Below are 100,069 nucleotides of genomic sequence, written 5' to 3' on the forward strand. Positions count from 1 at the left end.
TGGTGTGGGTGGCCCGCGCCGGGCCAGCTCTTCTCTTTTCCGGGGCGTGGGTGGCGGTCTCAAACCTAGTTGAACACGCGGCCGGCCGCCCCCCGGGGGGGGGCCCGCCCGGCTGTGCCAGGTGGCTCAGCTGTTGGTGGGGAAGCCGAGGTTGATGCCGCCGTGCGACGGGTCCAGCCAGCGCTGGGTCACGGCCTTGCCGCGGGTGAAGAAGTGCACGCCGTCCGGGCCGTACGCGTGGGCGTCGCCGAACAGGGAGGCCTTCCAGCCGCCGAAGGAGTAGTAGGCGACCGGCACCGGGATCGGCACGTTGATGCCCACCATGCCGACCTCCACCTCGAACTGGAAGCGCCGTGCCGCGCCGCCGTCGTTGGTGAAGAGGGCGGTGCCGTTGCCGTACGGGTTGGCGTTGATCAGCGCCAGGCCCTCCTCGTAGGAGGCGACGCGCACGACGGAGAGGACCGGGCCGAAGATCTCGTCGTTGTAGACGGACATGCCGGGCTTCACGTGGTCGAACAGCGTGGGGCCGAGCCAGAAGCCGTCGCTGGTCGGGCTGCCGTTCCGGTCCTCGGGGGCGATCGGGTGCTTGCGGCCGTCCACGGCGAGTTCGGCGCCGTCGGCGACGCCGGACTCGACGTAGGAGGTGACCTTGTCGCGGTGCTGGCCGGTGACCAGCGGGCCCATCTCGGAGTCGCCGTTGCAGCCGGGGCCGACCTTCAGGGTGGCGATCCGCTGCTTGATCTTGTCGACCAGCTCGTCGCCCACCGGGTCGACCGCGACCAGGACGGAGACCGCCATGCAGCGCTCGCCGGCCGCGCCGAAGCCGGCGTTCACGGCGGCGTCGGCGGCGAGGTCGAGGTCGGCGTCGGGCAGCACCAGCATGTGGTTCTTGGCGCCGCCCAGGGCCTGCACGCGCTTGCCGTAGCGGGTGCCGGTCTCGTAGACGTAGCGGGCGATCGGGGTGGAGCCGACGAAGCTCACGGACTTGATGTCCGGGTGCTCCAGCAGGCGGTCGACGGCCACCTTGTCGCCGTGCACGACGTTGAAGACGCCGTCCGGCAGCCCGGCCTCCTTCCACAGCCCGGCCAGGAAGTTCGCCGCGGACGGGTCCTTCTCCGAGGGCTTCACCACGACGGTGTTGCCGGCCGCGATGGCGATCGGGAAGAACCACATCGGCACCATGGCCGGGAAGTTGAACGGCGAGATGATCGCGACCGGGCCGAGCGGCTGGCGGATCGAGTAGACGTCGATGCCGCTGGAGGCCTGCTCGGTGAAGCCGCCCTTGAGCAGCTGCGGGATGCCGCAGGCGTACTCGACGACCTCCAGCCCGCGGGCGATCTCGCCCAGCGCGTCCGAGTGCACCTTGCCGTGCTCGGACACGATGATCGAGGCCAGCTCGTCCCGGCGGGCGTTCAGCAGCTCGCGGAAGGCGAAGAGCACCGTGGTCCGCTTGGCCACCGAGGCGGCACGCCAGTCGGCGAAGGCCGAGGCCGCGGCGGCCACGGCCTGGTCGACCTCGGCGATCCCGGCGAAGTCCACCTGGCCGGCAACCTGGCCGGTGGCCGGGTCGAAGATGTCACCGCGGCGGGGCGCCGCACCGGCGGTGGCGACCGGCTTGCCGCCGATCCAGTGAATGATGTGCTTGCTCAAGTCCGTCTGCCTCCGAAGTCCCGGGCGGCGTCTTGCCACCGGTCCGGTCTGGCGCCGCCCGCGGGAGGGCCGGGCGACGGGAATTCACGGGGCTACCGCGCTCGTCTTCCAGTCTGGAGGCCGCCGGGGCGCGGCTCAACGAACAGGCTGACGGGGATCGCGGATTCAGCCTTACAGGTCGTCCGGTCGCTACTCCGAACGCCTGGAGGCCGGAGAGCGGTTCCGGGCCTCAGGACTCCTCGTCCTCCAGGTAGGGGTCGTGCAACCCGTCCGCCGCCTCCTGGGTCTCCAGCAGGTCCAGCCGCAGGTCCTGCGCCCAGGCCAGCGCCCACCGCCTGAGCCCGTCCACCGCCCCGGCCTCGACGCCCCTGGCCCGGAAGCGGCCGTCCGCCGCCTCGGCCAGCGTCTCCAGCCGGTCGGCGAGCCCGCCCGGCTGGAAGTCAGGGTCCAACTCTCCTGCCAGGGCGAGGAGTTCGCCCTCTCGGTAGTAGCACGTGAGGGCGTGCACGTCGATCAGGTCGCGCCGCATGCCCCGGTCGGCCAGCAGCACAGTGGTGAGTGCAGCCGCGTCCTCCAGGGCGACCACCGGCAGGACCACCGGCGGCTCGCCCGGCTCCAGGGAGCCGAAGTCCAGCCGGACCGGCCGGTGGCCGAGCGGTTCCTTCCGCAGCTCCACCGAGTGCGACCGCCCGCCCAGCGCCAACCGTACGGTCAGCTGCTCCAGGCGCGGCGTGCCGGGCCGCTCGGCGACCCCACCGCCCGCCGCGCGGTACGCCTCCGCCAGCGCGGCGGCCACCTCCGGCAGGTCGGCGCCGCCGGTGGCCAGGGTGAGCCCGTCCTGCGGGCAGGCCGGGACGCCGTGGGCGCGCAGCGCGTGCCCACCGGCCAGCGCCAGCCCGTACCGGGTGCAGACGGGCCCGGCCAGGGCGGCCAGGCGCAGCTGGGCGGGGCCCGGTCGGAGGGCTGCGTCGACGGCGTGCGGGGCGGTGGTCACGTTTCCAGTCTGGCCCGAGCGCCCGCCCCGCGCGCCACCACTGCGGAGCCCCCGGCTACCAGCCGCCGAGCCCGGCCGCCGCCTCGTGCAGGGCCACGTCGTGTCCCCGCCTCTCGCCGTTCGTACTGGTCGGGAGCGGCGGGATGCCGGGGCCCGCCGTCACCGAGGAGAGGGGGACGGCGGGTCCCTCTTACACGGTTCGCGGGACGGGACTGCGGGGTCAGCTGTCGAAGCCGAGCCCCAGCCGGTCGAGGGTTCGCAGCCAGAGGTTGCGGTGGCCGCCGTTGCGGTCGGCGCGCTCCAGCGAGCGGGTGGTGATCTCGATCCCGGCCCAGCGCACCGGTTCGGGCGGGAACGGCAGCGGCTTGGAGCGGACCATGTCCAGCGAGGTGCGCTCGGTGCGCTCGCCGGAGAGCAGGTCGAGCATCACCTCGGCTCCGAAGCGGGTGGCGCCGACGCCGAGCCCGGTGTAGCCGACGGCGTAGGCGACCTTGCCCCGGTACGCGGTGTCGAAGAACGCCGAGAACCGGCTGCAGGTGTCGATGGCGCCGCCCCAGGCGTGGGTGAAGCGCAGCCCCTCCAGCTGCGGGAAGCAGCGGAAGAAGTGGTTGGCCAGGGTGCGGAAGGTCTCCGGCCGCTGGTCGTACTCGTGCCGGACGTGGCCGCCGTAGTGGTAGACGGCGTCGTAGCCGCCCCAGAGGATCCGGTTGTCGGCGGAGAGCCGGAAGTAGTGGAACTTGTTGGCGCTGTCGCCGAGCCCCTGCCTGCCGCGCCAGCCGATCGCGGCGAGCTGCTCGTCGCTGAGCGGCTCGGTCATCAGCGCGTAGTCGTAGACCGGCACGACGTACGGGCGGACGCGCTTGAGCAGGGACGGGAAGACGTTGGTGCCGAGCGCGACCCGGCGGGCGAAGACCCGGCCGTACGGGGTGCGGACGGCCATGCCGCTGCCGTGCTCGCGCAGCTCGGTGGCCCGGGTGTGCTCGAAGATCCGTACGCCCTGGCCCAGGCAGGCCTCCTTGAGGCCCCAGGCGAGCTTGGCGGGGTGGACCATCGCCACGCCCTCCTTGTCCCAGAGGCCGCCGAGGAAGGTCGGCGAGTTCACCTCGGCGCGCAGCTGGTCTGCGTCCAGGACGGTGAGGTCGAAGCCGTAGCGGGCGACGGCCTCGGCGATCTCGTTCAGTTCCTCGACCTGGTGGGGCTGGGTGGCGACGTCGATCTCGCCGGTGCGCTCCCATTCGGCGTCGATGCCGTAGCGCTTGAGGGTGGCCTCGATGCCGTCGAGGTTGGCGGCGCCGAGGCGTTCCAGCTGGGCGAGTTCGGCTGGCCAGCGCTGCAGGCCGTTGCCGAAGCCGTGGGTGAGGCTGGCCGCGCAGAATCCGCCGTTGCGCCCGGACGCGGCCCACCCGACCTCGTTGCCCTCGACCAGGACGACGTCCAGTGACGGGTCGCGTTCCTTGGCGATGAGGGCGGTCCACAGGCCGGAGTAGCCGCCGCCGACGACCAGCAGGTCGCAGGTGGTGTCGCCGACCAGGGCGGGCAGCGCCTGCGGCCGGCCGGGGTCCTCCAGCCAGAAGGGGGTGGGCCTGGCGTCACTGAGTGCGCGGGCGGAGTCCATGCATTATCAGCCACTTTCTACGGATAGATGACGGTACGAGCCACCGCTGACCGACCGTGCGTCAGGCGGTGGCCTTCCGGCGGTTGCCGAGCCACTGGCCGGCGACGGTCAGCGCGACCGCGGCCACGAACATCGCGGTGCCGATGACGTTCACCTGCACCGGGATGCCGCGCTGCGAGGCGCCCCAGACGAACATCGGGAAGGTGACCGTGGTCGGGCCCGAGTTGAACTGGGTGATGATGAAGTCGTCGAAGGAGAGCGCGAAGCTGAGCAGCGCGCCGGCGGCGATGCCGGGGGCGGCCAGCGGGAGGGTGACCCTCAGGAAGGTCTGGGTGGGGGTCGCGTAGAGGTCCTGGGCGGCCTGTTCGAGTCTCGGGTCCATGCTCATCACGCGCGCCTTGACCGCCGTCACCACGAAGCTGAGGCAGAACATGACGTGGGCGATGAGGATGGTGGTGAAGCCGAAGGGGATGCGCATGTTGAGGAAGAGCGTCCCCAGCGAGGCGGCCATGACCACCTCGGGCATGGCCATCGGCAGGAAGATCATCGCGGTGGTGGCCGAGCGGCCGCGGAAGCGGTAGCGGGCCAGCGCGAAGGCGACCATGGTGCCGAGCACGGTGGCGCCGATGGTGGCGAGCACCGCGATCTGCAGGCTGAGCGAGAGCGACTGGCACATGTCGGCCACGCCGCAGGGGTTGGTCCAGGCGTCGGTGGAGAACTCGTTCCACTCGTAGTTGAACTTGCCGACCGGCTTGTTGAACGAGAAGGCCAGCACGACCAGGTTGGGCAGCACCAGGTAGGCGAGGGCCAGCAGGCCGGCGAGTACGACCAGGTGGGTGCGGACCCACTTCAGGATGCGGGACATCAGACCAGCTCCTCCGTCCCGGCCTTGCGCATGTAGACCGTCACCATGCCCAGGATGAGGGCCATCAGGATGAAGCTCAGCGCGGCCGCCGTGGGGTAGTCGAGCACGTTCAGGAACTGCTTCTGGATGCCGTTGCCGACCATCTGCTCGCTCGGCGAGCCCAGCAGCTGGGCGTTGATGTAGTCGCCGGAGGCCGGGATGAAGGTGAGCAGGGTGCCCGCGACCACGCCCGGCAGCGAGATCGGGAAGGTGACCTTGCGGAAGGTGGTGAACGGCCGGGCGTAGAGGTCGCCGGCCGCCTCGTGCAGCCGGGGGTCGATCCGTTCCAGCGAGGTGTACAGCGGGAGGATCATGAACGGCAGGAAGTTGTAGGTGAGGCCGCAGACCACGGCGAGCGGGGTGGCGAGCACCCGGTCGCCGGAGGTGAGCCCGAGCGCGTTGGTGACGTCCAGGACGTGCAGGGTGTTGAGCGCGCCGACCACCGGGCCGCCGTCGGACAGGATGGTCTTCCAGGCCAGCGTGCGGATCAGGAAGCTGGTGAAGAACGGCGCGATGACCAGGATCAGGATGACGTTGCGCCAGCGCCGGTTCGCCTTGAAGGCGATGGTGTACGCCAGCGGGTAGCCGATGACCAGGCAGAGCACGGTGGCGATGGCCGCGTAGGAGAACGAGCGGACGAAGTGCCACTTGTACTCGACCAGGGCGTCCCAGTAGGTCGAGAAGTGCCAGGTGACCTTGAAGCCCTCTTCGAGCGAGCCGGTCTGCAGCGAGGTGGACCCCTGGTACAGCATCGGCACGGCGAAGAAGACGACGAGCCAGGCGATGCCGGGGAGCAGCAGCCAGTACGGGGTGAGCCTGCGCTTCGGCTTCGAGGGCGCGTCGGGCGGCGCGAGGACTTGCGGCGGCGCGGTCGGGGTGGTGGTGGTCACGCGGCCTCCTCCGCGGTGCCCGCGTCGATGGCCTGCGCGGCGTCCAGGGCGAAGGAGTGCGCCGGGTTCCAGTGCAGCTGCACGGCGGCGCCGGGGACGATCCGGGCGTCGCGCTCCATGTTCTGCTCGAAGACGGTGACCTCCTGGCCGCCGTCGGTGCGCACCACGTACTGGGTGGAGACGCCGATGAAGCTGGAGTCGAGGACGGTGCCGGCCAGCCTGTTGCGGCCCTCGGCGACCTGCTCGGTGGCGTGGGTGATGGTGATCTTCTCCGGGCGCACGCCCAGGTGGACCCGCTCGGCCCCGGTGGCGCAGCGCGCCTTCGGCACCGCGAGGCGGGTGCCGGCCACGGTGACCAGCAGGTCCTCGCCCGCGCCGCCGGTGACCTCGGCGGGCAGCAGGTTGGACTGGCCGAGGAAGTTGGCCACGAAGGTGGTGGCGGGATTCTCGTACAGGTCGGCGGGCGCGCCGAGCTGCTCGACCCGGCCGCCGTTCATCACCGCGATGGTGTCGGCCATGGTCATGGCCTCCTCCTGGTCGTGGGTGACGTGCACGAAGGTGATGCCGACCTCGGTCTGGATCCGCTTGAGCTCCAGTTGCATCTGGCGGCGCAGCTTGAGGTCGAGGGCGCCGAGCGGCTCGTCCAGCAGCAGCACCTGGGGGTGGTTGATCAGCGCGCGGGCGACCGCGACGCGCTGCTGCTGGCCGCCGGAGAGCTGGTGGGGCTTGCGCCGGGCGTACTGGCCGAGTTCGACCAGCTCCAGCATCTCGTCGACCTGCTTCCTGACGTCCTTCCGGCCGCGTCGGCGCAGGCCGAACGCGACGTTCTCGAAGATGTCCAGGTGCGGGAAGAGCGCGTAGCTCTGGAAGACGGTGTTCACCGGCCGCTTGTACGGGGGCAGGGCGGTGACGTCCTGGCCGCCGATCAGCACGGTGCCGCTGGTGGGCTCCTCCAGACCGGCGATCATGCGCAGGGTGGTGGTCTTGCCGCAGCCGGAGGCGCCGAGCAGGGCGAAGAAGGAGCCCTGGGGGACGGTCAGGTCGAGCGGGTGGACGGCGGTGAACGAGCCGTAGGTCTTGCCGATGCCGGTGAGGCGTACGTCGCCGCCGGTCGCGTCGCGCAGCTGGTCTGTCATGGGGTGTCTTCCTGGGTCTGTCTGCCGGGAGCGGAGGTCAGGCGCCGATGAGCTTGGAGAACTTCTGCTCGAAGTCGCTCTCCTCGCCCTCGGTGAGGGTGCGGAACACGTGCGCCTTGGCCGCCATCTCGGGGGTGGGTACGACCAGCGGGTTGGCCGCGCTGTCCGGGGCGAGGGTGGCGAGCTCGTCCTTCATCCCGGTGACGGCGGAGACGAAGCCGATGCCCGCGACCAGCTGCGCCGCGATCTTCGGCTGATAGTAGAAGTCGATCAGCTTTTCCGCGTTCGTCTTGTGCCGCGCCTTGGCCGGGACCAGCATGTTGTCGGTCGAGGCGAGGTAGCCCTTCTCCGGGATGGCGAACTCGATGTCCGGGTTGTCGGCGCGCAGTTGGATCAGGTCGCCGCCCCAGGCGACGCAGGCGGCGATGTCCCCGGAGGACAGCTCCTGGCCGTAGTCGTTGCCGGTGAAGCGGCGGATCTGCTTGCCGTCGACGGCCTTCTGCAACCGGGCGACCGCGGCGTCGTAGTCGTCGGCGGTGAACTTCGCCGGGTCCTTGCCCATGTCCAGCAGGACCATCCCGATGCTGTCGCGCATCTCGGAGAGGAAGGTCACCCGGCCCTTGAGCTCGGGGTCGTCCAGCAGCTGGGAGACGCTGGTGACCTCCTTGCCCTTCGTCGCCTTGCGGTTGTAGGCGACCACGGTCTGGATGCCGGCCCAGGGGTAGGTGTAGAGCCGGCCCGGGTCCCAGTCGGGGGCGCGGAAGCGGGCGTCGACGTTGGTGATCGCGGTGGTGACGTTCGCCGGGTCGAGCTTCTGCGCCCAGCCGAGCCGGATCAGCCGGGCGGCCATCCAGTCGGTGAGCACCACCAGGTCGCGGCCCGTGTCCTGGCCGGCCGCCAGCTGCGGCTTGAGCTTGCCGAAGAACTCGACGTTGTCGTTGACGTCCTCGTTGTACTTGACCCTGATGCCGGTGGCCGCGGTGAAGGCGTCCAGGGTCCCGTGCTTCTGCTTGTCCTTCTCGTCGGTGTCCACGTACAGCGGCCAGTTGGAGAAGTCGACCTCCTTCTCGCTGTCCGAGAGGTCCTTGGCGGCGTTGGCGGTCGAGTCGCCGGTCGCCCGGGGCGCGGCGGGGATGCCGCAGGCGGCCAGGGTGCCCGCCCCGGCGGTCAGCGCGGCGGCGCGCAGCAGGGTGCGGCGGCCGACCGCGGCCCGGCCGCCGGTCAGACTGCGTTCCCAGGCCCTGCGGACCGGTTCGGGCAGGCCGTCGGTGAGCTCGTTGAACGCCTTGAACGCCATGGAACGGGCCTCCTGGGGGAAGGAAGGAGGGTGCGTGGGGGGAGCACCCGGCCGAAGGGGTTATCGGTCTCCGAAGACGGTGCGGTGCCAGTCCTTGCGGGCGACCGCGGTGGTGTCGAACATGACGTGCTTGACCTGGGTGTACTCGTCCAGCGAGTACTGGGACATGTCCTTGCCGTAGCCGGAGGCCTTGTAACCGCCGTGCGGCATCTCGCTGATGATCGGAATGTGGTCGTTGACCCAGACGCACCCGGCGGCGATCTCCCGGGTGGCGCGCAGCGAGCGGTGCACGTTGCCCGTCCAGGCGGAGGCGGCCAGGCCGTACGGGGTGTCGTTGGCCAGCCGCAGGCCCTCGTCGTCGCCGTCGAAGGGCAGCACCACGAGCACCGGGCCGAAGACCTCGCCCTGGACCACCTCGCTGTTCTGGGCCGCGCCGGTGATCAGGGTTGGGGCGTGGTAGGCGCCCCGGGTGAGGTCGGTACCGTCGTGGCCCTTCGCGGGCGCGGAGCCGCCGGTGACCACGGTGGCGTAGGAGCGGGCGCGCTCCACGAAGCCGGCCACCCGGTCCCGGTGGGCGTACGAGACCAGCGGACCGAGGTCGGTGCGGGGGTTGCGCGGGTCGCCGATCCGGACCGCCGCGTACAGCTCGGCGACCCCGGCCACGAAGGCGTCGTAGAGGGGGCGTTGGACGTAGGCGCGGGTGGCGGCGGTGCAGTCCTGGCCGCCGTTGATCAGCGAGGCGGCGACGGCGCCGTGCACCGCGGCGTCCAGGTCGGCGTCGTCGAAGACCACGAACGGGGCCTTGCCGCCGAGCTCCAGGTGGGTGCGCTTGACGCTCGCGGTGGCGAGTTCGGCGACCCGCCTGCCGACGGCGGTGGATCCGGTGAAGGAGACCATCGCGACGTCGGGGTGGGAGACCAGGTGCTCGCCGGCGGTGCGCCCGGCACCGGTGACCACGTTGACCACGCCGTCCGGGATCCCCGCCTCGGTGCAGGCCCGGGCGAACATCAGCGAAGTCAGCGGGGTCAGTTCGGCCGGCTTGAGGACGATCGTGTTGCCCGCCGCGATCGCCGGGAGGATCTTCCAGGCGGCCATCTGCAGCGGGTAGTTCCACGGCGAGATCGAACCGACCACGCCGATCGCCTCGCGCCGCACGTAGGAGGTGTGGTCGCCGGAGTACTCGCCGGCCGCCCTGCCCTCCAGGTTGCGGGCGGCGCCGGCGAAGAAGGCGGCGTTGTCGACGGTTCCGGGGACGTCGAACTCGGTGGCCAGCTTGACCGGCTTGCCCGTCTGCGCGGTCTCCACCCGGGCGAGGTCGTCCGCCGCGCCGGCCAGTACGGCGGCCAGCCGGGCGAGCGCCTCGGACCGGGCGCCCGGGGTGGCGGAAGACCAGTCGGGCAGGGCGGCCTTGGCGGCGGCGACGGCGGTGTCCACGTCCCCGGCGGTGGCCAGCGCGACCTGCTCGACCACGCTGCCGTCGGCGGGGTTGACGACCTGGAAGGGTCCGCCGCCCCCGCGGGTCTGACGGCCCGCGATGTACTGCGCGCCCGCGCCGAAGTCGGTCAGGTCCATCTGGGTTCCTCCAAGTGCCGGCGGTTCGACCGCGCGCCGCGGCGAAACGCTTCCGCAGTGGGGGTCTGCGGTCCCGCTGACCTTGCCAATTGCGGGGTTGACGTGACAAGGGTCACTTCGACAGTCTCGACACGAAGGGGCTTACAGAGTGCAAGGTTCTTCGCGGGGCGACAGGTCGTCGGGGCGATGCATGATTCACCTGACACCCTGTCCACTCCGCCCTCCTTCTTCCCCCCCCGGCCTTGGAGGCCCCGCGATGCTCCCCACCGTCGCCCGAGTGCTCGATCTGGAGGTGATGCGGCGCGGCCTGCCCCAGGTGGTGGCCGGCGCCGACCGCCTGGAGCGGCCGGTCCGCTGGGTCCACGTCAGCGAACTGCCCGACGTCGCGGGGATGCTCCAGGGCGGCGAGCTGGTGCTGACCACCGGGATCGCGCTGCCCGAGGACCGCGAGGGACTGGCCCGCTACGTCCGCGACCTGGACGAGGTCGGGGTGGCCGGACTGGTGGTCGAGTTCGGCCGGCGCTACTTCGACTCCCTGCCGCGCGCCCTCGTGCACGCCGCCGAGCAGCGCGGGCTGCCGCTGATCGCGCTCCGCCGCGAGGTGCGCTTCGTCGCCGTCACCGAGGCCGTGCACGCCCTGGTGGTCAATGCCCAGCTGGAGCAGCTGCGGGTCTCCGAATCGGTCCACCAGGTGTTCAACGAGCTGGTGGTGGAGGGCGCCGAGCCGCCCGAGGTGATCCGCCAGGTGGCCCGGATGGCGGGCGCGCCGGTGGTCCTGGAGAACCTGGCCCACCAGGTGCTCGCCCACGACACCGCCGGGCGGCCGGAGACCGAACTGCTGGAGGACTGGGAACGCCGCTCGCGCGGGGTCCGCCCGCCCGGCCGCACCGGTCACGACCCGCGCAGCGGCTGGCTGGTCACCACCGTCGGCGCGCGCGGCCAGGACTGGGGCCGGCTGGTGCTGGTCAAGGAGCCGGGCCCGCTGCCGGAGGGCGAGCCGCACCCCCACGCCATGCTGCTGGAGCGCGGCGCCTCCGCGCTGGCGCTCAACCGGCTGGTGGTGCGCGACCGGGAGAGCCTGGAACGGCAGACCCACCGCACCCTGCTCTCCGGCATCCTGACCCACGCACTGACCGTCTCCGAGGCGGCCCTGCGCGCCCAGGCGCTCGGCGTCCCGCTGGACGGCCGACGGCTGGTCGGCGTGGTGCTGCGCCAGCGCCGCGGGCCGATCCCGGCCGCGCTGGAGGCGCAGGCCCGGCTGCGCGACTTCACCGAACTGGCCGCCGGCGCGGTCCGGGCCTGCCGGCTCTCCGCCCTGGTCGGCGCGCTGGACGACGAGGGCGTCGGCCTGCTGATCGCCCTCGGTGCCCAGCAGGACGAGCACGCCGCGCTGGACGCCTTCTCGGCCACCCTGCGCCGGATGTCCGCCGAGGCCGGCCGGGAGGGCGCCGACGCGCCGGGCCCGGTGGTCGCGGTCGGCTCCTCGGTCGGCTCGGTCCGCGACGCCCGGCGCACCCTGCTGGAGGCCGCCCAGGTCGCCGACGCGGCCCTGCACGAGGCACCCGGCGGCAGCCGCACCGCCTCCTACTACCGGCTGCCGGACGTACGGCTGCGCGGCCTGCTCCACCTGCTGCGCGACGACGCCCGCCTGCAGACGTACGTGGAGCGGGAGCTGGGCCCCCTGCTGGCCCACGACGCCGAGCACCACGGCCAGTTGGTGCAGATGCTGCGGATCTATCTGGAGCAGGGCCGGAACAAGTCGGCGGCGGCCGACGCCGCCCACCTGTCCCGGCCGTCCTTCTACGACCGGCTGCACAAGGTCGAGCGGATCCTCGGCGTCGACCTCGACCAGGTGGAGTCCTGCCTGTCCCTGCACGTGGCACTGCTCGCGCTGGACGCCGTCCGCCGGTAGGGGATCAGCTCCGGCACCCCTCACACTCCGGTGATGCGCCCCCAGACCTTGTGCAGCTCCGGCCGCTCGGCCGAGGTGACGTCGCGCATGCCGTGCAGCCGGGCGCGCATCTCCTCGGTCGGGAACACCAGTGGGTTCTCGGCGAGTTCGGCCTTGTCCTTGTCCCCGCTGTCCGCCAGCACCTCGCGGGCGGCCGGCACCGGACAGATGTACTGGACGGCCGCGGCGAGTTCGGCGGCCACCTCGGGCCGGTAGTAGTAGTCGACCAGCAGCTCGGCGTTGCGCTTGTGGACGGCCCGGTTGGGGATCATCAGGCTCTCCGCCCACAGTTCCCCGCCCTCCTCCGGCACCACGAAGGCGATGTCCGGGTTGTCGGCGGTGAGTTGGACTGCGTCGCCCGAGTAGGCCTGGCAGGCGATCGCGGCGCCGGAGGCGAGGTCGCTGGTGTAGTCGTTGCCGGTGAAGCGGCGGACGTGGCCGGTGTCGACCATCTTCTGCACCAGGTCCATCGCCCGGTGCGCGTCGTCGTCGCTGAACCGCCCGATGTCCGCACCCTGGGAGAGCATCAGCAGCCCGAGTGCCTCGTCCAGCCCGGCGAACAGGGTGATCCGGCCCTTGAGGTCGGGCGCCCACAGGTCGGCGGTGGACCTGAGCTCGCGGCCGAGGGCCTTGCGGTTGTACGCGATGCCGGTGATCCCGGACTGCCAGGGCACGCTGCACCGGCGCCCCGGGTCGAAGACCGGGTTCGCCAGCTGCGGGTCCAGGTTGGCGGTGACGTTGGGCAGGTTGGCCCGGTCCATCGCCTGCACCCAGCCGAGCGAGACGTACCGCCCGGCCATCCAGTCGCTGATCACCATGAGGTCCCGGCCCGGGTCGGCGCCCTGGGTGAGCACCGGGCTGATCTTGCCGAAGAACTCGTCGTTGTCGTTGATGTCCTCGGTGTAGGTGACCTCGATCCCGGTCTTCTCGCTGAAGGCGTCCAGGGTCGGGCGCCTCCCCTGGTCGTCGGTGTCGATGTACTGGGTCCAGTTGGAGAAGTTCAGCCGCTTGTCGCGATCTGAGCGGTCCGGCGCCGAGCGGCGGTCCTCGGCGACGTACGCGGACGGGATGCCGCAGCCGGTCAGGGTGCCGGCGCCGAGCAGCGCGGCCCCGCCGAGCACCGAACGTCGGCGAAGGGCACGGGAGTGGGGGAGGCGTCGGGTCAGGGTGGTGCTGCTGGACATGGGGGCCTTCCGGAACGTGGGACGGCCCCGGACACGCCGTCCGGGGCCGTCCTGGGAGGTACGTCAGACAGTGTGCGCGTCGGTGAGCGACAGCACCTCGTCCAGCACCGCGAGGCCGGCCTTGGCCTCCTCCTCGGTGACGGTGCACGGCGGAACGACGTGGAAGCGGTTCATGTTGACGAACGGCCAGAGCCCGCGCCGCTTGCAGGCGGCGGCCAGCTCGGCCATCGGCGCGTTGTCGGCACCCGCGGCGTTGTAGGGGACGAGCGGCTCGCGGGTCTCCCGGTCCTTCACCAGGTCGAGCGCCCAGAACACCCCGAGGCCGCGCACCTCGCCGATCGAGGGGTGCCGCTCGGCCAGCTCGCGCAGGCCCGGGCCGAGCACCGTCTCGCCGATGTGTTTGGCGTTCTCGACGATGCCCTCCTCCGCCATGGCGTTGATGGTGGCCACCGCGGAGGCGCAGGCCAGCGGGTGCCCGGAGTAGGTGAGTCCGCCGGGGAACGGCCGCTCGGCGAAGGTGGCGGCGATCTCGGCGTTGATCGCCACGCCGCCCAGCGGGACGTAGCCCGAGTTGACGCCCTTGGCGAAGGTCATGAGGTCCGGCACGACGCCCCAGTGGTCGGCGGCGAACCACTCTCCGGTGCGGCCGAAGCCGGCCATCACCTCGTCCAGGACGAACACGATCCCGTACCGGTCGCAGATCTCCCGCACCCCGGCCAGGTAACCCGGCGGCGGGACCAGGATCCCCGCGGTGCCGACCACCGTCTCCAGGATGACGGCCGCGACGGTGCCCGGCCCCTCGAACGCGATCACCTGCTCCAGGTGCTCCAGCGCGCGTTCGCACTCCTGCGCCTCGTTCTCGGCGTGGAAGTTGGAGCGGTAGGCGTACGGGCCCCAGAAGTGCACCACCCCGGAGACGCCGGTCTCGTTGGCCCAGCGCCGCGGGTCGCCGGTCAGGGCGATCGCGTTGGCGGTGGCGCCGTGGTACGAGCGGTAGGTGGACAGCACCTTCTGCCGGCCGGTGTGCAGCCGGGCCAGCCGGATGGCGTTCTCCACGGCCTCGGCGCCGCCGTTGGTGAAGAAGATCTTGTCCAGGTCGCCGGGGGTGCGCTCGGCGATCAGCCGGGCCGCCTCGCTGCGCGACTCGACCGCGAAACCGGGGGCGATGGTGCAGAGCTTCGCCGCCTGCCCCTGGATCGCGGCGACCACCTTCGGGTGCTGGTGGCCGATGTTGGTGTTGACCAGCTGCGAGGAGAAGTCGAGGTAGCGGTTGCCGTCGTAGTCCCAGAAGTACGAGCCCTCGGCGCCGGCCACCGCGAGGGGGTCGATCAGCGCCTGGGCGGACCACGAGTGGAAGACGTGCGCGCGGTCGGCTGCCTTGACGGCCTGGCCGGCGGCTGAGTCAGCGGTGGGGATGCTCATGCCGGTAAGGCTAGGGCCGCCCGTGCCCGAAGGGCAGTTTCATCCTGTCAGCCGGTCGCCCGAGCCGCCGACAAGGTGCAAAGCGACAGGGCCCGGGGTGAGAACGCCCCGGGCCCTTCGTCAGTTCGGACGCTGCTGCTTCGATCGGATCGCGGTCATCCTGCGCCCAACGGTCATGACCCGCTAGATCGCGGTCATCCTGCGCCCAACGGTCATGACCCGCTAGATCGCGGTCATCCTGCGCCCAACGGTCATGACCCGCTAGATCGCGGTCATGACGTGCTTCACCCGGGTGTAGTCCTCGAAGCCGTAGGACGACAGGTCCTTGCCGTAGCCGGACTTCTTGAAGCCGCCGTGCGGCATCTCGGCGACCAGCGGGATGTGGGTGTTGATCCAGACGCAGCCGAAGTCCAGGCGGCGCGACATCCGCATGGCGCGGGCGTGGTCCTTGGTCCACACCGAGGAGGCCAGCGCGTACTCGACGCCGTTGGCGTACTCGACGGCCTGGTCCTCGTCGGTGAACTTCTGCACGGTGATGACCGGGCCGAAGACCTCGTTCTGGATGATCTCGTCGTCCTGGTTCAGCCCGGAGACGACGGTCGCGGCGTAGAAGTAGCCCTTGTCGCCGACCCGGTGGCCACCGGCCTCGACCTTGGCGTGGGCGGGCAGCCGCTCGATGAAGCCGGCGACCTGCTTCAGCTGGTTGGCGTTGTTCAGCGGGCCGTACAGCACGTCCTCGTCGTCCACGCCGCCGGTCTTGGTCTCGGCCGCGGCCTTGGCCAGCGCCTCGACGAAGGCGTCGTGGATCGACTCGTGCACCAGCACGCGGGTGGCGGCGGTGCAGTCCTGGCCGGCGTTGAAGTAGCCCGCCACCGAGATGCCCTCCACGGCCTCGGCGATGTCGGCGTCCTCGAAGACCACGACCGGGGCCTTGCCGCCCAGCTCCAGGTGGACGCGCTTGACGTCCTTGGAGGCGGACTCGGCGACCTGGATACCGGCCCGGACCGAACCGGTGATGGAGGCCATCGCCGGGGTCCTGTGCTCGACCATCAGCTTGCCGGTCTCGCGGTCACCGCAGATGACGTTGAAGACGCCGGCCGGCAGGTCCAGGTCCTTCAGGATGCCGCCGATGATCTCGGCCAGCAGCACGGTGGAGGCCGGGGTGGTGTCCGAGGGCTTCAGCACCACGGTGTTGCCCGCGGCGATGGCCGGGGCGAACTTCCACACGGCCATCATCATCGGGTAGTTCCAGGGCGCGACCTGGGCGCAGACACCGACCGGCTCGCGGCGGATGATCGAGGTCATCCCGTCCATGTACTCACCGGCGGCCTTGCCCTCCAGCAGGCGGGCCGCACCGGCGAAGAAGCGGATCTGGTCCACCATCGGGCCGATCTCCTCGGAGAGGGTCAGCCCGCGCGGCTTGCCGGTGTTGCGCACCTCGGCCTCGACGATCTCGTCGGCCCGGGCCTCGATCGCGTCGGCGATCTTGAGCAGCAGCTTCTGCCGGGTGCTCGGGGTCGCGTCGCGCCAGGCCGGGAACGCCGCGTCGGCCGAGGCCATGGCGGCGTCCACGTCAGCGGCACCGGACAGCGGCGACGTCGCGTACACCTCACCGGTGGTCGGGTCGACGATGTCGAGCGTGCGGCCGTCTGCCGCGTCGACGAACTCACCGTTGATGTAGTTGCGCAGCGTACGAAGGTCGCTCACGGGTCTCTCCTCGGTCTGGGCCTGCGGCATTGCAGATTCCGGCGCCATGGTACGTCGGCGGCTGCGGCCTACGAAGGGCGCCGAGTGGCCGGGCCCGTAGCGGCGCGGTCCACTGGTGGCGGAATGCGCGGCGCCCTGCGAGGGTGCGCGCGTACCGTGCCAGGGTAGCCGCAAGACTGCCGGTATCGACAGACGTAGCGCTCATGAGCGATGAAATCCGTACGGGATTTCCAAGATCACGACGAAATCAGCAGCTTCCACGCTTGCGAACAGGAGAACGATCAGGCACAGTGGCCGCGTGGCCAACCGCGACCGGAACGCGAGCGTTCCCCTCGACGCCGCCTCCAAGGCGATCATCGAGCAGCTCCAGGAGGACGGGCGCCGCCCGTACGCCGCCATCGGCAAGGCCGTCGGCCTGTCCGAGGCAGCCGTACGGCAGCGCGTCCAGAAGCTGCTCGACCAGGGCGTGATGCAGATCGTCGCCGTCACGGACCCGCTCACCGTCGGCTTCACCCGCCAGGCGATGGTCGGCATCCGGGTCGAGGGCGACATCGAACCCGTCGCCGACGCGCTGGCCGCCCTCGACGAGGTCGACTACGTCGTCTGCACCGCAGGCTCGTTCGACCTCCTGGCCGAACTGGTCTGCGAGGACGACGAGCACCTGCTCGAACTGATCAACAAGCGCATCCGCGCGCTTCCCGGCGTGCGGAGCACCGAGAGCTTCGTTTACCTGAAGCTCCGGAAACAGACCTACACCTGGGGCACCCGATGACAGCCGACCCGGCGCAGAAGGACCTTTCCAAGACCGCCTACGACCACCTGTGGATGCACTTCACCCGCATGTCGTCGTACGAGAACTCCCCCGTGCCGACCATCGTCAAGGGCGAGGGCACGTACATCTGGGACGACAAGGGCCGGAAGTACATCGACGGCCTGGCCGGCCTGTTCGTCGTGCAGGCCGGTCACGGCCGCACCGAGCTCGCCGAGGTCGCCGCCAAGCAGGCCAAGGAACTCGCGTTCTTCCCGATCTGGAGCTACGCGCACCCGAAGGCCGTCGAGCTGGCGGAGCGCCTGGCCAACTACGCCCCGGGCGACCTGAACAAGGTCTTCTTCTCCACCGGTGGCGGCGAGGCCGTCGAGACCGCCTGGAAGCTCGCCAAGCAGTACTTCAAGCTGATCGGCAAGCCGACCAAGTACAAGGTCATCTCCCGCGCCATCGCCTACCACGGCACCCCCCAGGGCGCGCTGTCCATCACCGGCCTGCCGGGCCTGAAGGCCCCGTTCGAGCCGCTGGTGCCGGGCACCCACAAGGCCCCGAACACCAACATCTACCGCGCCCCGCACTACCTCGAGGGCCCCGACGGCACCGTCGACCCCGAGGCGTACGGCCGCTGGTGCGCCGACCAGGTCGAGGAGGCCATCCTCTTCGAGGGCCCCGAGACCGTCGCCGCCGTCTTCGTCGAGCCGGTGCAGAACGCCGGTGGCTGCTTCCCGCCGCCGCCCGGGTACTTCCAGCGCCTGCGCGAGATCTGCGACCGCCACGACGTGCTGCTGGTCTCGGACGAGGTCATCTGCGCCTTCGGCCGCCTCGGCACCATGTTCGGCGCCGACAAGTTCGGCTACGTGCCGGACATGATCACCTGCGCCAAGGGCATGACCTCGGGCTACTCCCCGATCGGCGCCACGATCATCTCCGACCGCATCGCCGAGCCGTTCTACAAGGGTGACAACACCTTCCTGCACGGCTACACCTTCGCCGGCCACCCGGTCTCCTCGGCCGTGGCGCTCGCCAACCTCGACATCTTCGAGCGCGAGGGCCTCAACCAGCACGTGCTCGACAACGAGTCGGCGTTCCTGGGCACCCTGAGCAAGCTGCGCGACCTGCCGATCGTCGGCGACGTCCGCGGCAACGGCTACTTCTACGGCATCGAGCTCGTGAAGGACAAGGTCACCAAGGAGACCTTCAACGACGAGGAGACCGAGCGCGTGCTCTACGGCTTCCTCTCGAAGGCCCTCTTCGACAACGGCCTGTACTGCCGCGCCGACGACCGTGGCGACCCGGTCGTCCAGCTGGCCCCGCCGCTGATCTCCGACCAGTCGACCTTCGACGAGATCGAGCAGATCCTGCGGACCAGCCTCACCGACGCGTGGGCGAAGCTCTGACCCCCTGAGCCCTCTTCCCCACCCTCCGCCGAAGGGCGGTCCCGCTCCCCGCGGGACCGCCCTTCGGCGCACCCGCCACCGCCACCCCACCGAACATCACAGTCGCACGACCAAACATGCCTGAATGCGGGTGATTTGCCCGTGATGGCCCAGAGCGCCGCAACCGCCACCGGTCCCGGTCGTTCTAATCTGACGACTGTCATATCCCTGCGGCCACCCAGGATGGAACCTCATGTCAGCGTCACCGCCTGACAACGACGTGCTGTGGGCCCGAGGGATCGTCAAGTCCCACTACGGCACCCCCGCTCTGCGCGGCATCTCCATCGGCGTCCGGGAGGGCGAGGTGCTCGCCGTCACCGGCCCGCGCGGCTCCGGCAAGAGCACCCTGCTCGGCTGCCTCTCCGCCCAGCTCCCGGTCGACGAGGGCGAGGTCTGGTTCAACAGCGCCCCCGTACACACCCTCGGCCGGGCCGGCCGCGAACGGCTGCGCCGCGACCGCTTCGGCTTCGTCGGCTCCGAACCGCACCTGGTGCCCGAGCTGACCGCCCGCGAGAACGTCGCCCTGCCGCTGCTGCTCGCCGGAGCCGGCAACAAGGCCGCCTACACCGCCGCCGACGAGTGGCTCGAACGCCTCAACGTCGGCGACATCGGTCGGCACCGCCCCGACCGGCTGGTCCAGAGCCAGTGCCAGCGGATCGCGGTCGCCCGCGCCCTCGCCCCACTGCCGAACGTCGTCTTCGCCGACGACCCCACCGCCCCACTGCACCGCGAGGCCGCCGACCAGGTCCTGCGGATACTGACCAGCGCGGCCCGCTCGCACCAGCTCACCCTCGTCCTGGCCACCCACGACCCCGAGCTCGTCCGGTTCGCGGACCGCGCCGTCGCCCTCGTCGACGGACGGTTCACCGCCCCCGCCGCCCCCGTCCCTCGCGACACCACCGCCCCGGGCACGGCCGGTGCCACCGCCGCCACGGCCATCCGCCACTGACGGCGCCGAGCCGCTGAAAGAGTCGACGTGTTCTACCTCCGTCTGGCCCGGGGCTACCGGGCGCCCGACCTCGGCCGCTGGCTGCTCACCACGCTGGCGGCCGCCGTCGTCGCCGCCTTCCTGCTGCGCTCCCTCGGCCGGGCGCTGAGCGAACCGATCGGCGGCGCCGATGCGCTGGTGCGACTGCTCTGGTGCCTGCCCCCGCTCACCGCCGTGGCCTGGTTCGCGGCCGTCGCCGCCCGCTCGGTGCCCGCCCGGCGGCCCGAGCGGATCGCCGGTCTCACCGCCGCCGGGGCCGGCTCCCGGCGGATCCGCACCCTGATCGCCGGCGAGGTCACCCTCGCCTGCACCCTCGGCAGCGTGCTCACCCTGCTGCTCTTCCTGGTGCTGCGCAACGACATCGCCGGGCCCTCGCTCGCCCCCGACCTCGGCATGGGCGTGCCGCTGCCGGCCGCCGCGCCGGTCACCCTGCTCGCCCTGGTCCCGCTCACCGCCGGCATCGCCGCCGGCTACTCGGTGCCCGTCGCGGAGACCCTGCCCGGCGGCCGCGCCCGCGGCCGCACCGGCTTCAGCCCGCTGCGGATCGCCGCACCGATCGGGCTGGTGGTGATCGGCGCCGCGCTCGAACTCATCGCACTGCGCCCCGGCGCCCCCGCCGACGGCCGCCCGATCCACCTGCCCGCCGGACTCGGCACCACCAGCACCGCCGCCCTCGGCGGCTGGGCCGGCGGCGCGCTCGGCCTGGCCCTGCTCACCGGCCCGCTTCTCGCCTGGACCGGACGGCTGCTCGCCGTCGGCCGACCCACCCCGCTGCGGCTGCTGGCCGGACGCGGCCTCACCGCCCAGGCCCGCCGGCTCGGCCCGCCGCTGGCCGTCCTCACCCTGGTCGTCGCCCTGGTGCTGACCACCATCCGCTACTGGATCGGCACGCCGGACAGCGCCGACGCGCTGCCCGCCATCGAGGCCTGCCTGGTGCTCGGCTGCGCGGCCGCCGCGGTGATCGCCCGGCTCGCCGAGGTCCGCAGCGACCGCCGGGAGGTCACCGAAGCGCTGCTGCGCCTCGGCACCTCACCCCGGCTGCTGTTCGGCGCGGTCGCGCTGCGCACCCTCGCGGTGGGCACCACGCTGCTGCTGACCGGCGGGGCGACCGCCGCGCTGGCGGCCGCCGGACTGCGGTAGACCGCCCGCTGGGCCCGGCTGTCCGGACCGCCTGTACAGGCCTGTCCACTCGGCGCGCCCGCACGGACCGCTCGCACGGACCGCCTGCACGGACCGCCTACTCGACCCGCCTGCTCAGCCCGCCGCGGCGAGCTGGCCGCAGGCGCCGTCGATCTCCTGGCCGCGGGTGTCGCGGACCGTCGTCGGCACGCCGTGCGACTGGAGCCGACGGACGAACTCCCGCTCGTCCTCGGGCCGGGAGGCCGTCCACTTCGAACCCGGGGTCGGGTTCAACGGGATCAGGTTGACGTGCACCCTGTTGTTCTTGATCAGTCGGCCGAGCAGGTCCGCCCGCCACGCCTGGTCGTTGATGTCCTTGATCAGCGCGTACTCGATGGAGATCCGGCGGCCGGACTTCTCCGCGTAGTTCCAGGCCGCGTCCAGCACCTCGGCGACCTTCCACCGGGTGTTCACCGGGACCAGCTCGTCACGCAGCTCGTCGTCCGGGGCGTGCAGCGACAGCGCCAGGCGGCAGCTGAGACCCTCGTCGGCCAGCCGGTTCATCGCCGGGACGAGGCCGACGGTGGAGACCGTGATGCCGCGCTGGGACAGGCCGAAGCCGTCCGGCGCCGGGTCGGTCAGCCGGCGGATCGCGGCCAGCACCCGGTTGTAGTTGGCCAGCGGCTCGCCCATGCCCATGAAGACCACGTTGGACAGCCGCGCCTCGCCGCCCGGGATCTCACCGGCCTTGAGCGCGCGCATCCCGGCCGCGATCTGCTCGACGATCTCGCCGGTGGACAGGTTGCGGGTCAGCCCGGCCTGGCCGGTGGCGCAGAACGGACAGTTCATGCCGCAGCCCGCCTGCGAGCTGATGCACATGGTGACCCGGTCGGGGTAGCGCATCAGCACCGACTCGACGAGCGTGCCGTCGAACAGCTTCCACAGCGTCTTGCGGGTGGTGTCGTCGTCGCACGAGACGTGGCGCACCACCGACATCAGCTCGGGCAGCAGGCTCTCGGTGAGCTTCTCCCGGCTGGTGGCGGGGATGTCCGTCCAGCTCGCCGGGTCGTTCGACATCCGGCCGAAGTAGTGGTTGGAGAGCTGCTTGGCGCGGAACGGCTGCTCGCCCAGCTCGGCGACGGCCTCCTTGCGCTCGGCGGGGCTCAGGTCGGCGAGGTGTCGCGGGGGCTTGGCGCCGCGCGGCGCGACAAAGGTGAGTTCTCCGGGCTTAGGCATGGTTGTTCCAGTGTCGCAGACGCGCGGGGGCCCCGGACGCCTGGCGTCCGGGGCCCCGTCACCACGCTCCGGTCAGCTGCCGACGAAGGCGGCCAGCAGCAGCCAGACCACCGGGGCGGTCGGCAGCAGCGAGTCCAGCCGGTCCATGATGCCGCCGTGGCCGGGCAGCAGCGTGCCCATGTCCTTGATCCCGAGGTCGCGCTTGATCATCGACTCGCCCAGGTCACCCAGGGTCGCGGTGACCGCCGCGCAGCCGCCCAGGATCAGGCCCTGCCACCAGCTGCCGCCGTCGATGATCAGCTGCATCAGCACGGCACCCGCCAGCATCGACAGGCCGATGCCGCCGGCCAGGCCCTCGCGGGTCTTGCCGGGGCTGATCGTCGGGGCCAGCTTGGTCTTGCCGAACTTGTAGCCCACCGCGTAGGCGCCGGTGTCGCTGCAGATCGTGACGATCAGGAAGAGCACGATCCGCTGGGGGCCGTCGTCGGCGGCCAGCATCATCGCCACGAAGGTCGCCAGGAAGGGCACGTAGAAGGCGGTGAACACGCCCGCCGTTATGTCCCGGAGGTAGTTCTCCGGCGGCTGGGCCATCCGCCAGACCATCACCGCCAGCCCGGTCAGCGCCAACGAGGCCGCGGCCCACTGGACGCCGGCCCAGTAACCGCAGGCGACCATCGCGACGCCGCCCACCACCAGCGGAACCAGCGGGGCCTTGATCTGCTTGCGCTCGGCGAGCCGGGTGGTGAGCTCCCAGCTGCCGACCGCCACCGCGGCCATCACGACGAACAGGAACAGCGCCTTCACCACGAACAGCGAGGCGATGATCACCGCGCCCAGGCCCACCCCCACGCCTATGGCGGCCTGGAGGTTACGGCCGCCGCGCTGCTTGCGCGGCTCCGGCTGCGGGGCGGGCTGGGCGGCCACTGGTGTCTCCTGCCCTGGATGGGACGACGGCACGAAGGGGGGCTGCCCGGCCGCCCGGTGGCTCTGCGGCGGCGCGGGATGCACAGGAGCCCCCGGGTACGGCGGGAGGCCGTGGCCGGGGGTGGGGGGGACGTCGTCGGATATCGCGCGCAGCACGACCGTCTCGGTCACACCCGGCGGCGCCGGCTCGGGCTGCTCGTCCCGGAACAGCGGGCCACCGGGTCCCTGGTGCCGGCCGGCAGCCTGCTGCTGACCGGGCGCCTGGTGCCGGCCGGGAGCCTGCTGCGCACCGGGCGCCTGGTGTTGCCTGTGGGCCTGCTGCTGACCGGGCGCCGCCGACGGGCCCCGGGCCGGACCGCGGTCGGGCGCGCCCGAGTGCGGGCCGGGACCGGCCGGTACGGGAGGCATGACCTGAGTCTCCTCCGCGTCGCCGCCCCAGTACACCGGAGGCTGCTGCGAGTGATCCGAACGGAGGCCCTGGTCCCCCGGGGCGGCACCCGGCACACCCTGGTGGGCGGCGGCCTGGCCGCCCGGGTGGCCGGGGTGCCCCGGGAAGGGCCGGCCCTGGCCCGGCGCCGGATGCTCGCCGTACCCCGGCGCCGGATGGGCCAGGGTACGGGTCGCCTGCGGCTGCGACTGCGGCGCCGGGCGGTAGGGCTGGAACTGCTGGTCGGACGGGCCCCAGTAGCCAGGGGCGTCAGGGGCGTCGTTCATCAGACCTCGAGCAGCTCGGCTTCCTTGTGCTTCAGCAGCTCGTCGACCTGGGCCACGTACTTGGCCGTGGTGTCGTCGAGCTCCTTCTCGGCGCGGCGGCCGTCGTCCTCGCCGACCTCGCCGTCCTTGACCAGCTTGTCGATGGCGTCCTTGGCCTTGCGGCGCACCGAGCGGATCGAGACCTTGGCGTCCTCGCCCTTGGTGCGGGCGATCTTGATGAACTCGCGGCGGCGCTCCTCGGTCAGCTCGGGCAGCACCACCCGGATGATGGAGCCGTCGTTCGACGGGTTGACGCCCAGGTCGGAGTCGCGGATGGCCTGCTCGATGGCCTTCAGCGCGGTCTTGTCGAACGGCGAGACGACCGCCATCCGGGGCTCCGGCACCGAGAACGAGGCCAGCTGGTTGATCGGCGTCACGGCGCCGTAGTACTCGGCGACGATCTTGGCGAACATCGCCGGGTGCGCGCGGCCGGTGCGGATGGCCGCCAGGTCGTCCTTGGCGACGACGACGGCCTTCTCCATCTTCTCCTCGGCCTCGAGGAGGGTCTCTTCGATCACTGTGATCTCCCTGTCCGGTTCATCTGCTGTTGTCCCGACCGGTGTCGGCATCGGGGCCGGTCGCGGCGGACGCCGTCCCGTACGGCTGGCTGCTGCTCAGGCCCGGACAGAATCCTGGCTGATGAGTGTGCCGATCTTCTCACTCTTCACCGCACGCGCGATATTGCCCTCCGCCAGCAGTTCGAAGACCAGCATCGGGAGGTTGTTGTCCTTGCACAGCGTGATCGCGGTGAGGTCGGCGACCTTGAGGTCGCGCGCGATGACCTCGGAGTACTCCAGCGCGTCGAACTTCACCGCGTCCGGGTTGGTCCGGGGGTCGGAGTCGTAGACGCCGTCCACGCCGTTCTTGCCCATCAGCAGGACGTCGGCGTGGATCTCCAGGGCGCGCTGGACGGCCGTGGTGTCGGTGGAGAAGTACGGCATGCCCATGCCGGCGCCGAAGATCACCACACGGCCCTTCTCCAGGTGCCGGACGGCCCGCAGCGGCAGGTACGGCTCGGCGACCTGGCCCATGGTGATGGCGGTCTGGACGCGGGTCTCGATGCCTTCCTTGACCAGGAAGTCCTGCAGCGCCAGGCAGTTCATGACGGTGCCGAGCATGCCCATGTAGTCCGAGCGGGCCCGGTCCATGCCGCGGACCTGAAGCTCCGCACCACGGAAGAAGTTGCCGCCGCCGATGACCACCGCGACCTCGGTACCGGCGCGGACGACGGTGGCGATCTCACGGGCGATCGCGTGCACGACGTCCGGGTCGACGCCGAGCCCGCCGCCACCGGCGAAGGCTTCACCGGACAGCTTGAGCAGCACCCGGCGACGCGAGCCCGCCTTGGGGTCCTGCGCGGTCTCCTGCGTCTCCTGCATGGACTTCTCCTTTTTGCACCTGCTGGCTCACAGGCCTGGGTGTGCGGATACCCGGCCTGCGCGTACACGCGAGGAGGCCACTGCCGCGGGAACCGGTTCGGTGTCCTGCACGGCAATGGCCTCCTCGTCGTTCATGGTGCCGAAGCGGCCCGCCCATGGACGGTTGGCGCTGGGTGAGCCCGTTCGGCGTTCCCCCCGCCCTGGTCAGCGGGCAGGGGCGGTTCCCAGCCTAAGGGGGCCGGGGACCAGGTGGAACGTGGCTCAGGCGCCGACGCGGAAGCGGGCGAAGCGCTTGAGGCTGACGCCGGCCTCCTCGAGGACCTTGGCGACGGTCTTCTTGTTGTCCTTCGCGAAGGCCTGCTCCAGGACGGAGTTCTCCTTCACGAAGCCGGTGACGCGACCCTCGACGATCTTCGGCAGGGCGGCCTCCGGCTTGCCCTCCTCGCGAGCGGTGGCCTCGGCGACGCGGCGCTCGTTCTCCAGCTCCTCGGCCGGGATGTCCTCGCGGGACAGGTACTTCGGCGCGAAGGCGGCGATGTGCTGCGCGACGTCCTTGGCGACCTCGGCGTTCTCCTTGTCCAGCTCGACCAGGACACCGACGGCCGGCGGCAGGTCGGGGCTGGTCTTGTGGAGGTAGACCGCGACGAAGCCGTCACCGTCGAACTGGGCGAAGCGACGGAAGACGATCTTCTCGCCCAGGGTCGCGTTGGCCTCGTCCACGAACTGCTGGACGGACTTCCCGGCCTCGATCTCGGAAGCCAGGGCGGCGTCCAGGTCGGCCGGGGCGCTCTTGGCGACGTGGGCGGCGATCGCGTCGGCGACCTTGACGAAGTTGTCACCCTTGGCGACGAAGTCGGTCTCGCAGTTGAGCTCGACCAGAACGCCGGACTTCTTGTCCTCGGCGATCAGCGCGGCGACGGCGCCGTTGGAGGCGTCACGGCCCTCGCGCTTGGCAACGCCCTTCTGGCCCTTGATGCGCAGGAGCTCGACGGCCTTCTCGACGTTGCCCTCGGCCTCGTCCAGGGCCTTCTTGCAGTCCATCATGCCGGCGCCGGTGAGCTCACGGAGCTTCTTGACGTCCGCGGCGGTGAAGTTCGCCATGGTGTGAATCTCTTCTCGCGTCTCGCGTGTCTGCGTGGGGATGCGCCGGGACCGATGGTTCGGTCCCGGCGCGGGAGAGAGGGGCACCTGCCGGTGTCGTACCGGCGGGTGCCCCTCACCCTTGGTACGTCAGGCCTGCTCGGCCGGCGCCTCGGCGGCGGCGGGAGCCTCGGCGGCGGGGGCCTCCTCGGCCTTCTTCTCGCCCTCGATGAGGTCCTTCTCCCAGTCGGCCAGCGGCTGGTCGGCGCCCGGCTCGGCCTTGGTGTCGCCCTTGGCGACACCGGCGCGGGCCTTCAGGCCCTCGGCCACGGCGTCGGCGATCACGCGGGTCAGCAGGGTGACGGAGCGGATCGCGTCGTCGTTGCCCGGGATCTTGTAGTCGACCTCGTCCGGGTCGCAGTTGGTGTCGAGGATGGCGACGACCGGGATGTTGAGCTTCCGGGCCTCGCCGACCGCGATGTGCTCCTTCTTGGTGTCCACGATCCAGACGGCGCTGGGAACGCGCTGCATGTCGCGGATACCGCCGAGGGTCTTCTCCAGCTTGTCGTGCTCGCGCTGGAGGACCAGGAGCTCCTTCTTGGTGAGACCGGAACCGGCCACGTCCGAGAAGTCCAGCTCGCCGAGCTCCTTGAGGCGCTGCAGACGCTTGTAGACGGTCGAGAAGTTGGTCAGCATGCCGCCGAGCCAGCGCTGGTTCACGTAGGGCATGCCCACGCGGGTGGCCTGCTCGGCGATGGCCTCCTGGGCCTGCTTCTTCGTGCCGACGAAGAGGACGCTGCCGCCGTGGGCAACGGTCTCCTTGATGAACTCGAAGGCGCGGTCGATGTAGTTCAGCGACTGCAGCAGGTCGATGATGTAGATGCCGTTGCGCTCGGTGATGATGAAGCGCTTCATCTTCGGGTTCCAGCGGCGGGTCTGGTGACCGAAGTGGACGCCGCTCTCCAGCAGCTCCCGCATCGTGACGACGGCCATGGCCGTTCTCCTCAGGTGTTACGGCCCGGCTGCGGCGCTCCCGCGGGGGGGTTCCCGTTGGGCGATCGCCTACGGCCGGGTCAGGCTCGGTTTTGTCCGTGGCGGCCAGGTGACAGCCACGCCTGACGCCCCGATCGTGCCGAGCCGCTTCCACCCGCTCGGTCCGGGGACCGGTCGGGCTCGGCGGACCGAGCGGCACTCGCACCTGGCGGGGCTGCGGAAGAACCGCGTCCGGCCGCCGGTGGCGGGGCGTGCGAAGTCGACCCGGTGGACCGGGTCGCGTGTGAAGTGTACGGGAAGCGCCGAGCGGCGAGCGACTTCACGGGCGCCGGAGGGCCTGCGGCCGGGCAAGTGGCCGGGCTGTGGCCGGACCGCAGCCGGGGCGGCGGCCGGGCGGCAGTCGGGGCGGCGAAGGCGGGCGGGAAGCTTCGGGAAACGGCTGCGGCGGCCGGCGCCTCGCCGGTCGGAGAACGGTGGCCGACGTGTCGGCGGTTGCCCTCCGACCGGTCCTCGTCCGCCGTTTGTACACCGGATGGCGGCATCCGTACACCCGTCGGGGGGATGGTGGACGGGCGCCGGGGCGGTTTGTCCACAGGTATCCGGAAGTGGGTGGCGGGGGAGGCGACGTACGACCAGCCTCGGGGCATGACTGGGCGCAGTGGAGTTCGGCGGGTGTGCACCGGGGTGGTGCTGGCAGTGGCACTGGCCCTGGTGGGTGTCGTGGGGGTACCGGCGGCAGGGTGGGCGGCCGACGGGTCCGGTGGGAGTGGCGCTTCCGGTCGGGATGCGGCGCGGGCCTGGCCGGTGGGCGGCCCCGACGGGGTGCTGAGGCGGTTCGAACCGCCGCCGAAGCCCTGGGCGGCCGGGCACCGGGGTGTGGACCTCGCTGCCGCGCCCGGGGCGGAGGTCCGGGCGGCAGCCGCCGGTGTGGTCACGTTCTCCGGGCTGGTGGCGGGGCGGCCGGTGGTGACCGTCGCCCATCCGGGCTCCGGCACTCCCCCACTGCGGACCACCTACCTGCCCGTCACCGGCACCCTCCCGGTCGGCACCGCGGTGACCGCCGGTCAGGTGATCGGGCGGCTCGCCCCGGACGGACGGCACTGCGGCGCGCACGACTGTCTGCACTGGGGACTGCTGCGCGGCGGCCGTTACCTCGATCCGCTGGCCCTGCTCGGCGCGGGCCGGGCCCGGCTGCTGCCACTGGGCGGCGCAGGGGCGTAGCCGGGGTCCGGAGGGGAGGGGCCGGGAGGGGAGGGGAGGGGAGGGGCGGGGGCGGCCGGGTAGAGCGTCCGGCCCGTGCTTCAGCCGCGGTCGAGGCCTTGTGGCGCGAGGCCGTGCAGTGCCAGGGCGACGGCGGCATCGGCGATTGCCTCGGCGGACTCGACCGGGCAACCCCCGCGGCCCCCTGCGGTGAACTGCTCGGCCCGGCGGACGGCCCCCTCCACGACCCCTTGCAACAGTGCCGCGGCGAGCCGGGGCCGCTCGTGACCGAGGTCCTCCAGGGCCTGGACGACCAGGCCGACGAGTCCCGCGTGCGCCGCCCGGATGCGCTCGCGCGCAGCCTCGTCGAGTTCCACCGCCGAGATGGCCATCACCGCGCGGTGCCTGGGGTCGTCTGCCAGCGCCAGCTGGCCCCGCACGTACGCCTCGATCCGTCCGGCGGCCGTGTCGCAGCTCGCCATCCCGGCCTCGATCTCGGTCGCCCAGAGCGGGAAGTCCACCTCGCACAGCGCCTCGACCACGGCGGCGCGGGAGCGGAAGTACTCGTACACCGAGGAGCGCGCCAGCCCGGTGCGGGCCGCGAGCGAAGGGAAGGTGAGGGCCTCCATGCCACCCTCGATGAGCAGGGTGCGGGCAGCGTCGAGGAGGGCTGCCCGTTGCAGCTGGCGATGCTCGGCCACCGTGGCCGCTCGGATCTTCGGCACGCTCCCACTGTACGGAGCCCTACTTACGGCCGGTACGGCGCCGCGCATTCGAGCGGGGAGCGCCCGCCGGGGGGCTCGGGCGCCCGCTACCGGATCTCCGAGAGCTTGGCGCGCAGTTGGAGGACGGACTTGGTGTGGATCTGGCTCACCCGGCTCTCCGTCACCCCCAGCACCTGTCCGATCTCGGCGAGGGTGAGGCCCTCGTAGTAGTAGAGCGTCACCACGGTCTTCTCCCGCTCGGGGAGGGTGTTGACCGCCTGGGCCAGCAGTCTGCGCAGCTCGCGGTCCTCGGCCACCTCCACCGGGTCGTCCGCGCCGTGGTCCTCCAGGGTGTCCATCAGGCTCAGCCGGTCGCCGCCCTCCCCCACCGGGTGGAGCAACTCGTCCAGGGCCACCACGTTGGCGAGCGACAGTTGGCTGAAGATCGCGTGCAGGTCCTCGATCGCGATGCCCATCTCTGCCGCGACCTCGGGCTCGTGGGGAGTCCGGCGCAGCCGGGCCTCCAGCGTCGCGTACGTCCGTTCGACGGCCTTCGCCTTCTGCCGCACCGAGCGGGGGATCCAGTCCAGGGCGCGCAGCTCGTCGATGATCGCCCCGCGGATGCGGCTGATCGCATAGGTCTCGAACTTGATGGCGCGGTTGATGTCGAACTTCTCGATCGCGTCGATCAGCCCGAAGACCCCGGAGGAGACGAAGTCGGCCTGCTCCACGTTGGAGGGCAGACCGACTCCGACCCGGCCCGCCACGTACTTGACGAGTGGTGAGTAGTGGAGGATCAACTGCTCCCGCAGCCGCTGGTCGCCGGTCTCCTTGTACGAGCGCCAGAGCTTTTCGAGCGCGCTGCGCCCCTGGGCAGCGGCATCCCGGGCGTCCGCGCCCTCGTTCGCACCGGCCCGCTCCCGGCGGGGCCGGGACACCGGTGGGGAGGTGGCGTCCGGGGCGGGGGCGCTCGAGGGCAGGCAGGGGGCGCGCTCGACGGCTGCACCGCCGGGCGTGTCCGCCTCGGCGACCACCCCGGCACCGGGGGGCGCTCCGGCGCCGTGCACCGGCTCCGCACCGGGGGGCGCTCCGGCGCTCGGAGCAGCGTCGGCGCCGGGGGCCGCGTCGGCGCCGCTCGGAGCAGCGCCGGCGCCGGGGGCCGCGTCGGTGTCCCTGGTCGCGTCGGCCGGCTGGCCCGGCAGCACCGCCGGTCGGCCGCCCTGGCGCGACAGGCCTCCCATCGTCCCCGCCGACTTGGGCGGGAACTCGGTCACGGGGCGCCGCTCGGTCCGCGGCCCTCCCGAGGACCGGGCGCCACCGGTCACTCTGTGTCCGGGAATGTGTGTGGGCATACGTTGGTCTGCGCCGTTCTGCCGAGTCATGTGCTGATAGGGAAGGCATGTGGAGCGTAGCGTGACCAACTCGCTGCAAAGCGCTACCGCCACTCGGTCGTCCCCCGATCCGGTGGCCCTCGTGCTCCGGATCCGGCCACACGAGCGGAAGAACCGGATCAGCAGCTCAGCCGGACCAGCCGGACCGTCCCGGCTCATCTCCCCCGGGCGCACCAGTGTTCGCTTTTCCGACGATCACCTCCTCCGCACCACGCGCCAGTGCGCACCGTGTCGCTCCACGAACCCGAGTGAGACCAACTCGTAGAGCCGCTGCAGGACTTCGTCCGGCGGGAGCCCGGACTGGCGGGCCAGTCGCTCGACCGGAGCGCCCTCCGCCGTGGCCGGGACGGCTTCCAGCACGCGGGCCACCGCGGGTTCCAGCAGATCCCTCGGCAGCACCGGGCCGCTGCGCTGCGGGGCCAGGTCGTCCCCGATCGCGCCGACCAGCTCGGTGATCTCGGCCGCGTCGGTGACCAGCGTCGCGCCGCCGCTGCGGATCAGGGCGTGCACCCCGGCGGAGAGTTCCGAGGTGACGGGGCCGGCCACGCCCATGGTGTGGCGGTTGAGGTCGCGCGCCCGTCTGGCCGTGCTCAGGGCTCCGCTGCGCAGCGCCGCCTCGACCACCACGGTGCCTCGGGTCAGGGCCGCGATGACTCGGTTGCGGAGCACGAAGCGGAAGCGGTTCGGGTGTTCTCCGGGCGGGAGTTCGCTGACCAGCAGGCCCTGGACGCCGATCCGCCGGATCAGTTCGGCGTTCCCCTTCGGGTAGGCCACGTCCACCCCGCAGGCGAGCACGGCGACGGTCATCCCGCCGACGGCCAGCGCTCCGCGGTGGGCCGCCGCGTCGATCCCGTAGGCGGCTCCGGACACCACGACCCAGCCCCGCTCGGCCAGCTGGGCCGAGAGCTCGCCCGCGACGTGGGCGCCGTAGGCCGTGCAGGCCCGCGAGCCCACGACCGCCACCGAGCGGAGGGCGAGCAGCCGCAGCGAACAGGTGCCGGCCGTCCACAGCCCGATCGGGCGGCCGTCGCCCAGGTCGTCCAGTTGACTGGGCCATTCGGTGTCCCCCGGAATGATGAAGCGTCCACCGATGTCCCGTACCCGTTTCAGGTCGTCCGCCGGGGCCAGACCCGGGAGCCGCGCCTGGTAGGCGGCCAGCCGGGCGGAGTCCAGCCCGGGGTGGTCGGGGACGGTGCCGTCCCTGATCGCCCGGACCACGTCCACGGCCGGGAGCTGGGCGAGCCAGCGGCCGACCACCGCGTCGCCGGGTTCGCTGAGCCGGTTGAGCAGGACCCGGGCGAGACGCTCCGGCTCGGCTGCGGCCGGCGGACCGGCCGCGGCCGCGCGGGGTGCCTGGGGCGATTGGGTAGCTCGGGGCACTTGGGGTGACTGGGGGGCTTGGGGTACTTGGGCTGTCTGAGGGTGTCCCAACAGCTGCTTCATACCGCCTCCTCGTTGTTTGTCGGGGGTTCCGTCCGCGTTCCGGGCCGGTCATCGTCCGGGCCGCTCCGGCGCTGGGCCGGGATGCTCCCGAGTGGGCCGTGGGCGCGCTCGGAGAACGGGAGGCCCTGCTCGACGCCGGTGCGCAGGACCAGGGCGGTGCGCACGTCCCGTTGGTCCGGCCGGTCGCGGCCGGCCAGATCGGCGACCGTCCAGGCGACCCGGAGCACCCGGTCCAGGCCGCGGGCGGTCAGCAGTCCGCGTTCCAACTGACGGGCGGCGTCGTTGAGCGCGCCGGCCGCCAGCTGCCAGCGCGTCCGCAGCTCATGGCCGGGCACTTCCGCGTTGGTCCGCCAGGGGGTGTGCTCCAGCCGGGCCGCCGCCCGTTCCCGTGCGGCCAGCACCCGGGCCGCGACGGTCTCCGTGCTCTCCGCCGTGGCGTCCCGCTCCATGAGCTCGATCCTGGTCACCGGGGCGACCTGGACCTGGAGGTCCACCCGGTCCAGCAGCGGCCCGGAGAGCCGCCCCTGGTACCGGCTGACCATGGCCGGGGTGCACTCGCAGCCCTCGCCCCGCCGCGAGTACCGGCCGCACGGGCAGGGGTTCGCGGCCAGGCACAGGAGGAACCGAGCCGGGAGCCGGAGCGATCCGGCCGATCGGGCGATCACCACCTCGCCCGACTCCAGCGGCTGGCGCAGCGCGTCGAGCACCCGCACGGGAAACTCCGGCGCCTCGTCCAGGAACAGCACGCCCCGGTGGGCGAGGGACACCGCCCCCGGTCTCGGCAGGCCGCTGCCGCCGCCGACGATCGCGGGCATCGTGGTGGAGTGGTGCGGGGCGCAGTACGGCGCGGTGCCGATCAACGGGCGCCCGACCGGGAGCAGGCCCGCCACCGAGTGGACGGCGGTGACCTCCAGCGCCTCCTTCTGGGTCAGCGGCGGGAGCAGCGAGGGCAGCCGCTCCGCCAGCATCGTCTTTCCCGCGCCCGGCGGCCCCTTGAGGTAGAGGTGGTGCCCTCCCGCGGCGGCGATCTCCAGGGCTCGCCGGGCCTCGTACTGACCGGCCACGTCGGCCATGTCGAGGCGCAGAGTCCGCTCGTCGGGCAGGCCCCGGACTCCCGCGCTGGGGAGCATCAGGCCGGCCATCAGCGAATCCGGCCGGCCGCCGATCGGGTCGGGCGGCTCCTCCGGTTCCGCCGCCCCGGTCAGGACGGCGACGAGCTGGCGCAGGGTGCGGACCCCGATCACCGTCACCCCGGGAACGAGCGAGGCCTCGGACGCCGTCTGCTCGGCGACCACGACCCGTTCGTACCCGGCGTCGGCGGCGGCCAGCACCGACGGCAGCACCCCGCGGACCGGCCGCACCCGGCCGTCCAGTCCCAGCTCGCCGATGAGCAGCAGGTCGGCGATGGAGGAGGGGTCGAGCCGCTCGGCGGCGGCCAGCACGGCGCAGGCCACCGCGAGGTCGAAGCCGCTGCCGCTCTTGGGCACCGAGGCGGGGCTGAGGCCGACGGTCAGCTTGCGCTGCGGCCAGGCCTCCCCGCTGTTGCAGATCGCCGCGCGGACCCGGTCGCGGGCCTCGGTGAGTGCCTTGTCGGGCAGGCCGACCAGGGTGAACGCGGCCACCCCGGGCTCCAGATCGGCCTGGACCTCGACGATCACTCCGTCGACCCCGACCAGCGCGACGGAACAGGTACGGGCGAAGGCCATCTCAGACCACCCCCCGCAGGTGGTCGACCAGGGCCGCACCCCGCGCCCGGTTGACCACGGCCACCAGATCGATCCGTACCCCTCCCGGCGGGGCGGGCGGCCACTGCGGATCGGACGGCCCGGGGTCGTACCCGGGCCCGGCCAGCCGGGCGAAGTGCCCGGGCCAGCGCTCGGCCAGCCAGCGCTCGGCGAGCCGTTGCAGCCGGGCGGCCTTGGCCCGGTCGATGGCCTCGCTGGGTTGTTGGAAGCCCCGCTCGGAGCGGGTCTTCACCTCGCAGACGGCGACGGTGTCGCCGTCGAGGGCGACGATGTCCAGCTCGCCCTCGACGCAGCGCCAGTTGCGGTCCAGGATGCGGAGCCCGGACTCCGCGAGGTGGCGGGCGGCGACCCGCTCCCCGTAGCGGCCGAGCGCGTTCCTGGTGCTGCGGTCCGGCTCGGCTGCGCCGTCCGTCCCGGTTGCGGCCGCGTTCGGTACGGCCTGGTCCTGCACGATGGTGTTCTGCATGGTGGGACCACCTCCGCCGAGGAGGCTGCACCACCGTGCTCGCCGGGGCCGGGAAATTCCGGCTCCCTGTGGATAACTCGGCCCTGTGGATAACTCTTGTCACCCGCAGGAGTGAGAAGCCCTCGTCAGGCGAAATTCGGCTGGACAACGCTGGACTGAGTCGTCCAACGTCAGTTCCCGAAGCCGGACTCGTCCGAGGGCAGCTCCAGATCGCTCTTCGCGAGTTCCTCGATGTTCACGTCCTTGAAGGTCAGCACCCGGACCTTGCGGACGAACCGGGCCGGCCGGTACATGTCCCAGACCCACGCATCCGCCATCGACACCTCGAAGAACACCTCGCCCTGGACCGAGTGCACCTGCAGCTCGTAGTCGTTGGTGAGGTAGAACCGTCGCTCGGTCTCGATCACGTACTTGAACAGGCCGACGACGTCCCGGTACTCCCGGTAGAGCTTGAGCTCCATCTCGGTCTCGTACTTCTCGAGATCTTCGGCACTCATCCAGGCGTCCCCTCAACTTGTCACGTCCACCCATTGTGGACCACCGCACCCACGCTCAGAGCCGTACCGGATCGACCGGCGGGCCCTCTGCCAGCAGTCGTCCCAGGAAGTCCGCCAGTCCGGCCGGGTAGACCGTCTCGGCCGTCCCCCGCAGTTCCTCGACCGTCCACCAGCGCGCCGCGAGCAGCTGGGCGTGCTCCTCGTCCCCGATGCCCGAGTGGTCCAGACCCGTCTTCGCGGTCCGGGCCAGGTGGAACCACTGCTCCTGTTCGTAGCACTGTCCCCGATAGGAGAACGACACCGTGCCGTACGCCACCAAGGGCCCCAGGTCCACACCCCGCAAGCCGGTCTCCTCCGCGAGCTCCCGCTCGGCCGCCTCGCGCACGCCCTCCCCCGCCTCCAAGCCGCCCCCGGGCGTGAACCACCACGTCTCGCCGGGCACCGCCGGGTCGGCGCCCAGGAAGAGGAGGATGCGGTCCAGCCCGTCCAGCAGCAGGATCCGCGCCGCCCTGCGACGCTGTGCAGTCATGGCAGCGCTCCACGCTCCTTCCGTTCGCATCGGTGGCGCTACCGATCCTGCCACCCGGCGCGCCCGTCCGGGGCGATGTTCGGCAGAGCGATCCGGCCGGCGACGCCCGCGTTCAGGAGCTGCGCCCCCGGCGGATCCGGCGCGTCAGGCCCGCCACCCCGCCCACTGCCGAGGTCAGGACGATCAGCGCCGCGCCCGCAACGCTCGCGCAGGCGGCCGGCTCCAGCGGCCCGGGCCCGGCGGCCTTCGGGCCCCCGAAACCGTCGAAGGCCGTGGTCCGGTCCAGCAGACCGGTCCGGCCGAAGGGCAGCAGGGTGGCCTCGACCCTGGCCTCGACCTCGGTGGCCGGGACGGTCCCGCCGTCGGCCTCCAGATGGGTGCGGGAGTCGAGCGAGCCGACCCGGTTGTCGCCGAGCAGGAACAGCCGTCCCTGCGGCACCGTCACGCTGAACGACTCGCCCTGGCGGCCCTGGGTAGCGAGGTACGGCTCGTCCACCGGCTGTCCGTTGACCGTCAGCCGGTGGTCGTCGGCGGTGGTGGCGACGGTGTCACCGCCGACCGCGACCACCCGCTTGACCATGAGCTCCCCACCCCAGGCCTGGTCGCGGAAGACCACCACGTCGCCCCGGCCGATGGCGCCGCCGTCGGTCTTGCGGGCGAGCACCGTGTCGCCGGCCTGGAGGGTCGGGTGCATCGAGGCGGTGGGGATCTTGTAGGGCCGGTAGTCGACCGCGATGAGGGCGAAGCCGCCGATCATCATCAGCAGCCCGAGCGCGAGCGCGACGCCCTGCAGCACCGCGGCGGGCCGGCGGCCGGGCCGGGCCGGCGCCTCCGGGCGATCGGCCGACTGTTCCGCGACACTGCTCATCGACACCGTCCACCTCTGGCCGACCGGAGAACACCACTGGCACGCCGGTGGCTCGGGCGCGAACGCCGACGGGCCGTGGCACGTCCGAGCAGATTACTCGTCGGTACCACGGCCCGCGCAAGAGTCGGGGACGACCGGGTGGAGCTCAGGACTCCTTCCTGCGCCCCTTCCGGTCCCGCACCCGACGCACCAGCGGGAGCAGGGCGACGGCACCCACCACACCGGCCACGGGAGGCGCGACCGGCGAGGCCGCCGCCAGGCCCGTCTGGTCGAAGGTGTCCGGCACCGGGAGCGTGGACCAGTGGCCCACCGGCCAGGCCACCACGAAGGCCCGCCCGATCACGTTGTCCACCGGCACCGCGCCGCCGCCCGGCTGGTCCATGTGGAAGCGGGAGTCCAGCGAGTCGGCGCGGTGGTCGCCCATCACCCAGATCCGGCCGTTCGGCACCTTGAGCGGGCCGAAGGGCTGCGTACCGCAGGGGGTGTTGCCCGGATAGATGTACGGCTCGTTGAGGGCGACGCCGTTGACCTTGACCGGCCCGTCGTCCTTGCACTCGACGGTGTCGCCGCCGACCGCGATGACCCGCTTGATCAGGTCCTTCTCGTTGGCGGAGGGCATCAGCCCGACGAAGCTGAGCACGTCCTGCACCCCGCGGACGAAGGAGTTGCTGCTCTGCTGGGTCGGCTCGTCGTTCAGCCAGCCGCCGGGGTCGTGGAACACCACGACGTCCCCGCGCTCGGGTTCGGATCCGAACCAGGGGGTCAGCTTGTCGACCAGGACGCGGTCACCGACCTGCAGCGTGTTCTGCATCGACTCGGACGGAATGGAGAACGCCTGAACGAAGAAGGTCTTGATCACCAGCGCGAGGATCAACGCGATGCCGATCAGGATCGGCAGCTCCTTGAGGAAGGAGCGCTGCTTCCGCGGCTTGGCCTGAGCCTCCGAATCCGACTCGTCCACCTGTTCGTTCTCCGGCTGCCGGGGCTCCGAAGGGCCGTCCGCCCCGGTGCCGTGCTCGTCGGCGGTCTGGGCGGCCGTGTCCTCGACCGGCGTCGACGGTGCCGAGGACTCGGCGGACCGGTTCACCCGGCCACCCGGGCCCTCGGGTTCCCCAGCGCCTGAGCGGGCACCGATCACCAAATCCCCCACAACGTCTCCTCCCTGCTGTGCGGACGCCCGCGCGCCCGCGTTCGGAGTGCCGCACAGCGGGCACCAACGCTCGCCACGACCATGAACGCCTCAGGGCTGCCCACGGCGGACTTCCCTGACACCAACCGGCCTCGGCGCACGGCCGGAACCACTCCCGGCCGCACCTGCACTTCTCTATCACTCCAGGGCATCCGGCTCGCGGTTCCACACGCGCTGTCCGGCCGTCCAACGGGCGGAACGACTCACTTCGGAGGCCGCGCCGGCCGACGAAAGACGAACGGAAGGATGCCCAACACACCCATAACGAGCGGAGGTTCCGTTGGAACCGGCCCAATGCCCATCGATTCCGGCGCACTTCCGCCGGGCTGCGAGGTCGCGGCGAGAGAGGAGAGTGAACTCGGTTCATCGAGTTGATGGAAGCGGCCCAGCGGCCAGGCGATCACGAACGCGCGACCGACCACATCGGTCAGCGGGACAGTGCCCTGGCCCGGATTGCCCATGTGGAAGCGGGAGTCGGCGGAAACGTCTCGGTGGTCCCCCATCACCCACAGGCGCCCCTTCGGCACCGTCACCTTGAACGGCTGCCGGGAGGGCGGGTTGCCCGGCGCGAGGTACGGCTCCTCCACCGGGTGGCCGTTGACGGTGAGCCGCCCCTGTGGGTCGCAGCACTCGACGGTGTCCCCGCCGACGCCGATCACGCGCTTGATCAGGTCCTGCTCGTTGTCGGAAGGCAACAGTCCGACGAAGGTCAGCACCTGCTTGGCCCCGGCCAGTACCGGACCGTCGTGGGACGGCTTGCGATCCTCCTCCAGCCAGCCGCCCGGGTCCTTGAACACCACCACGTCGCCGCGCTGCGGCTCACTTCCGAACCAGGGGGTCAACTTGTCCACCAGCACCCGGTCCCCGACCTGGATGGTCTGCTCCATCGAGCCCGAGGGGATCACGAACACCTGGATCATGAAGGTCTTCATCACCAGCGCCACCAGCAGGGCCACCAGGATGATCAGCGGGAATTCGCGCAGCAGCGAGCGCTTGCGCCGACGGGCCGCGCGTCGGGCAGTGCGACGGCGCTCGGCACGGCCTCGTACCGGCGCGACCGACCTGGCAGGCTCCGCGGAATCGGCGGGACCGAAGGATCCGGCGCGGGCACGGTCCGCCTCGCCCTCCCCCGGCTCAGGGGACGGGCGGTCGGCGATCCGGCCCCTACCCCTGGTCCCCATGACCACCCGTTCCCGTGACTGCGGTGAAGGCCGAGGGCCGGTCCAGGCCGGTCATCCGCGAGAACGGGTACACCACCCAGTCGGCCCGCCCGATCACCTTGTCCTCGGGCACGAAGCCGCCGCCGGGCTCCCCGAGGTGGTCGCGCGAGTCCCGGGAGGCGCTCCGGTGGTCGCCCAGCACGAACAGCTCGCCCGGTGGCACCACGACGTCGAAGGCCACGTCGGACGGCTGGTCGCCGGGGTCCAGGTAGGAGGTCTCGTCCACCGGGACACCGTTGACGGTGAGCGGCGCACCCGGGCCGGTGCTCCTCACCCGGTCGCCGCCGACGCCGATCACACGCTTGAGGTAGACCGTGTTCCCGGCGGGGACCAGCCCGAGGTCCCGGCCGAGCGAACGCACGTTGTCCCAGAACCCCGGCGGCTCGGCCGACTCGGGGAGGAAGGAGCCCGTCCCGTCGAAGACCACAACGTCGCCCCGCCGGGGGTGGCCGCCGAAGGCGTAGGCGAGTTGGTTGGCGATCAACCGGTCGCCGGGCTGGAGGGTGTCCTCCATCGATCCGGAGGGCACCGTGAACGGCCGGGCGACGAACGCGTTCACCAGCAGCAGGGCCGCCAGGCAGATCCCGACCAACAGCAGCAGGTCCCACGAACGCGAACGCCCGGGCTCGGACTCCTCGGACTCCTCGTCCTCATCGCCCTTCTCCGCCACCTCGGGCTGGTCCTCGCCCTGCTCCGGCCGCGCGCCGTTGCCCGGCCGCGCGCCGCTGTCGGGCAGCGAGCCCTCGCCCGGTATCGAGTCGCTGTCCGGCGTCGGGCCGTTCTTCGGCGTCGCCCGCCGGTCCGACGACGGCTCCGGCCCGGAAACGACCGCGGACCGCGACAGCGAGTCCGCACCGGTGGGTGCAGGACTGCCGTCGCGGTCCGCGGGTGGTTCGTGCGTGCTCATCGGGCGCTGAGCTTACCTTGCGGTGGCCCGGCCTTTCGGAGCGTTCCGATCCCCCGGCGTTGCCGGGGGCCGGTGGATCAGCGGTCGCGCTTCTCCTTGATCTTCGCGGCCTTGCCGCGGAGGTCACGCAGGTAGTACAGCTTGGCGCGGCGAACCGCACCGCGGGTCACGACCTCGATCTTCTCGACGACCGGGGTGTGCACCGGGAAGGTGCGCTCCACGCCGACGTTGAAGCTGACCTTGCGAACGGTGAAGGTCTCACCGACGCCGGCGCCGTGGCGGCGGATGACGACGCCCTGGAAGACCTGGACACGGGAGCGGTTGCCCTCGATGACCCGGACGTGGACCTTCAGGGTGTCACCGGCGCGGAAGGCCGGGATGTCGGTGCGCAGCGAAGCCGCGTCGACAGCAGCGAGCTTGTTGCTCATGTTGCTCTCCATCGCAGGCGCCACGGGCCGCCCACGGAAGTTCGTCACAATGGGGTTCGCTGCGGGCCGCATCGGCTGACGGCGATCCCCCCGTGGCGGGGGCGCCGGTCCACGTGCTCCCTACGGAAGGGAACCAGCGACAGACAGCAGCGGCTTATTCTTCCACACCGGCGGCCGCGGACCGAAATCGGCCGAGCTCCTCGTCCCAGGCCAGACCGAGGACGCTGAGTGCCGCCCGGTCCTTCTTGTCGAAGGCGCCGTACTGCCAGCGCTCGACCAGGTCGGGCCGGTTGGCCAGGGTGCGGGCGAAGGCCTGCTCCCGGCGCCAGCGGGCGATCTTGCCGTGGTTGCCGCTGAGCAGCACGTCCGGCACGGTCCGGCCGCGCCATTCGGCGGGCTTGGTGTAGACCGGGCCCTCCAGCAGGTCGGCCATCGCGCCGGGAGCGAAGGAGTCGTCCCGGTGGGACTCGGCGTTGCCGAGCACCCCGGGAAGCAGGCGGGCGATCGCCTCGACCATCACCAGCACCGCGACCTCGCCGCCGGCCAGTACGTAGTCGCCGATCGAGGCCTCGACCACCGGCATGCGGGTGGCCGCCTCCTCGATGACCCGGCGGTCGATGCCCTCGTACCGTGCGGGGGTGAACGCCAGCCAGGGGCGGCCGGCCAGCTCCTGGGCGAGCTCCTGGGTGAACGGGCGCCCGCTCGGGGTGGGCACGACCAGGGTGGGCACCTCGCCTGCGGGCCCGCCGGCCACGACCGCGTCCAGCGCCTCGCCCCACGGCTCAGGCTTCATCACCATGCCGGGGCCGCCGCCGTACGGGCTGTCGTCCACCGTGCGGTGCACGTCGTGGGTCCATTCGCGCAGGTCGTGGAGGTGTACGTCCAGCTGGCCGCGGGCCCGGGCCTTGCCGACCAGCGAGATGTTCAGCGGTTCCAGGTACTCCGGGAAGATCGAGACGACGTCGATCCGCATCCCGGACCGTACGCCCGGAGCGGCGTCCTGGCCGGCGTCCTGGCGACCGGCGTCCTGCTCGGCACTGAGGCCTGCGTCCTGCCCGGCTCCCTGGGGGCTCTGCTCGACGGTCACTCCGAACCCTCCGGCTCCTCCGCCGCGCTGCCGACGACCTCGGCCTGTTCGGGGTCGATCAGGCCGGCCGGCGGGGTGATCACGGCCCGCTGGTTCTCCAGGTCGATGGTCGGCACGATCTGGGTGACGAAGGGCACCAGCACCTCCGTCCCGTCGGCCTTCTTCACCGTGAGCAGGTCCTGGTACGGCAGGTGGACGACCTCGGTCAGCTCGCCGACCGGGGTGCCGTCGAGCAGCACTACGTTGAGGCCGATCAGCTGGTGGTCGTAGTACTCCTCCGGGTCGTCCGGACGCTCCTCCGGGTCGACCTCGGAGATGAGCAGGGTGCCCCGCAGCGCCTCCGCCGCGTTGCGGTCCTTCACGCCGACGAAGCGCAGCAGCAGCCGGCCGCTGTGCACCCGGCCGGACTCGACGGTCAGCGGTCCGGCCGAGGCGGGGTCGGTGAGCAGGACGGCACCGGGGCCGAGCCGGAGTTCCGGTTCGTCGGTGCGGACCTCGACACTGACGTCCCCCCTGATGCCGTGGGCGCGACCGATCCTGCCGACGACGAGCTGCACGGTGATCGTTCTCCTGGAGTTGCTGAGCGAGAAGTTGAGACGGGCGATGGGGCGGGTGGAAGGCAGAGACGGGCGAGCAGGGACAGCCAGCAAAAAAGGCCGACCGGGACGACATGCGTCCCGGTCGGCCTCAAGCCCGACGGCTGAACGAGCAGCTGCGTCAGCGAATGTTGTCCACGTCGACCAGGTCGACCCGGACGTTGCGACCGCCGAGGGCGCCGACCACGGTGCGCAGTGCGCGCGCCGTGCGGCCGCCCCGGCCGATCACCTTGCCGAGGTCATCGGGGTGCACCCGCACCTCGATGGTGTTGCCCCGACGCAGGTTGCGCGAGCGCACCTGCACCTCGTCGGGGTGCTCGACGATGCCCTTCACCAGATGGTCGAGGGCGTCCTCGATCACGATCAGGCCTCGGCGGCGGCGTCGGCCTCAGCCTCGGCCTTGTCCGACTTCTTGGCCTTCGGGGTGATGGCGACACCGGTGGTGGCGTCCTCGAAGCCGGCGACGGCCTTCGCGAACAGGTGCGAGAAGTCCTCGACCTTCGGCTCGGCGACCTTCAGCGGCTCCGGAGCCGGCAGGCCCTTGAACTTCTGCCAGTCGCCGGTCAGCTTGAGGATGGCGAGCACCGGCTCGGTCGGCTGGGCGCCGACGGACAGCCAGTACTGGGCGCGGTCGCTGTCGACCTCGATCTTCGAGGGGTTGTAGGTCGGCTGGTAGATGCCGATCTCCTCGATCGCGCGACCGTCACGCTTGGTGCGGGCGTCGGCGACGACGATGCGGTAGTGCGGGGAGCGAATCTTGCCGAGACGCTTCAGCTTGATCTTGACTGCCACGGGAGTGGATTCTCCTGGTGTTGACGTGGGTGAGCAGCTCGCCGTCCGCGTGGGGTTGCGGGGCGGGCCGTTCAAGGGACACGCCAGCCGTAGGAGAGAGGGGTCCTGCCCGGCTGCCGAGTACTCAGCTGTCCATTCTGCCATACCGGCGCGGACGCTCTTCACCCGGTCATCACGGACGGCGCCCAGGACGGAGCCCGGGAAAGGGCGCAGGCAGTGCGCAGCGCAGGATGCAGGCAGTGCCCGGCACAGGACGCAGGCAACGCCCGGGGCGGGGCGCAGACAATGCCCGGGGCGGGGCGCAGGCGGCGCCCGGGTCAGGGCTCGCAGACGATGCCTGGCTGGACAGGGCCGGGCCCGCGGACGGCACCCGGCGCAGGACACCCGCTCAGGGCGCGACCGGGAGCCCCCGCTCCCGGTCAGCCCACGGACTCAGTCATGTCACCGATGCCACCGTCACCGACGCCGATCACCCCGGCCGAGTGGACTGCCCGCACAGTCACCGACCGGTCCCGGCCCCGGATTACGCGATCTTGAACGGCTGCTGGCACGCGCCGCAGACGATGGACGCCTGCGCGAGCACCGACGGCACGACCCGGACGTTGCGTCCGCAGCCGCAGACCGCCTTGACCCGGACGCCACCCCCGGAGGAGCCGTGCCGGGCGGCCGGCCCTCGGAAGGCCCGGTTGGTGCCGTCGCCGGCCACCGCTTCCTGGTGCGCACCCAGGGCGCGGTCCAGGCGCTCGATGGTCTCGGCGTACCGCTCCTGCGTCTCCTTGAGCATGGTCACCTGGGAGAAGCCGCTGCTGGCGTGCGGCTCGACCGGGTGCGCCAGGCCCAGCTCGGAGGCGAGCATCAGGAAGCGCCGGTTGTGGTAGCGGCCGGCCCGCGAGGTGTCCCGGATGTCCCGGGCCGCGGCCAGACCGTGGGCAGCCTCGTGGAGGAGCCGCTCGAAACCGAGCCGCGTGCCACAGGCCGAGGAGGACTCGCCGATCAACGCCTCGGGCGAGGCGAGGTCGGGGAGGTCCTGGTGGTAGGCCTGGATGTCACTCCAGGCGGCGGCCAGTTCGGCCGCGAGGACGAGGGGCTGTGTCGTGCTCACGCTAGACCAACGATGCAGGGCGAGCCGATGTTCCGCATGTTCCCGTCCTCCGGGAATTCCCAGGGAACTCCCAGGAATGCACGACTGTGCGCGAATTGCGCGTTCCGGATCTGACGCAAGACCAACCCCCTGCCGGTTTCGGCCCGTCGTAACGTCGGCGGGCCTCGTGAATTCCGTCCGGGGAGCGGGCTGTCGCCCCCAGGACGTACGGCCCGTGGACCCGCCGAAGTTGACAGGGCCACGGGCCGTACACCGTACCGCTATTCCGTTAATACCGGCAGTTGACCGGCCAGTAGGTATGTCCGCTTCCCGGACTCCCCCGGCAGAGTTACCGGATTCTTACCCACCCGCATTCCGGGCAAATGTCGCCGGTAACGGTCATTACCTGCCGACGACCGGCACTGCGGCCGACAAGGCTGCCGACATCAGTACGCGCGCGCGACGATCGCGATATTGCCGTCCTGGTCGTCCGCCTGCGGCACCGAGCCGTCGGCCGCGACGATGCAGCGCACCGTGACGCCCTGTTCGGCCAGCTTGGCCTCGCCCTCCGCGCCGAGGTCAGCCCAGGAGATCCGGCCCCAGCCGGTCGCGGCGGCCTCCACGGCCTCGTCCAGGGTCTTGACATCGACGGTGCGGGCCTCGCGGCGCTCGCGGGACTGGCGCAGCAGCAGCGCCTGGTCCTCCTCCAGGATGCCCGGCAGCAGCGCGGCCAGGGCGTCAATGGAGACCGGCTCCTTGCCGCCCGGGATGCGGCGGGCCAGCATCGCGGTGCCGTTCTCCAGGTCGCGCGGGCCGACCTCGATGCGCAGCGGTACGCCCTTGAGCTCCCAGTCGACGGCGCGGCGGCCGAACGGGGTGTCGGTGCGGTCGTCGACCACGACGCGGACGCCGGCGGCCTCCAGCTGGGCGCCGATCTCGCGGACCTTGGCGATGACCGCGTCGTCACCCTTGATGGCCAGCACCACGGCCTGGACCGCGGCCAGGCGCGGGGGCACCCGCAGGCCGTTGTCGTCGCCGTGGGACATGATCAGGCCGCCGACCATGCGGGTCGAGACGCCCCAGGAGGTCTGCCAGACGTGCTCGCGCTCGGCGCCCTGCAGCTGGTAGGTGGTGTTGAACGCCTTGGCGAAGTTCTGGCCCAGCTCGTGGCTGGTGCCCATCTGCAGCGCCTTGCCGTCGCCCATCATGCCTTCGAGCGTGAGGGTGTTGATGGCGCCGGCGAAGCGCTCCTTGGCGGTCTTGCGGCCGAGCACGACGTCGATGCCGAGCACGTTGGTCATGAAGTCGCCGTAGACCTGGGTGTGGATCATCGACGCGTAGTCGCGGGCGTCCTCGTAGGTGGCGTGGGCGGTGTGGCCCTCCTGCCAGAGGAACTCGGTGGTGCGCAGGAAGACGCGCGGGCGGAGCTCCCAACGGACCACGTTGGCCCACTGGTTGATCAGCAGGGGCAGGTCGCGGTGACTCTGCACCCACTTCGAGAAGTACTCGTTGATGATCGTCTCGGAGGTGGGCCGGACGACGACCGGCTCCTCGAGCTGCTTGCCGCCGCCGTGGGTGACCACCGCGAGCTCGGGGGCGAAGCCCTCGACGTGCTCGGCCTCCTTGGTCAGGTAGGACTGCGGGATGAACAGCGGGAAGTAGGCGTTCTGCGCGCCCGCCTTCTTGATGCGCGCGTCCATCTCCTGCTGCATCCGCTCCCACAGGCCGTAGCCGTACGGTCGGATGACCATGGTGCCTCGCACCGGACCGTTGTCGGCAAGCTCGGCCTTGTTGATGAGGTCCTGGTACCAGCGCGGGAAGTCTTCCGCCTGAGGGGTGAGAACGGGTGCCTTAGCCATGGGCCGAATGGTACGGGGAGCGACGCCCTCACTTCGAATCGGTATCACACCCGCAGGAGGGGGAGGACCCCCGCAGGAGACGGAGGGTACCGCCGGGAGGGGGAGGACGCCCGCTGCCACGGACCGCCGCCCGCAGGGGGCGCACGACCGCGACACGAGCGCACCACCCCGCACCCCTCTGGACGCCGGGCCCGACCCGCTGTTCGCTGGAGTGGGGCGGGACTTTGGGGGAGCCGTAGCAGCACACCGAAGGACCGGATGGGAGGCCGCGATGGCTTCAGCTCGGACGACCGGCACGACCGCACGACCAGCGGGCGCACGACCGGCGGGCGCACGACCGCACCACCCGCAGCAGGGGGCCGTGGGGCCCGCGCGGGCGCGCGACTGGGCGGAGATCCAGGAACGCATGCTGGTGCCGCTCTACGAGGCGGTCTACGACCGCCTGGAGGTCGGCCCGGCGAGCAGCGTGCTGGGCCTCGGCTGCCGGTCCGGGCTGGCCCTGCTGCTCGCCGCCGGACGGGGCGCCCAGGTCTCCGGGCAGGAGCCGCGGGAGGAGCTGCGCGAGCTGGCCCGGGACCGTCGGCTGCGGGTGTGCGCGGGGGCCCGGCCGACCGCCGCCGTCCCCCGCTCGGCCCATTCGCTGGTGACTGTTTTCGACCAGCTGCCCGGCGCCGCCGAACCCGGCCGGGTGGTCGCCGAGGCCGCCCGGCTCACCCTCCCGGGCGGCCACGTGGTGCTCGCCGCCTGGGGCCCGCCGGAGCGCTGCGAGAGCGCGCCGGTACTGGACGCGGCCCGCCGGATGGCCGGACGGACCACCGCGCGCGACCCGTTCGAGCTGAGCGCGCCGGGCGCGCTGGAGGACCTGCTCGCCCCGGTCGGCCTGCGCCCGGCCGGCAGCGGACGGGTGGGCTGCCCGTTCGCCTATCCGGACCTCGACAGCGCGGTGCGGGGCCTGCTCTCCACCGGGCTGTTCGAGGCGGCCGAGGAGTTCTCCGGCGCCCCGCTGGTGGCCAAGGAGCTGGAGGAGGCGCTGCAGCCGTACCTTCGCCCGGACGGCTCGGTCCGGATGGAGAACGTCTTCCGCTACCTGGTCGCCGAGCGGCCGCGCTGAGAGCCGGGCCGGAGACGAACCGGGGACAGCCCGGAGACCGACCAAAGACCGGTCGGACACAGGGAGACCGGTCGGACACAGGGAGACAGATCGCAGACTGGCCGGAGACCGGCCGGAGACCCGAAACCGGGGGCGCCCGTCACCAAGGCGGGCGCCCCGATCCCGTGCTTCACGCCTCGTGGTCGGACGCCCCCCGCGGCACCCCCGCCGCCCGGTAGGCCGCCTCCTCGTCCAGCGTCTCCGCCTCCAGCAGCGCCGCCGCCAACGCGTCCAGCCGGTGCCGCTGCTCGGTCAGGATCCGCACCGCGTCCTCGTAGCACTCGGAGACGATCCGCCGGGCCTCCTCGTCCACCGCGTCCAACGTGGTCGGCGCCGCCGAGAGCCCGTACGCGCCCTGAGCGTCCGCGGGGACCGCGGTGAGCCGCCCGACCCGCTCGCTCATCCCCCAGCGCCCGGCCATCCCTCGGGCGATGTTGGTGACCTGCTCCAGGTCGCTCTCCGCGCCGGTGGTGATCACCCCGTACACCACCTGCTCGGCCGCCATCCCGCCCAGCGCGCCGATGATCCGGCCGCGCAGGTAGGGCTCGGTGTACGAGTAGCGGTCGTTCTCCGGCGTGGAGAGGGTGACACCGAGGGCCCGGCCGCGCGGCACGATGGTGATCTTGCGGACCGGGTCCGCGCCCGGCTGGAGCATGCCCAGCAGCGCGTGCCCGCTCTCGTGGTACGCCGTCCGCTCGCGCTCCTCCTGCGGCATCACCAGCGGCCGCACGGCGCCGAGTTGGACCTTCTCCAGGGCGTCCGAGAGGTCCCGCTCGTTGACCGCGTCCTGCTCCCGCTTGACGGCCAGCAGGGCGGCCTCGTTGACCAGGTTGGCGAGTTCGGCGCCGGTCATCCCGGGGGTGACCTTGGCCAGCTGGTGGAGGTCGGTGCCGCCGGCCAGCGGGACGGTCCGGGTGTGGATGCGCAGGATGGCCGCGCGGCCCTCCCGGTCGGGCGGGCTGACGGTGATCCGGCGGTCGAAGCGGCCGGGGCGCAGCAGCGCCGGGTCGAGCACGTCGGCCCGGTTGGTCGCGGCGATCACGATGACGCCCTCGGAGCCGGTGAAGCCGTCCATCTCGGTGAGGATCTGGTTGAGCGTCTGCTCGCGCTCGTCGTGCCCGCCCATGCCGCCGCCGGCGCCGCGTTGGCGGCCGATGGTGTCGATCTCGTCGATGAAGATGATCGCCGGGGCGACCTTGCGCGCCTCGGCGAACAGTTCGCGGACCCGGCTGGCACCGACGCCGACGATCATCTCGATGAACTCGGAGGCGGAGGCGGAGAAGAACGGCACGTCCGCCTCGCCGGCCACGGCGCGGGCCAGCAGGGTCTTGCCCGTCCCGGGCGGGCCGCTGAGCAGCACCCCGCGCGGCATCTTGGCGCCGAGCCTGCGATAGCGCTCGGGGTTCTTCAAGTAGTCGACCACTTCGGTGAGTTCGGCCTCGACCTCGTCGATGCCGGCCACGTCGGCGAACGTGGTGCGCTTGCCCTGCTCGGCGGTGACCGGCTTGGGCGGGGCCTTTCGGCCGAGCGGTCCGGCGCCGAGGCCGCCGGACATCCGGCGGGCGAGCAGCACCCAGACGAAGACCAGCAGCAGCATCGGGGCGAGCGAGAGCAGCAGGTTGGTGAGGAAGCTGCGCTGCTGGACCGGCGAGGTGGCGGTGACCTCGACGCCCTGCTGCTGCAGGGAGGTCCACAGGTTGTCGCCCGCGAAGGAGGGGCGCTGGGTGTCGAACTCCGTGTAGTCGCCCTTGCCGCCGTCGGGCTTGGGCTGGGGGCTCTTGAGGGTGCCCTCGATCGCGTCGCCCTTGGCGTAGATCTTGGTGATGTTGCCCTTGTTCAGCTGGTTGTTGAACTCGGTGTAGGAGATCGTGGTGGCGCCCTGGTTGCCGAAGAACGACAGCAGCAGGTCGGAGATCAGGAACACCACGAGCGCGGTGAGGACGAGGCCCGCCCAGCCGCCGGGCATCCGGCGGCGGGGCGGCTGCGGGGGCGGCGCGCCCTCGGACCGCCAGGGCTGGTCGGGGGTCTGGCGCGGCGGCACGGGTTCGGTCACCCACCGGACGATACGGACAGGCGATCGGGCGGGCCAACCGCAACGCCGCGCCCGGACGGCCGGACGCCCTCGGCCAGGACCTCGACCAGGCCCCCGACCAGCGGATATGCCGTGGCGGCGCGTTCAGGCCGCGGCGCCCGGCCACTCCTCCGCGGTCAGCGCGAACCGCTCGTGGTCGCGCCAGTCCCCCTGGAGGAACAGCATCCGCGGGGTGAAACCCTCGTGCCGGAAGCCCAGCCGCTTGGCCAGCGCGATCGATCGCTCGTTCTCCGGCTGCACGTTGATCTCCAGCCGGTGCAGGCCCAGCCCGTCGGCGGACTGCGGGGCGAAGCAGCGGTCCAGGACCAGCCGCATGCCCTCGGACATCCGCCCGGTGCCGGCGTACGGCAGGTACGAATCGTAGCCCAGCGTGGCGTTGCAGAACCGGCCCATCACGATGTTGGCGACGTTCACCTTGCCGACCAGGCCGCCGGTGTCCCGGTCGACGATCAGGAACGTGCGCAGGCCGGCGCCCTGGCGACTCAGCAGTTCCGGCAGCCCGTCCGGCTCGACCGGGTTCCACCGCCCGATGTGCTCGGCGGACCGGCGGACCGCCTCCGCGTACAGAACCTCGTCCTCGGCCCTCGGGGCCCTGATCATCACTCGCATGCCGACATCATCGGACACTGCGGCGTTCCCGCACACGGCGGCGTTCCCGCACACGGCTGCGGCTGCGGCGTAGGCGTCGGCTGCGGCGTCGGCTGCGGCGTCGGCGTCGGCGTCGGCTGCGGCGTCGGCGTCGGCGTCGGCGTCGGCGTCGGCTGCGGCGTCGGCGTCGGCGTCGGACACACGAAACGGCCCGCCGCCCGGGAACACCGGACGACGGGCCGCTCGGGACCGGTCGGAGCCGGTCACGGACGCTCGGGCCAAGGACTACAGCATGTCCTTGAACTCCTTGGGCAGCTCGAAGTCGGCCGGACCCTTGCCCGCACCGAGGCCGAAGGCGCCGCCGTCGGCCGGGCCCTGGCCGACGCCCGGGCCGAGCGCGCGGCGCTCGGCGGCCGCGGCCTCCTCCTGGGCACGCTTCAGCGGGTTGCCGCTCTTGCGCTTGCCCTTGGCCTGCGGGGCCTTCTTCGCGGACTTCTTCCCGCCGCCGCCCATGCCCGGGATCCCCGGCATGCCGGGCATGCCCTTGCCGGAGGCCATCGCGGACATCATCTTGCGGGCGTCGAAGAACCGCTCGACCAGGTTCTTGACCTCGCCGACCTGGACGCCCGAACCCTTGGCGATGCGGGCCCGGCGGGAGCCGTTGATCAGCTCCGGCTCGGCGCGCTCGGCCGGGGTCATCGACTTGATGATCGCGCCGACCCGGTTGACGTCCTTGTCGTCGATGTTGTTGATCTGCTCGCGGATCTGGCCCATGCCGGGCAGCATGCCGAGCAGCTTGGAGATCGAGCCCATCTTCTGGACCTGCTCCAGCTGCGACAGGAAGTCGTCCAGGGTGAACGCCTTCGGGCCGCCGCGCAGCTTGGCGGCGATCTTCTCGGCCTCGGCCTGCGAGAAGGTCTGCTCGGCCTTCTCGATCAGCGAGAGGACGTCGCCCATGCCCAGGATGCGCGAGGCCATCCGGTCCGGGTGGAAGGCGTCGAAGTCGTCGACCTTCTCGCCGTTGGAGGCGAACATGATCTGCCGGCCGGTGACGTGCGCGACCGACAGGGCGGCACCACCGCGGGCGTCACCGTCGAGCTTGGAGAGCACCACACCGGTGAAGTCGACGCCCTCGAGGAAGGCCTGCGCGGTGGTGACCGCGTCCTGACCGATCATCGCGTCGACGACGAACAGGACCTCGTCCGGGTTGACCGCGGCACGGATGTCGGCGGCCTGCTGCATCAGCTCGGCATCGATGCCGAGGCGCCCGGCGGTGTCGACGATGACGACGTCGTACTGCTTCTGCTTGGCGTACTCGATCGAGTCCTTGGCGACCTGCACCGGGTCGCCGACGCCGTTGCCCGGCTGCGGGCCGTAGAAGGCCACGCCGGCCCGGTCGGCGACCACCTGGAGCTGGTTGACCGCGTTGGGGCGCTGGAGGTCACAGGCGACCAGCAGCGGGGTGTGCTTCTGCTTCTTCAGCCAGGCACCGAGCTTGCCCGCGAGGGTGGTCTTACCGGCACCCTGCAGACCGGCGAGCATGATGACCGTCGGGCCGCTCTTGGCGAACCGCACCCGGCGGGTCTCGCCGCCGAGGATCGCGATGAGCTCCTCGTTGACGATCTTGATGATCTGCTGCGCCGGGTTCAGCGCGCCGGAGACCTCGGCGCCGAGCGCCCGCTCCTTGACCTGCTTGATGAAGGCCCGGACGACCGGCAGCGCGACGTCCGCCTCCAGCAGCGCGATGCGGATCTCGCGGGCGGTGGCGTCGATGTCCGCCTCGCTCAGGCGGCCCTTGCCCCGGAGGTTCTTGAACGTCGCTGCGAGGCGATCGGAAAGGGTGTCGAACACGTCGGCGCGGGTCCTCTGCGGCATCGGTATCGGTACGGTCGTCGTCCCCCAGGGTATCCGGCCGCCCCGGGTGAGGTCTCCACCCCCGTACGGAAGGCTCCCGGATCGCTCTGTACCGCTCGCGGACCGGACCGGGAGCGGACCATGGCCCGACCCCGTGCCGGGGCCGGGCCCGGCACCCGCAGCGCCCCTCGGCCCGGCCCCCCTCGGCCCGGCACCCCTCAGCCCGGCACCCCTCAGCCCAGCGCCGCCCGGACCGCGGCGGCCACCTCCCCGGCCCGCCCGGCGGTGAGCGGACGGCCCGCCGGATCGGTCAGGTAGAAGGAGTCGACGGCCTCCGCGCCCAGCGTGGAGACGTGCGCGGTGCGCACCCGGACGCCCGCCCCGTCCAGCGCCCGGCCGATCCGGTGCAGCAGCCCGGGGGCGTCGTGCGCGCGGACCTCCAGCACGGTCGCGGTCGTCGAGGCCACCGCGGGCGCCACCGCGACCAACGGAGGCGGGGTGGGGATGCCCTTGCGGCGCGGGGCGGCGGCGTCCCTCTCGGCGAGGCGTCGGGAGACGTCCAGTGAGCCGTCCAGCGCCCGGCGCAGGTCGGCGCGCAGCCGGGCCGCCTCCGGCAGTTCGCCGAACTCGGCGGCCACCCGCCAGGACAGCAGCAGCACCGGGCCCGCGCCGATCGGGTCCAGCTCGCGCACGCCCGCCGAGCGGACGGTCAGCCGGTGCAGCGCCAGGACGCCCGCCACCGTGCCGAGCAGCCCGGGCCGGTCCGGAACGGCGAGGGTCAGCTCGACGCCCATCGGCCCGCTGCCCGGATCCGCTCCCTCGGCCTGGGCCAGCAGGGACAGCGCGGGGGCGCCGGTGCGGGCGGCCTCGACCGCGAGCCGCTCCTGCTCGGCGCTCGGGCGGGCCCAGGGCGCCGGCGCGGCCCCTCCCCCGGCCAGCTGCGCGGCGGCCCGGGCCACCAGGCCGTCCACCAGCGAGGCCCGCCAGCCGCTCCACGCCGCCGGACCGGTGGCCAGTGCGTCCGCCTCGGTGAGCGCGTGCAGCAGTTCCAGCTCCGGCAGGGTGCCGACCGCCTTGGTGATCGCCTCGACGGTGGCCGGGTCGTCCGGGTCGCGCCGGGTCGCGGTGTCGACCAGCGTCAGGTGGTGGCGGACCAACACCGCCAGGGTCTCGGTGTCCTCGGCGGGGAAGCCCATCCGGGCGGCCAGGTCGCGGACGATCACCTCGCCGGCCTCGCTGTGGTCGCCGGGCCAGCCCTTGCCGATGTCGTGCAGCAGCGCGGCGACCAGCAGCAGGTCCGGCCGGGCCACCCGGCGGGTCATCGCGGCGGCCCGGACCGCCGTCTCCACCAGGTGCCGGTCCACCGTCCAGCGGTGCACCGCGTTGCGCTGCGGACGGCAGCGCACCCGCTCCCAGTCCGGCAGCAGCCTGGTGACCAGCCCCTCCGCCTCCAGCGCCTCCCAGACCGGGACGGCCGCCTCCCCCGCCCCCAGCAGGGTGACCAGCTGCTCACGCGCCTCGTTCGGCCAGGGCACCGGCAGCGGCCGGCACTCGGCGGCCAGCCGGCGCACCGTCGCGTGCGAGACGGTCAGCCCGTTCTGCGCGGCGGCGGCCGCGGCGCGCAGCGGCAGCACCGGGTCGGCGGCCGGGCGGGCGGCCTGGGCGAGCACCGCCTCGCCGTCCTGCTCGACCACGCCCTCGGCGAGCGGGCGGCGGCCGATGGCGCCCCGGGCCACCGCGCCCGTGCCGCGCCCGGCGCCGGTGAACCGGAAGGCTGGCCGGCCCGCCCGGCGGCCCCGGCCGGACCGGGCGGCGAGCACCCGGTCCACCGCCCGCCAGGTGACCTCGCTCGCGTAGGCGACGGTCCGGGCGGCCTCGTAGACCTGGCGCAGCAGGGTGTCGGCGTCCAGCACGCCCAGCCGTTCGGCGACCTGGTCCTGGTCCTGGAGGCTGAGCCGTTCGGTGGCCCGGCCGGTGGCCAGGTGCAGCGCGTCACGGACGTCGGCGAGCCGCAGCGCGGCGGCGTCCAGGCCGTCCCGGGGCGCGTCGGCGAGCCAGGTGGCGGCGACGGCGTCGAGCGCGACCAGGTCGCGCAGGCCGCCGCGGGCCTCCTTCAGGTCGGGCTCCAGCAGGAAGGACAACTCGCCGTGCCGCTCGGCCCGCTCCCGGCCCAGCTCGCGCAGCTCGGGCAGGCGCGCGGGGGCGCTCGCGCGCCAGTCGGTGAGCACCGCGGACCGCAGCGCGGAGGTGAGCGCCCCGTCCCCGGCGAGGTGGCGGGCGTCCAGCAGGCCGAGCTGGGCCTTGAGGTCGGTGGCGGCCACCGCCCGGGCCTCGGCGGGGGTGCGCACCGAGTGGTCGAGCTTGGCGCCCGCGTCCCAGACCGGGTACCAGATCCGCTCGGGCAGTTCGGGGGCGATCGGGCCCTCGTGCAGCAGCAGCACGTCCAGGTCGCTGCGCGGGGACAGCTCGCCCCGGCCGTATCCGCCGACGGCGACCAGCGCGACGCCGGACGACGGGGCACCGGCCGCGGCGAGCAGTCCGGCCAGCCAGTCGTCCGTGAGCCGGGCGAGCGCGGCGCGGCGCGGACGGCCGGTCAGCCCGGGCCGGTCGAGCAGCGCGGCCCGGGCCGCGGCGTGGGCCGCAGGGTCAGAAGGGTCCGAGGGGCCGAAGGAGGGGCTGGTCTCGATGGTCATGCGCGGGGTCCCGTCCGTCGTGCGGGTTGGTACTGGACGCCCGGAGGGGCCGCGGCGGGCTCCGGGGCGCCGTTGCGCCGACCGGCGGACCCGCGCCCCGTGAAGGGGGGCGGGCCCGCCGGGTCGCTCAGTGCCTCACAGGGCGTCGGGGCCGCGTTCGCCGGTGCGGACACGGACGGCGGTGTCGACCGGGATGCTCCACACCTTGCCGTCGCCGATCTTCCCGGTCCGGGCGGCCTTCACCAGGACGTCGATCAGGTCGTCGGCGTCCTCGTCCTCGACCAGGACCTCGATCCTGATCTTCGGGACCAGGTCCACGGTGTACTCGGCGCCCCGGTAGACCTCGGTGTGGCCGCGCTGTCGGCCGTAGCCGCTGGCCTCGGTGACGGTCAGGCCGTGGACCCCGAAGGCCTGCAGGGCGGCCTTCACCTCGTCCAGTCGGTACGGCTTGATCACGGCGGTGATGAGCTTCATCGGGCGTCGACCTCGGTCTTCTCGGCGGACTTCTCGGCGGTCTTCTCAACGGACTTCCCGGCGGGCGCGGACCCGAGGCCCAGGGACGGGAGCGCCCGGGCCAGGCCCGCTCCGACGGCGCTGAAATCGTAGGCGGACTCGGCGTGCTCGGCCTGGTCGATGCCGGCCACCTCGACCTCCTCGGCGACCCGGAAGCCGACCAGCTTGTCGACCGCCTTGGCCAGCAGCCAGGACAGCACGAAGGAGTACGCCGCGACCACCGCCACGCCCATCGCCTGCTTGCCGAGCTGGCCCGGGCCGCCGCCGTAGAACAGGCCCTTGGCCGTCTGGCCGACCCCGCCGGTGGCGAACAGGCCGATCAGCAGCGAGCCGATCGCCCCGCCCACCGCGTGCACGCCCACCACGTCGAGCGAGTCGTCGAAGCCCCAGCGGTACTTGAGGGAGACGGCGGCGGCGCAGACGGCACCCGCGATCAGGCCGATCGCCACCGCGCCGAGCGGGCTCACCGAACCGCAGGCCGGGGTGATCGCGACCAGTCCGGCCACCGCGCCGGAGGCGGCGCCCAGCGTGGTGAACGCGCCGTGCTTCAGCTTCTCGAAGACCAGCCAGCCGACCAGCGCCGCGCCGGTGGCCACCTGGGTGTTCACCATCGCCATCGCGGCCACGCCGTTGGCGGCCAGCGCCGAGCCCGCGTTGAAGCCGAACCAGCCGAACCAGAGCAGCCCGGAGCCGAGCATCACCAGCGGCAGGCTGTGCGGGCGCATCGGGTCCTTCTTGAAGCCGACCCGCTTGCCCAGCACCAGGCAGAGCGCGAGGCCCGCGACCCCGGCGTTGATGTGCACGGCCGTCCCGCCCGCGAAGTCGATCACGCCGTTTCTGTCGCCCAGCCAGCCGCCGTGGCCGTTGTCCACGAAGAACACCCAGTGCGCGACCGGGAAGTAGACGACCGACACCCAGAGCGCGATGAACAGGCCCCAGGCGGAGAACCTGGCCCGGTCGGCGATGGCGCCGCTGATCAGCGCCGGGGTGATGATCGCGAACATCAGCTGGAAGACCGCGAAGGCCGTCACCGGGATCGACCCGGACAGCTCGTTCAGCCCGATGCCGCGCATCCCGAGGAAGTCCAGGTTGCCGATGAGTCCGGCGAAGGCGTCCGGCCCGAAGCTGAGCGAGTAGCCGTAGAGGACCCAGAGCACGCTGACGATGCCGAGCGAGAGGAAGCTCATCGCCAGCATGTTCAACGTGCTCTTGGCCCTGACCATGCCCCCGTAGAAGAAGGCCAGGCCCGGGGTCATCACCATGACCAGGGCCGCACTGATGAGCACGAAGGCGGTGTCGCCCGCGCTGAAGCCGTCCGGCATCGGCGTCTCCTCTGCGTGAAAGCCGCTCCACCCCCCGGGTACCTGTCCCGTGCCACCCGGGATGGCGGCGATGAACAGGAGAGTGCCGAAGGCTGGTTTCGGCCAGTGCGGCCGGTTGTTTCGCCGCGGTGACGCATGCGACGCGCGGGTTACGGGCGCGTGAACCGCGGCCCCGCCGCAGGGCCGGATGGGCTACCGTGCCGCCGCACCGCACGGTCCGTCGCCGGACACGCCACCGACCGTGACGGCGGCGGCCGTCACGGTCGGTGGAGTCCTCACCCGGGGGTCGCTCAGACCACCGAGACGAACTCCGGGATGTCCTGGACCACCCGCTCCTTGAGCCGGCTCACCGCGTCCACGCCCAGGAACCGGGCGGACGCCGCCTCCGTGGTCTTGCGGACCCGGGAGTTCAGCCGCTCCGACCGCACCTTGGTCGCGATGTCCACCGCCTGCTCGGCGTACCGGACGGCCTCCTCGGCCTCCTTCTGCAGCAGGTGCACGCTGGCCATGCCGATCAGGTTGAAGGCGTACGAGCGCACGTGGTCCTCGTCCTGGCGGAACAGGTCGACCGCGCGCTCCATCACCGGCGCCGACAGCGAGGCGTACAGCTGGGCGTTGTCCGAGTGGTACGCGAGGTCGCGGTACGAGTGGGCGTTCTCGGCGTTCAGCTCGGCCGGCGAGAAGAACTTCAGCCAGTCCGGGTCGCCGTCCCCCTCGCGGATGTCGGTGAAGGTGTCCTCGGCCAGCCGGATCGCCCGGGCGCAGCGGTTGACCTCGCCGATGGTCGCGTAGGCGCGCGCCTCCATCGCGTACAGCAGGGACTGCTGGCGCGGGGTGGCGGTGTCGCGGCTGCCGTACTGCGCCAAGTGGATCAGCTCCAGGGCGTCCTCGCCCCGGTTGAGGTGGATCATCTGGCGGCTCATGTCGGTGAGGATCAGCGCGCCGAACGGGCGGTCGCCGGCCTCCTTGGCCGCGTGCAGAGCCAGCACGTAGTACTTCTGCGCGCTCGGGTGCATCCCGACGTCGTAGGACATCCAGCCGGCCAGGTGGGCGAGTTCGGCGGTGAGCCGGAACAGCCGCTTGGTGGTGTCCTCGTTGTACGTCTCCTGGAGCAGGTCGGTGACCTCGTGGAGTTGGCCGACCACGGCCTTGCGGCGCAGCCCGCCGCCGTTCTGGGCGTCCCACTGGCGGAACATGACCGTGGTCTGCTCCAGCAGTTCCAGCTCGGGCTCGGAGAGCCGGCCGGTGAACGCCTCGCCGCCGTTGGCCGCGGTGAGGATCGGGGTGGGGACGCCGGTCGGGCCGGGGGCGAGCCAGCGCTGCATCGGCTCGATCAGCGCGGCGCCGGCGGTCAGCGCGAGCGAGGTGCCGAGGAAGCCCCGACGGTTGAGCATCAGGTCACTGCGGGAGTAGTCGCTGATCAGCTGGACGGTCTGCGGGGCGCTCCACGGCAGGTCCACGCCGCCGCCGACGGTGGAGACCGGGATCGCGGCGCGCAGGCCGAGGTCCTCGATGGAGACCACCGAGCCGAAGCGCTCCGAGAAAAGCTCCGACATGATCTTGGGGATCGGCTCCCTGGGCTGCTCTCCGTCGAGCCAGCGGCGCACCCGGGAGGTGTCGGTGGACACGTGGTGGGCGCCGATCTGCCGGGCCCGACGGTTGACCTGGCGGGCCAACTCGCCCTTGGACCAGCCGCTGCGGGCGAACCACGTGGTCAGCTTCTCGTTGGGTTGCTTCTCTGCCATGGGAACGTCCCCATCCCGCCCGGCCCCTGCGGGGCCCCGATCGTGACCGCCCGACGGTTGCGGGCTCTTGCCAGACGTGCCGTGCCTGAGGTGTTGCGTACCGCCCCGTCGTACTGGTGTGCCATCGTTGTGGACGGTGCGTCAGATCCCCAACTCCCGTTCCCCGACGGCCCGGAGCGGGACCACGGCGACGTCCGTGTGCTGAACGTAGTGCCCCGGGAGGCACCCGTGGGAGCGGCCCTGGCGAAACGCCACCTTTCGCCACCCCCAGGAGTGAACCCAAGCCCGGGGGCGCGCGCTTCACTAGGTAGTCGCGACGGTCCGGCATATGCGGGCCGCCAAGTCCCCCGGCCAGCCCCGGAAGACCCTGCGATCCACCGCAGTCACAAGCGATTTCGCCGTCCGCTCGGGACGGCAACCGCCTCGCGCTCCCGACGATCCGGCATCGGCGCCGCCCCCCACAAGGCGGCGCCCGAGGCACACCACCGCAACAGGCGCACGCCAAGCGCCGCGCGCCGCCACCGCACCACGCACCACGCAACGGACAATCAACAGACAGTCACCGTCCCGTAACCATCGGCAACGAGAACCTGTTGGGGGAGGCATGGACAACCTGTTCGGCGAACTTCGACTGGGGCACCTGCGGCTGGCACCGCTGGGCGCGCGCCGCCGCACCAAGGTCACCGCGTCCCAGGCCGCCGCGGAGTACACCGGCCGCTGGGGCTGGTCGGTCGCCACCGGCACCCCGGCCACCGGCGCCACCGCCCCGACCCGCTGTCCCTGCGGTTCCCACCGCTGTGCCGCACCCGGCCTGCACCCCGTACCGGGCACCGCGGACCGCGCCGCCACCGGCGCCGGGGGCTCGCTGCTGTTCCCCACCGGCCGCGCCTTCGACGTGCTGGACGTCCCCGAGCAGGCCGGCCTCCAGGCGCTGGTCCGGCTGGAGCGGATGGGCACCCAGGTCGGCCCGGTGCTCGCCCCGCCCACCGGCCGGATGCAGTTCCTGGTCGCCGCCGGCGCCGCCCGCCGCCTGCCCGACCTGCTGTACCGGATGGGCTGGGACGACGCCGAGCTCGACCTCACCTGCCACGGCGAGGGCAGCTACGTCGCCGCCCCGCCCACCGTCCTCCGCGGACTCGGCCCGGTCCGCTGGCTGCGCCGCCCCACCCGCGACAACGCCGGCTGCCCGCCCGAGGCCCGGCTGCTGCTCGGCACCCTCGCCTACGCCTGCCACCGCAGCCGCGAGCGCACCGCCGAGCCCGCGTGGATGGCCTCGTAGGAGCCGTTCCCGGGGAGACCGGCTTCCCTTCCCGGGCACGCGAAAGGGCCCGCCCCCGAAGGAGCGGGCCCTCGTCGACGGGCAGACCCCGGTCAGTCCCCGATCAGCGCGTCCACGAACGCGCCCGGCTCGAACGGCGCCAGGTCGTCGGCACCCTCGCCCAGACCGATCAGCTTGACCGGCACGCCCAGCTCGCGCTGCACCGCGACCACGATGCCGCCCTTGGCCGTACCGTCCAGCTTGGTCAGCACGATGCCGGTGATGTCCACCACCTCGGCGAACACCCGGGCCTGGATCAGCCCGTTCTGGCCGGTGGTGGCGTCCAGCACCAGCAGCACCTCGTCCACCGGGCCGTGCTTCTCGACGACCCGCTTGACCTTGCCCAGCTCGTCCATCAGGCCGGTCTTGGTGTGCAGTCGGCCGGCGGTGTCGATCAGCACGGTGTCCGCGCCCTCGGCGATGCCCTCCTTGACCGCGTCGAAGGCGATCGAGGCCGGGTCGCCGCCCTCCGGGCCGCGCACGGTGCGCGCACCGACCCGCTCGCCCCAGGTCTGCAGCTGGTCCGCGGCGGCGGCCCGGAAGGTGTCGGCCGCGCCGAGCACCACCGTGCGGCCGTCGGCGACCAGCACCCGGGCCAGCTTGCCGGTGGTGGTGGTCTTGCCGACGCCGTTCACGCCGACGACCAGGACCACGGCCGGGCCCTGCTCGTGCTTGGTCGAACGGACGGTGCGGTCCGAGTCCTCGCCGACCAGCTCGACCAGCTCCTCGCGCAGCAGGCCGCGCAGCTCGTCCGGCGTACGGGTGCCGAGCACCTTCACCCGGGTGCGCAGCCGCTCGACCAGCTCCTGGGTCGGGGCGACGCCGACGTCCGCGGTGAGCAGGGTGTCCTCGATCTCCTCCCAGGTGTCCTCGTCCAGGTGCTCGCGGGAGAGCAGCGTGAGCAGGCCCTTGCCAAGCGAGTTCTGCGAGCGGGAGAGCCGGGAGCGCAGCCGGACCAGCCGGCCGGCGGTGGGCTCGGGGACCTCGATGGCGGGCGCCACCTCGGCCTCGGCCGGGGCCTCCACCTCGACCTCGGGGGCCTCGGGAAGCGGCACCTCCTCGACCGTGCGGCGCGGCTCCTCGGTCGGCGGCGCGGCCTCCTCGCCGACCTGGGGCTCCTGCGGGGTCTTCGGCGCCGTGATGACCGGCGCCTGCGACTTCGGGGGCAGCTGCTGGCGTCGTCTGCCGGAAACGACGAGGCCCGCGATCGCGCCGATGGCGACCACGGCGATGACTACGGCAAGGATCACGTATTCCATAACTGCTCCAGTATCGGTGACCGGAGCCGTTCCGGACCGCAGCCGGGCCTAGACCGTCACCGTTCGGACGCCCGAACGCCGCCGTTCCCCGCGCCCTCCCGCAGCCTGGCGGCCGGAGGTGCCCCCGCGCGCAGTCGCTGGCTGATCACTTGGGAGATCCCGTCGCCCTTCATGGTCACGCCGTACAGCGCGTCGGCGGACTCCATGGTCAGCTTCTGGTGGGTGATCACGATCAGCTGGGAGCTCTCCCGCAGCTCCTCCATGATCCCGATCAGCCGGCGCAGGTTGGTCTCGTCCAGGGCCGCCTCCACCTCGTCCATCACGTAGAACGGGCTGGGACGGGCCTTGAAGATCGCCACCAGCAGCGCCACTGCGGTCAGCGAGCGCTCGCCGCCGGACAGCAGCGACAGCCGCTTGACCTTCTTGCCCGGCGGCCGGGCCTCCACCTCGACCCCGGTGGTGAGCATGTTGTCCGGGTCGGTCAGTACCAGCCGCCCCTCCCCACCGGGGAAGAGCCGGGCGAAGACGCCCTCGAACTGGGCGGCGGTGTCGTGGTACGCCGAGGTGAACAGCTGCTCGACCCGCTGGTCGACGTCCCGGACGATGTCCAGCAGATCGCGCCGGCCGCGCTTGAGGTCGTCCAGCTGCTCGCCGAGGAACTGGTGGCGCTCCTCCAGCGCGGCGAACTCCTCCAGCGCCAGCGGGTTGACCTTGCCCAGCTGCTGGTACGCCTTCTCGGCGGCCCTCAGCCGCTTCTCCTGCTCGGCCCGGACGTACGGGTACGGCTCCCCCGGTTCCTGCCCCTCCTGCGGCGTCGACGGCGGAACGGGCTGGTCCGGCCCGTACGAGGCCAGCAGCTCGCCGCCGTCGATGCCGAACTCCTCCAGCGCGCGGGCCTCCAGCTGCTCGATCCGCAGCCGCTTCTCCGCCCGCAGCACCTCGTCCCGGTGTCCTGCGTCGACCAGCTTGTCCAGCTCCTCTTTGAGGCCGCGCCCGTGCTCACGGTGCTCCCGGAGCTCTGCCTCCCGCTCCGCGAGCTCCTGTTCGACGGCAGCGCGCCCGGCGTCGGCGCGGGCCAGCGACACCTCCAGGCAGGCCAGCAACTGCCGGGCGCCCGCCGCCACGGCGTTCGCCACCCGGGCGTCGCGCTCGGCCCGCCGACGGCGCTCGGCGGCCCTGGCGCGCGCCTCGCGTTCCGCGCGGGCGGCCCGGTCCAGCTGATCGGCCCGGCCGGCCAGCGCGCGGACCCGCTCCTCGTGGGTGCGCACCGCGAGCCGGGCCTCCAGTTCGGCCTGCCGGGCGGCGGAGGCCGCCCCGGCGAGACGCTGCTGCTCGGCCGGGTCCGGCTCGTCCTGCCCCGCCTCCGCCGACTCCTCGGCTGCGGCCAGCCGTTCGGCCGACTCCTCGGCGGCGGCGAGCAGCTCGGCCAGGCCCTGCTCGGCCCGGGCCGCGGCGGCCGACAGCCGCTCGGCCTCCCCGGCGGCGGCACGGGCCTGCCCGCCGAGCCGGCCCAGCGCCCCCGCGACCTGCGCCCGGTCCTTCTCCGCCTGCCGCCGCAGTTCGCCGAGTCGCTCGACCTCGGCCGCCGACTCCCGGCGCAGTTCGTCGAGTTCGGCCAGTCGCTCGGTCGACTCGGCGCAACGGAGGGCGAGTTCGTCGATCGCCCGGGCCGCCTGGTCCACCGCCGCCTGGGTCTCCACCAGGCTGGGCGCACCGCCGGAGCCGCCCTGCGCGAAGCCTGCGCCGAGCCGGTCGCCCTCGACGGTCACGGCGGACAGCTCGGGACGTTCGGCGACCAGCCGCAGCGCGTGGTCCAGGTCGGCGACCACCGCCACCCCGGCCAGCCGGTTCCGTACGGCGGCGAGGAACTCGGCCGGACCGTCGACCAGTTCGGCGGCCCACCGGGCTCCGTCGGGCAACTCGCCGTCGGCAGGCGCGAATTCCGGGGCACCCGCGACCAACAGCGCGGCCCGCCCGGCGTCCTGGGCGCGCAGCAGCCGCAGGGCTGCCGCGGCGGCGTCCGGTGAGCCGACGGCCACCGCGTCGGCGGCCGCCCCGAGCGCGGCGGCGACCGGCACCTCGTGGCCGGGCTCGATCCGCAGCAGCGCGGCGGCCGGGCCGAGCAGTCCGGTCAGCCGCTCCCCCGCGTCGAGCAGCGCACCGGTGCCGTCCTTGCGGCGCAGACCGAGCGAGAGCGCCTCGTGCCGCGCGGTGAGCCCGGCCCGTTCGCGCTCGGCGGCCCCGGCCGCGTCCCGGGCGGCGGCCAGCTCCCGTTCGACCTCGGCCAGCCTGGCCCGGGCCTGCCGGTGCGCGGTCTCGGTCTGCCCGTCGTCCCCGGTCAGCCCGTCCACCTGCTGCTGGAGCTCGTCCAGTTCGCCCTGCGCGGCCCCGGCGCGCAGCAGTGCCTCGTCCCTGGCCTCGGTGAGCCGGCCGATCTCGGCCTCGGCCGAGCCGGCCCGGGAGCGGGCGGCGGCGGCCTGCCCCTGCAACCGGGCCAGTCCCTCCCGGCGGTCGGCGATGGCCCGGGCGGCCTCGCGCAGCCGGCGCTCCTCGGCGGCCAGCCCGCGTTCCAGCTCGCTCTTGCGTTCGACGGCCTCGGCCAGGGCGTACTGGGCCTCCTCCAGCGCCTCGGCGAGCGCGGCCTCCTCCTCGCGGACCCGCTCGGCCTCCCGCTCCAGCTCCTCCGGGTCCCGTCCGCGCCGTTCCTCGGCCGCGCCCCCGGCGACGGCGTGCCGGACCCGGGCCTCGGCGAGCCCGATCGTGCCGCGGGCGCGCTCGGCGAGGGCGGAGAGCCGGTACCAGGTGTGCCGGGCGGTCTCCAGGCTCGGGCCGAGCTGCTGGACCTGCGCCTCCAGGACCCGTTCGGCCTGCACCGCGCGGGCCAGCTCCTGTTCGACGGTGGTGCGGCGCAGCCGCAGCGCGAGTTCGTCGGCGACCTCGGCCTCGACGGCCCGGCGGAGGGTGAGCAGGTCGTCGGCGAGCAGCCGCAGCCGGGCGTCGCGCAGGTCGGCCTGGATACCGGCGGCGCGGCGGGCGATCCGGGCCTGTCGGCCGAGCGGTCCGAGTTGGCGGCGCAGCTCGGCCACCAGGTCCTGGACGCGGTTGAGGTTGGCCTGCATCGCGTCCAGCTTCCGCAGCGCCTTCTCCTTGCGCCTGCGGTGCTTGAGGACGCCGGCCGCCTCCTCGATGAAGGCGCGCCGGCCCATCGGGTCGGCGTGCAGGACCGAGTCGAGCTGCCCCTGTCCGACGATGACGTGCATCTCGCGGCCGATGCCGGAGTCGGAGAGCAGCTCCTGGATGTCCAGCAGGCGGCAGGTCTCGCCGTTGAGCGCGTACTCGCTGCCGCCGTTGCGGAACATGGTCCGGGTGATCGTCACCTCGGCGTAGTCGATCGGCAGGGCGCCGTCGCCGTTGTCGATGGTGAGGCTGACCTCGGCGCGGCCGAGCGGGGCGCGCCCGCTGGTCCCGGCGAAGATGACGTCCTCCATCTTGCCGCCGCGCAGCGACTTGGCCCCCTGCTCGCCCATCACCCAGGACAGCGCGTCCACCACGTTGGACTTGCCGGAGCCGTTCGGCCCGACCACGCAGGTGATGCCCGGCTCGAAGCGCAGAGTGGTGCTGGAGGCGAAGGACTTGAATCCGCGCAGCGTCAGACTCTTCAGGTGCACGCGGCCGGTCTCCTCAATCGCTCACGACGGGAACCGACTGTATCCGGAGTCCGACACGACGAAGGGACGCCACATCAGGGCGTCCCTTGCAAAGCTGCGTCCCTTTCGGGGCGGCTCAGTGCACAGCGGCGTCGATCTGCGAGGACCGGGAGCAGGACTCAGGTGAGAGCCGGCTCCCGCTGATCCAGATCGATGCTGTTGAGCAGCGAGTGCTCGCCAGCGACAGCGGTCAGAGCGTCGTTCTCAGCCTGCATCCGAAGGAGCTCGGCTTCAAGGTCCTGGACGCGCTGCTGAAGCCGTCGCATCTCGGAGAGCATTCGCGGGTCGGGGCCGCCGACGTACCCGAGAAGCGCCTTTGCCATGATGAATGGTCCTCCACGCTGAGTGACCGAACCGGAACGGTACAGGTCTAGGGGGAAGGGGGACGCACGCGCGGCGCGCACCGGAAGTGCTGGCTAGGCACTACGGCACGACCACCGTGAGCTGGGCTCACGAGGGCATGTGCCTGCCGGAGAACGCGATCGTGTGCGCGGGCTTCAAGCGTCTCACCAAAGACGGTACGGGTCAACACGATCACCGCACGCTACCGCGCCCCTGTCACCTGCCCGGCGGTGTCGTCACGCCTGGGGGTCTCGGGCCCGGGTCCACCACGTGCTCGTGGATCATCGTTCGATGCGGAGTCAACCACGAGTCTGCCCGAATGGCAACCGTATGACACCGGCGGTTGCCGATCTTTTCGGCGGGACCCCGGCACGGGGCCGGAAAACCGGGGCTCAGCGGATCTCGAAGCCCTCGTAACCTGCGCCGACGGCGGTCCAGATCTCGGTCACACCGCTCACCGCGCCGGGCGTGTCGGGCCCGCGCAGCAGGGCCAGCAGCAGCTCGCAGTCGGCGGCGAGCCCCTCGGCCACCACCTGCACCCGGCCGTCGCCGAGGTTGCTGGCGTACCCGGTCAGGCCGATCTCCAGCGCCCGTGCCCTGGTCCACCAGCGGAACCCGACCTCCTGGACCTTCCCCCGGACCCAGGCGGTCACCCGGACCGGTTCATCACTGTGGGCATCGCGACCGTGCATGCCCCCGACCCTAGCCGGGCGCGGGGGCGGTCACAGCTCCACGGTGCCCGCGACCGTCCGGCCCTCGACCGTCCGGCCCGGGGCCGTCCGGGCGCGGAACGGCCCCGCCGGAGTGCACCGGCGGGGCCGTCGGGATCGCGGACGATCAGCGGATCAGGGGGGTCACCAGTCCCCGCCGCCGCCGAAGTCCCCGCCGCCCCCGAAGTCGCCGCCACCACTCCAGTCGCTGCCGCCGAAGTCCCCGGCGTTGAAGTCGGCGCCGGTGTAGTCGCCGCCCTCGTACTGGTCCTGGTAGCCGCCGTGGCCGCCCTCCATCATCGGCGCCGCCGCGTAGGCCGGGCTGCTCATCATCGAACCGAGCATGGTGCCGACCAGCAGGCCCGGCAGCAGACCGCCGCCGCCGAAGCCGCTGTAGTAGCCGCCCGCGTACGGAGCGTAGGCCGGACCGGCGTTCCAGTACGGCTGCGGGCCGTACTCGGTGTCGACGGTGCGCACCGCCGGGTCGAGACCGGCCGCCACCCGGTCCGCGTCGGCCTGGCAGACCGGGACGGGACGGGCGGAGCCGCCGGCCGGGGCCCAGTCGACGTCCTTGACCGACGGGCCGTGCCGCGGGTCCATGAAGCACGGGGGACGGCGCTCGGGCAGCGGGCGCTTCTCGCGCCGGGCCGCCAGGGTGGCCAGCTGGAACCGGCCGTCCTCGATCGCCTCGGTGACCTGCTTGACGTCCTCGGGCTTCTTGGCCTCGCCCATCAGCCGCTTGGCCTTCTCGTACGAGTCCAGGGCGTGGCTGTAGTCGGTGCGCTGGGCGTCGTCCGCGTCGGCCGCGCCGGGGTTGAAGTCGAGCCGCTCGAGCTCCACGCCGAAGGCGGTGATGTCCTCGTCCACCACGCGGCGCAGCTGCTCCAGCTCAGCGCGGGCCTGCTCCTCCTTGCGCTTCTTGGCGCGGCGGAAGAGGAAGAAGACACCGGCACCGGCCAGGACCACCAGCACGACCGGGATGATCACCCAGGCGATCGAGGTGCTGTGGTTGACCCCGGTGCCCTTGGTCTGCGGGGCGGCCTGGTCGACGAAGTCGTTCAGGGTGGCGTTGATGTCGCCCTTGTCGGCACGGGCGACGGCGCCACCGATCCGGTCCGCGACGCCGACGCCCATCGCGCCGCGGTCGGAGCGGGCCATGAAGCCGCTGGTGCCCCGCCAGACGCCGTAGACGCCGTCGATGCCCACCAGGGTGCGCAGGTCCGTGAGGACGGTGTCCTTGTTGGCGGCGTCGGGGACGACCGCGATGAAGATCGGCTTGTCGGCCTTCTCGATCTTCTTGGTCAGCGCGTCCGCCTGAGCCTGACTGAACCGGTCCTGCATCGTCGGGGCGACGTAGACCTGGCCCTTCTTCAGGGTGGCCGCGGCGTCGCTCAGACCGCTGGCGGCCGAGGCCGCCGGCGCGAGCAGCATCAGCAGCCCGAGCAGCGCCGCCACCAGGGCAAGTGGCCCGGCGCCCCGGGAACGTCGTGCAAGGGTTCTCATGTCCCCGACGCTACCGTGACCGGCGCCGGAGCACGGCATACCCTTCGCATACTGGTTATGACAAGATTCCCCGCCGTCCGCCGGGGCGGCTCCCCTTCTCGCGGATGAGATTTCCCCGGACGGACCCCGAGACCGTCGAACCGTGGGAACCCCTGGCGGCGGCCGGACGTACGTCCCGGCGGGCCCGGGCGGTTCGGGGGCCGGCCCGAGGGGCGTCCCGACGCTACCGCGCGAACGGGCAGACTGTTCCCGGACCGCGAGTCCCATGACCTTCTCTTGACCCAACACCCCGATCGGAGCGCTCGGTGATCATCGGCCTCGTCACGGCCGTGGCGGCATCCGCCTGCTACGGCACCGGCTCGGTCCTGCAGGCCGTCGGATCCCGCCGCTCCGCCCGGGAGGAGGCGGCCAGGGGCGCCACCACCGCGACCACCGAGCACGGCGGGCCGAGCCTGTCCTCCACCGCCAAGGCCGCCGTCACCTGGGAGTTCATCCTCGGCACGGTGCTCGACCTGATCGGATTCGGGCTCGGCGCACTGGCCGCGCGCCTGCTGCCGCTGTTCCTCTCCCAGACCATCATCAGCGCCAACCTGGTGATCACCGCGGTGCTGAGCATCAAGCTGCTGGGCATCCGGCTCAAGCAGCTGGAGTGGGTCTCGATCGGCGTGCTCTGCTCGGCGCTGGTGCTGCTGGCCGTCTCGGCCGGCCCCGAAGGCGGTCACCACGCGTCGATGGCCTTCCACTGGGGCCTGCTGATCATCACCACCGTGCTGCTGGCCGGCGGCAGCCTGCTGGTGCGCCGGATGGGCTCCAAGGGTGCGATCGTCGCCGGTCTGCTCTCCGGCCTCGGCTTCGGCGGCCTGGGCGTCGGCGTGCGGATCCTGAACGGCCTCGACCCGTTCCAGCTCGGCACGCTGCTCTCCGACCCGGCCCTGTACGCGGTCCTGGTCGGCGGCCTCGGCGGCATGTACATCCACACCGTGGCGCTGCAGATCGGCTCGGTCAACGGCGCCACCGCCGCGCTGGTGGTCGGCGAGACGGTGCTGCCCGGCGCGGTCGGCGTGCTCTGGCTCGGCGACTCCTCCAAGGCCGGCCTGGGCTGGCTCGGCGCGGCCGGCTTCCTGCTCGCCGTGGTCTCGGCGGTCGGCGTCGCCTACTTCGGCCAGGGCGACCACGGAGCCCTGGGCGAGGCGTCCGCCGAACACCCGGAGCTCGCCCACAAGTAGGAGGGCCCGCTTCCCGGGTCCCTGCCGGGTCCGCCGGAACCCGGGAGTCAGGCCCTGACCTCAGCCCCCGCTGCGGACCCGCGGCACGCGCTGGCAGCGGGGGCAGAAGTAGCTGGAACGGTTCATCCAGGCGGCCCGCCGTATCGCGGTGCCGCAGCGGCGGCAGGGCTCGTGCTCCCGGCCGTAGGCGTCGAGGTCCCGGGAGAAGTAGCCGCTCTCGCCGTTGACGTTGACGTACAGGCTGTCGAAGCTGGTGCCGCCCACGGCCAGCGCCGCCGTCATCACGTCCCGGGCGTTGGCCAGCAGCAGCGCGGCCTGCGGGCGGGTGACGGTCGCGGTCGGGCGGTCGTAGTGCAGTCCGGAGCGCCACAGCGCCTCGTCGGCGTAGATGTTGCCGACGCCGCTGATCAGGGTCTGGTCGAGCAGCGCGCGCTTGACGGTGGTGCGCTTGGCGCGCAGCGCGGCCACGAAGGCGGCGTCGTCGAAGCGCGGGTCGAGCGGGTCGCGGGCGATGTGCGCGATGGAGACCGGCGTGCCCTCCGGGTCGCCCTCCTCGGCCTCCTCGACGGCCAGGCCACCGAAGGTCCGCTGGTCGACGAAGCGCAGCTCGCGCCCGCCGTCGGTGAAGCGCAGCCGGACCCGCAGGTGGGTCTCGTCCGCCGCCGTCGGCTCCTGGACGAGGAGTTGGCCGCTCATCCCGAGGTGGCCGATCAGCGAGAAGCCCGCGCCGCTGCCGCCGAGCGGCACCCAGAGGTACTTGCCGCGGCGCTGCGCGGTGCCGAGGGTGGTGCCGGTCAGCCGCGCCGTGAAGTCGGCCGCGCCCGCCGGCTGGCGGCGCACCGCGCGCGGGTGCAGCACCTGGACGTCGCGGACGGTCCGCCCGGCGACCCAGTTCGCCAGACCGCGGCGGACGACCTCGACCTCGGGGAGTTCGGGCACGGGAACAGGCCTCCTGCTTCGAAACGGATCAGCAGGAGTGAAGGCTACTTCTTCGTCAGGCGCCCGCGGGCAGCCGGTCGGCGTACTTCTCCTTGATCGCGCGCCAGGCGCTCTCGGCGGCCTTCTGCTCGGCTTCCTTCTTCGAGCGGCCGACGCCGCTGCCGAAGTCCTGGCCGGCCACCCGGGCCGCTGCGGTGAAGGTCTTCTCGTGGTCCGGACCGGACTCCATGACCACGTACTCGGGCACTCCGATGCCCACCGAGGCGGTGAGTTCCTGGAGGCTGGTCTTCCAGTCCAGGCCGGCGCCCAGCTGAGAGGACTCCTCGATCAGCGGGTCGAACAGCCGGTGGACGAACTCGGTGGCCGCCTCCAGACCGCGGTCCAGGTAGATGGCCCCGATCACGGCCTCGACGGTGTCGGCGAGGATCGACGACTTGTCGCGGCCGCCGGTGCCCTCCTCGCCCTTGCCGAGCCGGATGAACGCGCCGAGGTCCAGGCCCCGGCCGACGTCCGCGAGCGCGCGGGAGTTGACCACCGCGGCGCGCAGCTTGGCGAGCGTGCCCTCCGGGACGTCCGGGTGGACGCGGTAGAGGGTGTCGGTCACCACCAGGCCCAGCACCGAGTCGCCGAGGAACTCCAGGCGCTCGTTGGTGGGCAGACCCCCGTTCTCGTACGCGTACGAGCGGTGGGTCAGGGCACGTACCAGAAGGGCGCGCTCGAGCGTGTACCCGAGGCGCCCTTCCAGGACGTCGTATTCGGTCGAAGCCGGCCCGCCGGCCTTGCCGCTGCCCGAAGAGCCCTTCGAGGCAGAGGACGCCTTGCGGGTGGAGTTACCGTCCGACATCGATCCGTGCACCCCGCCGATCAGACCGAGAGGACCTGGCGACGGTTGTACGTGCCGCAGCTCGGGCACGCGATGTGGCCCAGCTTCGGCTCGTGGCAGCGGTCGCACGCCACGAGGGCCGGAACGACGGCCTTCCAGTTGGACCGGCGGTGGCGCGTGTTGCTGCGCGACATCTTCCGCTTCGGGACAGCCACGGCTACTTCTCCTGGTTCTCGGCGAGACCCTCACGGGTGTCGCTGTTCTTGATTCCCCGCCGCAGATCAGCGGCTTCGCCACGGGCCTCGTCGCCGGAGTCGGCGGAGAGTCCCTGCAGAGCCGCCCACCGGGGGTCGACGGCGTCGTGGTGGTGCGCCGGGTCGTCGCTCAGGCGCGCTCCGCACTCGGAGCACAGGCCCAGGCAGTCTTCCTGGCACACCGGCTGCAGCGGCAGTGCGAGCACCACCGCGTCACGCAGCACCGGCTGGAGGTCGAAGAAGTCGCCCTCCAGACGGTAAGTCTCTTCTTCCGAGTCCTCGTCGAGGTCCTCGGCCCCGGTGGTCCGGGCGCGGTGACGCTCGTCGGACTCCGGGTAGTAGTACAGCTCCTGGAAGTCCACGTCGACGTCGAAGTCGACGGGCTCCAGGCACCGGACGCACTCGCCCTCGACGTGGGCCTCGGCGGTGCCGGTGACCAGCACGCCCTCGACCACGGACTCCAGGCGGAGTTCGAGCTCGATCGGGCTCTTCTCCGGGACGCCGATCACGTCGATGATCCCGAAGCCCTCGGGGGCCTCCAGGGTCCGGCTCACCTTGCGCATCGCGCCCGGACGACGACCCAGCTCGTGCGTGTCGAACACGAGGGGGTCGCGGTGGTCGAGGCGGTTCAAGGTGTCCTGACTTCCATAGGAATCAACGCTGTGGCCCCCATCACCGGTCGACCTTGCGCAGGCAAGCCGACAGCCGGACATGGGGATGCCGGAGTGGTCAGACTACCGGAGTCTCCCGCCAGGCCCAACTTCGGTCCCGTCAGGAGACTCCCGGGCAGTCCCGCCGGGGCTGGTCAGCGGCCGCCGAGCTCCCGCAGCCGGGTCATGTCGATCATGCTGGTGTCGAAGAAGCTGGTCTCCTCCAGACCCTGCTGCTGGTGCGGCACGGCCGGGGGGAGGGCGGGCTGCTGCGGGTAGTCGTAGCCGTCGTACGACTGGGCCCCGTAGCCGTCCTGCTGCTGCGGATAGCCGTAGGCGCCCTGCTGCTGGCCCTGGTGCTGCTGGCCCTCGTAGTGGGGCTGCTGCTGGGGGTAGCCGCCCTGCTGGTGGCCCCACTGGGTGTTGTACGGGTCACTCTGGGCGGCCTGGTCGAAGCCGCCGCCGTACACCTCGGTGTACTGCCCGGCCTGGTGCTGGCCGACCTGGTGCTGCCCGTCGTGGGGCTGTCCGCCCTGGTGCTGGGCGGCCGCCGCGTACTGGTCGGCGCCGGGGGTCTGCCAACCGGCCGCGGCCGGGGTCTGCTCGGGCCAGGTCTGCTGCTGGGGGACGTCCTCGCGGTACCAGGCGATGTCGGCGCCGTCGGCGTCGGCGTCCGCGGCGAAGCCGGCGGCCACCGCCTCGGCGCGCTCCTTGGCCTGCTGGGCCTCGTCGGCGGCGGCCAGGTAGGCGCCCAAGTCGTCGATCGGCTTCTTGCCGAGCAGCTTGTCGCGGCCCTTGCCGACCGCCTCCAGGGTGGCGCTGAGCACGTTCTCCAGGGTGGCGAGCTTCACGTCGACGTACTCGTCGACCTCGGGGCTCGGGGTGGTCCGCTGCGGCTGGAACTCCTCGCCGTCGGTCTCGCCCTCGGTCTCGAAGACGCCGGAGTCGCCGCGCAGCTTGGTCCGGCCGCGGCCGACCGCGCCGAGCGTCTTGGTCAGCACGACCTCGAAGTTGGCGAGCTTGCTGTCCACGTAGTCGTCGGCCTCGGCACGCTGGGCGTCGACCTCGGCGCGGGCCTCGGCCAGGATCCGGTCGGCCTCGGCCTGGGCCCGCCGGACCACCTCGGTGTCGGAGATGAGCGAACCGCGCTCGGCGTGCGCGCCCTGGATGATCCGGTCCGCCTCGGCCTGGGCGCCGGCCACCACCTGCTCGTGGTCGGCCATCACCGACTGGGCCTGGGCGAGTTCGGCGGGCAGGGCCGCCTTGAGGTCGTTGAGCAGGCCGATCAGTTCGGCCCGGTTCACCACGCAGGAGGCCGACATCGGCATCGAGCGGGCGTTCTCGACCGCCGCCACGATCTCGTCGACCTTGTTCTGCACGTCCACGGGGCTTCGTCTTTCCGTGTGCCGCCGACGGTCCGGCGGAGGCAGGCCCGGCGCGGTGGACCTCACCGCAGGGCAGGAATACAGACTGTACGGCCCCCGTGCGGCGACCTCACAACGCCCGAGCCGAACCCGCCCCCATCGCCTCGGACAAGTCGTGACGAACCGGCAGAAAAGGACGAACCCTGCCGCCCGGCCTACTGCTCCGCCTTGCGCTCCGCGATCCGCTCGACCAGGCGGCCGTGCACCGTCTCCGGCAGCAGGTGCGAGACGTCGCCGCCGTACGAGGCGACCTCCTTGACCAGCGTCGAGGAGAGGAAGCTGTACGTCGGCGAGGTCGGCACGAACAGCGTCTCCACGCCGGTCAGGCCGTGGTTCATCTGCGCCATCTGCAGCTCGTAGTCGAAGTCGCTGACCGCGCGCAGGCCCTTGATGATCGCGGGGATGCCGCGCTCCCGGCAGAAGTCCACCAGCAGGCCGTGGTGCGACTCGACCACCACGTTCCCGAACTGGGCGGTGACCTCCTCGATCAGGCCGATCCGCTCCTCGATGGTGAACATGCCCTGCTTGTTCCGGTTGATCAGGACCGCGACATGCACCACGTCGTACAGCTTCGAGGCCCGCTCGATGATGTCGAGGTGGCCGTTGGTGATCGGGTCGAACGAACCGGGGCAGACGGCTCGGCGCATGGCGTGTGTGCTCCCTCGTGGGGTGACGGCTGCTGCGGGCCGCAGCCCGCTACTCGTGATCGCTGGCCCCGGCGGCGGCGCGACCGTACCAGAGCGTGCCCTCGCCGTAGCGGCGGGAGCGCAGCACCTCGAAGCCCTCGGGCCAGCCGAACTCGCCGCCACGGGTGCTGCGCTCCACGGTGACGAGTGCGTCCTCCGCGAGCCAGCCCCCAGCCGACAGTGTGATCAGCATCTCGCGCAGTTCCCCGTCCGTCACGGCGTACGGCGGGTCGAGGAAGACCAGGTCGTAGGGGGCCTGCGGGGGCGGCCCGGCGATCACCTTCTCCGCCTTGGCGGCCCGCACCTCGGCGCCCGGCAGGCCGATCGTGCGGACGTTCTCCCGGATCACCCGGGCCGCCTGGCCGTCCGCCTCGACCAGCAGGACGTGCTCGGCGCCGCGCGACAGCGCCTCCAGGCCGACCGCGCCCGATCCGCCGAACAGGTCCAGCATCCGGGCGCCGTGCAGGGTGCCGCGGAACGCCTCCAGCGTGGAGAACATCGCCTCGCGGGCCTTGTCGGAAGTCGGACGGGTGCCCCGGCCGGGCGGTACGGCCAGCCGGCGGCCGCCGGCCGACCCGGCGATCACGCGGGTCATGGTGGTGGAAGGTCCTTTCGTCGCTGCCCGACCACGCTATCCCGATCTCCGTGCCGGGCCCACGCCGAACGGCCGCGGCCCGACGGGACGCCCCCACCGGGCCGCAGCCGCGCACTCGGGCGGTCAGCTCGCCTCGGAGCCCGCCTGCTGCGCCGGGCCGGCCGCGCCGAGCAGGGCCGGCGAGGCGTAGCGGGACCAGGACAGACAGCCGTCGGGCGGGCAGAACTCGGGGCGGCGCGGGTCGTGCCCGAGCTCGCGCAGCTTGGTCCGGACGGAGTCGGGGGTGCGGCCGAAGCGGGCGGCGATCCGGGCGACGGTCTCGCCGTCGTGGAAGCGCCGGACCAGCTCCTCCTCGTGCTGCGGCACCCAGGGGGCGCCGTGGCCGGGGTACAGCTCGCGCAGCACGTCGCGGTCGGGGATGGGCTCGGAGACGTCGGCGACGATCGCCAGCGCCCGCAGCGCGCGGTTGAGCGCGATCCGCAGCGAGGCGACGTCCTCGACCGGCAGGCGGAGCTTGCCCGAGGCGAGCGGCGCGGCGGCCGCTCCCTCGCGCCAGCCGGTCAGGGTGAGGGTGACCTCGCGGTCGTCGTCGCTGGCGAGTTCGATCCGGAAGACCTTGTCGCCCAGCGGGAGCTCGTTGAGATGACGGAATGCCATGGCAGGACCCCCAAGTGTCGTGCCAGGTACGCACCTTGAGGGTGCGTCCTGAACAACTCCATTCTCTCCCGGGGGTCTGACAATTCCGGGGGCTCCACGGCCCCGCTCAGCCCTTCTCCAGGTAGACCGCGCGGTCCTCGTCGAGCAGGCTCTCCAGCGCGGTGCGCAGCTCCGGGTGGGCGGCCAGGTCCGGGTCCTCGGCGACCAGCCGGGTGGCCTCGCTCCGGGCGGTCAGGATGACGTCCTCGTCCTCCAGCACCGAGAGCACCTTGAGCGAGGACTTCACCCCGGACTGCGCCTGGCCCAGCACGTCGCCCTCGCGGCGCTGTTCGAGGTCGATCCGGGAGAGCTCGAAGCCGTCCAGCGTGCCGGCCACCGCGTCCAGCCGGCTGCGGGCGGCGCTGCCCCCGGGCATCTCGCTGACCAGCAGGCACAGGCCCGCCGCGCTGCCCCGGCCGACCCGGCCGCGCAGCTGGTGGAGCTGGGAGACGCCGAAGCGGTCGGCGTCCATGATGACCATCACGGTGGAGTTGGGGACGTTCACGCCGACCTCGATGACGGTGGTGGCGACCAGGACGTCCACCTCCCCCGCCGCGAACCGTCGCATCACCTCGTCCTTGGCCTCCGGGGCGAGCCGGCCGTGCAGGATCTCCACCCGCAGGCCGCTCAGCGGACCCCGCACCAGCGTCTCGGCGGTCTCCACCACCGAGAGCGGGGGCCTCCGTTCGTCGCTCGCGGCGCCCGCGTCCGCGACCTCCTCGAAGTCCTCCTCGGCGGCCTTGCGCTTCTTCTTGCCGCCCTTCGCCGGAACGGCCGGCTCCTCGTCCCCGATCCGGGGGCAGACCACGTACGCCTGGTGGCCCTTGCCGACCTCCTCGCGGACCCGCTCCCAGGCCCGGGACAGGAAGTTGGGCTTCTCCAGCGCGGGGACGACGTGGGTGGAGATCGGCGAGCGGCCGGCCGGGAGCTGGTCCAGGACGGAGGTCTCCAGGTCCCCGAAGACGGTCATCGCGACGGTGCGCGGGATCGGGGTGGCGGTCATCACCAGCAGGTGCGGCGGCTGCTCGCCCTTGGCGCGCAGCGCGTCCCGCTGCTCGACGCCGAAGCGGTGCTGCTCGTCCACCACGACCAGGCCGAGGTCCTGGAACTGCACCTTGTCCTCGATCAGCGCGTGGGTGCCGATGGCGATCCCGGCGTCCCCGCAGGCCATGTCCAGCAGCGCCTGGCGGCGGGCCGCAACGCCCATCGAACCGGTCAGCAGCACCACCCGGGTACCCAGGTCGGCGCCGCCGAGCATGCCGCCCTCGGCGAGGTCGCCCATCATCTCGACGATCGAGCGGTGGTGCTGCTGGGCGAGCACCTCGGTGGGCGCGAGCAGCACGGCCTGGCCGCCGGCGTCCACCACGGCGAGCATGGCGCGCAGCGCGACCAGGGTCTTCCCGGAGCCGACCTCGCCCTGGAGCAGCCGGTGCATCGGGTGCTCGGTCGCCAGGTCGGCGGCGATCTCGGCGGAGACCTTCTGCTGGCCCTCGGTGAGGGTGAACGGCAACCGGGCGTCGAAGGCGTCCAGCAGTCCGCCCTCGCGGGCCCTGCGCGGCTTGGCGGGCAGGGCGGAGTCGGCGGCCCGGCGCTGGGCGAGGGCGACCTGGAGGACGAAGGCCTCGTCCCAGCGCAGCCGGCTCTGGGCGCGTTCGCGGTCGGCCTGGCTGCGCGGGCGGTGGATCAGCTCCAGCGCCTCGGGCAGCGGGATCAGGTCGTGCCGCTCTCGCAGTTCGGCGGGCAGCGGCTCGCCGACGTCGCCGAGGTGCTTGGTGAGGGCGGTCTCGATGCAGATGGACAGCTTCCAGCTGGGCATCTGCGCGCTGGCGCCGTACACCGGGATGAGCCGGCCGGCGAACTGCTGCGCCGCGTCCGACCCGGTGTCCTCGTCGAGCAGCTGGTAGTCGGGCGAGACCAGCTGACGGGTGCGGTTGAACACGCCGACCTTGCCGGCGAACAGGCCCTGGGCGCCGGCCTTGAGCTCCTTCTGCCGCCAGCCCTGGTTGAAGAAGACCAGCGAGAGCCGGCTGCGGCCGTCGGTGACGACGACCTCCAGCCGGTCGCCCTTGCGGCCGCGGAACGGGATCAGGGTGACCTTCTCGATCCGGGCCAGCACGGTGACGTGCTCGTCGATCTCCAGCTCGTCCAGGCTGGTGAGCTGGCCGCGTTCGACGTAGCGGCGCGGGTAGTGGTGCAGCAGGTCCCCGACCGTGCGCAGCTTGAGGCTGTCGGCGAGCACCTTGGCGGTGCGGTCGCCGACGAGCTTGGTCAGTGGTTCATCGAGAGCGCCCATCAGGCCCCTGTTTACACCACGGGACCGACGAACCGGGCCTCACGAAGGGCGACTCACTCCGCTCCGGTTCACCGGCCCCGGCTCACTCGACCCCGATGAGCAGCGGCGTGGACTCCTGCCCCCCGTGGAAGACCACCGAGTCCACCTCCGGCCGCTGCTGGCGGACGTGCGCCACCAGCCGGTCGGCGAGCGCCCGGTCGGCGCCCTCGCCGAGGATCAGGGTGACGAGTTCGCCGCCCGCACCGAGCATCCGGTCCAGCACGCTCTCACCGACCTCGGCCAGCCCGGCGCCGATCACCGCGACGTCGCCGTCGATCAGGCCCAGCACGTCGCCGGCCTGGCAGACCCCGGCCATGGTCCAGGACTCCCCCTCGGCGACGGCCAGTTCGGCGTACCGGGTGGCCCCGGCGGCGGAGGTCATGGCCACCACGTCCTCGTCGAAGCGCCGGCCGCCCTCGTGCACCGCGAGCGCCGCGAGGCCCTGCACCGGGGAGCGGGTGGGCAGTACGGCGATCCGCACGCCCTCCTCGCGCAGCTGGTCGGCGGCGGCGCCGGCAGCGGCGCGCAGTTCGGGGTCGTTGAGCAGCAGCACCACCTCGCGGGCGGCCGAGCCGCGCACGGCGTCGGCGAGTTCGGCGCTGGCCGGTCGGCGGTCCGGGTCGGCGTGCAGGACGACGGCGCCCGCCTGCTCGCAGAGTTCGGCCAGCCCCTCGCCGGAGACCACGGAGAGCACCGCGCGGGCCCGCTCCTCGCGTTCGCCGCGCTCGGCGGCGGTGCCGGCCCGGGCGGCGGCCTCCGCGAAGTGGGTGATCCGGATCTGGTGCGGGCGCCCCGCCTCGACCCCGGCCTCCACGGCGGCGCCCGCGTCGTCCACGTGGACGTGCACGTTCCACAGGCCGTCGCCGCCGCCGATCACCAGCGAGTCGCCGAGCCGCCCGAGCCGCTCGCGCAGCCCCGGCAGCGCCTCGTCCGGGGCGTCCAGCAGGTAGATGACCTCGAAGGCGGGGTGGCCGGGGCCCACGAGGGGGGCGTCGCGCAGCGATCCGAGCGCAGGGTGGCGGCGGGCGGCGGGTGGGCGCAGGTGCACCTCGCAGCCCTCCACCACCCGGACGTCCCCGCGCAGTGCGACCGGCCCCATCGGCTGCTGTCCGGTGACGGCGTCGGCGAGCGCGCCGAGGACGGCCACCAGGCCGCGCCCGCCGGCGTCCACCACCCCGTTCTCGGCCAGTACGGCGAGCTGTTCGGGGGTGTGCCGCAGCGCGTCCCGGGCGGCCCGGTGGGCGGTGTCGGCGACCTGCGCGAGCCCGTCCCCGGCCCGTACCGCCTCGCGGGCGGCGACCCGGGCGACGGTGAGCAGGGTGCCCTCGACGGGCTCCGCGACGGCCTGGTAGGCGGAGTCGGCGGCCCGCTGGAGGGCGGCCCGCAGCTGGTCGGCGCCGCCGCCCTCGGCGAGCTTCTCGGCGGTGCCGCGCAGCCACTGGGCGAGGATCACCCCGGAGTTGCCGCGGGCGCCGACCAGCGCGCCGCGGGCCATCGCCCGCACGGTGTCGGCCAGCCCGGGGGCCGGGGCGGCGGCGGGGTCGGCGAAGCGGCTCTCCACCTCGGCGGCGGCGGACTCGACGGTCAGGTAGAGGTTGGTGCCGGTGTCGCCGTCCGGGACGGGGTAGACGTTCAGCGCGTCGATCTCCTCGCGGGCCTGGCCGAGCGCGCGCAGGGCGAGCTGGCACCAGGTGCGCACGGCGGGGGCGTCGAGCGTGTGCAGCACCAGGTCTCCTCCGGATGGGACGCCGATATGGCCTGTCGAGCTGCAACACATCGAATGCAGCGGCGAGGGGTGGTACCCGCAGGTTATCGGGGGCCGGGGAGGGCCGCCGGGACCGGCGACCGGAGCGATCACTCGGCCGGTCATGGTAGTTTCGTGGGACGGAAGCAAGCGTTGTATGCTCTTCCGGTTGCCTGGAACCGTCCAGGCTCACCCCCTTATCCGGTCTGGTTCACGCGAGTGCTCCGGTGGGTGGGCGGGGTTTTCGAAAGTAACTGATCTGAAGTCTTGGAGTGACTCCTGTGGCTGCCAACTGCGACGTCTGCGGCAAGGGGCCGGGCTTCGGCAACAGCATCTCCCACTCTCACCGCCGTACCCCCCGTCGTTGGAACCCCAACATCCAGACGGTGCGCGCTGTGATTGGGCGGACGCCGAAGCGGCTCAACGTCTGCACCTCGTGCATCAAGGCCGGTAAGGTCTCGCGCTGACGCGCAGACCGGCATGCCGGTCCTCCAGTGAGTCGGTTCATCCCCGGATGGACCGGCTTCGCTGTTTCCGGGACCGGTCACGCTTTCCGGACGCATTCCAGTGATGGGCGGACCCCCTCGGGGGCCCGCCCATCACTGCGTTCCGGCTAGCGCCAGCGCCAGGCGTGGTCGACCGGGCCGATCCCGGCGCCCAGGGCGAAGCCCCCGGCGATCGCACCGGTGACGTACTCCTTGGCCGAGCCCACCGCCTCGGGCAGCGACTCGCCCTTGGCCAGGCCGGCCGCGATGGAGCTGGCCAGGGTGCATCCGGTGCCGTGGGTGTGCCGGTTGTCGTAGCGCGGCGCCCGGTACCAGTGGACCTCGCCGGGCCCGCCGTACAGCAGGTCGGCGGCCTCGCCCGCCAGGTGGCCGCCCTTGACGAGCACCCACTGCGGCCCGAGGTCCAGCAGCGCCTCGGCGGCGGCCAGCATCTGCGACTCGTCCTCGACGGTCCGGCCGGTGAGCTGCGTCACTTCGTGCAGGTTGGGGGTGACCACGGTGGCGACCGGCAGCAGCTTCTCCCGGACGGTGGCCACCGCCTCGGCGGCCAGCAGCGCGTCCCCGTGCTTGGAGACGCCGACCGGGTCGACCACCACCGGGGCGTCCACCCCGGAGAGCAGGTCGGCGACGGTCCCGACCAGCTCGGTCGAGGCGAGCATGCCGGTCTTCACGGCCTGCACCCCGATGTCGTCCACCACGCTGCGGAACTGCGCCCGGACGGCCTCGGCCGGCAGTTCCCAGTAGCCCTGGACGCCGAGGGAGTTCTGCGCGGTGACGGCGGTGATCACGCTCATGCCGTGGACGCCGAGGGCGAGCATCGCCTTGAGGTCGGCCTGGATGCCGGCGCCGCCGCCGGAGTCGGAGCCGGCGACGGTGAGGACGCGGGGAGGTGCGGTGGAGGACATGCCTCCAACCTACCTGCGGCGGTTCAGAGCACGGCCTCGGATTCCGCCCAGCGGTCCTCCGGCACCGTCTTCAGCCGGGTCACCGCGAGGCCGATCGGCAGCAGCTCGATGCCGGTCCGGCGCAGCGCGGTGAAGTGCCCGAACTCGCCCCGGTGGACCGCCTCCACCGCGTGCCAGCCGAAGCGGGTGGCGAGCACCCGGTCGCGGGCGGTCGGGGTGCCGCCGCGCTGGGTGTGGCCGAGGATGACCGGGCGGGCCTCCTTGCCGAGCAGGTCCTCCAGCTCGTGGGCGAGCCGGTTGCCGATCCCGCCGAAGGTGCGGTGGCCGTACTGGTCGACGTCACCGTGGTCGAAGCGCATGGTGCCGGGCACCGGGGCGGCGCCCTCGGCGACGGCGATGATGGCGAACTTCTTGCCGCGGTCGAAGCGGTCCTCGACCATCCGGGCCACCGCCTCGATGTCGAAGGGCTTCTCCGGGATCAGGATGCCGTGGGCGCCGGCGGCCATGCCCGCGGTGAGGGTGATCCAGCCGGTGTGCCGTCCCATCAACTCGACCACCATGACGCGCTGGTGGGACTCGGCGGTGGTCTTCAGCCGGTCGATCGCCTCGGTGGCCACGTGCACCGCGGTGTCGAAGCCGAAGGTGACGTCGGTGGCGTCGATGTCGTTGTCGATGGTCTTGGGCACCGCGACGACGGGCAGCCCGGCGTCACTGAACAGCTTGGCGGCGGTCAGCGTCCCCTCGCCGCCGATCGCGATCAGCGCGTCGATGCCGATGTCCCGGGCCAGCGTCCCGGCGTTCTCCACCGCCCAGGCGATCCGCTCGCGCTGCACCCGGGCCGAGCCCAGGATGGTGCCCCCGAGGGTGAGCAGGCCGGTGACGTCGTCGTGCGTGACCGGCCGGGTGCGACCCTCGATGAAACCGAGGAAGCCGTCCTGGATGCCCACGATCTCGTCGCCGTGGACGTCCGTGCCCCGGTGCACGACCGAGCGGATCACCGCGTTGAGGCCGGGGCAGTCGCCGCCGCTGGTCAGTACACCGATGCGCATGTGTGGTGTGCTCCCGCTCGCAGTGGATCGGACCAGCCGCGCCGGACGGCGGGCGGCCTCGGATGGCGCAAGCCTACGCACAACGCATCCTCGAAGCCCGCCGCCGCAACGCCCGGAGCGTCACGCGCCGCACCGGCGTCCACGCTCCGTCAGCCGTACTCCGTACGTCAGTCGGCGAAGTGCGCCACCCGGCGATCTGCGTCACCCGGCGACGCACCTCACTCGGCGAAGTGGTCCCAGCCGCCGACCCGGTCCCAGGGCGCGCCGTCCACCGTCACCCGGCCGCTGCGCGAGCCCCGCGGACGTCCGGTCACCTCGCCCACAACCCGCCAGCGGGAAGGGAGTTGGACCCCGCGCGGGAAGGTCGCCACGATCGCGTGGTCCTCGCCGCCGGACAGCACCCAGACCAACGGGTCCACCCCGACCGCCTGTCCGATGTCGGCCATCTGCGCCGGGACGTCGAAGTCGGCGGCCTTCAGGTCGATGTCCACCTCGCTGGCCCGGGCCACGTGGCCGAGGTCGGCGACCAGCCCGTCGCTCACGTCGATCATCGAGGTCGCGCCCAACTCGGCCGCGGCCGGGCCCGCGTGGTACGGCGGCTCGGGCCGGCGGTGCGCCTCGACGAAGGCGCGCGGGGAGCGGAAGCCGCGCTGCAGCACGGTCAGTCCGGCCGCGGACCAGCCCAGCCAGCCGCTCACCGCGACCACGTCTCCGACCTGGGCGCCGGAGCGCGTCACCGCCGCGCGCCCCTGGAGGTCGCCGAGCGCCGTGATCGCCAGCGTGACGGTGTCGCCGCGCACCACGTCGCCGCCGACCACCGTCGCCCCGGCGACCTGGCATTCGTCGCGCAGCCCGTCCATCAGCTCGGTGGCCCAGGTGGTCGGCAGGTCGGCGGGGGCGACCAGCCCGAGCAGTATCGCGGTCGGCACCGCGCCCATCGCGGCCACGTCGGCGAGGTTCTGGGCGGCGGCCTTGCGGCCCACGTCGTAGGCGGTGGACCAGTCCCGGCGGAAGTGCCGGTTCTCGATCAGGACGTCCGTGGTGGCCACCACCCGGCCGTCCGGGGCCTTCACCACCGCGGCGTCGTCCCCGGGGCCGAGGTCGACCGCGTCGGTGAGCGGTACCCGGGAGGTCAGCTCCCTGATGAGGCCGAACTCGCCGAGCTCGCCCACGGTCCCCTGCATCTGCGTCCTCTCGCCTTTCCTGCCCGGATGGCGCCGCCATCCGGATTCCAGTCCCCGTAGCGCTCCCCCGCGCGCAGCGTACGCCCTTCGGGGGTGCGGAAGTCTCCCCTCCCCGGCCCACTGCGCGGTAGCGTGGTGATCAGCCTGCCGGTGAGCCCGCGTCCACCCCTGCCCCAGACCGGGCGATCACGGCGGCGATCCCCTCCAACCGGCCGCCGGGAGGTCACCCGTGGTACAGGCATACATCCTGATCCAGACCGAGGTAGGGAAGGCCACTGCGGTGGCCGAGACCATCTCGAAGATTCCCGGCGTGATCACCGCCGAGGACGTCACCGGTCCGTACGACGTGATCGTCAAGGCCGAGGCCGAGACGGTGGACGACCTGGGCCGCATGGTGGTCGCCAAGGTCCAGAAGGTGGAGGGCATCACCCGCACCCTCACCTGTCCGGTGGTCCATCTGTAGCCCCGGCTACCATCGGCGGGTGGCCAGAGAACTCCGCATCCCCGAGGCGCTGACCGCGCTTCCCGCGCCGGTCCGCTGGCTGGCCCTTCCCGTCGTGCTGACCTGCACCGTGGTGGCGCTGGTCGGCAGTTGGAGTTCGGCCGACCCGGCCGTCGAGGTGCCGCAGCCCTCCGGCCGGGCGGCCGGGTACTGCCGGGCGCTGGCCGCGGCGCTGCCGCAGGAACTGCTCGGCCACGCCCGCGAGGACCCGTCGCCCGCCTCGCCGTACGTGGCCGCCTGGAGCAGTTCGCCCCGGACGGTGCTGCGCTGCGGCGTCGACCGGCCGGAGGAGCTGAACGGCGAGCACGCCGAGGACTGGTCCCCGACCGTCGACGACGTCACCTGGTGGTCGAAGAAGCTCAGCGACGGCGGCTACCGCTTCGTGACGACCATGCGCGCCGCCTACGTCGAGGTGACCGTCCCCGCCGGAGCCGCGCAGAACCCCTTCGATCCGGCCGCCGCGCTGACCCCGGCGGTCAAGGCCAACATCCCGGGCTGAACCGTCGCGAGCGGGCGAGTTCCCGCCCCGGGCCGAAGGGGCGCGCCGGTGCCGAAAGGGAGAAGCGCGGCACGAGCGCCGGAGCGCCGACCGTCGGCACCGGGTCCGCAACGCCCCGGAGGCGAGCGGGCGGGTGGCCCCGCGGGCCGGGAGGTCCCGGCCCGCGCGCGACGGGTGCGGGTCCGCTACCGGAGCCCGGTCGAGCGGCGCAGCGCGGTCTGCAGCAGCCGGTCGATCAGCTCCGCGTACGAGACGCCGGTGGCCTCCCACATCTTCGGGTAGGCGGAGATCGGGGTGAAGCCCGGCATGGTGTTGATCTCGTTGATCATCCAGCTGCCGTCCTCCAGCAGGAAGAAGTCCACCCGGGCCAGGCCCTCGCAGCCGAAGGCCTCGAACGCGGCCACCGCCTGGCGCCGGATCTCCGCGACCTCCTCCTCGGTCAGCTCGGCCGGGATCCGGACCTCGGAGGAGTCGATGTACTTGGCCTCGAAGTCGTAGAAGTCGAAGCCCTCGCCGACCAGCACCTCGGCCGGGACGCTGGCCCGCGGGCCGTCCTCGAACTCCAGCACGCCGCACTCGATCTCGCGACCGGACACGCCCGCCTCGATGATCAGCTTGGGGTCGTGCCGGCGGGCCTCCTCGATCGCCGCGTCCAGGTCGGCCAGGTCCCGGACCTTGGTGATGCCGATGCTGGAACCGGCCCGGCAGGGCTTCACGAACACCGGCAGGCCGAGTTCGGCGACCCGCTCGCGCACGTCGGCGCGGCCCTGCTCGGTCTCCCAGTCGCGCGGCCGCACGATCGTGTAGTGGCCGACGCCCAGACCGTGCGAGGCCAGGATCCGCTTGGCGAACTCCTTGTCCATGCCGGCCGCGCTGGCCAGCACGCCGTTGCCGACGTACGGGACGCCGGAGAGCTCCAGCAGGCCTTGGAGGGTGCCGTCCTCGCCCCACGGGCCGTGCAGCAGCGGGAACACCACGTCGACCTCGCCGAGGGCCTTGGGGGCGCTGCCCGGCTCGCTCAGCAGCACCTCACGGCTGCCGGGGGAGACCGGCAGCGCGACCTGCCCGTCGACGGCCTCGGCGACGTGCGCCACGTCCGGCAGCCTGCCGTCGGTGATCGCCATCCGGGCCGGCTCGTCGCTGGTCAGCGCCCAGCGGCCCTCGTGGGTGATGCCGATCGGCAGCACGTCGTACTTGTCGCGGTCGATCGCCCGGAGAACGCTGCCCGCGGTGGAGACCGAGATCGCGTGCTCGGAGCTGCGCCCGCCGAAGACCAGCGCCACGCGGGGCTTCCGGGCGGAGGGGTTCGGGGAGGTCTGTTCGATGCTCATATCGCGTTCGAGACTACCGTGCGAGGTGTTTCCGGGAAGTCAGCGCCTTCCCGGAGCCCCGTCGCGTCAGCGCCGCTCCGCCTTGGCCGAGCGCGACATCAGCGCCTGCAGCGCCTCCTGGGTCGGTCGCCCGTTGTGCACCACGTCCACCACGGCCTCGACGATCGGCATGTCGACCCCGCTGCGCCGGGCCAGGTCCAGTACCGACTCGCAGGACTTGACGCCCTCCGCGGTCTGCCGGGTGGCCGCGATGGTCTCGGCCAGCGACATGCCCCGGCCCAGGTTCATGCCGAAGGTGTTGTTGCGCGAGAGCGGCGAGGAACAGGTGGCGACCAGGTCGCCCATCCCGGCCAGCCCCGCGAAGGTGTGCGGGTCGGCGCCCAGCACCTCGCCGAGCCGGGTGGTCTCGGCCAGCCCGCGGGTGATCAGCGTCGCCTTGGTGTTGTCGCCGAGCCCCATGCCGGCCGCCATGCCGACGGCCAGCCCGATCACGTTCTTGACCGCACCGCCGAGTTCACAACCGATCACGTCGGTGTTGGTGTAGGGCCGGAAGTACGGCGTGTGGCAGGCCGCCTGGAGCCGCTTGGCGACCGACTCGTCGGTGCAGGCCACCACGCTGGCGGCGGGCTGCCGGTTGGCGATCTCCTTGGCCAGGTTGGGCCCGCTGACCACCGCGACCCGCCCCGGGCCGACCTTGGCCACCTCGTCGATGACCTCGCTCATCCGCTTGGCGGTGCCGAGTTCGATGCCCTTCATCAGGCTCACCAGCACGGTCTGCGGCTCGATCAGCGGCGCCCAGGCGGCCAGGTTGTCGCGAAGCGTCTGCGAGGGCACCACGAGCACCGCGAAGTCGGCGCCGGCCAGCGCCTCGGCGGCGTCGGTGGTGGCCCGCACGGAGTCGGGCAGCCGGACGCCCGGCAGGTAGTCCGGGTTCTCGTGGGTGGTGTTGACGGCGTCCACCAGCTCCTGGCGGCGGGCCCAGAGCACGACCTCGCAGCCCGCGTCGGCCAGCACCATCGCGAACGCGGTGCCCCAGGAGCCGGTCCCCATCACGGCGCAGCGGGTCACCGGCCCGTCCCCTCACCGTCGTTGTCGTCCGGGGCGCCCTTGGCCCGACGGCGCTCGGCCAGCGCGGCGGCGGCCCGCTCGCGGGCGGCCCTGCGCATGTCGTAGCGCTCGGCCGGCGGCTGCTCTCCGCGGATGTCGGCCAGCACGGCGGTGATCGCCGCCATGATGTCCTCGGTGGCGTCGTTGAGCACCTGGGCGGTGAGCTCCTGGCCCCGGTACCTGCTCAGGTCCACCGCCGGCCCGGCCGCCACGGTCACCCGGTGCCGCGGGAACAGGTTGAACTTGCCCTTGCCGTAACCGGCCCGGCCGTACGGCGGGATGATCTCGTGGGCGCCCCAGTGCGCGACCGGGATGACCGGCGCACCGGTCATCAGCGCGACCCGGGCGACCCCGTTCTTGCCGGTCATCGGCCACAGGTCCGGATCCCGGGTGAGCGTTCCCTCCGGGTAGAACTGCACGCACTGGCCGTTGTTGACGGCGTCGATCGCGGCCCGAAAAGCCTGTGCGGCGTCGGTGGACTCACGGAACACCGGAATCTGACCGGTCTTGCGCAGCATGAATCCGATGAAGGGAATCGAGAACAGCGAGGACTTACCGAGAATCCGCGGTGGACGCCCGCTGTTGTACTGCCAGTGCGCGTAGATCACCGGGTCGATGATCGAATTGTGGTTCACCGCGGCGATGAAGCCGCCCTGCTTCGGAATGTGCTCCCAGCCCCGCCAGTCGGGCTTCACCAGGGCGGTCGTCACCGGCTTCACCAGCACGGCCGCGAAGCGGTACCAGATGCCGTAGTCGGCGTTGCCGAACTTGGCGTACGAGCGGCGGGCCACCCCAGCTCCTTCTCTTTCGATGCGGCACGTGGGGTGCCGCGGTCATAGCCTCCCGGTGCCGCGCACCACTGCGACCGGGGCCCGGCGCACGGGCGCGGAACAGTGTCGCCCGCCTGCTCACCGGCTGTCGAGCGACCGCGCCAACCCGCCGGGCGGGCGTGATCAAACGCACGTCCGCACAGCTCGGACGGCCTGGCGAGGGCTCCGGCACCGGCGTCACAATGACGCCGATGACCCAGGACACCGTACGCCCCAGCGGGACCGTCGCGCCCGCCGCACCCGCCGCCGCCTGGTCGCTGGTGCTGCCGCTCAAGCCGCTCGCCCTGGCGAAGAGCCGACTGGCCCCGTACGCGGGGCCGCACCGGGCCGACCTGGCCCTGTCCTTCGCCCTCGACACGGTCACCGCCGCACTGGCCACCCCGGGCGTCGCGCGCGTCCTGGTGGTCACCCGGGACGCCACCGCCGGCGCCCGGCTGGCCGCGCTCGGCGCCCTGGTCGTCGCGGACGAACCCGAGGGCGGCCTCAACCGGGCGCTGGCGCACGGCGCCTCGGCCGCCCTGGCGCTCTCCCCGCGGGCACCGCTGGCCGCCCTCTCGGCGGACCTGCCGGCCCTGCGCCCCGCCGAACTCGCCCGGGTGCTGGGCGCGGTGCCGCCGGACGGCCGGGCCTTCCTGCCCGACTCCCCGGGCCTGGGCACCACCCTGCTCGCCAGCGCTCCCGGCCGCCCGCTCTCCCCCGCCTTCGGGGACGGTTCACGGGCCCGGCACGCGGCCGGCGGGGCGCTCGAACTGCGCCTGACCGGCGTGGAGTCGGTGCGCCGGGACGTCGACACCCGGACCGACCTCGGCGAGGCGGCGGCGCTCGGCCTCGGCCCTTACACCCGTGCGCTGTTCGCCCGCATGGGCCGTTCCTGATCCGCTCCTGAGCAGCGGGCCCGCTGCGGCCGCTCGCTATGCTGCTGGCATGCAGGCCACCGCGTTCACCTTCGACCCCGCCACCCGGGCCGGCTCCGTGCTGCTCGACGACGGGACCCCGGTGCCGTTCGACGCGGCCGCCTTCGACGCCGGCGGCCTGCGGCTGCTGCGGCCCGGCCAGCGGGTGCGCATCCGCACCGAGGGCACCGGCGAGGCCCGCCGGGTGGTCTTCGTGACCCTCCAGACCTTCCCCGACCCCGCCGACGGGCGCTGACCCCGTCGGGCTCCGGCTTCCCCGCCGTTACCGCCGTTCCCGGCTTTCCCGTGGTCGGCGCTGGTCCTCCGCGGTCCTCCGCGCCCGGCCGACGGCCGCCGTCGAATCCTGACTGAGCGCCCGGAAACCGAGAGAGCCGCGGCCACCCGGTCTCCGCGTTCGCGGAAGGGGTGCCGCGGCTCTGAGCCGAAGGCCGTCCGAGGACAGTCGCGCGGGACTTACTTGGCGGAGGTCTTGCGCGCGGTGGTCTTGCGGGTGGCGGTCTTCTTCGCCGGCGCCGTCTTCTTGGCCGCGGCGGTCGCCTTCTTGGCGGTGGCCGTGGTCTTCTTGGCGGCGGCGGCCGGGGTCGCCTTCTTGGTGGCGGCCGTCTTCTTGGTCGCGGCGGCCGTGGTCTTCTTGGCGGCGGCCGGGGTCGCCTTCTTCGCGGCGGTCGCCTTCTTCGCGGCGGTGGCCGTGGTCTTCTTGGCGGCAGCCGTGGTGGTCGCCTTCTTGGCAGCGGTCTTCTTGGTCGCGGCCGGGGCGGCGGCAGCAGCGGTGGCGGCGCGCTTGGTGGCGGCACGCTTGGCGGCCGGGGTCGCGGCGACACCGGTCTTGCCCGGGGTGAGGGAGCCCTTGGGGGCCTTCTTCACCGAGGGGCCTTCCTTCGGCAGCTTCTTGCTGCCGCTGACCAGGTCCTTGAAGCCCTGGCCCGGACGGAAGCGGGGGACCGAGGTCTTCTTGACCTTGACCCGCTCGCCGGTCTGCGGGTTGCGGGCGAAGCGCGCGGAGCGCTCCACCTTCTCGAAGGTGCCGAAACCGGTGACCGAAACCCGGTCACCGGCCACAACGGCACGGACCATGGTGTCGAGCACTGCGTCGACGGCCTCTGCGGCAGCCTTGCGACCGCCCAGCTGCTCGGCCACCGCTTCGACAAGCTGAGCCTTGTTCACGTCTTCCCCTTCGGAAACGGGCGCCGGATGATTCCATCCGTTCTTTTCGCACGTTAGGTATGTATCTGCGGACTTTCAATTACCAAACGCGCGAATCACCCTAGTGTCGCAATGGATTTGCGCGTCCGCGACCTCAGTCGAGCGGCGGGTGCCCCTCGTCGAGGTCATGTACAAAGCGACTCAACCGCCTTGCCGCCTCCGGAAGATCGCGCTTGGCGGTCTCCGTGACGATGAGCAGTTGACGGGTGAGAGCGGTCTTTGCATCGACAGACACGTTCAGCGCATGCACGCGGGCGTGAGCTTGCTTCAACCGCTCGGCCACGAGCGCGTAGAGCGCTGCGACTTCCGGGTCGTCCGGCGCCTCAGCTGGTGTTGCGGAGGTGACGTCCGGCCGATCGTCAATTCGGCGTTCGGATCCCCGGCCCATGGACTCCTCGGACGCGGGTTCGCCGCCCGCGTACGGAGGTTCATGGTGCCGGTGCATGTACTGATTGTGCCATCTACCCGCAGTTGTACTTGCGCGGGGCCCTCTTCCGCAAAGCCGAATGGGCAATCCGGGGAGGACCCGGCGCTAACTCGTGCTCCGGAACGCCGGATGGCCCGGCCCCCCCGAGGGGGAGCGCGGGCCATCCGGTGGATCGTCAGAATGCTTGTTCTGAAGGGAACTCAGGAGACCGGCAGAGTACGGGGCTTGAACGCCGGACGGGTAGCCTCGTAGGCGGCGATGTCGGCCTCGTTCTGCAGGGTGATGCTGATGTCGTCCAGCCCGTTGAGCAGCCGCCACCGGACGTTGTCGTCCAGTTCGAAGGGCGCGGTGACGCCTTCGGCCCGAACTTCCCGCTTCTCCAGATCAACGGTGATCTCGGCCGAAGGGTCACTCTCGGTGAGCGACCAGAGTCGTTCCACGGTCTCCTGCGGCAGCACGACGGTCAGCAGGCCGTTCTTCAGCGAGTTGCCGCGGAAGATGTCGGCGAAGCGCGAGGAGATGACCGCGTGGAAGCCGTAGTTCTGCAGCGCCCAGACGGCGTGCTCACGGGAGGAGCCGGTGCCGAACTCGGGGCCGGCCACCAGGACGGTGGCGCCCCGGCGCTCGGGCCGGTTGAGGATGAACGACTCGTCCTTGCGCCAGGCCTCGAACAGCCCGTCCTCGAAACCGGATCGGGTGACCTTCTTGAGCCAATGGGCGGGGATGATCTGGTCGGTGTCCACGTTGCTGCGGCGCAGCGGGACGGCCCGGCCGGTGTGGGTGGTGAACTTCTCCATGGCTCAGGCCTCCACGGCGACGTCGACGAAACGGTCGGACAGGTCGGACAGGTCGGACGGGGACGCCAGGCGGCCCAGGACGGCGGTCGCGGCGGCGACCTGCGGGGAGACCAGGTGGGTGCGGCCGCCCTTGCCCTGCCTGCCCTCGAAGTTGCGGTTCGAGGTGGAGGCGCAGCGCTCGCCGGGGGCGAGCTGGTCGGGGTTCATGCCCAGGCACATCGAGCAACCGGCGTGCCGCCATTCGGCCCCGGCGGCGGTGAACACCTTGTCCAGGCCCTCCTCCACGGCCTGCAGCGCGACCCGGACGGATCCGGGGACGACCAGCATCCGTACCCGGTCGGCGACCCTGCGGCCCTCCAGGACGGCGGCCGCGGCGCGCAGGTCCTCGATCCGGCCGTTGGTGCAGGAGCCGACGAAGACGGCGTCCACGGCGACCTCGCGCAGCGGGGTGCCGGCCTCCAGGCCCATGTACTTCAGGGCGTTCTCGGCGGCCACGCGCTCCTGCGGGTCGGCGAAGTCCTCGGGGTGGGGGACGTTCGAGCCGAGCGGGGCGCCCTGACCGGGGTTGGTGCCCCAGGTGACGAACGGGGTCAGCTCGCCCGCGTCGATGAACACCTCGTGGTCGAAGACCGCGTCCTCGTCGGTGACCAGGGTCCGCCAGTACTCGACGGCGGCGTCCCAGTCCTCGCCCTGCGGGGCGTGCGGGCGGCCCTTGAGGTACGCGAAGGTGGTCTCGTCCGGGGCGATCATGCCGGCCCGGGCACCCGCCTCGATCGACATGTTGCAGACGGTCATCCGGGCCTCCATGGACAGGCTCCGGATCGCCGAACCGCGGTACTCCAGGACGTAGCCCTGGCCGCCGCCGGTACCGATCTTCGCGATGACGGCCAGGATCAGGTCCTTGGCCGTGACGCCCTCGGGCAGTTCGCCCTCGACGGTGACCGCCATGGTCCTGAACGGCGCCAGCGGCAGGGTCTGGGTGGCCAGCACGTGTTCGACCTGGCTGGTGCCGATGCCGAACGCCAGCGCGCCGAAGGCGCCGTGGGTGGAGGTGTGGGAGTCGCCGCAGACCACGGTGGTGCCGGGCTGGGTCAGGCCGAGCTGGGGGCCGACCACGTGCACCACGCCCTGCTCGACGTCGCCGAGCGAGTGGATCCGGACTCCGAACTCGGCCGCGTTGCGGCGCAGGGTCTCCAGCTGCACCCGGGAGACCGGGTCGGCGATCGGCTTGTCGATGTCCAGGGTCGGGGTGTTGTGGTCCTCGGTGGCGATCGTCAGATCGGTGCGGCGGACCTTGCGGCCGGCCAGCCGCAGCCCGTCGAAGGCCTGGGGGCTGGTGACCTCGTGGAGCAGGTGCAGGTCGATGAACAGGAGGTCGGGCTCGCCCTCCGCGCGCCGCACGACGTGGTCGTCCCAGACCTTCTCTGCGAGTGTCCGTCCCATCGGATTCCCTCCAGCCGGCCGCGTTGCCGGCCTTCTCGTGTCGTCGGGGTCACTGCGTGCGCCGTCCGTGCGGAGCGCTTCGCGAGACCTGCACGCCGGATCGCTGTCCACGATGCGGACACTCTGGCGAGGTCCCATCCTGGATGTCTCCCGGGCTGCTGCATCCAGAGTGGCGCTTTTCCCCGAAGATTGAACTTGCGTCTCGCGGACTGAGACTGCAGTCTTAGGGCATGGACAACACTAGCGGCGTCGGCGTTCTCGACAAGGCCGCTCTGGTGCTGAGCGCACTGGAGTCGGGCCCCGCCACGTTGGCGGGGCTGGTCGCCGCCACCGGTCTGGCGCGCCCCACGGCCCACAGACTCGCCGTCGCACTCGAACACCACCGTCTGGTCACCAGGGACATGCAGGGGCGTTTCATCCTGGGCCCCCGCCTGTCCGAACTCTCCGCCGCGGCGGGCGAGGACCGGCTGCTCGCCACCGCGGGGCCGGTCCTGACCCACCTGCGCGATGTCACGGGCGAGAGCGCGCAGCTCTACCGCCGCCAGGGCGAGATGCGGATCTGCGTCGCCGCCGCCGAGCGGCTCTCCGGCCTGCGGGACACCGTCCCGGTCGGCAGCACCCTGCCGATGAAGGCCGGCTCGGCCGCCCAGGTCCTGCTGGCCTGGGAGGAGCCCGAGCGGCTCCACCGCGGCCTCCAGGGCGCCCGGTTCACCGCCACCGCGCTGAGCGGCGTCCGGCGGCGCGGCTGGGCCCAGTCGATCGGCGAGCGGGAGCCGGGCGTCGCGTCCGTCTCCGCGCCCGTGCGCGGCCCCTCCAACCGCGTGGTGGCCGCCGTCTCCGTCTCCGGCCCGATCGAGCGACTGACCCGCCACCCGGGCCGGCTGCACGCGCAGGCCATCATCGAGGCCGCGAACCGGCTCACCGAGGCGCTGCGCCGGAGCTGACCCGGCCGAATTCCCCCACCCACCCACTCCCCCACTCCCCCACCGAAAACGAAAAGGCCCCGCTCGGAGTCGAGCGGGGCCCTTCGAGTTGTCGCGGCGGAAAACGAAAAAGACCCCGCCGGGCGGGGCCTTTCCATTTCTGGCTGGGGTACCAGGACTCGAACCTAGACTAAATGAACCAGAATCACTCGTGCTGCCAATTACACCATACCCCAACACAAAGCAAGGGCCGATGGGCGAGCCCACCGGCTTCCTGCTCTGAAGTACCCCCGACCGGATTCGAACCGGCGCTACTGCCGTGAGAGGGCAGCGTGCTAGGCCGCTACACAACGGGGGCTTCCTGGCGATCCCTTGCGGGATCAGTACCCCCGACCGGATTCGAACCGGCGCTACTGCCGTGAGAGGGCAGCGTGCTAGGCCGCTACACAACGGGGGCTTTCCAGGTGATCCCTTGCGGGATCAGTACCCCCGACCGGATTCGAACCGGCGCTACTGCCGTGAGAGGGCAGCGTGCTAGGCCGCTACACAACGGGGGCTTGGATCTTCATTTGTACTGCGTGCGACCGTTGCCGATCGCACAGCGCTGGGGTACCAGGACTCGAACCTAGACTAACTGAACCAGAATCAGTCGTGCTGCCAATTACACCATACCCCACCAGAGTTGAACCCCGGCGGGGCCTTCTCAGGCGTTGCGCCTCTCGGTCGGTCCCGTTCCGAGGGGCTTTCGCTCCCTCGTCCGTTCCCTCCCGGGCGGCGCAGAAAGAACATTACCCGACGTCTGCCCTGGCTCCAAAATCGATAACCGCAGGCAGCGGCCGGGAGGCCGTCCGGTGACCTCCGGGTGCGCCGCGGGCCCGGCACGGAGCCGGGCCCACGGGCTGCTCAGCGGCCCGTCCGGACGGCCTCAGGCGGCCGGCAGGGCGTCCAGGGCCGAGCGCAGCCGGCGGAGCGTCTCGGGGCGGCCGAGGAGCTCCATCGACTCGAACAGCGGCGGCGAGACCCGGCGGCCCGTGACGGCCACCCGCAGCGGCGTGAAGGCGAACTTGGGCTTGATGCCCAGCCCCTCCACCAGCGCCGCGCGCAGCGCGGCCTGGATCGGCTCCGGGGTGAAGTCCGCGAGCTCCTCCAGCGCCTTGACGCTGGCCTCCAGCACCGGGCGGGCGTCGGGGGTGAGCACCTTGGCGGCGTCGTCCGGGTCGACGGTGAAGTCGGCCGGGTCGACGAACAGGAAACCGGCCATGTTCACGATCTCGCTGAGCACGACCATCCGCTCCTGGGTGAGCGGCGCGATCCGGGCGAGCAGGTCCAGCTGCTCGGGGGTCGGCTCGGCCGGCAGCAGGCCGGGGCCCTGGAGGAACGGCACCAGGCGCCGGACGAAGTCCTCCGGGGCCAGCCTGCGGACGTGCTCGGCGTTGATCGCCTCGCACTTCTTCAGGTCGAAGCGGGCCGGGTTGGAGTTCACCTTGGCGACGTCGAAGGCCGCGACCATCTCGTCCATGTCGAACAGGTCGCGGTCCTCGGCCAGCGACCAACCCAGCAGGGAGAGGTAGTTGAGCAGGCCCTCGCGGATGAAGCCGCGCTCGCGGTACAGGTTGAGCGAGGACTGCGGGTCGCGCTTGGAGAGCTTCTTGTTGCCCTCGCCCATCACGTACGGCAGGTGGCCGAAGCGCGGGGTGGCGCCGGTGCCCACGCCGATCTCGGCGAGCGCCGCGTACAGCGCGATCTGCCGCGGGGTGGAGGACAGCAGGTCCTCGCCGCGCAGCACGTGGGTGATGCCCATCAGGGCGTCGTCCACCGGGTTGACCAGGGTGTACAGCGGGGCGCCGTTGGCCCGGACGATGCCGTAGTCCGGCACGTTCTCCGGCTCGAACGTGAGCGTGCCGCGCACCAGGTCGTCGAAGGAGATGGTCCGGTCGGGCATCCGGAAGCGCAGGATCGGCTCGCGCTTCTCCAACTTGTAGACGGCGACCTGGTCGTCCGTCAGGTTCCGGCAGTGGCCGTCGTAGCCGGAGGGCTTGCCGGCCGCGCGGGCGGCCTCGCGGCGGGCGTCCAGCTCCTCGGTGCTGCAGTAGCAGTGGTACGCGTGGCCGGCCTCGTGCAGGCGGCGGGCGACGTCGGCGTAGATGTCCATCCGCTCCGACTGGCGGTACGGCGCGTGCGGGCCGCCGACCTCCGGGCCCTCGTCCCAGTCGAGCCCGAGCCAGCTCATGGCGTCGAGCAGCTGGACGTACGACTCCTCGGAGTCGCGGGCGGAGTCGGTGTCCTCGATCCGGAAGACCATGGTGCCGCCGGTGTGGCGCGCGTAGGCCCAGTTGAACAGGGCGGTGCGGACCATGCCCACGTGGGGGTTGCCGGTCGGGGACGGACAGAAGCGAACCCGGACGGCCGGGTCAGTGTTAGCCACGCTTGATCACCTTGTTGGTGAGAGTGCCGATGCCTTCGATGGAGACGGCGACCTCGTCGCCGACGTTGAGCGGGCCCACCCCTGCGGGCGTGCCGGTGAGGATGACGTCGCCGGGCAGCAGCGTCATGGCCTCGGAGATGTGGACGACCAGCTCGGCGACCGAGCGGATCATCAGGGAGGTGCGGCCGGTCTGCCGGAGCTCGCCGTTGACCGTGCAGGTGATGGCGAGGTCGCCCGGGTCGAGGTCGGTCTCGATCCACGGCCCCAGCGGGCAGGCGGTGTCGAAGCCCTTGGCCCGCGCCCACTGGCCCTCGCGCTGCTGGACGTCCCGGGCGGTGACGTCGTTGGCGCAGGTGTAGCCGAGGATCACCTCGGGCACCCGGTCCAGGGGCACCTCGCGGCACATCCGGCCGATCACCACGGCGAGTTCGGCCTCGTGGTGGACGTCCGAGGAGAACGGCGGGTACGCGATGTTCTCGGTCGGACCGATCACCGAGGTGGACGGCTTGAAGAAGGTGAGCGGGACGTCCGGGACGTCGTTGCCCAGCTCGGCCGCGTGCGCCGCGTAGTTGCGGCCGACCGCCACGATCTTGTTGGGGAGCATCGGGCTGAGCAGCCTGACGTCCCGGAAGCGGTAGCTCTCGCCGGTGGGCTGGGGTTGGCCGAACGGGTGGCCGGCCAGCTCGTGGACGACCAGCGAGTCGGGCTGGGAAGGGTCCCCCTCGACCACGCCGAAGGAGACGCTGCCGGCGGCAGGGCTCCCTTCCCGGACGGAAAACCTGGCAATGCGCACGGCTGGGCTACCCCTCGCTTCGTCGGCCGCCCGGGGCGCCCCCGGGCGCTGCTCGGGCGCCTCGCCCTTCGCGGGCGCGGCCCCGTCAATCGACGTCCAGGCTATCGCGTGGGGCCCGTCCCGACCGCTTTGCCCCTGTTCAGGGCGGTTGGGGTGGCCCCGTGCCGACCGGCGGCTCCGAGCGGGTCGGTAGCGCCCGGAAACGGGCACACCGGGAGCAACGCCGAGGGCGCCGTCGCCGCTGCTCGCGGTGACGGCGCCCTCGGCGCGGTGCCGGTCGGGTCAGTCCCGGACGGTGACGACCGGGGCGACCATCAGCTGGGTGCGGCGCGGGTTGGCCGTGACGGCCGGCAGCTCGGTGCCGTAGGTGACGACGTCCTCGGGCTTGCGGGCGCCCGGGATCCTGCTGAAGTCCTCGACCGAGGCCAGCGTGGTCCGGCGCGGGTTCGCCGTGGAGCGGCAGGACAGCGTGGACTTGGTGGCCTTCTTCGCCAGGGACATCGAGAGCACCTCGTGGTCGTGGCCGGGCGGATCGCCAGGGATCCGCACCGGCCGGAGTGATTCCGATTGATTCGGAGGGGTTCTGGGCAGGCTGATCGGGGCCGTGCTCCGGAGACAGCCAGGTTACGAGATCTCATTCCACAGACGCCGTGACCAAAGCTACACATTAGTCTGTGATTTTGCTCACAAATTGACGCGCAAATCACCTATAAGCGACATTTCGCCGCATCGGAATTTCCCGACATTCCGCACACAACGGGCATTCCAGCAGGTCTGCGACTCTTGTTGATCTCGGGCCACGTTGGCATGTATCCGGCGAGTGTCCGAAAAAGGCGGTATTCCGGTCCGGTTGGCGCACAGTCAGTGAGAACACGCATGCGGTCGGTAGTACCCGGCGACAGGCCCTGGCGGCCCTTGTTGGGATTCCCCCGCTGTGCTGGAATGCCACGGACCGTGGGTAGGGAGCAGTCCACCGCGGCGACCCGCTCTCCCGGACCGGCCGGGGTGCGGATGGAAACTCGACACCGTCCAGGCCGTGGCGACGCGGCGGGACGCCCGGTCCAGAGGTTGCGACGCCAGTGCAGGGACGTTTCAAAAGGGGTAGCGGCGCCGCGGGTGACCCGGAGTCGCGCGAGCCTGTGGCAGCCCCTCAACAGGCGGCGGCCCCCGGTGGCCCGGCCGACCCAGTGACGCCCGAGGCCCCCGGCCGTCAGGAGGACGACGGCCAGGAACGCAGGTCCGCCCGGGACAAACTCCGGACCACCCTGACCAGGCGCCGCGCCACCGGTCTGAGCCGGCTCGCGATGCGCAACTGGCGCATCCGCACCCGCCTGATCGCCCTGCTCGCGCTGCCCATCCTGGTCTCGCTGGTCCTCGGCGGCCTGCGCATCCAGACCTCGCTGGAGAACTCGCAGCAACTCGCCCAGATGGCCAACCTGTCCGACCTGGCCAAGAAGGCGACCAACCTCGCGGACGCCCTGCAGACCGAGCGCGACATCAGCGCCGGCTACATCACCAACAAGCCGAACGACCCGCTGGACGACGACATCGCCAGCGCCCGCAAGTCCACCGACGACCTCAGCCGCACCTTCACCGCCTCCTCGGACAAGTTCGAGAACCTCGAACTCTCCGGTGGGAAGGCGCTGCTGTTCCAGATCCGCAAGGACCTGAACTCGATCGCGGACGCGCGCAACACGCCGTACCAGAACAACCAGAACATCCAGGCGACGATCACCGCCTACGACGTGATCATCCGCGACCTCCTGGACATCACCCAGGACATCGCGCTCGCCTCCAACAACCAGGACCTGCTGGTCGCCACCCGCGCCCTGCAGCAGTTCTCGCTGGCCAAGGACGCCACCTCGCAGCAGCGCGCGCTGATCAGCGCCGGTCTGGCCAACCCCAAGGGCCCCGACCTGAGCGCGAGCGACGAGTCCTTCGGCATCCGCCTGCGCACCACGTACGACAACGCGCTCAACGGCTTCAACAACATCTACTCCGCGCACGACCTGGACAACCTGCGCAGCCAGCTGAGCTACAACAGCGTGGTCGCCGAGGCCGACCGCTACTCGCGCTCGATCCTCCAGCCGGGCGGCATCCACCAGACCGAGCCGGTCACGTACAAGGACTGGTACGAGAAGGCCAGCACCAAGATCACCGCCGAGCGCCGGATCGAGTCCAAGCTGCTCGAGGACCTCGACGGAAAGGCCCAGGACCTCCAGTCCCAGGCCGACACCGAGGCCCTGATCATCGGTGCCGCAGTCGCCCTGACCCTGCTCGTCGCCCTCGGCGGCGCCGGTCTGATCGCCCGCTCGATGGTGCGCTCGCTGACCCGTCTGCAGACCGCGGCCGAGGACGTCGCCGAGCGGCGCCTGCCCGAACTGGTCAAGACGCTCTCCGAGAACGACCCCCACGACGTCGACACCACGGTCGAACCGGTCGCCGTCGACTCGACCGACGAGATCGGCCACGTGGCCCACGCGTTCGACATGGTGCACAGCGAGGCGGTCCGCCTCGCCGCCGAGCAGGCCCTCCTGCGCGGCAACATCAACGCGATGTTCACCAACCTCTCGCGCCGCAGCCAGGGCCTCATCCAGCGCCAGCTGTCGCTGATCTCCGAGCTGGAAAGCCGCGAGGCCGACCCGGACCAGCTGGCCAACCTGTTCAAGCTGGACCACCTCGCCACCCGCATGCGCCGCAACGGTGAGAACCTCCTCGTCCTCGCCGGTGAGGACCCGGGCCGCCGCTGGACCCGCCCCGTCCCGCTGGTCGACGTGCTCCGCGCCGCCGCCTCCGAGGTGGAGCAGTACGAGCGCATCGAGCTCGCCGCCGTGCCGTCGGCCGAGGTCGCCGGCCGCGTCGTCAACGACCTCGTCCACCTGCTCGCCGAGCTGCTGGAGAACGCCACCTCGTTCTCCAGCCCGCAGACCCGCGTCCGGGTCACCGGCCACGCCCTGCCCGACGGCCGGGTGCTGGTCGAGATCCACGACACCGGCATCGGCCTCAGCCCGGACGACCTCGCCGAGATCAACGAGCGCCTGGCCAACCCGCCGACGGTGGACGTCTCCGTCTCCCGCCGCATGGGCCTCTTCGTGGTCGGCCGCCTGTCGCTGCGACACGGCATCCGGATCCAGCTGCGCCCGAGCGACTCCGGCGGCACCACCGCGCTGGTCATGCTCCCGGTCGACGTCACCAACTCCGCCGAGCGCCGGGCCCCCGGCCGCTCGGGCCCCGGCGGCCCGGGCAAGCAGCAGCGCGGGGTCGCCCCGACGCCGCGGCAGCAGCGCCAGATGCCGTCCGGCCGCCAGAACGGTCCGGCCGCGCTCGGTCAGGGCCCGTCCGGCGGTGCCCCGCAGGGCGGCCGTCCGCAGCTCGGTCAGGGCGGTCCGGCCGCCCCGGCCGCTCCCGCGGCTCCTGCCACGCCGGCCGGCCCGGGTGCGCCCGGCGGCCGCGCAGGTGGACCGGCCGGGCTGCCGACCCGCCGGGTCGGCCAGGCACTGCGCGAGAACCCGGTTCCGGCGGGCCAGCAGGAGCAGCAGGGTCGCGGCCAGGGCGCCGGTCAGCAGGGCCGACGCGGTCAGGGCCGGCAGGTGCCCGCCCAGCAGGGTCAGCAGCAGGGTCAGCAGCAGGTCCCGCAGCAGCAGGGTCAGCAGCAGGTCCCGCAGCAGCAGGGTCAGCAGCAGGTCCCGCAGCAGCCGGCTCCGCAGGGCCAGCCGCAGCAGTCGCCGCAGGGCGGTCTGCCGCAGCGCGCTCCCGGCCGTCAGGGCCCGCCGCAGGGCGGCCCGAACGGCCTGCCTCGCCGCGGCCAGGGCGGCCCCGGCCAGGAGCGTCCGCGCCCCGACGGCGCCCCGGGCGCCCCGGCGCCGCGGACCGGCGAGCAGCCCCAGCACGGCCGTCCGGGCGGGCCCGGTGCCCCGCAGCAGGGTGCCCGTCCGGGCAACCGTCCGCAGGACGGCCTGCCGCAGCGCGCCCCCGGCCGTCAGGGCCCCGGTGCCCCCGGCCGGCCGGGTCAGGGCCAGCAGGGTCCCCAGGGCCAGCAGGGCCAGCGGGGTCCGCGCCACCCGGCTCCGGGCGCTCCGCAGCCGGGCCGTCAGCCGCAGCTGCCCCCGCAGCAGCAGCCCCAGCCGCTGCCGCCGGCCGAGCCGGCGCCGGTGGAGAGCACCCAGCAGTTCGCGCGGCCGCGCTTCGAGGCCAGCCAGATCGACCCGCGTGACCCGCTGGGCCTCGGCCTGGTGGAGCCGGTGCTTCCGAACGTGCCGAACCCGGCCCAGCCGCAGCCGATGCAGCAGCAGCCGGTCCAGCAGCAGCCCCAGCCGCCGCAGCGGCAGGAGCCGATGGCACTGCCGACCGGCCCGTCCGAGGCCACCGGCGGGCAGCCCTGGTACCCGCAGCAGGCCGAGGACCCGCAGCAGGCCCGGCCCCGGCCGTACCAGCCGCGTCGGCCCGGCACCTCCGCGCCGGAGTTCCAGCAGGAGGACCAGCCGCAGCCCGCGCCGCAGCAGGCCCAGCCCCAGGCCCCGCAGCAGCAGGTCCCGCAGGGCCAGCCGCAGCCGGTCCAGCAGCCGGGTCAGCCGCAGCCGGGTGTCGGTGACGCGCCCTGGCGCCCGTCCGCGAACGACGAGCGCTGGCGCCGTGCCGAGCAGGTCCGCGAGCCCTCGACCAGCGGTGTCACCATGTCCGGCCTCCCCCGGCGGACCCCGCAGGCCAACCTGGTCTCCGGCACCGCCGAGGCCTCACCGCTGACCGGTCCCCAGGTCTCCCGGGCTCCCGAGGAGGTCCGCGGCCGCCTGACCAACCTGCGTCGCGGCATCCAGCAGGGCCGCCGGGCCGGGGCCGAGCAGGCCGCCAACCCGCCGGGCTTCCAGCATGGTGCCCAGCAGCCCGGATTCGATAGTTTCGGTGGCCGGACCGACGGCAACGGCGCAGATCACCAGGAGCGTTGAGTTGAACCAGATGAGCCAGGCCGCACAGAACCTGAACTGGCTGATCACCAACTTCGTGGACAACACCCCCGGGGTGTCCCACACCGTGGTGGTCTCCGCGGACGGCCTCCTGCTGTGCATGTCCGAGGGTTTCCCGCGCGACCGCGCCGACCAGCTCGCCGCCGTCGCCTCCGGCCTCACCTCCCTCACCTCCGGCGCCAGCCGGATCTTCGAAGGCGGCGAGGTCAACCAGACCGTCGTCGAGATGGAGCGCGGCTTCCTGTTCCTGATGGCCATCAGCGACGGCTCCGCCCTCGCCGTCCTCGCCGCACCCGACTCCGACATCGGCCTGGTCGGCTACGAGATGGCCCTGCTCGTCGACCGGGCAGGCGCCGTCCTCACCCCCGCACTCCGCGCGGAACTCCAGGGCAGTCTCCTGCACTGACCGGAACCCACGCGGATCTCCCACCGTTCCATCCCGCACCGGGTCCGACCCGACCGGACCCGGCGCCTCACCCTCAGCTACCCTCAGGCAGCTGATCCCGCCTCAGCTGGCACCGCCCCAGCTGGAACCGGCTGCCCAAGGCTGCAGCACTAGGAGGACCCATGACCCCGCCCTCGACACCCGCCGGCTCGTACGGCAACGGGTACGGCAGCGGCTACGGCGGGCAGCAGTCCGACGGCTACGAGCAGCAGCCGCTGGTCCGCCCGTACGCGATGACCGGCGGCCGGACCCGGCCCCGGTACCAGCTCGCGATCGAGGCGCTGATCTCGACCACGGGCTCGGCCGAGCGCACCACCGGGCTGCTGCCCGAGCACGCCCGGATCGTGAACCTCTGCCGTGAGGTCAAGTCCATCGCGGAGATCTCCGCACTGGCCGGCGTGCCGCTCGGTGTGGCCCGCATCCTCGTGGCCGACCTGGCCGAGGCCGGTCTCGTCGCCATCCACCAGCCCGCCGCCGCGGGCGAGTCGGGCGGAACGCCCGATGTCACGCTGCTCGAAAGGGTCCTCAGTGGACTTCGCAAGCTCTAACGGACCCGCCCGCGCCACGACCTCCGCGAAGATCGTCATCGCGGGCGGCTTCGGCGTCGGCAAGACCACGCTCGTCGGCGCCGTCTCCGAGATCAACCCCCTGCGCACCGAAGC

General features: G+C 72.3%; 88 protein-coding genes, 5 tRNA genes and 1 pseudogene. 19 read left to right on the plus strand and 75 right to left on the minus strand.

Annotation, left to right across the window (positions count from 1 at the left end; translation table 11 throughout):
* Window positions 1–126: 126 nt before the first annotated feature.
* The 8 genes from ACH4J0_RS29505 to ACH4J0_RS29540 form a co-directional block, all read right to left on the minus strand.
* A complete protein-coding gene (locus tag ACH4J0_RS29505; RefSeq protein WP_396243673.1) occupies window positions 127–1,650 on the minus strand; it encodes a CoA-acylating methylmalonate-semialdehyde dehydrogenase in 1,524 nt (507 codons plus the stop codon).
* A 229-nt stretch (window positions 1,651–1,879) separates the two neighbouring features.
* Window positions 1,880–2,644: a hypothetical protein gene (locus ACH4J0_RS29510; RefSeq protein ID WP_396243674.1), complete on the minus strand. Its 765-nt coding sequence runs from the start codon at window positions 2,642–2,644 to the stop codon at window positions 1,880–1,882.
* A gap of 220 nt (window positions 2,645–2,864) precedes the next feature.
* Window positions 2,865–4,259, minus strand: coding sequence for an NAD(P)/FAD-dependent oxidoreductase (locus tag ACH4J0_RS29515; RefSeq protein WP_396243675.1), 1,395 nt, complete (start codon window positions 4,257–4,259; stop codon window positions 2,865–2,867).
* A gap of 61 nt (window positions 4,260–4,320) precedes the next feature.
* A complete protein-coding gene (locus tag ACH4J0_RS29520; protein ID WP_396243676.1) occupies window positions 4,321–5,124 on the minus strand; it encodes an ABC transporter permease in 804 nt (267 codons plus the stop codon).
* Window positions 5,124–6,053, minus strand: coding sequence for an ABC transporter permease (locus tag ACH4J0_RS29525; RefSeq protein WP_396243677.1), 930 nt, complete (start codon window positions 6,051–6,053; stop codon window positions 5,124–5,126). Before ACH4J0_RS29525 ends, ACH4J0_RS29520 begins: the two co-directional genes overlap by 1 nt.
* Window positions 6,050–7,189, minus strand: a complete 1,140-nt coding sequence (locus ACH4J0_RS29530) for an ABC transporter ATP-binding protein (protein WP_396243678.1) — start codon at window positions 7,187–7,189, stop codon at window positions 6,050–6,052. Before ACH4J0_RS29530 ends, ACH4J0_RS29525 begins: the two co-directional genes overlap by 4 nt.
* Before the next feature lie 37 nt (window positions 7,190–7,226).
* Entirely contained in the window at window positions 7,227–8,486 is a 1,260-nt protein-coding gene (locus ACH4J0_RS29535) for a spermidine/putrescine ABC transporter substrate-binding protein (protein WP_396243679.1), read from the minus strand.
* Window positions 8,487–8,546: 60 nt separating this feature from the next.
* On the minus strand, window positions 8,547–10,058 hold the full coding sequence (locus tag ACH4J0_RS29540; RefSeq protein ID WP_396243680.1) for a gamma-aminobutyraldehyde dehydrogenase: 1,512 nt from the start codon (window positions 10,056–10,058) through the stop codon (window positions 8,547–8,549).
* 256 nt (window positions 10,059–10,314) lie between these two features.
* Here ACH4J0_RS29540 and ACH4J0_RS29545 point away from each other — a divergent pair, with 256 nt between their 5' ends.
* Window positions 10,315–11,970, plus strand: coding sequence for a PucR family transcriptional regulator (locus tag ACH4J0_RS29545; protein ID WP_396243681.1), 1,656 nt, complete (start codon window positions 10,315–10,317; stop codon window positions 11,968–11,970).
* Window positions 11,971–11,990: 20 nt separating this feature from the next.
* On the opposite strand, the gene ACH4J0_RS29550 is transcribed toward ACH4J0_RS29545, so the two are convergent.
* From ACH4J0_RS29550 to ACH4J0_RS29560, 3 genes are all read right to left on the minus strand, one after another.
* A complete protein-coding gene (locus tag ACH4J0_RS29550) occupies window positions 11,991–13,193 on the minus strand; it encodes a spermidine/putrescine ABC transporter substrate-binding protein (protein WP_396243682.1) in 1,203 nt (400 codons plus the stop codon).
* A gap of 63 nt (window positions 13,194–13,256) precedes the next feature.
* Entirely contained in the window at window positions 13,257–14,615 is a 1,359-nt protein-coding gene (locus ACH4J0_RS29555; protein WP_396243683.1) for an aspartate aminotransferase family protein, read from the minus strand.
* 261 nt (window positions 14,616–14,876) lie between these two features.
* The gene (locus ACH4J0_RS29560) at window positions 14,877–16,352 is read right to left on the minus strand and encodes a gamma-aminobutyraldehyde dehydrogenase (RefSeq protein ID WP_396243684.1); all 1,476 of its coding nucleotides are present in this window, start codon (window positions 16,350–16,352) and stop codon (window positions 14,877–14,879) included.
* A 205-nt stretch (window positions 16,353–16,557) separates the two neighbouring features.
* On the opposite strand from ACH4J0_RS29560, the gene ACH4J0_RS29565 reads away from it, so the two are divergent.
* The 4 genes from ACH4J0_RS29565 (at window position 16,558) to ACH4J0_RS29580 (ending at window position 20,652) form a co-directional block, all read left to right on the plus strand.
* Window positions 16,558–17,094: an Lrp/AsnC family transcriptional regulator gene (locus ACH4J0_RS29565; protein WP_063736546.1), complete on the plus strand. Its 537-nt coding sequence runs from the start codon at window positions 16,558–16,560 to the stop codon at window positions 17,092–17,094.
* On the plus strand, window positions 17,091–18,485 hold the full coding sequence (locus ACH4J0_RS29570; RefSeq protein ID WP_030290419.1) for an aspartate aminotransferase family protein: 1,395 nt from the start codon (window positions 17,091–17,093) through the stop codon (window positions 18,483–18,485). Before ACH4J0_RS29565 ends, ACH4J0_RS29570 begins: the two co-directional genes overlap by 4 nt.
* Window positions 18,486–18,717: 232 nt before the next feature.
* The gene (locus tag ACH4J0_RS29575; protein ID WP_396243685.1) at window positions 18,718–19,473 is read left to right on the plus strand and encodes an ABC transporter ATP-binding protein; all 756 of its coding nucleotides are present in this window, start codon (window positions 18,718–18,720) and stop codon (window positions 19,471–19,473) included.
* Window positions 19,474–19,500: 27 nt separating this feature from the next.
* Entirely contained in the window at window positions 19,501–20,652 is a 1,152-nt protein-coding gene (locus ACH4J0_RS29580) for a hypothetical protein (protein ID WP_396243686.1), read from the plus strand.
* Window positions 20,653–20,766: 114 nt separating this feature from the next.
* Here the strand turns inward: ACH4J0_RS29580 and rlmN are convergent, their stop codons facing one another.
* The 6 genes from rlmN to rpsB form a co-directional block, all read right to left on the minus strand.
* A complete protein-coding gene (rlmN, locus tag ACH4J0_RS29585; protein ID WP_396243687.1) occupies window positions 20,767–21,867 on the minus strand; it encodes a 23S rRNA (adenine(2503)-C(2))-methyltransferase RlmN in 1,101 nt (366 codons plus the stop codon).
* A 72-nt stretch (window positions 21,868–21,939) separates the two neighbouring features.
* Window positions 21,940–23,199 (minus strand): phosphatidate cytidylyltransferase, encoded by a 1,260-nt coding sequence (locus ACH4J0_RS29590; protein WP_396243735.1) that lies wholly within the window; start codon window positions 23,197–23,199, stop codon window positions 21,940–21,942.
* Window positions 23,200–23,504: 305 nt separating this feature from the next.
* On the minus strand, window positions 23,505–24,062 hold the full coding sequence (gene frr, locus ACH4J0_RS29595; RefSeq protein ID WP_380417258.1) for a ribosome recycling factor: 558 nt from the start codon (window positions 24,060–24,062) through the stop codon (window positions 23,505–23,507).
* Between the two features lie 96 nt (window positions 24,063–24,158).
* The gene (pyrH, locus tag ACH4J0_RS29600; protein WP_030056790.1) at window positions 24,159–24,923 is read right to left on the minus strand and encodes a UMP kinase; all 765 of its coding nucleotides are present in this window, start codon (window positions 24,921–24,923) and stop codon (window positions 24,159–24,161) included.
* Window positions 24,924–25,184: 261 nt separating this feature from the next.
* Complete coding sequence (gene tsf, locus ACH4J0_RS29605) at window positions 25,185–26,024, minus strand: translation elongation factor Ts (protein ID WP_396243688.1); 840 nt, start codon at window positions 26,022–26,024, stop codon at window positions 25,185–25,187.
* Between the two features lie 129 nt (window positions 26,025–26,153).
* Window positions 26,154–26,996, minus strand: a complete 843-nt coding sequence (rpsB, locus tag ACH4J0_RS29610) for a 30S ribosomal protein S2 (protein ID WP_396243689.1) — start codon at window positions 26,994–26,996, stop codon at window positions 26,154–26,156.
* A gap of 645 nt (window positions 26,997–27,641) precedes the next feature.
* On the opposite strand from rpsB, the gene ACH4J0_RS29615 reads away from it, so the two are divergent.
* The gene (locus ACH4J0_RS29615; protein WP_396243690.1) at window positions 27,642–28,217 is read left to right on the plus strand and encodes a murein hydrolase activator EnvC family protein; all 576 of its coding nucleotides are present in this window, start codon (window positions 27,642–27,644) and stop codon (window positions 28,215–28,217) included.
* A gap of 80 nt (window positions 28,218–28,297) precedes the next feature.
* On the opposite strand, the gene ACH4J0_RS29620 is transcribed toward ACH4J0_RS29615, so the two are convergent.
* The 18 genes from ACH4J0_RS29620 to proS all read right to left on the minus strand — a co-directional run bounded on the left by ACH4J0_RS29620 (window position 28,298) and on the right by proS (window position 44,998).
* Window positions 28,298–28,897, minus strand: a complete 600-nt coding sequence (locus tag ACH4J0_RS29620) for a TetR/AcrR family transcriptional regulator (RefSeq protein WP_396243736.1) — start codon at window positions 28,895–28,897, stop codon at window positions 28,298–28,300.
* A gap of 110 nt (window positions 28,898–29,007) precedes the next feature.
* On the minus strand, window positions 29,008–29,880 hold the full coding sequence (whiG, locus tag ACH4J0_RS29625) for an RNA polymerase sigma factor WhiG (RefSeq protein ID WP_396243737.1): 873 nt from the start codon (window positions 29,878–29,880) through the stop codon (window positions 29,008–29,010).
* A 606-nt stretch (window positions 29,881–30,486) separates the two neighbouring features.
* Complete coding sequence (gene dprA / locus ACH4J0_RS29630) at window positions 30,487–31,734, minus strand: DNA-processing protein DprA (protein ID WP_396243691.1); 1,248 nt, start codon at window positions 31,732–31,734, stop codon at window positions 30,487–30,489.
* A complete protein-coding gene (locus ACH4J0_RS29635) occupies window positions 31,731–33,440 on the minus strand; it encodes a YifB family Mg chelatase-like AAA ATPase (RefSeq protein ID WP_396243692.1) in 1,710 nt (569 codons plus the stop codon). Before ACH4J0_RS29635 ends, dprA begins: the two co-directional genes overlap by 4 nt.
* 1 nt (window position 33,441) lies before the next feature.
* Window positions 33,442–33,945 carry a YraN family protein gene (locus ACH4J0_RS29640; RefSeq protein ID WP_396243693.1) on the minus strand — a complete coding sequence of 168 codons (504 nt, stop codon included), beginning with the start codon at window positions 33,943–33,945 and terminating at the stop codon, window positions 33,442–33,444.
* Between the two features lie 170 nt (window positions 33,946–34,115).
* A complete protein-coding gene (locus ACH4J0_RS29645; RefSeq protein ID WP_030056781.1) occupies window positions 34,116–34,442 on the minus strand; it encodes a DUF2469 domain-containing protein in 327 nt (108 codons plus the stop codon).
* Window positions 34,443–34,497: 55 nt separating this feature from the next.
* Entirely contained in the window at window positions 34,498–34,971 is a 474-nt protein-coding gene (locus ACH4J0_RS29650; RefSeq protein WP_396243694.1) for an NUDIX hydrolase, read from the minus strand.
* 112 nt (window positions 34,972–35,083) lie between these two features.
* Window positions 35,084–35,839, minus strand: coding sequence for a signal peptidase I (lepB, locus tag ACH4J0_RS29655; RefSeq protein ID WP_396243695.1), 756 nt, complete (start codon window positions 35,837–35,839; stop codon window positions 35,084–35,086).
* Between the two features lie 145 nt (window positions 35,840–35,984).
* A complete protein-coding gene (lepB, locus tag ACH4J0_RS29660; RefSeq protein ID WP_396243696.1) occupies window positions 35,985–36,989 on the minus strand; it encodes a signal peptidase I in 1,005 nt (334 codons plus the stop codon).
* A gap of 242 nt (window positions 36,990–37,231) precedes the next feature.
* Window positions 37,232–37,984, minus strand: a complete 753-nt coding sequence (gene lepB / locus ACH4J0_RS29665; RefSeq protein WP_396243697.1) for a signal peptidase I — start codon at window positions 37,982–37,984, stop codon at window positions 37,232–37,234.
* A gap of 208 nt (window positions 37,985–38,192) precedes the next feature.
* The gene (gene lepB, locus ACH4J0_RS29670) at window positions 38,193–39,155 is read right to left on the minus strand and encodes a signal peptidase I (RefSeq protein WP_396243698.1); all 963 of its coding nucleotides are present in this window, start codon (window positions 39,153–39,155) and stop codon (window positions 38,193–38,195) included.
* A gap of 77 nt (window positions 39,156–39,232) precedes the next feature.
* Window positions 39,233–39,583 (minus strand): 50S ribosomal protein L19, encoded by a 351-nt coding sequence (gene rplS, locus ACH4J0_RS29675; protein ID WP_030243502.1) that lies wholly within the window; start codon window positions 39,581–39,583, stop codon window positions 39,233–39,235.
* Window positions 39,584–39,737: 154 nt separating this feature from the next.
* Complete coding sequence (trmD, locus tag ACH4J0_RS29680; protein ID WP_396243738.1) at window positions 39,738–40,556, minus strand: tRNA (guanosine(37)-N1)-methyltransferase TrmD; 819 nt, start codon at window positions 40,554–40,556, stop codon at window positions 39,738–39,740.
* A 110-nt stretch (window positions 40,557–40,666) separates the two neighbouring features.
* Window positions 40,667–41,227 (minus strand): ribosome maturation factor RimM, encoded by a 561-nt coding sequence (gene rimM, locus ACH4J0_RS29685; RefSeq protein ID WP_396243699.1) that lies wholly within the window; start codon window positions 41,225–41,227, stop codon window positions 40,667–40,669.
* 160 nt (window positions 41,228–41,387) lie between these two features.
* Window positions 41,388–41,627, minus strand: a complete 240-nt coding sequence (locus ACH4J0_RS29690; protein ID WP_030056773.1) for an RNA-binding protein — start codon at window positions 41,625–41,627, stop codon at window positions 41,388–41,390.
* A gap of 2 nt (window positions 41,628–41,629) precedes the next feature.
* Window positions 41,630–42,058 (minus strand): 30S ribosomal protein S16, encoded by a 429-nt coding sequence (rpsP, locus tag ACH4J0_RS29695; RefSeq protein WP_196946892.1) that lies wholly within the window; start codon window positions 42,056–42,058, stop codon window positions 41,630–41,632.
* A 523-nt stretch (window positions 42,059–42,581) separates the two neighbouring features.
* Entirely contained in the window at window positions 42,582–43,160 is a 579-nt protein-coding gene (locus tag ACH4J0_RS29700) for a hypothetical protein (RefSeq protein WP_188307074.1), read from the minus strand.
* A 425-nt stretch (window positions 43,161–43,585) separates the two neighbouring features.
* Window positions 43,586–44,998: a proline--tRNA ligase gene (gene proS / locus ACH4J0_RS29705; protein WP_396243700.1), complete on the minus strand. Its 1,413-nt coding sequence runs from the start codon at window positions 44,996–44,998 to the stop codon at window positions 43,586–43,588.
* A 271-nt stretch (window positions 44,999–45,269) separates the two neighbouring features.
* On the opposite strand from proS, the gene ACH4J0_RS29710 reads away from it, so the two are divergent.
* A complete protein-coding gene (locus ACH4J0_RS29710; protein WP_396243701.1) occupies window positions 45,270–46,109 on the plus strand; it encodes a class I SAM-dependent methyltransferase in 840 nt (279 codons plus the stop codon).
* Window positions 46,110–46,278: 169 nt separating this feature from the next.
* Here the strand turns inward: ACH4J0_RS29710 and ftsH are convergent, their stop codons facing one another.
* The 7 genes from ftsH to ACH4J0_RS29745 form a co-directional block, all read right to left on the minus strand.
* Complete coding sequence (ftsH, locus tag ACH4J0_RS29715) at window positions 46,279–48,201, minus strand: ATP-dependent zinc metalloprotease FtsH (protein ID WP_396243702.1); 1,923 nt, start codon at window positions 48,199–48,201, stop codon at window positions 46,279–46,281.
* Window positions 48,202–48,324: 123 nt separating this feature from the next.
* Window positions 48,325–48,849, minus strand: a complete 525-nt coding sequence (locus ACH4J0_RS29720; RefSeq protein ID WP_396243739.1) for a GNAT family N-acetyltransferase — start codon at window positions 48,847–48,849, stop codon at window positions 48,325–48,327.
* A 264-nt stretch (window positions 48,850–49,113) separates the two neighbouring features.
* Window positions 49,114–50,679, minus strand: a complete 1,566-nt coding sequence (gene ffh / locus ACH4J0_RS29725) for a signal recognition particle protein (protein WP_396243740.1) — start codon at window positions 50,677–50,679, stop codon at window positions 49,114–49,116.
* 236 nt (window positions 50,680–50,915) lie between these two features.
* Window positions 50,916–53,375 (minus strand): [protein-PII] uridylyltransferase, encoded by a 2,460-nt coding sequence (locus tag ACH4J0_RS29730; protein WP_396243703.1) that lies wholly within the window; start codon window positions 53,373–53,375, stop codon window positions 50,916–50,918.
* Between the two features lie 135 nt (window positions 53,376–53,510).
* Entirely contained in the window at window positions 53,511–53,849 is a 339-nt protein-coding gene (locus tag ACH4J0_RS29735; protein ID WP_270143771.1) for a P-II family nitrogen regulator, read from the minus strand.
* Window positions 53,846–55,210: an ammonium transporter gene (locus ACH4J0_RS29740; RefSeq protein ID WP_396243704.1), complete on the minus strand. Its 1,365-nt coding sequence runs from the start codon at window positions 55,208–55,210 to the stop codon at window positions 53,846–53,848. Before ACH4J0_RS29740 ends, ACH4J0_RS29735 begins: the two co-directional genes overlap by 4 nt.
* Before the next feature lie 290 nt (window positions 55,211–55,500).
* Window positions 55,501–56,955 (minus strand): tetratricopeptide repeat protein, encoded by a 1,455-nt coding sequence (locus ACH4J0_RS29745; protein ID WP_396243705.1) that lies wholly within the window; start codon window positions 56,953–56,955, stop codon window positions 55,501–55,503.
* A gap of 604 nt (window positions 56,956–57,559) precedes the next feature.
* Here ACH4J0_RS29745 and ACH4J0_RS29750 point away from each other — a divergent pair.
* A complete protein-coding gene (locus tag ACH4J0_RS29750) occupies window positions 57,560–58,234 on the plus strand; it encodes a bifunctional DNA primase/polymerase (RefSeq protein ID WP_396243706.1) in 675 nt (224 codons plus the stop codon).
* Window positions 58,235–58,326: 92 nt separating this feature from the next.
* On the opposite strand, the gene ftsY is transcribed toward ACH4J0_RS29750, so the two are convergent.
* From ftsY to ACH4J0_RS29775, 5 genes are all read right to left on the minus strand, one after another.
* On the minus strand, window positions 58,327–59,532 hold the full coding sequence (gene ftsY / locus ACH4J0_RS29755; protein ID WP_396243707.1) for a signal recognition particle-docking protein FtsY: 1,206 nt from the start codon (window positions 59,530–59,532) through the stop codon (window positions 58,327–58,329).
* Window positions 59,533–59,588: 56 nt separating this feature from the next.
* The gene (smc, locus tag ACH4J0_RS29760) at window positions 59,589–63,200 is read right to left on the minus strand and encodes a chromosome segregation protein SMC (protein WP_396243708.1); all 3,612 of its coding nucleotides are present in this window, start codon (window positions 63,198–63,200) and stop codon (window positions 59,589–59,591) included.
* 158 nt (window positions 63,201–63,358) lie between these two features.
* Window positions 63,359–63,562, minus strand: a complete 204-nt coding sequence (locus ACH4J0_RS29765; protein WP_270143783.1) for a hypothetical protein — start codon at window positions 63,560–63,562, stop codon at window positions 63,359–63,361.
* A gap of 411 nt (window positions 63,563–63,973) precedes the next feature.
* Window positions 63,974–64,273, minus strand: coding sequence for an acylphosphatase (locus tag ACH4J0_RS29770; RefSeq protein ID WP_396243709.1), 300 nt, complete (start codon window positions 64,271–64,273; stop codon window positions 63,974–63,976).
* A 162-nt stretch (window positions 64,274–64,435) separates the two neighbouring features.
* On the minus strand, window positions 64,436–65,794 hold the full coding sequence (locus ACH4J0_RS29775) for a hypothetical protein (RefSeq protein ID WP_396243710.1): 1,359 nt from the start codon (window positions 65,792–65,794) through the stop codon (window positions 64,436–64,438).
* 305 nt (window positions 65,795–66,099) lie between these two features.
* On the opposite strand from ACH4J0_RS29775, the gene ACH4J0_RS29780 reads away from it, so the two are divergent.
* Entirely contained in the window at window positions 66,100–67,020 is a 921-nt protein-coding gene (locus ACH4J0_RS29780) for a hypothetical protein (RefSeq protein ID WP_396243711.1), read from the plus strand.
* A 60-nt stretch (window positions 67,021–67,080) separates the two neighbouring features.
* Here the strand turns inward: ACH4J0_RS29780 and mutM are convergent, their stop codons facing one another.
* The 10 genes from mutM to ACH4J0_RS29830 form a co-directional block, all read right to left on the minus strand.
* Window positions 67,081–67,959, minus strand: a complete 879-nt coding sequence (gene mutM / locus ACH4J0_RS29785) for a bifunctional DNA-formamidopyrimidine glycosylase/DNA-(apurinic or apyrimidinic site) lyase (protein WP_396243712.1) — start codon at window positions 67,957–67,959, stop codon at window positions 67,081–67,083.
* A gap of 55 nt (window positions 67,960–68,014) precedes the next feature.
* Window positions 68,015–68,803 carry a ribonuclease III gene (rnc, locus tag ACH4J0_RS29790; RefSeq protein WP_396243713.1) on the minus strand — a complete coding sequence of 263 codons (789 nt, stop codon included), beginning with the start codon at window positions 68,801–68,803 and terminating at the stop codon, window positions 68,015–68,017.
* Between the two features lie 20 nt (window positions 68,804–68,823).
* A complete protein-coding gene (rpmF, locus tag ACH4J0_RS29795; protein ID WP_030056747.1) occupies window positions 68,824–68,997 on the minus strand; it encodes a 50S ribosomal protein L32 in 174 nt (57 codons plus the stop codon).
* A 2-nt stretch (window positions 68,998–68,999) separates the two neighbouring features.
* On the minus strand, window positions 69,000–69,668 hold the full coding sequence (locus ACH4J0_RS29800; RefSeq protein WP_396243714.1) for a YceD family protein: 669 nt from the start codon (window positions 69,666–69,668) through the stop codon (window positions 69,000–69,002).
* Between the two features lie 173 nt (window positions 69,669–69,841).
* Window positions 69,842–71,071 carry an ATP synthase F0 subunit B gene (locus tag ACH4J0_RS29805; protein ID WP_396243715.1) on the minus strand — a complete coding sequence of 410 codons (1,230 nt, stop codon included), beginning with the start codon at window positions 71,069–71,071 and terminating at the stop codon, window positions 69,842–69,844.
* 194 nt (window positions 71,072–71,265) lie between these two features.
* On the minus strand, window positions 71,266–71,757 hold the full coding sequence (coaD, locus tag ACH4J0_RS29810; RefSeq protein ID WP_396243716.1) for a pantetheine-phosphate adenylyltransferase: 492 nt from the start codon (window positions 71,755–71,757) through the stop codon (window positions 71,266–71,268).
* A 49-nt stretch (window positions 71,758–71,806) separates the two neighbouring features.
* The gene (gene rsmD / locus ACH4J0_RS29815; protein WP_396243717.1) at window positions 71,807–72,391 is read right to left on the minus strand and encodes a 16S rRNA (guanine(966)-N(2))-methyltransferase RsmD; all 585 of its coding nucleotides are present in this window, start codon (window positions 72,389–72,391) and stop codon (window positions 71,807–71,809) included.
* Window positions 72,392–72,514: 123 nt separating this feature from the next.
* Window positions 72,515–73,048 carry a hypothetical protein gene (locus tag ACH4J0_RS29820; RefSeq protein ID WP_396243718.1) on the minus strand — a complete coding sequence of 178 codons (534 nt, stop codon included), beginning with the start codon at window positions 73,046–73,048 and terminating at the stop codon, window positions 72,515–72,517.
* Window positions 73,049–73,154: 106 nt separating this feature from the next.
* The gene (gene recG, locus ACH4J0_RS29825) at window positions 73,155–75,380 is read right to left on the minus strand and encodes an ATP-dependent DNA helicase RecG (protein ID WP_396243719.1); all 2,226 of its coding nucleotides are present in this window, start codon (window positions 75,378–75,380) and stop codon (window positions 73,155–73,157) included.
* Between the two features lie 82 nt (window positions 75,381–75,462).
* On the minus strand, window positions 75,463–77,196 hold the full coding sequence (locus tag ACH4J0_RS29830; RefSeq protein WP_396243720.1) for a DAK2 domain-containing protein: 1,734 nt from the start codon (window positions 77,194–77,196) through the stop codon (window positions 75,463–75,465).
* A 248-nt stretch (window positions 77,197–77,444) separates the two neighbouring features.
* On the opposite strand from ACH4J0_RS29830, the gene rpmB reads away from it, so the two are divergent.
* Window positions 77,445–77,630 carry a 50S ribosomal protein L28 gene (rpmB, locus tag ACH4J0_RS29835; protein WP_014138233.1) on the plus strand — a complete coding sequence of 62 codons (186 nt, stop codon included), beginning with the start codon at window positions 77,445–77,447 and terminating at the stop codon, window positions 77,628–77,630.
* A 146-nt stretch (window positions 77,631–77,776) separates the two neighbouring features.
* Here the strand turns inward: rpmB and thiD are convergent, their stop codons facing one another.
* The 3 genes from thiD to ACH4J0_RS29850 all read right to left on the minus strand — a co-directional run bounded on the left by thiD (window position 77,777) and on the right by ACH4J0_RS29850 (window position 80,807).
* The gene (thiD, locus tag ACH4J0_RS29840) at window positions 77,777–78,574 is read right to left on the minus strand and encodes a bifunctional hydroxymethylpyrimidine kinase/phosphomethylpyrimidine kinase (RefSeq protein ID WP_396243721.1); all 798 of its coding nucleotides are present in this window, start codon (window positions 78,572–78,574) and stop codon (window positions 77,777–77,779) included.
* A 23-nt stretch (window positions 78,575–78,597) separates the two neighbouring features.
* The gene (locus ACH4J0_RS29845; RefSeq protein WP_396243722.1) at window positions 78,598–79,623 is read right to left on the minus strand and encodes an ATP-dependent 6-phosphofructokinase; all 1,026 of its coding nucleotides are present in this window, start codon (window positions 79,621–79,623) and stop codon (window positions 78,598–78,600) included.
* A gap of 218 nt (window positions 79,624–79,841) precedes the next feature.
* Window positions 79,842–80,807, minus strand: a complete 966-nt coding sequence (locus tag ACH4J0_RS29850; RefSeq protein ID WP_396243723.1) for a thiamine-phosphate kinase — start codon at window positions 80,805–80,807, stop codon at window positions 79,842–79,844.
* Between the two features lie 229 nt (window positions 80,808–81,036).
* Between ACH4J0_RS29850 and ACH4J0_RS29855 the strand changes: the two genes are divergently transcribed.
* The gene (locus ACH4J0_RS29855; RefSeq protein WP_270143814.1) at window positions 81,037–81,270 is read left to right on the plus strand and encodes an Lrp/AsnC family transcriptional regulator; all 234 of its coding nucleotides are present in this window, start codon (window positions 81,037–81,039) and stop codon (window positions 81,268–81,270) included.
* Between the two features lie 19 nt (window positions 81,271–81,289).
* Window positions 81,290–81,808: a DUF3515 domain-containing protein gene (locus tag ACH4J0_RS29860; RefSeq protein ID WP_396243724.1), complete on the plus strand. Its 519-nt coding sequence runs from the start codon at window positions 81,290–81,292 to the stop codon at window positions 81,806–81,808.
* Window positions 81,809–81,993: 185 nt separating this feature from the next.
* On the opposite strand, the gene ACH4J0_RS29865 is transcribed toward ACH4J0_RS29860, so the two are convergent.
* The 3 genes from ACH4J0_RS29865 to ACH4J0_RS29875 form a co-directional block, all read right to left on the minus strand.
* Window positions 81,994–83,139 carry a D-alanine--D-alanine ligase family protein gene (locus tag ACH4J0_RS29865; protein WP_396243725.1) on the minus strand — a complete coding sequence of 382 codons (1,146 nt, stop codon included), beginning with the start codon at window positions 83,137–83,139 and terminating at the stop codon, window positions 81,994–81,996.
* A 66-nt stretch (window positions 83,140–83,205) separates the two neighbouring features.
* Window positions 83,206–84,189, minus strand: coding sequence for an NAD(P)H-dependent glycerol-3-phosphate dehydrogenase (locus ACH4J0_RS29870; protein ID WP_396243741.1), 984 nt, complete (start codon window positions 84,187–84,189; stop codon window positions 83,206–83,208).
* 14 nt (window positions 84,190–84,203) lie between these two features.
* Window positions 84,204–85,037, minus strand: a complete 834-nt coding sequence (locus ACH4J0_RS29875; RefSeq protein ID WP_396243726.1) for a lysophospholipid acyltransferase family protein — start codon at window positions 85,035–85,037, stop codon at window positions 84,204–84,206.
* 230 nt (window positions 85,038–85,267) lie between these two features.
* Between ACH4J0_RS29875 and cofC the strand changes: the two genes are divergently transcribed.
* Both cofC and ACH4J0_RS29885 read left to right on the plus strand, forming a co-directional pair.
* Window positions 85,268–85,951 carry a 2-phospho-L-lactate guanylyltransferase gene (gene cofC / locus ACH4J0_RS29880; RefSeq protein ID WP_396243727.1) on the plus strand — a complete coding sequence of 228 codons (684 nt, stop codon included), beginning with the start codon at window positions 85,268–85,270 and terminating at the stop codon, window positions 85,949–85,951.
* Between the two features lie 49 nt (window positions 85,952–86,000).
* Entirely contained in the window at window positions 86,001–86,225 is a 225-nt protein-coding gene (locus ACH4J0_RS29885; protein WP_030288047.1) for a hypothetical protein, read from the plus strand.
* Window positions 86,226–86,443: 218 nt separating this feature from the next.
* Here ACH4J0_RS29885 and ACH4J0_RS29890 read toward each other — a convergent pair whose 3' ends face one another.
* The 4 genes from ACH4J0_RS29890 to leuC form a co-directional block, all read right to left on the minus strand.
* Window positions 86,444–87,154, minus strand: coding sequence for an HU family DNA-binding protein (locus ACH4J0_RS29890; protein ID WP_396243728.1), 711 nt, complete (start codon window positions 87,152–87,154; stop codon window positions 86,444–86,446).
* A gap of 133 nt (window positions 87,155–87,287) precedes the next feature.
* A complete protein-coding gene (locus ACH4J0_RS29895) occupies window positions 87,288–87,638 on the minus strand; it encodes a hypothetical protein (RefSeq protein ID WP_370863325.1) in 351 nt (116 codons plus the stop codon).
* Between the two features lie 182 nt (window positions 87,639–87,820).
* Window positions 87,821–88,417: a 3-isopropylmalate dehydratase small subunit gene (leuD, locus tag ACH4J0_RS29900; RefSeq protein WP_396243729.1), complete on the minus strand. Its 597-nt coding sequence runs from the start codon at window positions 88,415–88,417 to the stop codon at window positions 87,821–87,823.
* A 3-nt stretch (window positions 88,418–88,420) separates the two neighbouring features.
* Complete coding sequence (gene leuC, locus ACH4J0_RS29905) at window positions 88,421–89,860, minus strand: 3-isopropylmalate dehydratase large subunit (protein WP_396243730.1); 1,440 nt, start codon at window positions 89,858–89,860, stop codon at window positions 88,421–88,423.
* A 230-nt stretch (window positions 89,861–90,090) separates the two neighbouring features.
* Between leuC and ACH4J0_RS29910 the strand changes: the two genes are divergently transcribed.
* Window positions 90,091–90,804: an IclR family transcriptional regulator gene (locus tag ACH4J0_RS29910; protein WP_030246527.1), complete on the plus strand. Its 714-nt coding sequence runs from the start codon at window positions 90,091–90,093 to the stop codon at window positions 90,802–90,804.
* Window positions 90,805–90,944: 140 nt separating this feature from the next.
* On the opposite strand, the gene ACH4J0_RS29915 is transcribed toward ACH4J0_RS29910, so the two are convergent.
* The 8 genes from ACH4J0_RS29915 to ACH4J0_RS29950 form a co-directional block, all read right to left on the minus strand.
* Window positions 90,945–91,019 (minus strand) — tRNA-Gln (locus ACH4J0_RS29915).
* Window positions 91,020–91,068: 49 nt separating this feature from the next.
* A tRNA-Glu gene (locus tag ACH4J0_RS29920) sits at window positions 91,069–91,141 on the minus strand.
* Between the two features lie 26 nt (window positions 91,142–91,167).
* Window positions 91,168–91,240, minus strand: a tRNA-Glu gene (locus tag ACH4J0_RS29925).
* A 27-nt stretch (window positions 91,241–91,267) separates the two neighbouring features.
* Window positions 91,268–91,340: transfer RNA gene (locus tag ACH4J0_RS29930), tRNA-Glu, on the minus strand.
* 47 nt (window positions 91,341–91,387) lie between these two features.
* Window positions 91,388–91,459, minus strand: a tRNA-Gln gene (locus ACH4J0_RS29935).
* 249 nt (window positions 91,460–91,708) lie between these two features.
* Window positions 91,709–93,208, minus strand: a complete 1,500-nt coding sequence (gltX, locus tag ACH4J0_RS29940) for a glutamate--tRNA ligase (protein WP_396243731.1) — start codon at window positions 93,206–93,208, stop codon at window positions 91,709–91,711.
* Window positions 93,201–94,001 carry a fumarylacetoacetate hydrolase family protein gene (locus ACH4J0_RS29945; protein ID WP_396243732.1) on the minus strand — a complete coding sequence of 267 codons (801 nt, stop codon included), beginning with the start codon at window positions 93,999–94,001 and terminating at the stop codon, window positions 93,201–93,203. The genes gltX and ACH4J0_RS29945 overlap by 8 nt, the downstream gene beginning before the upstream one ends.
* Before the next feature lie 282 nt (window positions 94,002–94,283).
* Window positions 94,284–94,550, minus strand: a complete 267-nt coding sequence (locus ACH4J0_RS29950; protein ID WP_396243733.1) for a hypothetical protein — start codon at window positions 94,548–94,550, stop codon at window positions 94,284–94,286.
* A gap of 590 nt (window positions 94,551–95,140) precedes the next feature.
* Here ACH4J0_RS29950 and ACH4J0_RS29955 point away from each other — a divergent pair.
* The 4 genes and pseudogenes from ACH4J0_RS29955 to ACH4J0_RS29970 form a co-directional block, all read left to right on the plus strand.
* A complete protein-coding gene (locus ACH4J0_RS29955; protein WP_396243734.1) occupies window positions 95,141–98,944 on the plus strand; it encodes a nitrate- and nitrite sensing domain-containing protein in 3,804 nt (1,267 codons plus the stop codon).
* A gap of 10 nt (window positions 98,945–98,954) precedes the next feature.
* Complete coding sequence (locus tag ACH4J0_RS29960; protein ID WP_030291361.1) at window positions 98,955–99,368, plus strand: roadblock/LC7 domain-containing protein; 414 nt, start codon at window positions 98,955–98,957, stop codon at window positions 99,366–99,368.
* A gap of 161 nt (window positions 99,369–99,529) precedes the next feature.
* The gene (locus ACH4J0_RS29965; RefSeq protein ID WP_188308299.1) at window positions 99,530–99,955 is read left to right on the plus strand and encodes a DUF742 domain-containing protein; all 426 of its coding nucleotides are present in this window, start codon (window positions 99,530–99,532) and stop codon (window positions 99,953–99,955) included.
* A pseudogene (locus tag ACH4J0_RS29970) lies at window positions 99,936–100,069 on the plus strand (ATP-binding protein); the annotation flags it as partial. The gene ACH4J0_RS29965 and the pseudogene ACH4J0_RS29970, both read left to right, overlap by 20 nt.

This window comes from Kitasatospora sp. NPDC017646, assembly GCF_044329365.1.
In the GTDB taxonomy this organism is placed as follows: domain Bacteria; phylum Actinomycetota; class Actinomycetes; order Streptomycetales; family Streptomycetaceae; genus Kitasatospora.

Coding starts and splice junctions, on each gene's coding strand:
- ACH4J0_RS29515 (WP_396243675.1), bottom strand. CDS start 4,259: ATGGACTCCGCCCGCGCACTCAGTGACGCCAGGCCCACCCCCTTCTGG.
- ACH4J0_RS29520 (WP_396243676.1), bottom strand. CDS start 5,124: ATGTCCCGCATCCTGAAGTGGGTCCGCACCCACCTGGTCGTACTCGCC.
- ACH4J0_RS29530 (WP_396243678.1), bottom strand. CDS start 7,189: ATGACAGACCAGCTGCGCGACGCGACCGGCGGCGACGTACGCCTCACC.
- ACH4J0_RS29535 (WP_396243679.1), bottom strand. CDS start 8,486: ATGGCGTTCAAGGCGTTCAACGAGCTCACCGACGGCCTGCCCGAACCG.
- ACH4J0_RS29540 (WP_396243680.1), bottom strand. CDS start 10,058: ATGGACCTGACCGACTTCGGCGCGGGCGCGCAGTACATCGCGGGCCGT.
- ACH4J0_RS29545 (WP_396243681.1), top strand. CDS start 10,315: ATGCTCCCCACCGTCGCCCGAGTGCTCGATCTGGAGGTGATGCGGCGC.
- ACH4J0_RS29550 (WP_396243682.1), bottom strand. CDS start 13,193: ATGTCCAGCAGCACCACCCTGACCCGACGCCTCCCCCACTCCCGTGCC.
- ACH4J0_RS29555 (WP_396243683.1), bottom strand. CDS start 14,615: ATGAGCATCCCCACCGCTGACTCAGCCGCCGGCCAGGCCGTCAAGGCA.
- ACH4J0_RS29560 (WP_396243684.1), bottom strand. CDS start 16,352: ATGCCGCAGGCCCAGACCGAGGAGAGACCCGTGAGCGACCTTCGTACG.
- ACH4J0_RS29570 (WP_030290419.1), top strand. CDS start 17,091: ATGACAGCCGACCCGGCGCAGAAGGACCTTTCCAAGACCGCCTACGAC.
- ACH4J0_RS29575 (WP_396243685.1), top strand. CDS start 18,718: ATGTCAGCGTCACCGCCTGACAACGACGTGCTGTGGGCCCGAGGGATC.
- rlmN (WP_396243687.1), bottom strand. CDS start 21,867: ATGCCTAAGCCCGGAGAACTCACCTTTGTCGCGCCGCGCGGCGCCAAG.
- ACH4J0_RS29590 (WP_396243735.1), bottom strand. CDS start 23,199: ATGCCTCCCGTACCGGCCGGTCCCGGCCCGCACTCGGGCGCGCCCGAC.
- pyrH (WP_030056790.1), bottom strand. CDS start 24,923: ATGCAGGAGACGCAGGAGACCGCGCAGGACCCCAAGGCGGGCTCGCGT.
- tsf (WP_396243688.1), bottom strand. CDS start 26,024: ATGGCGAACTTCACCGCCGCGGACGTCAAGAAGCTCCGTGAGCTCACC.
- rpsB (WP_396243689.1), bottom strand. CDS start 26,996: ATGGCCGTCGTCACGATGCGGGAGCTGCTGGAGAGCGGCGTCCACTTC.
- ACH4J0_RS29615 (WP_396243690.1), top strand. CDS start 27,642: ATGACTGGGCGCAGTGGAGTTCGGCGGGTGTGCACCGGGGTGGTGCTG.
- dprA (WP_396243691.1), bottom strand. CDS start 31,734: ATGAAGCAGCTGTTGGGACACCCTCAGACAGCCCAAGTACCCCAAGCC.
- ACH4J0_RS29635 (WP_396243692.1), bottom strand. CDS start 33,440: ATGGCCTTCGCCCGTACCTGTTCCGTCGCGCTGGTCGGGGTCGACGGA.
- ACH4J0_RS29640 (WP_396243693.1), bottom strand. CDS start 33,945: ATGCAGAACACCATCGTGCAGGACCAGGCCGTACCGAACGCGGCCGCA.
- ACH4J0_RS29645 (WP_030056781.1), bottom strand. CDS start 34,442: ATGAGTGCCGAAGATCTCGAGAAGTACGAGACCGAGATGGAGCTCAAG.
- ACH4J0_RS29650 (WP_396243694.1), bottom strand. CDS start 34,971: ATGACTGCACAGCGTCGCAGGGCGGCGCGGATCCTGCTGCTGGACGGG.
- lepB (WP_396243695.1), bottom strand. CDS start 35,839: ATGAGCAGTGTCGCGGAACAGTCGGCCGATCGCCCGGAGGCGCCGGCC.
- lepB (WP_396243698.1), bottom strand. CDS start 39,155: ATGAGCACGCACGAACCACCCGCGGACCGCGACGGCAGTCCTGCACCC.
- rplS (WP_030243502.1), bottom strand. CDS start 39,583: ATGAGCAACAAGCTCGCTGCTGTCGACGCGGCTTCGCTGCGCACCGAC.
- trmD (WP_396243738.1), bottom strand. CDS start 40,556: ATGCGGATCGACGTCGTCTCGATCTTCCCGGAGTACCTGGAACCGCTG.
- proS (WP_396243700.1), bottom strand. CDS start 44,998: ATGGCTAAGGCACCCGTTCTCACCCCTCAGGCGGAAGACTTCCCGCGC.
- ACH4J0_RS29710 (WP_396243701.1), top strand. CDS start 45,270: ATGGCTTCAGCTCGGACGACCGGCACGACCGCACGACCAGCGGGCGCA.
- ACH4J0_RS29720 (WP_396243739.1), bottom strand. CDS start 48,849: ATGCGAGTGATGATCAGGGCCCCGAGGGCCGAGGACGAGGTTCTGTAC.
- ACH4J0_RS29730 (WP_396243703.1), bottom strand. CDS start 53,375: ATGACCATCGAGACCAGCCCCTCCTTCGGCCCCTCGGACCCTTCTGAC.
- ACH4J0_RS29735 (WP_270143771.1), bottom strand. CDS start 53,849: ATGAAGCTCATCACCGCCGTGATCAAGCCGTACCGACTGGACGAGGTG.
- ACH4J0_RS29740 (WP_396243704.1), bottom strand. CDS start 55,210: ATGCCGGACGGCTTCAGCGCGGGCGACACCGCCTTCGTGCTCATCAGT.
- ACH4J0_RS29745 (WP_396243705.1), bottom strand. CDS start 56,955: ATGGCAGAGAAGCAACCCAACGAGAAGCTGACCACGTGGTTCGCCCGC.
- ACH4J0_RS29750 (WP_396243706.1), top strand. CDS start 57,560: ATGGACAACCTGTTCGGCGAACTTCGACTGGGGCACCTGCGGCTGGCA.
- ftsY (WP_396243707.1), bottom strand. CDS start 59,532: ATGGAATACGTGATCCTTGCCGTAGTCATCGCCGTGGTCGCCATCGGC.
- ACH4J0_RS29765 (WP_270143783.1), bottom strand. CDS start 63,562: ATGGCAAAGGCGCTTCTCGGGTACGTCGGCGGCCCCGACCCGCGAATG.
- ACH4J0_RS29770 (WP_396243709.1), bottom strand. CDS start 64,273: ATGCACGGTCGCGATGCCCACAGTGATGAACCGGTCCGGGTGACCGCC.
- ACH4J0_RS29775 (WP_396243710.1), bottom strand. CDS start 65,794: ATGAGAACCCTTGCACGACGTTCCCGGGGCGCCGGGCCACTTGCCCTG.
- rnc (WP_396243713.1), bottom strand. CDS start 68,803: ATGTCGGACGGTAACTCCACCCGCAAGGCGTCCTCTGCCTCGAAGGGC.
- coaD (WP_396243716.1), bottom strand. CDS start 71,757: ATGCGCCGAGCCGTCTGCCCCGGTTCGTTCGACCCGATCACCAACGGC.
- rsmD (WP_396243717.1), bottom strand. CDS start 72,391: ATGACCCGCGTGATCGCCGGGTCGGCCGGCGGCCGCCGGCTGGCCGTA.
- ACH4J0_RS29820 (WP_396243718.1), bottom strand. CDS start 73,048: ATGGCATTCCGTCATCTCAACGAGCTCCCGCTGGGCGACAAGGTCTTC.
- recG (WP_396243719.1), bottom strand. CDS start 75,380: ATGGGCGCTCTCGATGAACCACTGACCAAGCTCGTCGGCGACCGCACC.
- ACH4J0_RS29830 (WP_396243720.1), bottom strand. CDS start 77,196: ATGTGTTGCAGCTCGACAGGCCATATCGGCGTCCCATCCGGAGGAGAC.
- thiD (WP_396243721.1), bottom strand. CDS start 78,574: ATGTCCTCCACCGCACCTCCCCGCGTCCTCACCGTCGCCGGCTCCGAC.
- ACH4J0_RS29845 (WP_396243722.1), bottom strand. CDS start 79,623: ATGCGCATCGGTGTACTGACCAGCGGCGGCGACTGCCCCGGCCTCAAC.
- ACH4J0_RS29850 (WP_396243723.1), bottom strand. CDS start 80,807: ATGCAGGGGACCGTGGGCGAGCTCGGCGAGTTCGGCCTCATCAGGGAG.
- ACH4J0_RS29865 (WP_396243725.1), bottom strand. CDS start 83,139: ATGAGCATCGAACAGACCTCCCCGAACCCCTCCGCCCGGAAGCCCCGC.
- ACH4J0_RS29870 (WP_396243741.1), bottom strand. CDS start 84,189: ATGGGGACCGGCTCCTGGGGCACCGCGTTCGCGATGGTGCTGGCCGAC.
- cofC (WP_396243727.1), top strand. CDS start 85,268: ATGACCCAGGACACCGTACGCCCCAGCGGGACCGTCGCGCCCGCCGCA.
- ACH4J0_RS29885 (WP_030288047.1), top strand. CDS start 86,001: ATGCAGGCCACCGCGTTCACCTTCGACCCCGCCACCCGGGCCGGCTCC.
- ACH4J0_RS29895 (WP_370863325.1), bottom strand. CDS start 87,638: ATGCACCGGCACCATGAACCTCCGTACGCGGGCGGCGAACCCGCGTCC.
- leuD (WP_396243729.1), bottom strand. CDS start 88,417: ATGGAGAAGTTCACCACCCACACCGGCCGGGCCGTCCCGCTGCGCCGC.
- leuC (WP_396243730.1), bottom strand. CDS start 89,860: ATGGGACGGACACTCGCAGAGAAGGTCTGGGACGACCACGTCGTGCGG.
- ACH4J0_RS29910 (WP_030246527.1), top strand. CDS start 90,091: ATGGACAACACTAGCGGCGTCGGCGTTCTCGACAAGGCCGCTCTGGTG.
- ACH4J0_RS29960 (WP_030291361.1), top strand. CDS start 98,955: ATGAGCCAGGCCGCACAGAACCTGAACTGGCTGATCACCAACTTCGTG.
- ACH4J0_RS29965 (WP_188308299.1), top strand. CDS start 99,530: ATGACCCCGCCCTCGACACCCGCCGGCTCGTACGGCAACGGGTACGGC.